This is a genomic window from Mesorhizobium sp. M1273 (assembly GCF_040318195.1).
Lineage (GTDB): Bacteria > Pseudomonadota > Alphaproteobacteria > Rhizobiales > Rhizobiaceae > Mesorhizobium.
Genome location: NZ_JAMYLV010000001.1, coordinates 172024 through 283909, shown reverse-complemented (window position 1 = coordinate 283909; position 111886 = coordinate 172024). Strand labels below are relative to the sequence as shown.

At 63.4% G+C, this 111886-nt stretch carries 112 protein-coding genes and 2 pseudogenes (1 of these 114 cut by a window edge); 68 read left to right on the top strand and 46 right to left on the bottom strand.

From position 1 onward, the window contains the following. The first annotated feature begins 108 nt into the window (after positions 1-108). From NKH30_RS01330 to NKH30_RS01315, 4 genes are all read left to right on the top strand, one after another. Positions 109-717 (top strand): cupin domain-containing protein, encoded by a 609-nt coding sequence (locus NKH30_RS01330; protein ID WP_352473380.1) that lies wholly within the window; start codon positions 109-111, stop codon positions 715-717. Further along, complete coding sequence (locus tag NKH30_RS01325; protein ID WP_352473379.1) at positions 707-1792, top strand: ABC transporter ATP-binding protein; 1086 nt, start codon at positions 707-709, stop codon at positions 1790-1792. The genes NKH30_RS01330 and NKH30_RS01325 overlap by 11 nt, the downstream gene beginning before the upstream one ends. Before the next feature lie 34 nt (positions 1793-1826). Then, a complete protein-coding gene (locus tag NKH30_RS01320; RefSeq protein WP_352473377.1) occupies positions 1827-3254 on the top strand; it encodes an aldehyde dehydrogenase family protein in 1428 nt (475 codons plus the stop codon). 296 nt (positions 3255-3550) lie between these two features. Then, positions 3551-3904 carry an ArsC family reductase gene (locus NKH30_RS01315; protein WP_352917999.1) on the top strand — a complete coding sequence of 118 codons (354 nt, stop codon included), beginning with the start codon at positions 3551-3553 and terminating at the stop codon, positions 3902-3904. Between the two features lie 195 nt (positions 3905-4099). Here the strand turns inward: NKH30_RS01315 and NKH30_RS01310 are convergent, their stop codons facing one another. From NKH30_RS01310 to NKH30_RS01300, 3 genes are all read right to left on the bottom strand, one after another. After that, entirely contained in the window at positions 4100-4456 is a 357-nt protein-coding gene (locus NKH30_RS01310; RefSeq protein ID WP_352473375.1) for a DUF488 domain-containing protein, read from the bottom strand. A 57-nt stretch (positions 4457-4513) separates the two neighbouring features. Then, entirely contained in the window at positions 4514-5770 is a 1257-nt protein-coding gene (locus NKH30_RS01305) for an aminopeptidase (protein WP_352473373.1), read from the bottom strand. A gap of 81 nt (positions 5771-5851) precedes the next feature. Continuing rightward, a complete protein-coding gene (locus NKH30_RS01300) occupies positions 5852-6766 on the bottom strand; it encodes a LysR substrate-binding domain-containing protein (RefSeq protein WP_352917997.1) in 915 nt (304 codons plus the stop codon). Between the two features lie 97 nt (positions 6767-6863). Between NKH30_RS01300 and NKH30_RS01295 the strand changes: the two genes are divergently transcribed. From NKH30_RS01295 to sbmA, 3 genes are all read left to right on the top strand, one after another. Continuing rightward, positions 6864-7073, top strand: coding sequence for a hypothetical protein (locus NKH30_RS01295; RefSeq protein ID WP_352473371.1), 210 nt, complete (start codon positions 6864-6866; stop codon positions 7071-7073). A 113-nt stretch (positions 7074-7186) separates the two neighbouring features. Further along, complete coding sequence (locus tag NKH30_RS01290) at positions 7187-8341, top strand: YbfB/YjiJ family MFS transporter (RefSeq protein WP_352830761.1); 1155 nt, start codon at positions 7187-7189, stop codon at positions 8339-8341. A gap of 116 nt (positions 8342-8457) precedes the next feature. Then, positions 8458-9735, top strand: a complete 1278-nt coding sequence (sbmA, locus tag NKH30_RS01285; RefSeq protein WP_352473368.1) for a peptide antibiotic transporter SbmA — start codon at positions 8458-8460, stop codon at positions 9733-9735. A 27-nt stretch (positions 9736-9762) separates the two neighbouring features. Here sbmA and NKH30_RS01280 read toward each other — a convergent pair whose 3' ends face one another. Beyond that, entirely contained in the window at positions 9763-10755 is a 993-nt protein-coding gene (locus NKH30_RS01280; RefSeq protein ID WP_352993877.1) for a polysaccharide deacetylase family protein, read from the bottom strand. A 205-nt stretch (positions 10756-10960) separates the two neighbouring features. Between NKH30_RS01280 and NKH30_RS01275 the strand changes: the two genes are divergently transcribed. Beyond that, on the top strand, positions 10961-11626 hold the full coding sequence (locus NKH30_RS01275) for a tetratricopeptide repeat protein (RefSeq protein WP_352993874.1): 666 nt from the start codon (positions 10961-10963) through the stop codon (positions 11624-11626). 6 nt (positions 11627-11632) lie between these two features. Continuing rightward, entirely contained in the window at positions 11633-13066 is a 1434-nt protein-coding gene (der, locus tag NKH30_RS01270) for a ribosome biogenesis GTPase Der (RefSeq protein ID WP_352473366.1), read from the top strand. 14 nt (positions 13067-13080) lie between these two features. Here the strand turns inward: der and NKH30_RS01265 are convergent, their stop codons facing one another. Beyond that, the gene (locus tag NKH30_RS01265; protein WP_352473365.1) at positions 13081-13998 is read right to left on the bottom strand and encodes a LysR substrate-binding domain-containing protein; all 918 of its coding nucleotides are present in this window, start codon (positions 13996-13998) and stop codon (positions 13081-13083) included. Between the two features lie 120 nt (positions 13999-14118). On the opposite strand from NKH30_RS01265, the gene NKH30_RS01260 reads away from it, so the two are divergent. The 7 genes from NKH30_RS01260 (at position 14119) to NKH30_RS01230 (ending at position 19648) form a co-directional block, all read left to right on the top strand. Further along, positions 14119-15438, top strand: coding sequence for an MFS transporter (locus tag NKH30_RS01260; protein WP_352681110.1), 1320 nt, complete (start codon positions 14119-14121; stop codon positions 15436-15438). A gap of 107 nt (positions 15439-15545) precedes the next feature. Beyond that, on the top strand, positions 15546-16730 hold the full coding sequence (locus NKH30_RS01255; protein WP_352473361.1) for a cell wall hydrolase: 1185 nt from the start codon (positions 15546-15548) through the stop codon (positions 16728-16730). Between the two features lie 255 nt (positions 16731-16985). Continuing rightward, positions 16986-17384, top strand: a complete 399-nt coding sequence (locus tag NKH30_RS01250; protein WP_352473359.1) for an AtpZ/AtpI family protein — start codon at positions 16986-16988, stop codon at positions 17382-17384. Positions 17385-17454: 70 nt separating this feature from the next. Next, a complete protein-coding gene (locus NKH30_RS01245; protein WP_352473358.1) occupies positions 17455-18213 on the top strand; it encodes a F0F1 ATP synthase subunit A in 759 nt (252 codons plus the stop codon). Positions 18214-18280: 67 nt separating this feature from the next. After that, positions 18281-18505: a F0F1 ATP synthase subunit C gene (locus NKH30_RS01240; protein ID WP_006206606.1), complete on the top strand. Its 225-nt coding sequence runs from the start codon at positions 18281-18283 to the stop codon at positions 18503-18505. 65 nt (positions 18506-18570) lie between these two features. Beyond that, entirely contained in the window at positions 18571-19146 is a 576-nt protein-coding gene (locus NKH30_RS01235) for a F0F1 ATP synthase subunit B (protein WP_352449932.1), read from the top strand. A 10-nt stretch (positions 19147-19156) separates the two neighbouring features. After that, positions 19157-19648 carry a F0F1 ATP synthase subunit B gene (locus tag NKH30_RS01230; protein ID WP_023674071.1) on the top strand — a complete coding sequence of 164 codons (492 nt, stop codon included), beginning with the start codon at positions 19157-19159 and terminating at the stop codon, positions 19646-19648. Positions 19649-19904: 256 nt separating this feature from the next. On the opposite strand, the gene rnhB is transcribed toward NKH30_RS01230, so the two are convergent. Further along, entirely contained in the window at positions 19905-20600 is a 696-nt protein-coding gene (rnhB, locus tag NKH30_RS01225) for a ribonuclease HII (RefSeq protein WP_352470693.1), read from the bottom strand. A 167-nt stretch (positions 20601-20767) separates the two neighbouring features. Beyond that, the gene (locus tag NKH30_RS01220; protein WP_352470712.1) at positions 20768-21922 is read right to left on the bottom strand and encodes a PA0069 family radical SAM protein; all 1155 of its coding nucleotides are present in this window, start codon (positions 21920-21922) and stop codon (positions 20768-20770) included. Positions 21923-22073: 151 nt separating this feature from the next. Between NKH30_RS01220 and NKH30_RS01215 the strand changes: the two genes are divergently transcribed. Beyond that, positions 22074-22577, top strand: a complete 504-nt coding sequence (locus tag NKH30_RS01215; protein WP_292664385.1) for a glycosyltransferase — start codon at positions 22074-22076, stop codon at positions 22575-22577. 190 nt (positions 22578-22767) lie between these two features. Beyond that, positions 22768-23742: a phytanoyl-CoA dioxygenase family protein gene (locus NKH30_RS01210; protein WP_352470692.1), complete on the top strand. Its 975-nt coding sequence runs from the start codon at positions 22768-22770 to the stop codon at positions 23740-23742. A 30-nt stretch (positions 23743-23772) separates the two neighbouring features. Here NKH30_RS01210 and moaB read toward each other — a convergent pair whose 3' ends face one another. From moaB to NKH30_RS01180, 6 genes are all read right to left on the bottom strand, one after another. Further along, entirely contained in the window at positions 23773-24315 is a 543-nt protein-coding gene (moaB, locus tag NKH30_RS01205; RefSeq protein WP_352993872.1) for a molybdenum cofactor biosynthesis protein B, read from the bottom strand. After that, the gene (locus NKH30_RS01200) at positions 24302-25204 is read right to left on the bottom strand and encodes a 4-(cytidine 5'-diphospho)-2-C-methyl-D-erythritol kinase (RefSeq protein WP_352470711.1); all 903 of its coding nucleotides are present in this window, start codon (positions 25202-25204) and stop codon (positions 24302-24304) included. Before NKH30_RS01200 ends, moaB begins: the two co-directional genes overlap by 14 nt. Before the next feature lie 26 nt (positions 25205-25230). Continuing rightward, a complete protein-coding gene (locus NKH30_RS01195) occupies positions 25231-25416 on the bottom strand; it encodes a membrane protein (RefSeq protein WP_023674078.1) in 186 nt (61 codons plus the stop codon). Between the two features lie 81 nt (positions 25417-25497). Next, complete coding sequence (locus NKH30_RS01190) at positions 25498-26355, bottom strand: S49 family peptidase (RefSeq protein WP_352470690.1); 858 nt, start codon at positions 26353-26355, stop codon at positions 25498-25500. Positions 26356-26442: 87 nt separating this feature from the next. Beyond that, entirely contained in the window at positions 26443-27243 is an 801-nt protein-coding gene (locus tag NKH30_RS01185) for a tRNA1(Val) (adenine(37)-N6)-methyltransferase (protein ID WP_352993870.1), read from the bottom strand. Then, the gene (locus tag NKH30_RS01180; RefSeq protein ID WP_023674082.1) at positions 27243-27467 is read right to left on the bottom strand and encodes a putative signal transducing protein; all 225 of its coding nucleotides are present in this window, start codon (positions 27465-27467) and stop codon (positions 27243-27245) included. The genes NKH30_RS01185 and NKH30_RS01180 overlap by 1 nt, the downstream gene beginning before the upstream one ends. A 426-nt stretch (positions 27468-27893) precedes the next feature. Here NKH30_RS01180 and NKH30_RS01175 point away from each other — a divergent pair, with 426 nt between their 5' ends. Beyond that, positions 27894-28910, top strand: coding sequence for a polyprenyl synthetase family protein (locus NKH30_RS01175; RefSeq protein ID WP_254818409.1), 1017 nt, complete (start codon positions 27894-27896; stop codon positions 28908-28910). Positions 28911-28947: 37 nt separating this feature from the next. Here NKH30_RS01175 and NKH30_RS01170 read toward each other — a convergent pair whose 3' ends face one another. After that, positions 28948-30381 (bottom strand): MFS transporter, encoded by a 1434-nt coding sequence (locus tag NKH30_RS01170; RefSeq protein WP_352470688.1) that lies wholly within the window; start codon positions 30379-30381, stop codon positions 28948-28950. Positions 30382-30485: 104 nt separating this feature from the next. Between NKH30_RS01170 and NKH30_RS01165 the strand changes: the two genes are divergently transcribed. Beyond that, the gene (locus tag NKH30_RS01165; RefSeq protein WP_352470687.1) at positions 30486-31091 is read left to right on the top strand and encodes a TetR/AcrR family transcriptional regulator; all 606 of its coding nucleotides are present in this window, start codon (positions 30486-30488) and stop codon (positions 31089-31091) included. Between the two features lie 19 nt (positions 31092-31110). Here NKH30_RS01165 and NKH30_RS01160 read toward each other — a convergent pair whose 3' ends face one another. From NKH30_RS01160 to NKH30_RS01150, 3 genes are all read right to left on the bottom strand, one after another. Next, on the bottom strand, positions 31111-31743 hold the full coding sequence (locus NKH30_RS01160) for a hypothetical protein (RefSeq protein WP_352470686.1): 633 nt from the start codon (positions 31741-31743) through the stop codon (positions 31111-31113). A gap of 10 nt (positions 31744-31753) precedes the next feature. After that, positions 31754-32821, bottom strand: a complete 1068-nt coding sequence (locus NKH30_RS01155) for a YadA-like family protein (RefSeq protein ID WP_352994058.1) — start codon at positions 32819-32821, stop codon at positions 31754-31756. Between the two features lie 406 nt (positions 32822-33227). Beyond that, on the bottom strand, positions 33228-34313 hold the full coding sequence (locus NKH30_RS01150; protein WP_352993867.1) for a helix-turn-helix transcriptional regulator: 1086 nt from the start codon (positions 34311-34313) through the stop codon (positions 33228-33230). Between the two features lie 333 nt (positions 34314-34646). Here NKH30_RS01150 and NKH30_RS01145 point away from each other — a divergent pair, with 333 nt between their 5' ends. From NKH30_RS01145 to NKH30_RS01135, 3 genes and pseudogenes are all read left to right on the top strand, one after another. Next, positions 34647-36422 carry a tetratricopeptide repeat protein gene (locus NKH30_RS01145; RefSeq protein WP_352994056.1) on the top strand — a complete coding sequence of 592 codons (1776 nt, stop codon included), beginning with the start codon at positions 34647-34649 and terminating at the stop codon, positions 36420-36422. Positions 36423-36688: 266 nt separating this feature from the next. Then, a pseudogene (locus NKH30_RS01140) lies at positions 36689-37402 on the top strand (glycine--tRNA ligase subunit alpha); the annotation flags it as partial. A gap of 141 nt (positions 37403-37543) precedes the next feature. Further along, positions 37544-37726: pseudogene (locus NKH30_RS01135) on the top strand (glycine--tRNA ligase subunit alpha); the annotation flags it as partial. Here NKH30_RS01135 and NKH30_RS01130 read toward each other — a convergent pair. Then, entirely contained in the window at positions 37723-37896 is a 174-nt protein-coding gene (locus NKH30_RS01130; RefSeq protein ID WP_352681131.1) for a hypothetical protein, read from the bottom strand. The pseudogene NKH30_RS01135 and the gene NKH30_RS01130 overlap by 4 nt on opposite strands. 262 nt (positions 37897-38158) lie before the next feature. Between NKH30_RS01130 and NKH30_RS01125 the strand changes: the two genes are divergently transcribed. After that, positions 38159-40915, top strand: a complete 2757-nt coding sequence (locus tag NKH30_RS01125; protein ID WP_352993864.1) for a glycine--tRNA ligase subunit beta — start codon at positions 38159-38161, stop codon at positions 40913-40915. A gap of 28 nt (positions 40916-40943) precedes the next feature. On the opposite strand, the gene NKH30_RS01120 is transcribed toward NKH30_RS01125, so the two are convergent. Further along, positions 40944-41375 (bottom strand): hypothetical protein, encoded by a 432-nt coding sequence (locus NKH30_RS01120; RefSeq protein ID WP_352681134.1) that lies wholly within the window; start codon positions 41373-41375, stop codon positions 40944-40946. Positions 41376-41533: 158 nt separating this feature from the next. Here NKH30_RS01120 and NKH30_RS01115 point away from each other — a divergent pair, with 158 nt between their 5' ends. The 3 genes from NKH30_RS01115 to NKH30_RS01105 all read left to right on the top strand — a co-directional run bounded on the left by NKH30_RS01115 (position 41534) and on the right by NKH30_RS01105 (position 44716). Next, the gene (locus tag NKH30_RS01115) at positions 41534-42514 is read left to right on the top strand and encodes an L-threonylcarbamoyladenylate synthase (protein WP_352993861.1); all 981 of its coding nucleotides are present in this window, start codon (positions 41534-41536) and stop codon (positions 42512-42514) included. An 18-nt stretch (positions 42515-42532) separates the two neighbouring features. Continuing rightward, the gene (locus NKH30_RS01110; protein WP_352993858.1) at positions 42533-43963 is read left to right on the top strand and encodes an FAD-binding oxidoreductase; all 1431 of its coding nucleotides are present in this window, start codon (positions 42533-42535) and stop codon (positions 43961-43963) included. Between the two features lie 186 nt (positions 43964-44149). Beyond that, the gene (locus NKH30_RS01105) at positions 44150-44716 is read left to right on the top strand and encodes a DUF6101 family protein (RefSeq protein WP_023674094.1); all 567 of its coding nucleotides are present in this window, start codon (positions 44150-44152) and stop codon (positions 44714-44716) included. Here NKH30_RS01105 and ubiA read toward each other — a convergent pair whose 3' ends face one another. Beyond that, a complete protein-coding gene (gene ubiA, locus NKH30_RS01100) occupies positions 44717-45700 on the bottom strand; it encodes a 4-hydroxybenzoate octaprenyltransferase (protein ID WP_352994053.1) in 984 nt (327 codons plus the stop codon). Between the two features lie 156 nt (positions 45701-45856). Between ubiA and purD the strand changes: the two genes are divergently transcribed. Further along, on the top strand, positions 45857-47134 hold the full coding sequence (gene purD, locus NKH30_RS01095; RefSeq protein WP_352993855.1) for a phosphoribosylamine--glycine ligase: 1278 nt from the start codon (positions 45857-45859) through the stop codon (positions 47132-47134). 20 nt (positions 47135-47154) lie between these two features. Here the strand turns inward: purD and NKH30_RS01090 are convergent, their stop codons facing one another. The 3 genes from NKH30_RS01090 to NKH30_RS01080 form a co-directional block, all read right to left on the bottom strand. Then, positions 47155-48255, bottom strand: coding sequence for a glycoside hydrolase family 25 protein (locus NKH30_RS01090; RefSeq protein WP_352993852.1), 1101 nt, complete (start codon positions 48253-48255; stop codon positions 47155-47157). A gap of 195 nt (positions 48256-48450) precedes the next feature. After that, entirely contained in the window at positions 48451-48954 is a 504-nt protein-coding gene (locus tag NKH30_RS01085; protein WP_352993849.1) for a GNAT family N-acetyltransferase, read from the bottom strand. Next, positions 48951-49331 (bottom strand): type II toxin-antitoxin system TacA family antitoxin, encoded by a 381-nt coding sequence (locus tag NKH30_RS01080; protein ID WP_352501975.1) that lies wholly within the window; start codon positions 49329-49331, stop codon positions 48951-48953. Before NKH30_RS01080 ends, NKH30_RS01085 begins: the two co-directional genes overlap by 4 nt. Before the next feature lie 122 nt (positions 49332-49453). Between NKH30_RS01080 and NKH30_RS01075 the strand changes: the two genes are divergently transcribed. Next, positions 49454-51217 carry an acyl-CoA dehydrogenase family protein gene (locus NKH30_RS01075; protein WP_352993846.1) on the top strand — a complete coding sequence of 588 codons (1764 nt, stop codon included), beginning with the start codon at positions 49454-49456 and terminating at the stop codon, positions 51215-51217. A gap of 53 nt (positions 51218-51270) precedes the next feature. Next, complete coding sequence (locus tag NKH30_RS01070; RefSeq protein ID WP_352821179.1) at positions 51271-52023, top strand: crotonase/enoyl-CoA hydratase family protein; 753 nt, start codon at positions 51271-51273, stop codon at positions 52021-52023. 72 nt (positions 52024-52095) lie between these two features. Here the strand turns inward: NKH30_RS01070 and NKH30_RS01065 are convergent, their stop codons facing one another. Together NKH30_RS01065 and pdxH are read right to left on the bottom strand one after the other, a co-directional pair. Next, complete coding sequence (locus NKH30_RS01065) at positions 52096-52320, bottom strand: hypothetical protein (RefSeq protein ID WP_352993843.1); 225 nt, start codon at positions 52318-52320, stop codon at positions 52096-52098. Between the two features lie 307 nt (positions 52321-52627). Next, the gene (pdxH, locus tag NKH30_RS01060; protein WP_352993840.1) at positions 52628-53245 is read right to left on the bottom strand and encodes a pyridoxamine 5'-phosphate oxidase; all 618 of its coding nucleotides are present in this window, start codon (positions 53243-53245) and stop codon (positions 52628-52630) included. Between the two features lie 39 nt (positions 53246-53284). Between pdxH and NKH30_RS01055 the strand changes: the two genes are divergently transcribed. Both NKH30_RS01055 and NKH30_RS01050 read left to right on the top strand, forming a co-directional pair. Next, entirely contained in the window at positions 53285-53746 is a 462-nt protein-coding gene (locus NKH30_RS01055; protein WP_352993837.1) for an RT0821/Lpp0805 family surface protein, read from the top strand. Between the two features lie 100 nt (positions 53747-53846). Further along, complete coding sequence (locus NKH30_RS01050; RefSeq protein WP_352993834.1) at positions 53847-54773, top strand: DnaJ C-terminal domain-containing protein; 927 nt, start codon at positions 53847-53849, stop codon at positions 54771-54773. Positions 54774-54906: 133 nt separating this feature from the next. Here NKH30_RS01050 and NKH30_RS01045 read toward each other — a convergent pair whose 3' ends face one another. From NKH30_RS01045 to NKH30_RS01030, 4 genes are all read right to left on the bottom strand, one after another. Further along, complete coding sequence (locus tag NKH30_RS01045; protein WP_352993831.1) at positions 54907-55608, bottom strand: adenylate/guanylate cyclase domain-containing protein; 702 nt, start codon at positions 55606-55608, stop codon at positions 54907-54909. Positions 55609-55774: 166 nt separating this feature from the next. After that, positions 55775-57319 carry a S8 family peptidase gene (locus NKH30_RS01040; protein WP_352993829.1) on the bottom strand — a complete coding sequence of 515 codons (1545 nt, stop codon included), beginning with the start codon at positions 57317-57319 and terminating at the stop codon, positions 55775-55777. A 9-nt stretch (positions 57320-57328) separates the two neighbouring features. After that, complete coding sequence (locus tag NKH30_RS01035; protein WP_352449905.1) at positions 57329-58351, bottom strand: phosphatase PAP2 family protein; 1023 nt, start codon at positions 58349-58351, stop codon at positions 57329-57331. A gap of 84 nt (positions 58352-58435) precedes the next feature. Further along, a complete protein-coding gene (locus NKH30_RS01030) occupies positions 58436-60016 on the bottom strand; it encodes a hypothetical protein (RefSeq protein WP_352470667.1) in 1581 nt (526 codons plus the stop codon). A 573-nt stretch (positions 60017-60589) separates the two neighbouring features. Between NKH30_RS01030 and fabI the strand changes: the two genes are divergently transcribed. Together fabI and NKH30_RS01020 are read left to right on the top strand one after the other, a co-directional pair. Beyond that, entirely contained in the window at positions 60590-61411 is an 822-nt protein-coding gene (gene fabI, locus NKH30_RS01025; RefSeq protein WP_352449903.1) for an enoyl-ACP reductase FabI, read from the top strand. 31 nt (positions 61412-61442) lie between these two features. After that, positions 61443-62030, top strand: a complete 588-nt coding sequence (locus NKH30_RS01020) for a histidine phosphatase family protein (RefSeq protein WP_352993826.1) — start codon at positions 61443-61445, stop codon at positions 62028-62030. 63 nt (positions 62031-62093) lie between these two features. Here the strand turns inward: NKH30_RS01020 and NKH30_RS01015 are convergent, their stop codons facing one another. Then, positions 62094-62357, bottom strand: a complete 264-nt coding sequence (locus NKH30_RS01015) for a DUF1344 domain-containing protein (RefSeq protein ID WP_023716902.1) — start codon at positions 62355-62357, stop codon at positions 62094-62096. 276 nt (positions 62358-62633) lie between these two features. Here NKH30_RS01015 and aroC point away from each other — a divergent pair, with 276 nt between their 5' ends. Both aroC and ribB read left to right on the top strand, forming a co-directional pair. Next, positions 62634-63734 (top strand): chorismate synthase, encoded by a 1101-nt coding sequence (gene aroC, locus NKH30_RS01010; RefSeq protein ID WP_352470666.1) that lies wholly within the window; start codon positions 62634-62636, stop codon positions 63732-63734. A 152-nt stretch (positions 63735-63886) separates the two neighbouring features. Beyond that, complete coding sequence (ribB, locus tag NKH30_RS01005; protein WP_352449900.1) at positions 63887-64987, top strand: 3,4-dihydroxy-2-butanone-4-phosphate synthase; 1101 nt, start codon at positions 63887-63889, stop codon at positions 64985-64987. Between the two features lie 58 nt (positions 64988-65045). On the opposite strand, the gene NKH30_RS01000 is transcribed toward ribB, so the two are convergent. Continuing rightward, positions 65046-66269 carry an MFS transporter gene (locus tag NKH30_RS01000; protein WP_352470665.1) on the bottom strand — a complete coding sequence of 408 codons (1224 nt, stop codon included), beginning with the start codon at positions 66267-66269 and terminating at the stop codon, positions 65046-65048. Between the two features lie 118 nt (positions 66270-66387). Here NKH30_RS01000 and NKH30_RS00995 point away from each other — a divergent pair, with 118 nt between their 5' ends. The 7 genes from NKH30_RS00995 (at position 66388) to NKH30_RS00965 (ending at position 72162) form a co-directional block, all read left to right on the top strand. Then, the gene (locus NKH30_RS00995) at positions 66388-67041 is read left to right on the top strand and encodes a TetR/AcrR family transcriptional regulator (protein WP_352470664.1); all 654 of its coding nucleotides are present in this window, start codon (positions 66388-66390) and stop codon (positions 67039-67041) included. A 133-nt stretch (positions 67042-67174) separates the two neighbouring features. Beyond that, positions 67175-68101 carry a histone deacetylase family protein gene (locus NKH30_RS00990; RefSeq protein ID WP_352470663.1) on the top strand — a complete coding sequence of 309 codons (927 nt, stop codon included), beginning with the start codon at positions 67175-67177 and terminating at the stop codon, positions 68099-68101. A 3-nt stretch (positions 68102-68104) separates the two neighbouring features. Further along, positions 68105-68356, top strand: a complete 252-nt coding sequence (locus tag NKH30_RS00985; RefSeq protein WP_031211056.1) for an exodeoxyribonuclease VII small subunit — start codon at positions 68105-68107, stop codon at positions 68354-68356. A 109-nt stretch (positions 68357-68465) separates the two neighbouring features. Continuing rightward, on the top strand, positions 68466-68732 hold the full coding sequence (locus NKH30_RS00980) for a DUF2277 domain-containing protein (RefSeq protein WP_023716908.1): 267 nt from the start codon (positions 68466-68468) through the stop codon (positions 68730-68732). A gap of 9 nt (positions 68733-68741) precedes the next feature. Continuing rightward, the gene (locus NKH30_RS00975; protein WP_352540104.1) at positions 68742-69662 is read left to right on the top strand and encodes a pirin family protein; all 921 of its coding nucleotides are present in this window, start codon (positions 68742-68744) and stop codon (positions 69660-69662) included. A gap of 81 nt (positions 69663-69743) precedes the next feature. Beyond that, positions 69744-71657, top strand: a complete 1914-nt coding sequence (gene dxs / locus NKH30_RS00970; RefSeq protein WP_352470661.1) for a 1-deoxy-D-xylulose-5-phosphate synthase — start codon at positions 69744-69746, stop codon at positions 71655-71657. A gap of 211 nt (positions 71658-71868) precedes the next feature. Continuing rightward, positions 71869-72162: a hypothetical protein gene (locus NKH30_RS00965; protein ID WP_352449894.1), complete on the top strand. Its 294-nt coding sequence runs from the start codon at positions 71869-71871 to the stop codon at positions 72160-72162. A 27-nt stretch (positions 72163-72189) separates the two neighbouring features. On the opposite strand, the gene NKH30_RS00960 is transcribed toward NKH30_RS00965, so the two are convergent. After that, positions 72190-72591 carry a GFA family protein gene (locus NKH30_RS00960; RefSeq protein WP_352449893.1) on the bottom strand — a complete coding sequence of 134 codons (402 nt, stop codon included), beginning with the start codon at positions 72589-72591 and terminating at the stop codon, positions 72190-72192. Positions 72592-72766: 175 nt separating this feature from the next. On the opposite strand from NKH30_RS00960, the gene NKH30_RS00955 reads away from it, so the two are divergent. The 3 genes from NKH30_RS00955 to NKH30_RS00945 all read left to right on the top strand — a co-directional run bounded on the left by NKH30_RS00955 (position 72767) and on the right by NKH30_RS00945 (position 75231). Next, positions 72767-73546 carry a TlyA family RNA methyltransferase gene (locus NKH30_RS00955; protein ID WP_352470660.1) on the top strand — a complete coding sequence of 260 codons (780 nt, stop codon included), beginning with the start codon at positions 72767-72769 and terminating at the stop codon, positions 73544-73546. Further along, complete coding sequence (locus NKH30_RS00950) at positions 73543-74784, top strand: class I SAM-dependent RNA methyltransferase (RefSeq protein ID WP_352540102.1); 1242 nt, start codon at positions 73543-73545, stop codon at positions 74782-74784. The genes NKH30_RS00955 and NKH30_RS00950 overlap by 4 nt, the downstream gene beginning before the upstream one ends. A 96-nt stretch (positions 74785-74880) precedes the next feature. Next, complete coding sequence (locus NKH30_RS00945; protein ID WP_502898868.1) at positions 74881-75231, top strand: antitoxin Xre/MbcA/ParS toxin-binding domain-containing protein; 351 nt, start codon at positions 74881-74883, stop codon at positions 75229-75231. A 54-nt stretch (positions 75232-75285) separates the two neighbouring features. Here NKH30_RS00945 and NKH30_RS00940 read toward each other — a convergent pair whose 3' ends face one another. The 4 genes from NKH30_RS00940 to NKH30_RS00925 form a co-directional block, all read right to left on the bottom strand. Beyond that, complete coding sequence (locus tag NKH30_RS00940) at positions 75286-75675, bottom strand: type II toxin-antitoxin system VapC family toxin (protein ID WP_023674128.1); 390 nt, start codon at positions 75673-75675, stop codon at positions 75286-75288. Further along, positions 75662-75937 carry an AbrB/MazE/SpoVT family DNA-binding domain-containing protein gene (locus NKH30_RS00935; protein ID WP_352449889.1) on the bottom strand — a complete coding sequence of 92 codons (276 nt, stop codon included), beginning with the start codon at positions 75935-75937 and terminating at the stop codon, positions 75662-75664. The genes NKH30_RS00940 and NKH30_RS00935 overlap by 14 nt, the downstream gene beginning before the upstream one ends. A 151-nt stretch (positions 75938-76088) precedes the next feature. Beyond that, positions 76089-77501, bottom strand: coding sequence for a metalloprotease TldD (gene tldD / locus NKH30_RS00930; RefSeq protein ID WP_352501957.1), 1413 nt, complete (start codon positions 77499-77501; stop codon positions 76089-76091). A 128-nt stretch (positions 77502-77629) separates the two neighbouring features. Continuing rightward, positions 77630-78154 carry an invasion associated locus B family protein gene (locus NKH30_RS00925; protein ID WP_023674131.1) on the bottom strand — a complete coding sequence of 175 codons (525 nt, stop codon included), beginning with the start codon at positions 78152-78154 and terminating at the stop codon, positions 77630-77632. 372 nt (positions 78155-78526) lie between these two features. Here NKH30_RS00925 and coxB point away from each other — a divergent pair, with 372 nt between their 5' ends. From coxB to rnhA, 11 genes are all read left to right on the top strand, one after another. After that, entirely contained in the window at positions 78527-79405 is an 879-nt protein-coding gene (coxB, locus tag NKH30_RS00920) for a cytochrome c oxidase subunit II (protein WP_031211057.1), read from the top strand. Between the two features lie 38 nt (positions 79406-79443). Further along, a complete protein-coding gene (ctaD, locus tag NKH30_RS00915; protein WP_352470655.1) occupies positions 79444-81096 on the top strand; it encodes a cytochrome c oxidase subunit I in 1653 nt (550 codons plus the stop codon). Positions 81097-81172: 76 nt separating this feature from the next. Beyond that, positions 81173-82117, top strand: a complete 945-nt coding sequence (locus NKH30_RS00910) for a heme o synthase (protein WP_352612408.1) — start codon at positions 81173-81175, stop codon at positions 82115-82117. Next, the gene (locus NKH30_RS00905; RefSeq protein ID WP_502911447.1) at positions 82114-82281 is read left to right on the top strand and encodes a cytochrome c oxidase system small membrane protein; all 168 of its coding nucleotides are present in this window, start codon (positions 82114-82116) and stop codon (positions 82279-82281) included. Before NKH30_RS00910 ends, NKH30_RS00905 begins: the two co-directional genes overlap by 4 nt. 7 nt (positions 82282-82288) lie before the next feature. Continuing rightward, the gene (locus NKH30_RS00900; RefSeq protein ID WP_352612410.1) at positions 82289-82921 is read left to right on the top strand and encodes a cytochrome c oxidase assembly protein; all 633 of its coding nucleotides are present in this window, start codon (positions 82289-82291) and stop codon (positions 82919-82921) included. A 1-nt stretch (position 82922) separates the two neighbouring features. Further along, positions 82923-83804, top strand: a complete 882-nt coding sequence (locus tag NKH30_RS00895) for a cytochrome c oxidase subunit 3 (protein ID WP_352449883.1) — start codon at positions 82923-82925, stop codon at positions 83802-83804. 82 nt (positions 83805-83886) lie between these two features. Beyond that, a complete protein-coding gene (locus NKH30_RS00890; protein WP_352470653.1) occupies positions 83887-84273 on the top strand; it encodes a DUF983 domain-containing protein in 387 nt (128 codons plus the stop codon). Then, complete coding sequence (locus NKH30_RS00885) at positions 84270-85025, top strand: SURF1 family protein (RefSeq protein ID WP_352612413.1); 756 nt, start codon at positions 84270-84272, stop codon at positions 85023-85025. Before NKH30_RS00890 ends, NKH30_RS00885 begins: the two co-directional genes overlap by 4 nt. 107 nt (positions 85026-85132) lie before the next feature. Continuing rightward, entirely contained in the window at positions 85133-86137 is a 1005-nt protein-coding gene (ispH, locus tag NKH30_RS00880; RefSeq protein ID WP_254818458.1) for a 4-hydroxy-3-methylbut-2-enyl diphosphate reductase, read from the top strand. Positions 86138-86142: 5 nt separating this feature from the next. Continuing rightward, positions 86143-87105: a homoserine kinase gene (locus NKH30_RS00875; protein WP_352456890.1), complete on the top strand. Its 963-nt coding sequence runs from the start codon at positions 86143-86145 to the stop codon at positions 87103-87105. Continuing rightward, positions 87102-87641 carry a ribonuclease HI gene (rnhA, locus tag NKH30_RS00870; RefSeq protein ID WP_352501954.1) on the top strand — a complete coding sequence of 180 codons (540 nt, stop codon included), beginning with the start codon at positions 87102-87104 and terminating at the stop codon, positions 87639-87641. The genes NKH30_RS00875 and rnhA overlap by 4 nt, the downstream gene beginning before the upstream one ends. 18 nt (positions 87642-87659) lie before the next feature. On the opposite strand, the gene NKH30_RS00865 is transcribed toward rnhA, so the two are convergent. The 3 genes from NKH30_RS00865 to NKH30_RS00855 all read right to left on the bottom strand — a co-directional run bounded on the left by NKH30_RS00865 (position 87660) and on the right by NKH30_RS00855 (position 89676). After that, positions 87660-88139: a DUF2938 domain-containing protein gene (locus NKH30_RS00865; protein ID WP_352612418.1), complete on the bottom strand. Its 480-nt coding sequence runs from the start codon at positions 88137-88139 to the stop codon at positions 87660-87662. Between the two features lie 147 nt (positions 88140-88286). Next, a complete protein-coding gene (locus NKH30_RS00860; protein WP_352612420.1) occupies positions 88287-88787 on the bottom strand; it encodes a peroxiredoxin in 501 nt (166 codons plus the stop codon). Between the two features lie 82 nt (positions 88788-88869). Next, positions 88870-89676: a protein-disulfide reductase DsbD domain-containing protein gene (locus NKH30_RS00855; protein ID WP_352612422.1), complete on the bottom strand. Its 807-nt coding sequence runs from the start codon at positions 89674-89676 to the stop codon at positions 88870-88872. 147 nt (positions 89677-89823) lie between these two features. On the opposite strand from NKH30_RS00855, the gene NKH30_RS00850 reads away from it, so the two are divergent. Next, positions 89824-90432 (top strand): YqgE/AlgH family protein, encoded by a 609-nt coding sequence (locus tag NKH30_RS00850; protein ID WP_031211061.1) that lies wholly within the window; start codon positions 89824-89826, stop codon positions 90430-90432. A gap of 23 nt (positions 90433-90455) precedes the next feature. Here NKH30_RS00850 and NKH30_RS00845 read toward each other — a convergent pair whose 3' ends face one another. From NKH30_RS00845 to thrC, 4 genes are read right to left on the bottom strand one after another with little or no spacing between them, the layout of a single operon-like run. Then, complete coding sequence (locus NKH30_RS00845; RefSeq protein WP_352612424.1) at positions 90456-93344, bottom strand: EAL domain-containing protein; 2889 nt, start codon at positions 93342-93344, stop codon at positions 90456-90458. 2 nt (positions 93345-93346) lie between these two features. Continuing rightward, complete coding sequence (locus NKH30_RS00840) at positions 93347-93943, bottom strand: GNAT family N-acetyltransferase (RefSeq protein WP_352993823.1); 597 nt, start codon at positions 93941-93943, stop codon at positions 93347-93349. 15 nt (positions 93944-93958) lie between these two features. Beyond that, positions 93959-95251: a M16 family metallopeptidase gene (locus NKH30_RS00835; protein ID WP_352470646.1), complete on the bottom strand. Its 1293-nt coding sequence runs from the start codon at positions 95249-95251 to the stop codon at positions 93959-93961. A 14-nt stretch (positions 95252-95265) separates the two neighbouring features. After that, on the bottom strand, positions 95266-96663 hold the full coding sequence (thrC, locus tag NKH30_RS00830) for a threonine synthase (protein ID WP_352501950.1): 1398 nt from the start codon (positions 96661-96663) through the stop codon (positions 95266-95268). Positions 96664-96791: 128 nt separating this feature from the next. Here thrC and NKH30_RS00825 point away from each other — a divergent pair, with 128 nt between their 5' ends. Continuing rightward, positions 96792-97490, top strand: a complete 699-nt coding sequence (locus tag NKH30_RS00825) for a hypothetical protein (RefSeq protein WP_352612429.1) — start codon at positions 96792-96794, stop codon at positions 97488-97490. A 38-nt stretch (positions 97491-97528) separates the two neighbouring features. On the opposite strand, the gene NKH30_RS00820 is transcribed toward NKH30_RS00825, so the two are convergent. Then, positions 97529-98218, bottom strand: a complete 690-nt coding sequence (locus NKH30_RS00820) for an HAD family hydrolase (protein WP_023674153.1) — start codon at positions 98216-98218, stop codon at positions 97529-97531. A gap of 180 nt (positions 98219-98398) precedes the next feature. Here NKH30_RS00820 and NKH30_RS00815 point away from each other — a divergent pair, with 180 nt between their 5' ends. Continuing rightward, positions 98399-99532: a site-specific DNA-methyltransferase gene (locus tag NKH30_RS00815; RefSeq protein ID WP_352993820.1), complete on the top strand. Its 1134-nt coding sequence runs from the start codon at positions 98399-98401 to the stop codon at positions 99530-99532. A gap of 65 nt (positions 99533-99597) precedes the next feature. Here NKH30_RS00815 and NKH30_RS00810 read toward each other — a convergent pair whose 3' ends face one another. Together NKH30_RS00810 and mutY are read right to left on the bottom strand one after the other, a co-directional pair. Further along, positions 99598-100209: an HAD family hydrolase gene (locus NKH30_RS00810; RefSeq protein ID WP_352470642.1), complete on the bottom strand. Its 612-nt coding sequence runs from the start codon at positions 100207-100209 to the stop codon at positions 99598-99600. An 11-nt stretch (positions 100210-100220) separates the two neighbouring features. Further along, the gene (mutY, locus tag NKH30_RS00805) at positions 100221-101333 is read right to left on the bottom strand and encodes an A/G-specific adenine glycosylase (RefSeq protein WP_352612431.1); all 1113 of its coding nucleotides are present in this window, start codon (positions 101331-101333) and stop codon (positions 100221-100223) included. A gap of 49 nt (positions 101334-101382) precedes the next feature. Between mutY and NKH30_RS00800 the strand changes: the two genes are divergently transcribed. The 8 genes from NKH30_RS00800 to nadE form a co-directional block, all read left to right on the top strand. Next, positions 101383-101883, top strand: a complete 501-nt coding sequence (locus tag NKH30_RS00800) for a DUF721 domain-containing protein (protein WP_352612433.1) — start codon at positions 101383-101385, stop codon at positions 101881-101883. Between the two features lie 129 nt (positions 101884-102012). Next, positions 102013-102738: a DsbA family protein gene (locus NKH30_RS00795; protein ID WP_023674158.1), complete on the top strand. Its 726-nt coding sequence runs from the start codon at positions 102013-102015 to the stop codon at positions 102736-102738. 117 nt (positions 102739-102855) lie between these two features. After that, positions 102856-106314 carry a chromosome segregation protein SMC gene (smc, locus tag NKH30_RS00790; RefSeq protein ID WP_352993817.1) on the top strand — a complete coding sequence of 1153 codons (3459 nt, stop codon included), beginning with the start codon at positions 102856-102858 and terminating at the stop codon, positions 106312-106314. Between the two features lie 109 nt (positions 106315-106423). Continuing rightward, complete coding sequence (locus NKH30_RS00785; RefSeq protein WP_352470637.1) at positions 106424-107395, top strand: NAD-dependent epimerase/dehydratase family protein; 972 nt, start codon at positions 106424-106426, stop codon at positions 107393-107395. Between the two features lie 185 nt (positions 107396-107580). After that, positions 107581-109533, top strand: a complete 1953-nt coding sequence (gene asnB, locus NKH30_RS00780) for an asparagine synthase (glutamine-hydrolyzing) (RefSeq protein WP_352993813.1) — start codon at positions 107581-107583, stop codon at positions 109531-109533. Positions 109534-109536: 3 nt separating this feature from the next. Then, positions 109537-109800: an acyl carrier protein gene (locus tag NKH30_RS00775; RefSeq protein WP_352470706.1), complete on the top strand. Its 264-nt coding sequence runs from the start codon at positions 109537-109539 to the stop codon at positions 109798-109800. 22 nt (positions 109801-109822) lie between these two features. Beyond that, positions 109823-111385 carry a class I adenylate-forming enzyme family protein gene (locus NKH30_RS00770; RefSeq protein ID WP_352470635.1) on the top strand — a complete coding sequence of 521 codons (1563 nt, stop codon included), beginning with the start codon at positions 109823-109825 and terminating at the stop codon, positions 111383-111385. Then, a protein-coding gene (nadE, locus tag NKH30_RS00765; RefSeq protein WP_352470634.1) for an NAD(+) synthase crosses the window boundary here: on the top strand, positions 111382-111886 show its 5' portion. 503 nt of this gene lie beyond the right edge of the window; only the first 505 of its 1008 coding nucleotides appear in the window; it begins with the start codon at positions 111382-111384; its stop codon lies off the right edge, out of view. Before NKH30_RS00770 ends, nadE begins: the two co-directional genes overlap by 4 nt.

Genomic DNA, 111886 nt, shown 5'->3' with positions numbered 1-111886 from the left:
GCACCGACAGCACTCCGGCCAACACCCCTCATCCGTCTCGGCGCCTCGCGCCGATCCACCTTCTCCCACAAGGGGAGAAGGGAAACCTAACCAAACAAGGACGAACGAATGGACATGCTGGACGAAGCGGCTGAGAAGCCGAAGGACGACGCCGACGTCAGGGTCGGCCGGCGCGTGCGAGCGCTCAGGCTGGAGCGCAATCTCTCGCTGGCCGAACTTGCCGCCAAGGCCGGTGTCTCGATAGGTGCGCTAAGCCAGATCGAGCGCGGCATGTCGTCATTGCGGGTCCGCGTGATCTGGCCGCTTGCCGCCGCCCTCGATATAGAGCCGTCAGCGCTGATCGCTGACGGCAAGGATGTCGGCAACGATCTTTATTGTGTGCGCGCCAACAGCCGGCGTCAGATCCCGGTCAAATCGGAAGGCATCGCCAAGGCGCTGCTGTCGCCGCCGGCCGCCACGCTGACCGGCATGCTGGTGACCGTTGACGCCGGTGGCGGCACCGCCGAAGCTTACGCCCATGCCGGCCATGAATTCGGCTTCGTCCTGTCGGGCGAGGTCGAGCTGGTGGTCGATTCGACCAGATACGGGCTGAAGGCCGGCGACAGCTTCGCCTTCAAGAGCACGTTGCTGCATGCCTTCCGCAATCCGGGCAGCGAGCGCTGCCAGATTCTGTGGGTCAACACCACCAAACCGTCCGAGGTTCGCGATGGCGCCTGATCCGCTCGTCCGGCTGGACAAGGTCTCCAAGATTTTCCCCGGCGGCATCATCGGGCTCGACGCCGTCGATCTCGATATTTCGCGCGGCGAGTTCCTGACCCTGCTCGGACCGTCCGGCTGCGGCAAGACCACCAGCCTGCGGGTCATCGCCGGCTTCGAGAGCCCGTCGAACGGCAGGGTCCTGCTCGAAGGCCGCGACATCACAGCGCTCAGGCCCTTCGGCCGTCCCGTCAATACCGTGTTCCAGGACTACGCGCTGTTCCCACACATGAACGTTGCCGAAAATGTCGGCTTCGGCCTGTCGCTGCGCAAGCTCTCCGGTGCCGAACAGGCAAAGCGCGTCGGCGCAGCGCTCGACATGGTCGGCCTTGCCGAGAAGCTCGGCGCCCGCGTGTCCGAATTGTCGGGTGGCCAGCGCCAGCGCGTCGCGCTTGCCCGCGCCATCGTCTGCGAGCCGCGTGTGCTGCTGCTCGACGAGCCGCTGTCGGCGCTCGACGCGCATCTGCGCGAGCAGATGCAGGTCGAACTGAAGCGGCTGCAGTCGCGGCTTGGCACCACTTTCGTCATGGTCACGCACGACCAGACCGAGGCGCTGTCGATCTCAGACCGCATCGTCGTCATGAACAAGGGCCGCATCGAGCAGATTGCGCCGCCGGCGACCCTTTACGATCGACCCGCCACCAAATTCGTCGCCAGCTTCATCGGCACCATGAACCTTCTGCAGTCGCGCTTTGTCGGCCGTGACGGCGAGCGCTTGCGGTTCATCGCCGGCGCTCTGCCGCTGGAAGCGATTTCGGATAAAGGCGAGCTGCCAGGCGAGGGCACGGTGCGCACCATCGGCGTGCGTCCGGAGGACCTTTTGGCGACGACCGAGGCGGCGGCCGGTACTGCACCGGTGCGGGTGAACAGCATCGTCTTTCACGGCCGCACCTTGCGCCTTCATGCAGAGTTGGGGCAGGGGACACAGGTGGTGATCGACGCGCCGCGCCGGACAGAGGGTTTTCAATTCAGCGTCGGCGACGTGGCGCATATCAGCCTGCGCCGTGGTGCCAACTGCCCTATGCTGCCTAGCTAGTCTCACTCATTTCCAGAAAACCGGAGCACGGCCCATGAGCAATCATCTCAATTTTTTCATCGGCGGCAAATGGGTCGGCCCCGTGGTTCCGGCAACACTGGATGTCATCGATCCGTCCACTGAAGAGGCCTACACCAAAATCTCGGTCGGCTCGAAAGCCGATGTCGACAAGGCCGTGGCTGCAGCCAAGGCGGCATTCCCGGCCTTTTCGCAAACGACCAAGGCCGAGCGCCTGAAGCTGCTGAAGCGTATCCTCGAAGTCTACAATGAGCGCTACGAGGACATCGCCCAGGCGGTCAGCCAGGAAATGGGCGCGCCGATCAGGTGGGCGCGCGAGGCGCAGGCCTGGGCGGGCAGGGCGCATATGGAAGCCACCATCAAGGCGCTGGAGGATTACGAATTCAGCGAGAAGCGCGGCACCACCATGGTGGTCAAGGAGCCGATCGGCGTCTGCGCGCTGATTACACCGTGGAACTGGCCGCTCAACCAGATAGTCTGCAAGGTAGCGCCGGCCATCGCCGCCGGCTGCACCGTCATTTTAAAGCCTTCCGAAATCGCGCCGATCAGCGGCATCATCTTTTCCGAGGTGATGGACGCCGCCGGCACGCCGAAGGGCGTCTACAATATGGTGAATGGCACCGGTCCGGATGTCGGCCAGGTCATGGCTGGCCATCCCGATGTCGACATGGTCTCGTTCACCGGATCGACCCGGGCCGGCATCATCGTCGCCAAGACGGCGGCCGAGACGGTAAAGCGCGTGGCGCAGGAGCTCGGCGGCAAATCGGCCAACATCGTGCTGCCCGACGCTGACTTCGAGACGGCGGTGCGCAAGGGTGTCAACGCCTGCTTCGGCAATAGCGGCCAGTCTTGCGATGCGCCGACCCGCATGCTGGTGCCGGCCGCCCGCCACGACGAGGCGCTGACGATCGCCAGGAAGGCCGCCGAACGGCACAAGGTCGGCGACCCGCGCTCGGAGGAGACCAAGCTCGGGCCGGTGGTCAGCAACGTCCAGTTCGACAAGATCCAGCGGTTGATCGAGGCAGGTATCGCCGAGGGTGCGACGCTGGTCACCGGCGGCCTCGGCCGGCCGGAACACCTCAACCGTGGCTATTATGTGCGACCGACCGTTTTCGGCCACGTCAGGCCTGGCATGACCATCGAGAAGGAGGAGATTTTCGGGCCGGTCCTGTCGGTCATCTCCTACGATGACGATGATGATGCGGTGAAGATCGCCAACGACACCGTCTATGGCCTGGCTGCCTATGTGCAGTCCGGGGATATCGACCACGCCCGCAAGATTGCCAGCCGGCTGCGCGCCGGGCAGGTGTCGATCAACTATCCGGAATGGGATACGTTCGCGCCCTTCGGCGGCTACAAGCAGTCCGGCAACGGCCGCGAATACGCCGACTGGGCGATCCACGATTTCCTCGAGATCAAGGGCATCATCGGCTACGGCGCCTGAGCGTTCAACATTGGCATTACGCCAACGTCAAGTTTGTTGCGAGCGTTGGTGCCTCGGCACCGGCGTTCGGTTGAACGGCCACGACGGCTTCGTGGCCGCAATGTGAGTGCGAAGCAGGGTCGCCTCAGATCGTCATGAGATAGTCGGCCAACTGATCCGCCACCGTGCCCCAGCCGTCGTGAAAGCCCATGTCCTCGTGACAAGCGTGAAAATCGCCGACGGCCGGCGAGGCCGCTGGAAAACCGAGAGGCGCGGTTTTACGGTGCCGCTAGAATCGACCGGTCCGAGGATCCGTTTTGACGATCACCATGTACGGCATCACCAATTGCGATACGGTCAAGAAGGCGCGTTCCTGGCTGGCGAGCCACGATGTTGCCTATCGCTTTCACGACTACAGGGCAGACGGGCTTGAAGCGGATCGGCTGGACGGCTGGTCAGGCAAGGTCGGCTGGGAAATCCTGCTCAACAAGGCGAGCACAACGTTCCGTGAACTGTCGGACGAGGACAGACTGGGCTTGGACGAGAACAAGGCCAAGGCGCTGATGCTGGCCAAACCGACGATGATCAAGCGTCCGGTGCTGGAACTTGGCGACAGGGTTCTCGTCGGCTTCAAGCCTGATGTTTATCAAGAGGCGGTGAGTGGGAAGTAGAACCGACCCGCCGCGATCCGTCGCGCCCCCCTCTGTCCTGCCGGACATCTCCCCCACGAGGGTGGAGATTGGCAGCTTCGGCGCTCCGCTCACCACTGCGACCTTGGAGATTGGCGAAAGCCGGCGACATCCGATCTCCCCCCAAGTGGGGGAGATGGCCGGCAGGCCAGAGGGGGCGCTGTCCCGGCGGCGTGACTAATTGATCCCACGTAAATAGCTCGCCAGTGCCGCCGCATTGTTGTGCGCCTCGTCATGGGCGCCGTAGAGCAGCGTCACCTTGCCTTCACGGAGCAAGGCACGTAGTTCCGTCACCGCCTCGCCGTTCCGGTCGAGCTCATCGCGGTATCGCCGCTGGAATTCCGCCCAGCGCGCCGGCTCATGACCGAACCATTTGCGCAACCCATTGCTCGGCGCGATGTCCTTCAGCCAGACCGTCAGCGCCGCGTCCTCTTTGCGGACGCCGCGAGGCCATATACGGTCGACGAGCACCCGCTGCCCGTCATCGGGCGCCGGCTGCTCATAGATGCGCTTGACCGCGAGCTCCATTGCCAACTCCGCATGGGCCAGCAGGCGCCGCTGCTTGCTGGTCTTCGCTTAGAGATCCCGGGCCTAAACCCACTCGCCCTTGCGCATCACCGGCACGCGGCTGCCGTCCTTATGGACGCCGTCTATGTCGATCTTGTCCGAGCCGATCATCCAGTCGATGTGGATGAAACTCTTGTTGCCGCCGCGCGCCGCGATCTCGTCCTGGCCGAGCGAGGCGCCGTCGACGAAGCACTTCGAATAGCACTGGCCGAGCGCGATGTGGCAGGCGGCGTTCTCGTCGAACAGCGTGTTGAAAAACAGCAGCCCGCTCTTGGCGATCGGCGAGGAATGCGGCACCAGCGCCACCTCGCCGAGACGGCGCGAGCCTTCGTCGGTATCGAGCACCTTTTGCAGCACATCCTCGCCTTTCGTGGCCTTGGCCTCGACAATGCGGCCCGCCTCGAAACGCACCGCAATGCCGTCGATCAGGGTACCCTGATAGGACAGCGGCTTGGTGCTGGTGACATGGCCTTCGACGCGCCTTGCATGCGGTGTGGTGAAAACCTCTTCGGTCGGGATGTTGGGGTTGCAGGTGATGCCGTTCTTGGCGGTCGAGGCGCCGCCCATCCACTCGTGGCCGTCGGCCAGCCCGACGGTCAGGTCGGTGCCGGGGCCGGTGAAATGCAGCGCGTGGAAATTGTGGCCGTTCAGCCATTCGGTGCGGCTCTTCAACGCCGCATTGTGCGCCGTCCAATTGCCGATCGGGTCTTCGACATCCACCCGCGAGGCGGCAAAGATAGCCTCGGCGAGCTTGGCCACGGCGACGTCGTCGGCGTCGTCCGGGAATACCTGCTTGGCCCAGGCCTGATCGGGATAGGCGACGATGTTCCAGTTGATGTCGAAGCCGGTGATCTTCTCCAGCGCCGGCTTGTAGGCCATCGAATTCGCCTTGTTGGCACGCGCCACCTTTGCCGGGTCCTGCGCCGAAAGCAGCGACGGATCCTCGCCGCGCACGGCGAGCCTAGCCGCATTGTTTGCGAAGGCTTTTGCCATGCCTTCGTAGAGCCAGCCGGCGGCGCGGTCGAAACCGGCGTCGGCGCCGTAGCGGAAGCGCGCGAGAGTGATCTCATCGTCGTTGAAGATCGGCGTCACCAGGCCGGCACCTGCCTTGTAGGCGTGCTCGATGATCCGCCGCGTCAGAGGCAGCGCGGCGATAGACGAGGTCAGCACCAGATCCTGCCCCGGCTGCAATTGCAGCCCGACCTTGACGGCGACCTCCGCCAGCCTGTCGAGCTTCACCGGGTCGATGCTTGCGGAAACGCCGCGCGAATGTGTGGTCATGATCCTGCCTGCCGTGATTGGGGACTGTTTCTTACATAGACCGGCGCTGCCGACCTTTCCACTCTGATGACGCCGGCAGGTCTAGCTGGCCCTCTCGAGCGATCTGAACTGCGCCATCGTCGCCTCGATCTCTTCGCGGATCCAGGTCTTGAAATCCCTGACTTTGCGACTTTCGCTCTTGCTAGCCGAAGTTACCAGCCAATAGCCGAGGCCGCTCTGGGCGCGTATGCCGAACGGCGCAACGAGACGGCCGTCGGCCAGCGCGTCGGCGGCCAGCAACTGCCAGCCGAGCATGACGCCGTGACCGGCAATCGCCGATTCCAGGCACAGCATCGGATCTGTGAAGCGCGCGCCTTTCATGAAGGTGACCGGCTCCACCCCGGCGGCTTCGAACCAGCTCTTCCAACTGATCATCGACCTTTCGTCGGTGATCGCACAGGTCAAAGCAAGGTCTTCGATCGATTTCAGCTTGCTGGCGATCACCGGTGCACAGACCGGAAACACCTCCTGCGCCAGCAGCAATTCGGCCCGCCCGCCCGGCCATTTGCCGTCGCCGAGCCGAATGGCGACGTCGATGTCCGAACGATCGAGATCGGCAAGCCGCACCGAGGCATCGATGCGCAGGAGCACGTTCGGATGGCGGGCAAAATGCCGTGACAGCCGCGGCAGCAGCCATTTCGAGGCGAAAGCCGGCGCCACCGAAACCACCAGCGTGCACTCCGAGCTTTCATCGGCAAGCGCCACCGCCTGTGCGAGTTCGCGGAAGCCTGCGCTGAGCCGCGCGGTAAAGACGGTGCCGAATTCCGTCGCCACCAGGCCAGCTGGCGTTCGGTCGAACAGCGCCCGGCCGAGCTGCTTTTCGGTCCGGTTGATCTGCTGGCTGACGGCGCTGACCGAGACGTTGAGCTCGCCGGCCGCCGCCGCAAGCGAGCCCAGGCGGGCGACGGCCTCGACGGCGCGCAAGCCGTTGAGATGGACGCGGTTCAGCATAGCCATACAGTTTTTCTAAACTGGAGCGGCGGAAATCTCAATTGCCAGACGCTGCCGAACGGCGGATTCTAAGTGGGTTACGCAGAGTGAGGAGGCAAATCCGATGAAGATTTTATCATGGCTCGGCGCCTTTTCCCCGATCGGAACGCAGCCGCACCGGCATGACAGCGAGGCCATCAATTGGGTGACCGATCCGCTGTCGCATCCGGTGCTCGACACCATGTCGGAGCGCGAACTCGCCGACATGCCGTTCAGGCTGACCGCGCGTCGTACCCGCTTCGAGACGGCCCCGCCAAGGACCTGCTGCGGCTGAACAAGGACTTGCTGGCACTTCAGGTGAGCCGGCCGCCGACGCGGCTGCGCAGCCCTTCTGGCCCAATAAAAGGCGGATTGTCTCGCCGGCAGGCGCACCTATGGTGCACCGCGATGAACATCGCTTCGCCCTTGCGCCTGGCAATCGCCGGCATGATCGCCCTGGCCGTCGCCATGGGCATCGGCCGTTTCGTCTATACGCCGATCCTGCCCGGCATGATGGAAGAGCTCGGCCTGTCGCCGGCCGATGCCGGCTGGATCGCATCGGCCAATTATCTCGGCTACCTCGTCGGCGCGCTTGCCGCCACCGGCGGCTGGGCGCAAGGCCGCGAGCGCCAGCTGATGCTGGCCGGCCTTGCCGCCACCGCGATCCTCGCCGGCCTGATGGGCCTGAGCGGCACCATGCCCGGCTTTCTCCTCATCCGCTTTCTTGCCGGCCTCGCCAGTGCCTTCGTGCTGGTCTTCATGACCAGCATCGTTTTCGGTCATCTCGCCGCGGCCGGGCGAAACGACCTGCAGGCGCTGTATTTCGGCGGTGTCGGCCTCGGCATCGCGGCATCCTCGGCGCTGTTGGCGCTCCTCGTCACCGAACATGCCGGCTGGGCGGCGGGCTGGCTGTGGTCGGCGGTGATTTCGGCCTGCGGCTTTGCCGCCGTCGCCTTGCTGGCCGGCGGCACCTCGGCCGCGAACAGCACCACCGGGAGCGAGCCGGCACTGCCGAAAGACCGGTCGCTGGTGAAGATCATTGTCGCCTACGGCCTGTTCGGCTTCGGCTACATCGTCACGGCAACGTTCCTGGTCGCCATCGTCCGCCAGGGCGGCGGCGGCCGCGTCTTCGAGGCCGTGGTCTGGATGGTCACCGGCCTTGCCGGTTTCCCCTCGGTCTGGCTGTGGCAGAAGCTTACGGCCAGGATCGGGCTCTATGCCACCTACGCACTGGGGTGCCTGGTCGAGGTGGTCGGCGTCAGCGCCAGTGTCGTCATGGGCGGGCGCACCGGGCCGCTGCTCGGCGGCCTTCTTGTCGGCGGCACCTTCATAGCCATCACCGCGCTTGGCCTGCAGGCCGGCAGGCAGCTTGCTCCGCAAGCACCACGCCGGATGCTGGCGGTGATGACGGCCGCCTTCGGCCTCGGCCAGATCATCGGCCCGATCGTCGCCGGGCTGCTTGCGCAGGCCTCGGGCAACTTTTTCCTTGCCTCGATCGTGGCCGCCGCCGTCCTGCTCGCTTCCGGCGCGATCGCCTGGTCGGCTGCGCCAAAATCGCCATGATTATGGTCTTGCTCGGTTGCGGGCATCGGGCACGGGCATTTTCTTTCCCACTAATGTGTGACTTTATGCCCGCTGACCAACGCCGCTGATTTGCGCCGACCGAGGATTTCGCCACAGTGTTCGTATCGTTTTTTCCGCAGCCGAAGCTCTTTTTCACCTCGGCCGCCGTCTGGAGTGCGGTCATGGTGGCCGTGTGGTTTCTCGGCGGCGACCAGCTAGGCGCTTTGGTCGGATTTCCCCTCCCTGCAGCGGACGCGGCGCCGATCATTGGCGTTTCCGTTTTCTGGTCGCCTCCGTTCCTTTGGTTCTACATCTATTTTACACTTGGTGTGCTGCTCTTTTACGCCTTCTGGCATTGGTATTCCCCGCACCCGTGGGACCGCTGGTCGATCCTTGGCAGCTCGCTGATCTTGTTCACGACCTATTTTCAGGTTCAGGTGAGTGTAGCGATCAATGCCTGGTACGGGCCGTTCTGGGATCTGATCCAGGGCATTGTGAGCAAAAGTGTGAAGGCGACAGAGTATGATGTTTATGCGCAGTTAATAACTTTCCTCGGCATCGCTCTGGTGGCTGTTACTGTTTACGTTCTGACAAATTTCTTTGTAAGCCATTGGGTGTTTCGCTGGCGGACAGCGATGAACGACTACTACATGTCCTATTGGCCTAGGGTGCGGAGCATCGAGGGAGCTTCCCAGCGCGTGCAGGAAGACACGATGCGCTTTTCAAAGATCATGGAAGATCTTGGGACCAGCTTTATTGATTCGATAATGACTTTGATCGCCTTCATGCCGATTTTGCTTGCCTACTCAAAGCACATTACGGCATTGCCTTTCATCGGTCAGGTGCCGCAGCCGTTGGTTTTGGCTGCGATCTTCTGGGCGATGTTTGGGACGGTATGCATTGCCACCGCCGGCATAAAGCTGCCCGGCTTGCAGTTTCGCAACCAGCGCGTCGAAGCCGCTTACCGCAAGGAACTTGTTTATGGTGAGGACGATCAGTCCCGAGCGCAGCCGCCGACCGTTTCCGAATTGTTCGGAAATGTGCGCCAGAACTACTTCCGGCTCTATTTCCACTACGTCTATTTCAATGTGGTCCGCTATCTCTACTTGCAACTAAATACCATATTCCCTCTTTTTTTGATGACTCCTTCGTTGGTCGCCGGAACCTTGACGTTGGGTCTCGTCAACCAGGTCAATTCCGCGTTCAGCCAAGTGACCAGCTCGTTCCAATATCTTGTTAATTCCTGGTCAACGATCGTTGAGCTCTTGTCAGTCCACAAGCGGCTGCGAGCGTTCGAAGCCACGATCAAGGGCGAGCCGCTGCCGGCGATCGACCAGCACTATCTGGAACGTGAGCAAGCCGGGCTGCGTCCTGAGGACCAGCCGGCAAGCTAAGACTGGCGGGCGGCGGGCGCTTGCGGCTCAGCCGCCCACCGCCGCCTGCCTTTCGCCTCGCCGCGAAACATAATCGTGAAAACTGATGCACTCGACGTCCGCTTTGATGCAGAGCTCGCCGGCAAAGCGTTCCAGCGCGTTCCAGTAGGCGCCGTCATTCATCAGCGTGAAGTGGAAGCCGAGCTCAAGCGGAATGCGCTTGCCCTGGTATTGCGCATCGAAGGCGGCGCGGAACGCGTTATAGGTTCGGTCAGCGAACTCTTCCGCCATGCTCGGCCGCTCGAAGCCGCCGGAATGTCTGACATAGAGATTGTAATCCATGGCGATCACCCGCCTTGAGCTCGGCCCTTCCGGGATCTGCGGTAGCGAAAAGCGCGTGATGCCGTTGACGGTCGGCGGCTCGACCGGCCCGCGCGAGACGCCGCTTGCGTCGAGCAGGAAACCGGCCGCGGGCAGCGCCTCGTAGAGCGCCTTGTTTGCCGACAAATAAGGCGCGCGGAACCCGACCACCGACTTGCGGGCGAAATCGCGCCAGCCCGTTGGTTCGGGTGCAATGCCGTTGATCGAATAGGCGTTCTCGAGAATATGCTTGAACGAGCCGAACTCGCTCAGCCAGTCGGCCTTGCTCCAGTCCTTGCCGTCGAAATGGCCGCAGCCATGGCTGCCGATGTCGTGGCCTTCCGAGGCGGCGAGGTTGATCTGCTCGAGCCGCTCGGCGACTTCCTGTTTGGAGGCGGCAAAGCCGATGTTCGATTTGCCTTCTGTCTTGGCGGGCGCGGTGTATTCCTTGCGTGTCTCGGGCGACAGCAGGAACACGCAGGAGACGAAATAGGTGAAATGCGCACCTGTGCGCTCGGCCAGCGCCCGGCTGCGCTGCCACTGCGAAATGTCGCGGGCGCTGTCGAATGAGATAATGACGATCTGCTTCGGTTTTGCCGGCGGCGCCGGCGGGTCGGCAAAAGCCGCGCCGGCAGCAAACACGGCAATGGAAAACGCAATAACGCGGGACAAACGGGGCAAAGGCATCTGACTTGATTTAGGGAATGTAGAAGCGACGCCTACCGGTGAAATATGGCACGGGTACGATCGACCTGTCGGCCGCCGTTGGCGGCGACTGCCTCGTGAATAGGCGATTTTCCTGCCGAACCCCTTCCATGCCGGCAAAATTTCGCTAAAACGCGGGCTCATCAACCGCCCCGGCCGGGGCAGGAAATGGTTTTGATCCATGTCGGACGACAGTTTTATCCGCGAAGTCAACGAAGAGATTCGTCGCGACCAGGCGCATGCGCTGTGGGACCGTTTCGGTCCCGCCTTGCTCGTGCTGGCCGTGCTGGTGGTGCTCGGCACTGCCGCTGTCGTTGGCTACCGCTATTGGGACGAAACCCGCGCCAACCGCTCGGGCGATGCCTTCTCGCAGGCGCTGAAGCTCGCCAATGACGGCAAGAACGACGAGGCGCTTGCCGCTCTGGAGGCGTTGGAGAAGGACGGCTACGGCGCCTATCCGCTGCTCGCCCGCATGCGCGCGGCAACCGTCAAGGCGGACAAGGGCGACGTCGACGCCGCCGTCAAGGATTTCGACGAGGTCGCCGCCGACACCAAGATCCCCTCCGGCATTCGCGACATGGCGCGTCTCAGGGCAGCGCTGCTTCTGGTCGACCACCGCTCTTTCGCCGATGTCTCCAGCCGCGTCGAGGCGCTCACCGCCGACACCAACACGCTGCGCCATACGGCGCGCGAGGCGCTTGGCCTTGCCGCCTGGAAGGAAGGCAAGGCGGCGGATGCATTGAAGCTGTTCGACCAGATCGCCGCGGACGACGGCGCCCCGCGCAACACGCGCGAGCGGGCGACATTGATGTCCGAGCTGATCCGCGGCTCGGGCGGCGTGTCGTGATAGTCCATGACCTTCAAAGTCGCCATCATCGGCCGGCCTAACGTCGGCAAATCGACCCTTTTCAATCGGCTGGTGGGAAGGAAGCTGGCGCTTGTCGACGATACGCCCGGCGTCACACGCGATCGCCGCGTCCATGCCGCAAAGCTCTACGACCTGCATTTCGACGTCATCGACACCGCCGGCTTCGAGGATGCGGCTGCCTCGACGCTGCCCGGCCGCATGCGCGCCCAGACCGAGATCGCCATCCGCGAGGCCGACCTGATCTTTTTTACGATCGATGCCAAGTCCGGGCTGATGCCCGACGACAAGACGTTCGCCGAGATCGTGCGCAAGTCCGGCAAGCCGGTTGTCGTCGTTGCCAACAAGGCTGAGGCGCGCGGCGCCCAGGGCGGCATGCTGGAGGCCTGGGAGCTCGGCCTTGGCGAACCGATCCCGGTCTCGGCCGAACACGGCCAGGGCCTGCCCGATTTGCGCGACGCGGTGATCGCGGCACTTGGCGAGGCGCGCGCCTTCGGCGAGGACGAAGAGGCCGGCGAGGATGAGGTCGCCGCCAGCGAGGTGCTGATCGGCGAGGACATCACCGACCCGGACGCCGAGCCGAGCTATGACGACACCAAGCCGATGCGCATCGCCGTCGTCGGCCGCCCCAACGCCGGCAAGTCAACGCTGATCAACGCGCTGATCGGCGAGGAGCGGCTGTTGACCGGCCCTGAGGCCGGCATCACTCGCGATTCCATCTCGGTCGACTGGGACTGGCATGGCCGCCGCTTAAAATTGTTCGACACCGCCGGCATGCGCCGCAAGGCCAGGATCCACGAAAAGCTCGAAGTGATGTCGGTGCAGGACGGCTTGCGCGCCATCCGCTTTGCCGAAATCGTCATCATCGTGCTCGACGCCACCATTCCCTTCGAGAAGCAGGATCTGCAGATCGCCGACCTGATCATCCGCGAGGGCCGTGCCCCGGTGATCGCCTTCAACAAATGGGACCTGATCGACCATCCCCAGGAGTTGCTGGCCGAGCTGCGCGAAAAAACCGAGCGGCTGCTGCCGCAGGCGCGCGGCATGCAGGCGGTGCCGGTGTCGGCCGAGACCGGGCGTGGCCTCGACAAGCTGATGGACGCTGTCATCAGGACGCATCGAGTTTGGAACAGCCGTGTGTCGACCGGCAAGCTCAACCGCTGGCTGGAAGGCATCCTGGCGCATCATCCGCCGCCCGCTGTCGCCGGGCGTCGGCTGAAGATCAAATATGTCACGCAGGCCAAGACGCGGCCGCCGGGCTTCGTCGTCTCCTGCTCACGGCCGGATGCGATGCCGCAATCCTACGTCCGCTATCTCTCGAACAGCCTGCGCGAGGCTTTCGACATGCCCGGCGTGCCGATCCGCATCGCCTTGCGCACCTCGGACAATCCTTTCGCCGGCAAGGCAAAGAAGCGCCGCTAGGCGCCACTTCTCCTTTACGCCACTTTGCGCAAGACAGGCGCCGATTGCGTCTGCGGCAACGCTTCGAGCGCTGCCTGCAGCAGGATGTCGCCGAGCCGCGCTGCCACGGGGTCGGGCTCGGCCTCCTTGCGGTGCAGGAACAGCGCCATCTTGGGCAAGGCGGGCAGCCCGGCGATCTCCGGCGTCATCGCCCTGACGGTGGCCGGCAGGCCGATATCGGTGCGGATCGTCAGTCCGAGCCCGGCGGCGACGGCTGCCCAGATGCCGCCAAGGCTCGGGCTGGAGAAGGCCATCCGCCATGCCAGGCCGGCGCGGTCGAGCGTTTCGGTCGCCACGCTGCGCAGCAGGCACGGCGCTTCGAGCGCCACCAGCGGCAACGCCTCGCCATCACGCAGGCTGATCTCGATCTGTTTTGCCGGGCCGATCCAGCGCATCTGGACGTCGGCGACATGCCGGCTGTAGGGCAGCGTCGCGCCATTGTGCCAGGCAAGCGCGATATCGAGGCTGCCCGAAATGATCCGTTCGGCAAGCTCATGGCTGCGTGCGATCCTGGCCTCGATCTTGACCTTGGGATGGGCGCGGGCGAAGCGCCCGAGCACCTCCGGCAGCACGGCCTCGCCGAAATCCTCCTGTAGCCCAAGCCGCACCCAACCCTCCAGCTCGACATCGTGGATGGCGGAGGCGGCCTCGTCATTGAGCTCGATCAGCCGCTTCGCGTAGCCGAGCATGGTCTCGCCCGCGTCCGTCAGCGCCAGGCCACGCCCAGATTTGCGGAAGATCGGCATCGCCGCCTGCTCCTCCAGCTTCTTCAATTGCGCACTGATTGCCGAGGTCGAGCGGCCGAGCCGGTCGGCGGCCTTGGCGAAGCTGCCCAGCTCCATGCCGGTAACGAAGCTGCGCAGAACGTCGAGATCGAATGTCACGCGTCGCATGCCAATAATCCTGATATTCGGGACATTACGTCAAAAACTTCCTGATATTCAGTACGAAGCTATGGCGGTAGAGAGAGCGCGTCAAGACCGAATGCAGCCGACCCATGCAGGAGCTGAACCATGTCCGCTGTCGCCACACGAGCAGAATGCAAACCGCTTCGCCCGGCCGCCGTTACCACCCCGTCAGAGGCGGCGGTGCTTCGAGCCAATCATCGCTGGAAGGTGCTGGGCATCGGCGTCGCCGCCAATGCCTGCTTTTCCGCGACCTTCTCCGGCATTCCGGCCACGGCGGTGTTCCTGCGCTCGGGCTATCATCTCTCCAATGGCGAGCTCGGCCTGGCGCTTGGTCTTCTCGGCCTGGGTGTGGCGCTGAGCGAATTGCCGTGGGGGCTGCTGACCGATCGCTGGGGCGACCGCCGCGTGCTGCTGACGGGGCTCGGCGCAACCGCGGTCTGGCTGCTTGTCATGGCCGCGCTGGTCGTGCCGTCACCGGCCCATATTCCCGGCATCGCGCTTCTCGCCGCTGCCCTGCTGGTCACCGGATTGCTCGGCGGCAGCGTCAACGGCTCCAGCGGCCGCGCCATCATGGCCTGGTTCGGCGAAGGCGAGCGCGGCTTTGCCATGAGCATCAGGCAGACGGCGGTGCCGCTTGGCGGCGGGCTTGGCGCGCTGGTGCTGCCGTCGCTCGCTTCGGCCCATGGCTTCACGGCGGTCTTCGGACTGCTGGCGGCTGCCTCCGCGGTCTCGACCTCGCTCGCCTGGCGCTGGCTGCATCAGCCGCCGGCGCATGACGACGCCCGTTCGAGCAGCGCGGCAAAGCCGGCCGGCCCGGCGCCGCTGCGCAACCCGGCCGTCTGGCGCATCGCGACAGCCATTGGCCTGCTTTGCTTTCCGCAGGTGGCGGTGCTCACCTTTGCTTCCGTGTTCCTGCATGATTTCGCCGGCATGGGAACAGCCGTGATCAGCGCCAGCCTCGCTGCCGTGCAGGTCGGCGCCATGGTCATGCGTGTCTGGAGCGGCCGCTACACCGACCGTCACGGCAACCGCCGGTCGTTCCTGCGTCTGTGCAGCATGCTGAGCGTGGCCGCCTTCACCGTGCTTGCGGCGCTCGTCTTGTTTTCGGGCCAATTCTTGTCAGGCCAAGCGCCGATGCTGTCGCCGGCGATCGTTGCGATGCTGGTCGTGGCCGGCGTCTGCGTCTCCTCCTGGCACGGCGTTGCCTACACCGAGCTTGCGACGCTGGCCGGCGCCAGCCAGGCCGGAACGGCGCTCGGCCTCGCCAACAGCCTGGTCTTCATCGCCTTCTTCCTGGTGCCGATCGCCATTCCCGGGCTTCTCGTGCTCTGCTCGTGGGCAGGCGTCTGGCTGGGTGCGGCTATTTGCGCGCTGATCGCCTGGCCGATCTTTCTTCCGTCAAGCGACGGCCGCAAAAGCGCCTGACTTCGACACGAGATGGGAAAACAACGTTCTAAGCTGTTAACGCCCCATCAAGGTTAATGCATCATTGTAGCTCTCCAGTGGGGTCCGTTGCGTTTCTGGAGAGTTCCGTGCATCGACGTGTTTTGACGCGGCTTGTCGCCGCCGCCGGTGAGAAAAAGCGTTCCTTCCTGTCTCCCCTCGTTATTGGCCTTGGCATCTGGATCGGCTTTCCGACGGTCGCGGCCTATCAGGACATGACCAGCCTGGTCTCCGGCCTGGAGGCGCCGAGCGTCCGCTGGAACGCCTATGTCGAGAAATCCGTCGCCGGCTCCGTTCACGCCGCCGAAATGCCCTTCCTCGATTCCAGCAGCACCGGCTCGCTCTCCGGCTCCGGTGTCCAGCTGCCCGGCATCGGCGCCGTTTCGTTTCGCGGCAAGGGCGGCATCGTCGCCACGACGCCGGACGAGAACCGCATCACGCGTGCCGACAAGAAGGGCCGCATCATCCAGGTCTCGCCCGTCTCGCCGCCGAAGAACTTCAACGCCGGCTCGATCTTCGAGCGCACCTCTTCGCTGCTCCGCCCAAGCATGGACAGCGGCCTGAGGATGGCTTTCGCCAAGCCCGAGATCAAAGGCAAGGAAATCCAGATCGCCGCCGCCTTCCACACGCGCATCGACAAGAAGCCGGATCCCGGCGTGCCGGCGATGCTTGCCGCGCTGGTCAACAATGATCATCCTGACGTGCTGGCGACCGCCTACGCCTCGTCCGCTCCCGATTATGCACAGGCGTCGCCCTTCGAGGCCTTGCTGCAGGACGAGGACCCGAACGACGGTCGCTTCATTCCGCCGCTGAGCAAGGGCGATCATTCCTGGATGCAGACGCCGCTGCCGGCGAGCGTCTTTTCCAAGCCGGAGCAGGCCTGTCTCGCCAACGGCATCTATTTCGAAGCGCGCGGCGAATCCGTGCGCGGCCAGGCCGCCGTCGCCCAGGTCATCCTCAACCGCGTCCGCAACCCCGCCTATCCGAACTCGATCTGCGGCGTCGTCTACCAGAACGACAACTGGTTCAACCGCTGCCAGTTTTCCTTCGCCTGCGACGGCAGGAAGAAGCGCATCGACAACCCCGCTGCCTACAAGACCGCCCAGGATGTCGCCATGGCCGTCACAGCCGGCAAGATCTTCATTCCGGAAGTCGGCTCGTCGACCCATTATTACGCCGACTACGTCCATCCGGGCTGGGCGCGGACGATGCAGAAAATGACCAGGATCGGCCTGCACATCTTCTACCGCACCTATGGTGGCGGCTGGAGCTGAGCGCTCGGGCAGCCCTTGCGTCTTTCGCGCGAGAGCGGCCGATCGAAGACGCATCGCCGCGGGGATTCGGCCGCAGCCCGCCAGAGACCGCGTCGGGCACGATGTCGCACCCGAGCAAGTGGCTGATTTATAACGAAAAAATACTTGAGCTTGAACGTCCGCCCGTGGCTTGACGGGCGCGGACCCTCTAACTATGTTGCCGGCGACTTTAAGAAGCGGACGGACGGTGACGGTCTGACCGGGCAGGGGGGTTGCGTGGCCGACAAGAATGGGCCAGACGGAACCGGCAAAACCGGCCGCGGCAAGCAGCATGAAGCCGACATCCGCGACGACGATCTTGAGCGCCGCCGGCGCGACCTTGAAGCATCGCTTGCGACAAGGCGGCCGGACCGGCTCGAGGGGAAAGACGACGGGAAAACGGGCAGTGTGGCCGGGTACGGCCAGGCGCTCAAGCTGTCCAGCGAGTTCATCGCCGGGATAGTGGTCGGTGCGGCTCTCGGCTGGTTTATCGATCGCGTGGCGGGGACATCGCCATGGGGTCTGATAGTCGGGCTGCTGCTGGGTTTTGTCGCCGGCGTGCTCAACGTCCTGCGTTCAGCCGGGCTTGTGTCGGAATTCGGAACGGGCGACAAACCGCGCGATCCGAAAGAATGAATTGAGGCGCCGCATGCCGGCGCATTGAACAGAATGCTGAAGCCGTCTGCGGCTTTGATGGGGATTTAAAGTGGCTGCTGACAAGGTCGATCCGATCCACCAGTTCCAGATCCATCCGATCATTCCGATTCACATCGGCGGCTACGACCTGTCCTTCACCAATTCGGCTCTGTTCATGCTTGCGACGGTTGCTGTCGCATCGGCGTTTCTCTACCTCAGCACGTCGAGCCGCAGCCTGGTTCCGGGCCGCCTTCAGTCGGTCTCGGAAATGGCCTATGAATTTGTCGGCAATATGCTGAGGGACGCCGCGGGAACGCAAGGCATGAGGTTCTTCCCCTTCGTGTTCTCGCTGTTCATGTTCGTGCTTGTCGCCAACCTGCTTGGCCTGTTCCCGTATTTCTTCACCATCACCAGCCACATCATCGTCACTTTCGGCCTCGCTGCGCTGGTGATCGGAACGGTCCTCGTCTACGGCTTCACCAAGCACGGCCTTGGCTTCCTGAAGCTGTTCGTCCCGCATGGCGTGCCGGTCTACCTGCTGCCGCTGGTGGTGCTGATCGAGGTGATTTCCTTCGTCTCGCGTCCGGTCAGCCTGTCGGTTCGTCTGTTCGCCAACATGCTCGCCGGTCACATCACGCTGAAGGTGTTCTCGGGGTTTGTCGTCAGCCTGAGCGCGCTCGGCGCGGTCGGCGTGGCTGGTTCGGTTCTGCCGCTGGCGATGGCCGTGGCGCTGACGGCGCTGGAGCTGCTGGTCGCGTTCCTGCAGGCCTACGTCTTTGCGGTGCTGACCTGCATGTATCTCAACGACGCCCTGCATCCCGGGCACTGACAAGGTTTCCGGCATTGCCGCCGGATCGATTTTGCAACGGAATTTTAGATCCAAAGGAGTTGAACAAATGGACGCAGAAGCAGCAAAGTACATCGGTGCCGGCATCGCATGCCTCGGCATGGGCGGCGCGGGCATTGGCCTCGGCAACATTTTCGGCAGCTATCTGGCGGGCGCGCTGCGCAACCCGTCGGCAGCCGACGGCCAGTTCGGCCGCCTGATCTTCGGCTTCGCCGTGACCGAAGCGCTGGGTATTTTCTCGCTTCTCATCGCGCTTCTCGCTTTGTTCGGCTGAACATTGGGAAGAATTGAACAGGCCGGCCGCGATCCTGCGGCGGGCCTGAATTTCGGGGATAGTCCATGTTCGTGACATCTGCCTTTGCGCAAGAGTCCGCGCCCGCCGTCGAAGGCGGCAGCGCTGGCACCGGCGTGCCTGCCGAGGCGCACGGCACGTTCCCGCCATTCAATCCGGCGACGTACCCCTCGCAGCTTCTATGGCTGGCAATCACCTTCGGGCTGTTTTATCTCTTCTTGAAACGGGTGGTGATGCCGCGCGTTGGCGGCATCATCGACGTGCGCAACGACCGCATTACCCAGGATCTCGACCATGCTGCCCGGCTGAAAAGCGAGGCCGATGCCGCCGTTGCCGCCTATGAGCAGGAATTGGCGGAAGCCAAGGGCAAGGCCAATGCGATCGGCCAGCAGGCCAACGATGCGGCCAAGGCGGAAGCCGAGGCTGCCCGCAAGACGATCGAGGCAGCGCTTGACCAGAAGCTTGGCGAGGCCGAGGCGCGTATATCTTCCATCAAGGCCAATGCCATGAAGGAAGTCGGCACGATCGCCGAGGACACCGCTTCGGCCATCGTCGAGGCGCTTGTCGGCGGCAAGGCCAGCAAGGCCGAAATCGCGGCCGCGGTCAAATCCGTGGCCGGGTGAGGAGCGCATCATGGACGCCACATCTCTCGCGACGCTTTGGGCAACTGTTGCCCTCGTAATCTTCCTCGGCATCGCCATCTACATCAAGGTGCCGGGCATGATCGCCAAGGCGCTTGATGCGCGTGCCGACAAGATCAGCTCCGAGCTCGAGGAAGCGCGCCGGTTGCGCGAAGAAGCCCAGCAGCTGCTTGGCCAATACCAGCGCAAGCGCAAGGAAGCCGAGCAGGAGGCCGCGGCCATCGTCGCCGCCGCCAAGCGCGAAGCCGACATGCTTGCCGCCGAGGCGCACAAGAAGACCGAGGACTATGTCGCCCGGCGCACCGCCTTGGCCGAGCAGAAGATCGGCCAGGCCGAACGCGAAGCGATCGGCGAAGTGCGTGCCAGCGCTGTCGACATCGCGGTCGAAGCCGCGCGGGCGCTGCTGGCCGGCAAGATCGACGCCAAGGCCGGCGCCGACCTGTTCAACGCCTCGCTGCAGGATTTGAAGTCGAAGCTGAATTAAGCGACTTCGACGAGAAATTCATCGAAAGTCGCCCGGGAAACCTGGCGGCTTTTTTGTTGGCGAAAGCGACTGAGCGCGTAATCTCCCCCCTCGAGGGGGAGATGTCGCCAAAGGCGACAGAGGGGGTCGGCACGTCCTGGCGCGACGCCCTATGGAACGAAAGAGAACGTTGGCGCTTCACGCGAGGCGACCCCCTCTGGCCTGCCGGCCATCTCCCCTCGAGGGAGGAGATCCGCGCCTAGCCGCCTTCGCAATGTCAATCCAAATCCGAAAAACCCTCTTCCTCCAGCACCTCGGTGCCGCCGAACCGGAACGGCGCGAAGGAGGCGCGGTGCAGCCGCGCCACTGGCCCGTGCAGATCGATCGCCGTGCGATGGCGGACAGTGGCGTAGCCCATATGCAGCTCGAAGCCGTAACGCGCATGATGGCTGCCGCAGCCGCACATCATGCGGTCGCGCATCACCTTGGCGACGATCGAGGCTGCGGCGATCGACTGCGAGCGCTGGTCGCCCTTGATCAGTGCTTTGCCCTCGCAGGGCAGGCCGGGCGGCACGTCGCGGCCGTCGGCCAGTGCCAGCTTCGGCCGGATTGACAGGCCGGCCACGGCACGGCGCATCGCCTCCAGGCTGGCCTTGAGGATGTTGGAGGCATCGATGCCTTCGGCGCTGACCGAGGCCATCGATACGGCGAGCGCGGAGCCGAGGATTTTCAGGAACAGCGCCTCACGCTGCAAATGCGTCAGCCGCTTGGAATCGTCGAGGCCGTCGGGGATGTTGGCGGGATCGAGCACCACCGCTGCCGCCACCACCGGCCCGGCGAGCGGGCCGCGGCCGGCCTCGTCCATCCCCGCCACCGGCCAAAGGCCTTCGGCCATCGCCCTCGTCTCGAACGAGAAGTCGGGTTTCTCGACGATTTCGAAGAGAAGCGGAGAATCGGAACGCGGGCGAGCCATGGTGCGGCGAGGTTCGCATCGGCTCCGATTCTCCGCAAGTCCCCTCCGGGTCGGGCGGGGCACCGGACCAGGAGGGGGCTACCGTCTGCAAGCCCGGGGACAGGACAGGCCGGACGGGATTTTTCGCCTGCTGCGGCCGCTTCAAGCGGCTGGCGCGAGACGCTTTGTCACAGCAGCATCAGCTGCTCGGTAGCCTTGGCGGCGGGGATGAACTGGTCGGTCCTCAGCGAGCGCCGCTCGGCGTTGAGGCCGAGCCGTTTGGCAGCGATCTCGAAACGCCGGCCGATCTGCCAGGCATAGGGGCCGGAGCCTTTCATGCGCTTGCCCCATTCCGAATCGTAGTCCTTGCCGTCGCGCATCGAACGGATCAGCGACATGACGTGGCGATAACGATCGGGATAATGGCGCAGCAGCCAGTCCTTGAAGATCGGCGCGACCTCCAGCGGCAGGCGCAGCAGCACATAGCCGGCTTCACGTGCCCCCGCTGCCTGCGCCGAATCGAGGATGCGCTCCATCTCCGGGTCGGTCAGTCCGGGGATGATCGGCGCAACCATCACCGAGGCCGGAATGCCGGCGTCTGAAAGCTGCCTGATCGCGTCCAGCCGCTTGGTCGGCGTCGACGCGCGTGGCTCCATGGTGCGCGCCAGCATGCGGTCAAGCGTCGTCACCGACAACGCCACCTTGGCCAGCCCGCGTTCGGCCATGCGCGACAGAATGTCGATGTCACGCGTCACCAGCGCCGATTTGGTGACGATGCCGACCGGATGGCCGCGCGCCTCCAGCACTTCGAGGATCTCGCGCATGATCCGGTATTGCTTCTCGATCGGCTGGTAGGGATCGGTGTTGGTGCCGATGGCGATGGTGCGCGGCTGGTAATTATCCCTGGACAATTCCTTGTCGAGCAGCCGCGCCGCATCCGGCTTGGCAAACAGCTTCGATTCGAAATCCAGCCCCGGCGACAGCCCCATGAAGCTGTGCGTCGGCCGCGCGAAACAATAGACGCAGCCATGTTCGCAGCCACGATAGGGGTTGATCGAGCGGTCGAAGGAGATGTCGGGCGATTCGTTGCGCGTGATGATGGTGCGCGGCTTCTCGACCTGTACCTCGGTCTTGAACGGCGGCAGCTCCTCCAGCGAATTCCATCCATCGTCGAACACATGCCGGCTGACCGGCTCGAAACGGCCGGACGGATTGATGCCCGCCGACCTGCCGCGGTTGCGGTCCGGACGGACACGCATGCCGCTCTGCTCGATCATCGCATTCGCCATTTCGGCCCTGCCAGCGCCGAAGGCTGCAATATCGGCACGCACGATCTGTTCCATCTTGGCCCTTTCCCAGGGACTGTCCGCCCGCTGTCGAATCGCTCTGCTCATGAATGTATTCCTATCGTATCGATGAGAACAAAGCAAGAACTTTCTCGCGGTGCGCCGCAAAAACTGGCGCTGCCCACCGCTTTCCGCTATTCGGCTAAACATGCTCAGCGTCCTGATCGAAACCCTGAATGACGAGGAGGGCCTTGCCCGCACGCTCGCCTCGCTGATCGGCGGCGCGGTCGAAGGCGTGGTGCGCGACGTTCTCGTCTGCGACACCGGCTCGACCGATCAGACGCACCGCGTCGCCGAACATGCCGGCTGCCACTATGTCAGCGGCGGCATCGCCGCCGGCATCAGGCAGGCCAAGGGCGACTGGCTGCTTTTGCTGGAACCGGGCGCGCGGCTGGGGGAGGGCTGGATCGACGAGGTCGTCGCCCATACCGCCAGGCAAACCATGGCGGCGCGGTTCTCGCGGGCACGCGGCAGCCGCGCGCCGTTCCTGTCGCGCGTCTTTGCCGGAAATCGCGCTCTCGCCGAAGGCCTGGTGATCAGCAAGCGTCAGGCCGCGGCGCTGTCAAAGAACGCCCGCAGCGCCGAAGCGATCGCCCGCGGCCTGGCGACCAGGAGGCTCCACGCCGAGATCTGGGTCGCGCCGCGGAAGTGACGGCTTACCGTCCCGGTTATGGGAACTCCGCCCAGACAAATTTTCTGGCGGGTCGTCGCTTATTGTGCATTGCACAAAATCTGGCCGGGGGTTACCATTTCCGGCGATACGGGCGAATGGGTTTGGGGTGTGCCGGAGCGGTGACGACGACTGTCGTCGATGCTGTTCCCTCGATATTTTGAGGACCCCGATGACCCTTTCAAGCCCTGACAAGTCCGGCGCCGCAAGCCTCGAGGCGATCGCACGAAACGGCGGCATGCTGCGCCGCATCGCCGCCCGCATCCCGACCTATCTTTCCGACCTTCGCGAGAATCCGGCATGGCTGCCGATGTTCATGCTGGCCCGCACCATGCCGGCGCGGCGCCTGCACTGGCGCGGTGCGAAGCCGGTTCCACCGGCGCGCAATGTCGGTGAAACGATGTTCGCCGGCGTCGATCGCGATGCCGTCGTCGGCGCCCTGCGGACGGAGGGGCTCTATTCGGGCCTGATGCTGCCGGCCGCCATCCATGAGGAGATCGCCCGCTTCGCCGAGCGCACGCCATGCTTCGGCAATTTCGACCGCCGGCTGGAATTCCTGCCCGAAAAACACACCGATGCCGAAAAGCATTTCAGCCGCCCGCTGCTCAGCGGTCACTATTTCGAACGGGTCCTCGACTGCAACGCTGCGGTCGCCGTGCAGCGCGATCCGCTGCTTCTCGATATCGCAGCGCACTATCTCGGCAGCCAGGCCAAGCTGATCACCACCCGCGTCTGGTGGAGCTTTCCGACCGGTGGCGTCTCGGACGCCGACAAGAACATGGCCTCGCTCGGCAAATACCATTTCGACCTCGACGACTGGCGCATGCTGAAATTCTTTTTCTACCTGGTGCCGGTCGACGCCGACACTGGGCCGCATGTCTATGTCCGCGGCTCCCACAACCGCCGCATCCTGAAGCATCAGCTGACGCTGCTGGTCGGCCATTCGGCGGAAGAGGTGCTGGGCGTCTACGGCGAGCAGAGCCCGGTCACGCTGACCGGGCCGGCCGGCCTCGGCTTTGTCGAGGATCCGTTCGGCTTCCATATGGGCACCGTGCCGACGCGCACGCCGCGGCTGATGATGGAAGTCGGCTTCGGCGTCTCGCCGCCGTCGCGCCGGCGTTTTCACGGCGAGCCGGTCATTCGCTAAACCGAGGTCGCTTGGCTGATACCTCGGTTCTCAGCCGCGCCGCAAATGCTCGTCCAGCCGCGGCATGATCTCGACGAAGTTGCAGGGCATGTGCCGATAGTCGAGCTGCGGCTTCAAGATGCCGTCCCAGGCGTCCTTGCAGGCGCCGGGCGAGCCCGGCAGCACGAAAACGAAGGTGGCGTTGACGACGCCGCCGGTTGCCCGGCTCTGGATCGTCGAAGTGCCGATCTTGTCGTAGGAGATGCGGTGGAACACTTCGGAAAAGCCGTCCATGCGCTTTTCGAAGATCGGCTCCAGCGCTTCCGGCGTCACGTCGCGGCCGGTGAAGCCGGTGCCGCCGGTGGTGATGACGACATCGATCGCTCCGTCCCTTGACCAACCCAGGACCTTGTCGCGGATCTTGTAGCGGTCGTCGGTGACGATGTCGCGGGCGGCCAGGACATGGCCGGCCTCGGCAATGCGGTCGGCCAGCGTCTGCCCGGATTTGTCGTCGGCGAGGCTGCGCGTATCGGAAACGGTCAGTACCGCGATGCGCACGGGAACGAAGGGGCGGCTCTCGTCAATCCTGGCCATGGGCGTCAGCCTCCGATGTCACGCTTCGCGTCGCCGCGACAAACCAGTCGGGATGGCGGCCGCGGATATCGACGGCCGCGCGCTTGGCCACATTGCCGGTCTCGAACAGCCCGAAGCAGGTGGCGCCTGAACCGGACATCCTGGCAAAACCGGCTCCGGCCTTGTTGAGCACGGAAAGCGCCTTGCCGATGGCGGGCTGGATTGCGCGCGCCGCAGGCTCGAGATCGTTGCGGGTGATCTCCAGCCAGTTGCGGATGCTGTGGAAGTCGAGGTTGCGCGGCAGCGGCGGCAGCCCCGCATTGTCGCGGCGGCCAAGCGCCTCGAACACGTCGGCCGTCGAGACGGCAGTGCCGGGATTGACGAGCACCAGACCCAGCGCCGGGAAACCCGGCACGAGCGTCAGCTCGTCGCCGATGCCGCGGGCTATCAGCGGCTTGGCTGCGAGGCACATCGGCACGTCGGCGCCGAGTGACAGGCCGATCCGCGCCAGTTCGGCATCGCCGATGTCGAGCCTCCAGGTCCGGACCAGGGCGCGCAGCACAGCCGCCGCATCGCTCGACCCGCCGCCGACACCGGACGCGACCGGCAGGTTCTTTTCGAGCCTGATGGCGACAGCCGGTGCGTGCTGGGGACCGGCCTCGCGCCGCAGTGCATCGCGCGCTCTCACCACCAGATTATTGTCGTCGACCGGCACCGCGGAGGCGTATTTGCCGGACATGGAAAACCCATCGCTGTCGGCAAGTTCCGTTTCGATGCGGTCGCCGAAGCGCGTGAACACAGCCAGGCTTTCGATCGTGTGATAGCCGTCGGCGCGCTGGCCGGTGACGTGCAGCGCGAGATTTATCTTGGCGTGCGCATGCGAAACCCGGATGCCGGCCTCGGCGTTCACTGGCTCGGCCGCGAGGGGGACGACGGTCAATCCTTGGCCAGACGGTATTCGCCGGTCTTCGGGTCCTTGACCAATGTTCCCATTGTACCGTTGGCGGCCTGCTTTTCGGTACGCCGCACCTTGGCGGTCACACGCTCGGCTTCCCTGACGAAGGAGCGGTAGCCGAAATAGGCGGCAATGCCGACGACGGCGAAGAAAATGATCTGCGGCATGTCAAACTCCTCCCTCGCAAAGCCGGCAAGGCCGCCGGTCGGGTCGGTTGATGATTAATGCTAGACGCTTTCACCGGCTTTTCAAAGCCCGAAGCGCGCCCACAGCGCGCGCTCTTCCGCCGCATCGATGACGCCGCTTGCCGCGGCGGCGGCGACATCGGGCGCCGAAAAGCTCGAGCCGAACAGGCCGAAGCGGCCGAACAGGCCGCGCGGCGCGGTGATCAGCTTGAGCTGGGTTTTCGGCCCGAAACGGCTCTTCAGCACGCTGCGCATGTCGCCGAGCGCATCGACCAGCCCGAGTTCAAGCCCCTTCTTGGCCGTCCAGAACAGGCCGGTGAACAGGTCGGGATCGTCCTTGAGCTTGCTGCCGCGCCTGTCCTTGACGAGGTCGATGAAGGTCTCGTGGACCTCCAGTTGCAGCGCCTTCAGGCGCTCGACGTCCTCCTTCTTTTCCGGCTTGAACGGGTCGAGCACCGCCTTGTTCTGGCCGGCGGTGTGGACGCGGCGCTCGATACCGATCTTCTTCAACAGCTCCGGAAAGCCGAACGAGGCCGACACCACGCCGATCGAGCCGACGATGGAGGACGGGTCGGCAAAGATCTCGTCGCCGGCGACCGCAATCATGTAGCCGCCCGACGCCGCCACGTCCTCGACGAAAACCAGGACCTTCTTGTTCTTCTCGCTCGCCAGGTCGCGGATGCGCCTGAAGATCAGCCGCGACTGCACCGGCGAGCCGCCTGGCGAATTGATCGAGATGGCGACCGCCGGCGCGTCGAAGGAAAACAGCTTTTCGAGAAGGCCGGCGGTGGAAGCGAGCGACAGGCTCGGCCGGAACTGGCCGCCGCCGGGCATGATCGTGCCGTGCAGCCGGATGACCGGAATGGTGACGACGGCGGAGCGCCAGGATTTCGGCAGCAGGCGGTTGAAAAGGCGTTTCACGAGGGGGCGGTCTCCGGTCGATTTGCTTGAGGCATGTAGGAATTCGCCGGCCAACGGCAATGCCGTCACCCCGGCAATCAGAATGGATCAGTCTCCGAACAGCGACGCCAGCCCGTTATTGATCAGCTCTGCCCGCTCCGAAGGGCCATTGCCTGAATAGGCATGCAGCATCACCGGTGGTTGGATCGACAGTTTGCCGCGTGCGCCGAGTGCTGCCCGGACGACGATGCGGATCGCCGCCGCTTCGGGGCGAGGATGGACGGCCAGCATCTCGGCATCGCCGAAGCGGCCGGCGATGGCATCGAGGATGGCGCCGAGCTGTTCCGGCCGGGCGATGACGGCCAGCCCGCCGCCCGGTCTGACCACCGCGGCCGCGCTGCGGATCCAGCTGTCGAACAGCCCATCCTCCGAGACATGCGCGGCCTTTCTCAGCGGATCGGGCGTCGCGCGATCCTCGGCGGCATTGAACGGCGGGTTCATGATGACGAAATCGAAGCTGTTGTCCTCAAGTCCGGCGGCCGTTCGCGCCCGGCCCGACAGCGCGACATCGGCGACGAGCACCGAGGCGCGGTCGCTGAGATGCGCATTGCCGGGATGGGCAAGCGTGGTGGTGGCGAAGGCCGCCATTCCCGGGGAACGCTCGACGAGCACGGCCGCGGCCCCGGGGCAGCGCGACAGGACCGCCAGGCCGGCCGCACCAGCGCCCGCGCCAAAATCGGCAAGCCGCCCGGCGAAGGAGGACGGCACGGCAGCCGCCAGCATCATCGCATCCATGCCGGCGCGGTGGCCTGCCTTTCTCGGCTGAACCAGCCAGAAGCGACCGCGATGAAAGGCATCGACCGTATGAGCCGGCATGTCCGGGACAAGGGCAGCGGGCGACGCGGACATTATTTTTGGCGGATCTCGTTGGCGATGCCGGCATCCGTCAGGATGCGCCGCGCCGCATCGGCCTTGTCGGCGTCCACCATGACACGGCGGGGCAGGATGCCGATCGAGCCGTCGAGGACGCTCATGTTCTGGTCGGCGACGAAACAGCCGATGCCGGCATCGCGCATGAGCGATTCGACAAACGAAATGATGACGGCGTCGTTGGTGCGGATGAGCTCTATCATCGGATTAGGGCCATGATCTATCGATATGGTCGAAATGGCGCCTGAAACGGCAAGAAGATGCGAGGAGAAGCGTGAAGGTCGGGGTCTTTCCCCCGGCCGAGCGGTTCGACGACGCAGCTTGCAGCCGTTTCGGCGTCCGGAGGATGTGGTCCATCTGCCCGGCTACTTTGTCGCGAAGGACTTGAAAGCCGAATGGCTTCCTGCGCCTTCGCTCCGCGTATCCGGACAGATGGCCTCACACCATTTCGATCATATCGATAGATCATGGCCCTAAACTCGCAGTTTGCGGCGTTGATGTAAACGTAGGCGTGATCATGTACCAGAGCCGGCGCGCCAATTCGCCTCTTGCCGCAGCAGTGGGTGACACCCTAGAGTCTGTCCAGGGACCATGTTGCCGTCGTGCATATCGAGGTTGGGAGTTTTGCCGTGGGTGTCGTTCTCAACATTGAAAACGGGAAGCGCGAAGCCGCCTCGATAAAGGACCTCATCGACCTGACCGCGGCCGACATGGGGCGCGTCAACAAATTGATCCTGTCGAAGGCCGGCTCCGATGTCGAGATGATCCCGGAGATTGCCAACCATCTGATCTCGTCGGGCGGCAAACGGCTGCGGCCGATGCTGACGCTCGCCGCCGCCCAGATGTTCGGCTATTCCGGCGACGGCCATGTCAAGCTCGCCACATCGGTCGAATTCATGCATACCGCGACACTTCTCCACGACGACGTCGTCGACGAAAGCGGCATGCGGCGCGGCAAGAAGACGGCGCGTATGATCTGGGGCAACCAGGCCAGTGTTCTGGTCGGCGATTTCCTGCTCGGCCAGGCCTTTCGCATGATGGTCGATGTCGCCTCACTGGAAGCGCTCGACATCCTGTCCAGCGCCGCTTCGGTCATCGCCGAAGGCGAGGTGATGCAGCTTGCCGCCGCCAAAAACCTCGAGACCACCGAGGACGAGCATTTCGCGGTGATCAAGGCCAAGACCGCGGCGCTGTTCTCCGCTGCCGCCGAGGTCGGCCCGGTCATCGCCCAGGCGACGCGCAATGATCGCGCGGCACTTCGCTCCTACGGCATGAATCTCGGCCTTGCCTTCCAGCTGATCGATGACGCGCTGGATTACGGCGGCACCAGCAAGGATCTCGGCAAGAATGTCGGCGACGATTTCCGCGAGGGCAAGGTGACGCTGCCGGTGATCCTCGCCTATCGGCGCGGCACCAAGGCCGAGCGCAGCTTCTGGAAACGCGCCATCGAGGACAATGCGGCCGACGATGCCGGGCTGGAAAAGGCCATCGGCCTGATGCTCCGCCACGGGGCGATTGCCGACACCATCGGGCGCGCCCGCCATTTCGGCGAGATAGCCCGCGACGCGCTGGCGCCGCTCGAGGCGACGCCGCAGAAGTCTGCACTGATCGACGTCATCGATTTCTGCATCAGCCGGGTGAATTGACAGGCGTCGCGGCGCGAGGCCGGGACGCCGCCTGTTCTCATCGAGCCTTTGCCGGAAGCACTATTGCTGCCAGCAAACTGACGACGATGCCCGCCGCCGCGAGCCGGAAGGCAACCTGGATGCCGTCGGCGACGGCAATTTTCAACGCATCGCCGGACAATTCGCCGATTTGGCTGTTCGCAATCGCAATCAGCACGGCCATGCCGATGGCGTTGCCGACATTGAGCGTCGTCGAAGCCATCCCCGAGGCGACGCCTTGCTGGTCATGGGCAACGCCGGAAGCGGCGGCAATCCACATTGCGGTCCAGACGATGCCTTGTCCGACGCCGGAGACGATCAGGCCGGGTACGAGGGCCAGATAGCTGCTGTCGGCAGTCGCGCCTGATACCATCAATGCTGTGCCGACCGCGCCGACGATCATGCCGCCGACCAGGGTGCTGCGCGTCGAAAACCGCGTTGCCAGACGCTCGCCGAGTTGCGTGCCGGTGGCGATGGCGACCGACGGCACGAGAAAGGCGAGGCCCGTCTGCAAGGCAGTGAAGCCGTGCACGTTCTGCAGCAGCACGGTGAGGAAGTAGGGCAGCGCGCCGAAAGTGCCCATGTAGAGGAAGGTTATCGTCATGCCGGCGACGAGGCTGCGGTTGTGGAACAGGCGCAGCGGCATCAGCGGGTCGGCGCTGTTGGCCTCGATCACGGTGAAGGCGATCAGGAAAAATGCCGCCAGTGCTGCGCTGACGATGATTGCGCCAGAGCCCCAGCCATATTCGGGCCCCTGAACCAGGGTGAAGACAAGCAGCGTCGCGCCTGCGGTGACGGTCAGCGCGCCCGGCAGATCGAAGCTGCGCTGCTCGTGCCGCTTGCGATCGCGCGGGATGATGGCGAAAGCCGCGATGATGGCGATCCCGGCCAACAGCACGTTGACGTAGAAGACCGACGGCCAGCCGAAGGCGCTGGTCAGAAACCCGCCGGCAAGCGAACCGAGCGTCAGGCCGCTGGCGCCCGCGCCGCCCCAGACGGCGAGCGCCCGGTTGCGTTCCGGTCCCTCGGCGAACAGGCGGTTGATCAGCGACAACGTCGCAGGAAACAGGAACGCGGCGCCGATGCCTTGCACGGCGCGGGCCGCGATGATGATTTCCGGCGACCAGGCGAGGCCGCCGACCAGAGATGAGAGCGCGTAGAGCCAGAGCGCGAAGATGAAGACGCGGCGCTGGCCGATCAGGTCGGCGGCCCGGCCGCCGAACAGCAGGAAGCCGCCGGTGAAGACGGTGTAGGCGCTGACCACCCACTGCAGGGTCTGGCCTGAAAATCCGAGGCCGGCGCCGATCTCCGGCAACGCCACGAAGACTATGTTGAGGTCGAGCGAGATGATGAGCTGCGCGAAGGCGAGCAGCGCCAGCGTTGCGCCATGTTTCGCCCTGCTTGCTCCCTGCGTTATCGCCCCGAGCGGCGCGCCTTGATCCAGTGAACTCATGCCGGTCTCCTTGTCGACAATTATTTAATGATCGACAAAGAATTGAGATTTGCAATCCGAAGTCAAGCGGATTATTTGTTGATCGACAAAAATTGGAGACCGCCGTGGCGGGAAGGCCAAGGGAGTTCGACCGCGACCAGGCGCTGGAGAAAGCCCGCGACGCTTTCTGGAGACGCGGCTACGAGGGCACCTCGATGGCCGATCTCGTATCGGCGCTTGGTCTCGCATCGGCGCGCATCTATGCCGCGTTCGGCTCGAAGGAGGATCTGTTTCGCGAAGCGGTGGCACTTTACGAGGCCAATGAGGGCGGCTTCGCCACACGCGCACTGCAGGAAGAACCAAATGTCCGGCGCGTCATCGAGCGCATGCTTCGCGACGCCGTCGAAATCTATACGCGGCCGGGGCAGCCGCAGGGCTGCATGGTGGTGACGGCCGCGACCAATTGCGCCGTCGAAAATGACGCCGTGCTGCAATGGCTGGCGGAGCATCGGCTGGCGCGTACCGCATCGATCGTCGAGCGGTTGAAGCAGGCGGTGCGCGATGGCGAATTGAAGCCGGACACCGATGCCGAGACGTTGGGGGATTATTACGCCACGCTGATGTACGGCCTTTCGGTGCAGGCACGCGACGGCGTGCCGAAAAAGCGGCTGCACGATCTTGTCACCGTCGCCATGCAGGCGCTGGACGCAAGCCTTTCGCAAACGTCCTGAGTTTCAGGGCCGTGATGCCTCACTTGCCGGCTTGTTCGGCGGCCCTTCTGGGATTGACCGCCGGCGTCGGCGGGTCGGGTATTTCGGTGGCGACAGGCTTTGGCGGTTGCGGCTCCGTCGCCGGCGCTTCGGGGCCGGCCTTGCTGAGCGCGACCGAGATGCCGAACACCTTCCATTGCCGTTCGACCGGCGCAAACAACAGCTCGAAATTGACCTGCATCGGCACCGAGGGAAAGAAACCGGCCATATGCAACATGCCGTTGGACTCGATCTGCGGCAGCAGCGTCAATTGCGGCTCCAGCACCGCGACGCCGCCGAGGTCGATGCCGTCATTGCGGTGGCTGGCGAAGATCTCGGCAAGCTTGGCCGCATTGTTGGTCTGGAAGCCCGGCGCGCCGAGATCGCGCAGCACCGTGTAATTCCCCGTCTTGTTGGCATGGTCGAGCGCCAGCAGCGAGCCGCGCACCAGGATCAGCACGCCGTTGCGGTCGATATTGGCCGGCTTCGGCGCCTGGGGCTTGGCCGATTTCTGGATTTTCGACGTTTGCGCCAGGGCAGGCTGGACAAGCTGCGGAACGGCTGCCGTCAGCACCAAGGCGGCCAGCAACATTCTGCCCGTCGGCCGCACCGATCCCGGCAAGATTGAGGTCATGCCCGCTGCATCAGTTGAGTGTCCACGATGCGCCGACGCTGACGCCGACATCGCCACGGTTGGTGGAGGCCGACACGGCGGCGTTGAGGCGGAAATCCAGGCTCGTGTTATAGCCAAGGCCGAGCGCCAGGCCCGACTGGCCCTTGAAATGGCCAAAGCCGCCGGCCAGCGACAATTTGCCGGGCCTGTCGTCGTAACGCAATCCCGCCGTCGCCAGCGCAAGCGCCGTTCCGGCGCGGGCTTCCGAGCGGTTTTCGCTGACCTGCTCGCCAAGGTTCTGCAACCCGCCCTCCAGCGCGCTGACGCGCCCATCGAGCAGGGCGATGTTAGCCTCGTTGATCGTGGTGCGACTGTCGAGGCTGAAAATCTGCGCGGTGTGCAGGTTGAGCGTGTTGGTATTGTTGGTGATACGCGCCTCGTGATCGGCAAGCTGGATCGTATGATCGCCGACCGTCGTGTTGAGCGCGTTGATCTGGTTGGTGTTGTTGACAATGCGCGTCTCGTGATCGGCAAGCTGCATCGTGTGGCTGCTTACCGTGGTGTTGAGCGAGGCGATCTGGGTGGTATGGGCTGCAACGTCGTCGGCCAGTCCTTCGAGTTCGTCGATGTTCACGGAAGCGGTCGCCAGATTGCCCGCGGCGTCGGACGTCACCAGATATTTCGGTCCGCTCTGGGCCTCCCTGCTGGCTGCGCTGTTGATGCCCGACAGAGTGTAGGTGGCGCTGCTGTTGCCGATAGCCACCTGATTGGCGCGTGTCGTGGTCACACCTTGGCCTACGGCGACTGAATCGGCAAAATTGGCCGTCGCACCGGTGCCGAGGGCGGTGGCATTCACCGCATTCGCCTTGGCCGAGGCGCCAAGAGCGGTAGCGTTGGCCTGGTTAGGGCCTCCCGCACCAGCCTGAGCACGGGCGCCGATAGCCGTCGTGCTTGCATTGTTATGGTTGATGGGACCCGAGATTCCCCCGGCCCACGCATCATCGCCAAGAGCGGTACTGAGGTCTCCATCAGAAACGGCTCTACCGCCGACCGCCGTCGAGGATCCGCCCGCAGCTTGGGCGATAGTTCCGCATGCCATACCAGTGGGCGAAGCCCCGGCGCCATCTGCGCCATAATTTATATCTTCACACACAAACGCAGCCGCCGGAGTCGGCGCGAGGGCCACCAGGCCGGCTGCCGCGGCTATCACCAAAGCTCCGGCCCCGCGAACCGGCACGCGGGACGACATCAGGATGCCGGCAGCCCCCAATGCAGCCGACCACTCAAAGCCTTCTACAACACGGCTCTTCATCGAATTATCCCCTTCTTTCCAGAACGGCGCCGGCCGATCGCAAAGCTCCCGATGAGATGGACCATGCATGAAGCCGGCAACGGCCGGACAGTCGGCAAATGCCTACACTTCGCGGCATTCCGCCCTGTTCTTGCAGCGTTTTCAGTCCTGGCTGTTGCAATCTTGCAACGTCGGGCCGGTTGACTGACCGAAATCACGAAAACGGCCGCGCGCTTCTCAGCAACGCCAGGAGCTGGCTCTGGCGAACGGTTCCGGTTTTCCGAAAAATTCGATCGAGATAAGTACGGGCCGATTTGACGGCGACGCCGATTTCGAGGGCGGCTTCCTGCACGGACCGGCCGGTGGCAAGCACAACCGCAAGCCGGGCTTCCGCCGGCGTCAAGTCGAACAGGCCCGAAAGGATATCGGGCGACGGCACCGTCGCGCTGATGCTGACGGCGGTTGCCGCGACAAGGATATCCGCGCCCGAAAAGATGTCATGTGCGGCACGGCGCAACGGCAAAAGGTGTACGATCAGCGCGGGCCGCCCCTCGACGGCTGGGACAGGGATGGACCGCACAACGCGATGGTCGGCGTTGTGCATGATGGCTTGCTGGAAAAGCGCGTTTGCAGATAGGTCCGCAAGCACCATGCCGCCGCCGGCCTGGGGCATGAAGACGTCCTTCATTTCTTCCAGCAGGCGGTTGGCCGTCAGCACGCGGCCCGATCCGCTCATGACTGCCGCTGGCAGCTCGATCTCGCTCAGAATGGACACGGCGGTCCTGGCCCGCTCCAGACCGAGCCGCCCGGCGACAAGGCCGGCCCGCGCCAGATGCGGACGCAGTCCGTTCAGCAGGTCGATCGCCGCTTGATCGTACTTGCCGTCCTTCAGCCAGCGCTGGAAAACGAACAGCACAAGCTCTCCGCTCGGCATGGGAATCGACGTGCAGACGGGCGATCCGACGCCGAAATCTCTTGCCCACGCATAGATCGGGTCCCGCTCGATCTCATCGCCGGTCATGAAGTCGTCGACCCGCACAAAGCTTGCCGGCTGGGTGCTGCACATGCGCTGCACGCTTTCGGAAAATTTCCAATCGGCCATGAAAGCGTCGATCAAGGGTTCGGCCCGCGCCTCGCCGATGGCGCGAAGCGGCGAATGATCGCTGATCATGAAGATCGCGCCGCTTGCCGAGCGCGAGACCGCGCTGGTCGCCTCCAAGGCATCCGGCCACAGCTCGGCTGCGAATGCGGCTTCGTAGATACGGTCGACGATGGCGAAGGCTTCTTCGTTTCGCGGCATTTCCAGCATCGGCACCCCCTGACGGCTGGCGAGGCAAGAACTGAGCGCGCATCTTGCCACGCAAGGTTGCATGGCGGAAGCTTTCAACCGCTGGCGCTTAGGGATCGCTTACGGCGTCGGGAAATAGCACCGCGCAGGCACCGCCAAAGCGGACGCCACGCGGTCAAGAGTCGCAGTTCAGGCCCTTTCGGCATGGTTTATTAATTGCTTGACCCGATTGTGAATTCGGGCCGGGTTGAAGCACGACCCCAAAAAGGCCATGCTTTACCTGTAAAGATCGAGTCTACGGCGATCCCGCTGACGCGGAGATGGCGTTTGGCTGAAAGGGATATGATGCGGCAAGGATATGCGCGCTGGCTGACGGGGCTGGCAATCGCGACGGGCATGGCGATCTCGGCTTTGCCGGCGCATGCCAAACAGACCGCCGAGCCGGTCAGGATCACATCCTTCTCGGGGGCCTATCTCGCCGCCAGGATTGCCGACGGCGACAACGACCTCGACAGCGCCATTTCCTATTACAAGCAGGCGCTTGCCTTCGATCCGAACGATACGGGACTGCAGCAGAGCCTGATGCTGTCGCTGATCGCGCAGGGGCGCTTCGACGAATCCCTGGTCTATGCCGACAAGCTCAAGGCGGTTCCCGATGTCGAGCGCTTCTCGCGCCTGGCGCTGGCCATCGATTCCTTCCACAAGAAGGATTTCTCCAAGGCCGAATACTGGCTCAAGCTGTCGCTCGAATCCGATCTCGACCGGCTGATCTCCGGCGTCATGACCGGCTGGGCCAAGCAGGGTGCGGGTGACGCCGGCGAGGCCATGGCTTCCATCGACAAGCTGCAAGGCCCCGACTGGTTCAGCCTGTTCAAGTCCTTCCACCGTGCCTTGATTGCCGACGCCTCCGGCCTGCCCGACAGGGCGGATGCGCTCTACACCGCCACCGTGCAGGACACGGCCGCCGGCGGTGCGGCCCCCGAAACATGGATGCGCAACGCGCAGGCCTACGCCTCTTTCCTCGCCCGCAAAGGCGACAAGGCCAAGGCGCTGTCGGTGCTCGACAAGGCCGAGGCGTTTGCCCCCGGCAAGGTCGAGATTGCGGCCCTTCGCGACAAGATCAACAAGGGCGAGAAGATCGAGCCCTTCGTTGCCGGTCCGTCGGACGGCGCCTCGGAAATCCTGCTCGATCTCGCCACCGCGCTCAACCGCGGCGGCGGCGAGCCGTTCGTGCGGCTTTATCTGCAATATGCCCTGGCGCTGCGGCCCGACAACGACGCGGCGCTCGTTCAGCTTGCCGCCGTTGCCGAGCAGTTGAAAGACGGCGAGGGCGCCATCGCGCTCTATCGCCGCATTCCCGCTGGCTCGCCGCTGAAGGAGCTTTCGGACCTGCAGCTTGGCCTCAACCTTGCCGATCTCGACCGCAACGACGAGGCGATCACTCACCTCAAGGCCATCGTCGATGCGCATCCAGACGACATGCGCGCCTATCTGGCGCTCGGCGGCGTCTATTCCTCGAAGGAGGATTTCCGCTCCGCCGCCAATCTTTACGACAAGGCAGTCGAGGTGCTGAAGACGCCGACCGCCGCCAACTGGAACATCTTCTACCAGCGCGGCATCGCCTATGAGCGGCTGAAGGAATGGCCGAAGGCCGAGCCGAATTTCCGGAAGGCGCTGGAGCTCTACCCCGACCAGCCGCAGGTTCTGAACTATCTCGGCTATTCCTGGGTCGACAAGAACATGAACCTCAAGGAAGGCCTCGCGATGATCCAGAAGGCCGTCGACCTGAGGCCGAGCGACGGCTACATCGTCGATTCGCTGGGCTGGGCCTATTACCGCCTTGGCCAGTTCGACGATGCAGTGCGCGAAATGGAACGCGCCGTTTCGTTGAAGCCGGAGGATCCGGTGCTCAACGATCACCTCGGCGACGCTTACTGGCGCGTCGGCCGCAAGCTGGAAGCCACCTTCCAGTGGAATCAGGCGCGCGACCTGAAGCCGGACCCGGATGTGCTTGCCGCCTTGCAGCAAAAGCTGATGAAAGGCCTGCCGCCGATCGAATCCAACACGGCGCAGGAAACCCCGAACGTAAAGCCCTTGCCGGCGCCCGCCCCTAAGGGGTGACCCTTCTTTCCTTCTCCCCTTGTGGGAGAAGGTGGATCGGCGCGCAGCGCCGAGACGGTTGAGGGGTGTCGGACGGATTGCCGTCGGTGCCAAGCTGGAACACCCCTCATCCGACCGAGCTTCGCTCGGCCACCTTCTCCCACAAGGGGAGAAGGGAACACCTTCAAAGGCCTGACCCCTCTGCCTTGACGCTTGCTGGCCAGGCATCTAGGACGTGCCGGCATCCCGCCTTTCCCGCCGAGGCCGCCGTGACCATTCCTGCCCACATGCACCCCAGCCGCTCGTTCCAGGGGCTGATCCTGACGTTGCATAATTACTGGGCGGACTATGGCTGCGTCGTCCTCCAGCCTTACGACATGGAAGTCGGCGCCGGCACATTCCATCCGGCAACGACATTGCGCGCGCTCGGCCCAAAACGCTGGAACGCGGCCTATGTCCAGCCCTCGCGCCGCCCCAAGGACGGCCGCTATGGCGAGAACCCGAACCGGCTGCAGCACTATTACCAATACCAGGTGATCCTGAAGCCCAATCCGCCCAATCTGCAGGAGCTCTATCTCGGCTCGCTGGCCGCGATCGGCATCGATCCGCTGCTGCATGACATCCGCTTCGTCGAGGACGACTGGGAAAGCCCGACGCTGGGCGCCTGGGGGCTCGGCTGGGAGTGCTGGTGCGACGGCATGGAGGTGTCGCAGTTCACCTATTTCCAGCAGGTCTGCGGCATCGAATGCGCACCGGTGGCGGGCGAGCTCACTTACGGGCTGGAACGGCTGGCCATGTATGTGCAGGGCGTCGACAATGTCTACGACCTCAACTTCAACGGCCGCGAAGGCGCCGACAAGGTGACCTATGGCGACGTCTTCCTGCAGGCCGAGCAGGAATATTCGCGCCATAATTTCGAATTTGCCAACACCGCAATGCTGCTCAGGCATTTCGAGGACGCCGAAGCCGAGTGCAAGGCGCTGCTACAAGCCGGCGCGCCTGTCTCCCCCCTTGAGGGGGAGATGCCCGCGAAGCGGGCAGGGAGGGTCGCCTCGGAAGGCACTGCAGGTCAGGCGTCGAGCACTGCGCGGGCGACCCCTCCCGGCCAGACTTTGTCTGGTCCCCTCAAGGGGGAGGGATACCACCGCATGGTCTTCCCAGCCTACGACCAGTGCATCAAGGCCAGCCACGTCTTCAATCTGCTCGACGCACGCGGCGTGATTTCGGTCACCGAGCGCCAGAGTTATATTTTGCGGGTGCGCAATCTGGCCAAAGCCTGCGGCGAGGCGTTTCTGCTGACGCAGGCGGGCGGGCTGGCGGCCTAGCTCAAGGCGAATTCGGCAGGAGTGCTGATTGGCAACGTGCCTTGGCCGCTTGCACCGGCTATTGTCCGCAGCGCTTGCCTGACGCCGGGCATCGAGAACGTGCCGTGCACCTGCGCTGTAAAACAGGCGCTGAGCGCGAGGATCTGCAGGAATGTCGATGCCGTTCTCATGGTCGGTCAGCCAATAGCTCTCTGCCTGAGCGTTGGTCGCTTCAGCGCTGCGTTCGGTTCAGGGAAATCTTTGATCCAAGGACGGGCGGACCGGCGCGTGTCCGACAGGCGGCTGAATTTTTTCGGAAATCGCCGTTAGATGTCCCGATCGAGCGGGGAAGGGTGACAGCGGCCAGCCGAGTTGCTATGCCCCCGCTTACCTCCCCCTCGATGGGGGAGGTCGCCGCGAAGCGGCGGCTATTTTTGTCCATGAGTTCCTTCGATGCCCGACCTGCTTTTAGAACTCCGTTCGGAAGAGATTCCCGCCCGCATGCAGCGCAAGGCTGCCGGCGATCTCAGGAAGCTTTTGACCGACGGGCTGGTCGAGGCCGGGCTGACCTATGAGGCGGCGCGCGAATATTGGACGCCGCGCCGGTTGACGCTCGACATTCGCGGCCTGACCGCCCGCTCGAAGGACATCAGCGAGGAGATCAAGGGGCCCTCGACCAAGGCGCCCGAGCCGGCGGTGCAGGGTTTTCTGCGCAAGGCCGGCCTTGCCTCGATTGCCGAGGCGCATGTTCATTCCGATCCGAAGAAGGGCGACTTCTACGTCGCCCATATTTCCAGGCCGGGCAGGCCGGCGGAGCAGATCATAGCCGAGCTGGTGCCGGGCATCATCCGCAACTTTCCCTGGCCGAAATCGATGCGCTGGGGGCCGGCTTCGGCCAAGCCCGGCTCGCTGCGCTGGGTGCGGCCGCTGCAATCGATCCTGTGCACCTTCGGCCCCGAAACCGAGGAGCCGGTGGTCGTCGATTTCGAGATCGACGGCATCCGCTCAGGCAATGTCACTTACGGCCACCGTTTTCATGCACCGGTCGCCATCACGGTGCGACGCTTCGACGATTATGTCGCCAAGCTGGAGGCGGCCAAGGTCGTGCTCGATGCCGACAGGCGCAAGGAGATTATTCTTGCCGATGCCAGGAACCTCGCCTTCGCCAGCGGGCTCGACCTCGTCGAGGACGAGGGGCTGCTGGAGGAAGTGTCGGGCCTGGTCGAATGGCCTGTCGTGCTGATGGGCGAATTCGAGCAGGATTTTCTCGCCATTCCGGCCGAGGTAATCCGGCTCACCATCCGCGCCAACCAGAAGTGTTTTGTGACGACGCGCCAAATCTCCCCCCTCGAGGGGGAGATGTCGCCGAAGGCGACAGAGGGGGTCGCCTCGCGTGGATCGGCGGCATCCCCTGTCCGCGATAGGGAGTCGCGTCAGGTCGTGCCGACCCCCTCTGGCCTGCCGGCCATCTCCCCCTCAAGGGGGGAGATCAGCCAATCGCCGCTCTCCAACCGCTTCATCCTGACCGCCAATATCGAGGCCAAGGATGGCGGCAAGGAGATCGCCCATGGCAATGGCAAGGTGGTGCGCGCGCGCCTGTCCGACGCGCTCTATTTCTGGAAGACCGACCAGGGCGACCTGCCGGATCTCGACCAGCTGCAGGCATCGGCGGAAAAGTTCGGGCTTGATCTAGAAAAACCGCTCGACCAGCGCATGGCCCGCCTCGACCACCTCAATGTAACGTTTCATGCCAAGCTCGGCACGCAAGGCGAGCGGGTGGAGCGGATCAAGCGATTGGCTGAGGAATTGGCGCCGCTCGTGGCGCAGTCGATCTCCCCCCTTGAGGGGGAGATGGCCGGCAGGCCAGAGGGGGTCGCCTCGCGTGAAGCGCCGGCATCCTCTGTTCGCGATAGGGCGTCGCGTCAGGACGTGCCGACCCCCTCTGTCGCCTTCGGCGACATCTCCCCCTCGAGGGGGGAGATTACCGCGCTGGCGCGTCGCGCCGCCGTGCTCGCCAAGGCCGACCTCACCACCGAGGTGGTCGGCGAGTTCCCGGAACTGCAAGGCGCCATGGGCCGCAAATACGCGCTGCTGCAGGGCGAGCAGCCCTCCGTCGCCGCCGCGATCGAGGAGCACTACAAGCCGCAGGGACCGTCCGATCGCGTGCCAACCGATCCGGTTTCGGTGGCCGTGGCGCTTGCCGACAAGCTCGACACGCTGGTCGGGTTTTGGGCTATTGATGAAAAGCCGACCGGATCGAAGGACCCCTATGCGCTGCGTCGTGCAGCACTGGGAGTGATCAGAATCTTGGTCGAGAATGAGGTCCGATTGGAGATTGCTATGCAGTTTATCCGTTCAGGGCGTCATCTAATGGCGCAACTGCTTCAAAAGGAGGCCGGCAAAGCCGAGGCTCGGCTTGCACCCATGCGAGCAATGGAAGAACTGTCCGGAAAAGGCTTGTTGAGCCAACTGACCAGCCTATCCGAACGCGCCTCTCAACTGATGTTTAGCGACGCCGATGTACCGCCTCAGGATTGGGAGATTGATCGCGCCCGCGACCTCCTGTCTTTCTTCCACGATCGCCTAAAGGTCTATCTCCGCGATCAGGGCGCGCGGCATGATCTGATCGACGCGGTTCTGGCGGCAGGTTCGCGCCCGATCTCCCCCCTAGAGGGGGAGATGTCGGCGAAGCCGACAGAGGGGGGCGCTGTCCCGCCGGCCTCTCATTCTGTCGCGCCCCCCTCTGCCCTACCGGGCATCTCCCCCTCAAGGGGGGAGATTGGCCAGAACGACGACCTCCTGCAAATCGTCCGCCGCGTCGAAGCGCTTGGCTCCTTCCTCGACAGCGAGGACGGCAGGAACCTGCTTGCCGGCACCAAGCGCGCTGCCAACATCGTGGCTGCCGAAGAGAAGAAGGCGACGGCGATCGCAAGCAGCGTTTCGCCGGCGCTGTTCCGGGAGGACGCGGAGAAAGCCTTGTACGCCGCGGTCAATCAGGCCGAGAGGCAAGCCGGCGAAGCAATTCAAAACGAAGACTTTTCCGCCGCCATGCTGGCGCTTAGCGTGTTGCGCGAGCCGGTTGATTCATTCTTTGAGAAAGTCCTGGTAAACGATGAGGACCAGGCCGTGCGTGCCAATCGCCTGGCATTGCTCGTCCGCATCCGCGCGGCGACCGACCGGGTCGCGGATTTCTCCAAGATAGCCGGCTGACGTCCGGGAAAAATCATCGCTTGTGGCGCTATTTCGGCTGGTCGGGAGCTGCTAGCGGCGCAGGCTGCTGCGCAGCTGGTTCAGGGGTTTTGCTGGCGACCTTTGGGTCGGCCTTGCTGTCCGCGGCGGGCGCGGCAGCGGTGGCCGGCGCGGCCTTGGGCGCGGGCGTTGCAAAGGCATCGCCGACGATACCGCCGCGAATGATCATCGGACTTCCGTCGAAGCCATGACTCGGCTGGCTCGGGATTGCCGCGACCTTTTCATCGGCGACGTTTTCATTGACGTCAGGCAACTTCTCGCCGAGCGCGACGATCGACGGTGTTTTCGCCCGTTCGAGCGCGCCGGCACTTACAACCGAAGGCGTCGCCGTCGTTTGCCCGAGAAAAACGAGCGATGAGGCCTGTGCCGTGCCGGCCATAAACGCCAGACCAAGCGCTCCAACGATACGCATCGAAAGCATGATAATTCCCCTTGCCCAACAAGACGGCACCGTAGCCGAGGGCAGTTGATGCCGGCTTGCGGGGAAACAGAGCATTTTAGCGATTTGCGATTCGCCTACGCCCGGACTTGCTCCGTCGGCGTCAGCGTATTAGGCACCGCATCCGTGAGGTGACGACAGTGGCTGAAATTCGTGCCGTCGGCGAGGCGATGGAAAGGGCGTTGGCGCTGCTCGAGAGCGGCGATGTCGTCGCCATCCCGACCGAGACCGTCTATGGGCTGGCCGGCGACGCGACCAATGGCGTTGCCGTGGCTCGTATCTTCGAAGCCAAGGGCCGCCCTCGCTTCAACCCGCTGATCGCCCATATAGCCGACCCGGCGATGGCCGAGCGCATCGCGCTGTTCGATCCGCTGTCGGAAAGATTGGCGCAGGCATTCTGGCCGGGGCCGCTGACGCTGGTGCTGCCGCAACGGCCCGGCAACGGCATTCATCCGCTGGTCACCGCCGGTCTGGAAACGATCGCGCTGCGCATGCCGAAAGGCTTTGGCGGCGAGCTGATCGCCAGGTTCGGCCGCGCGCTGGCGGCGCCCAGCGCCAATTCCTCGGGCAGGATCAGCGCCACGACGGCCGATGCCGTGGCCGCCGATCTCGGTCCCCGGATCAAGCTTGTGGTCGATGGCGGCGCGACGCCGGTCGGGCTGGAATCGACCATTGTCAAGGTTGAAGCTGGAAAGCTGCGGCTGCTGCGGCCGGGCGGCATTGCCGCCGAAGAGATCGAAGCGGTGGCCGGGTCAAAGTTGCTGCGCGGCGCTTCGGTCGTCGAGGCGCCCGGCATGCTCGCCTCGCACTATGCGCCAGGTGCGGCGGTGCGGCTCAATGCTGCGGAGGTCGCACCGGGCGAAGCCTTGCTGGCCTTCGGCCGCCGCCGTGCCGAAGGCTGGCGCGACGCAGCCGCCCTGCGCAACTTGTCGGAGACCGGCGACCTGCGCGAGGCAGCAAGCAATCTCTTCGCCCATCTGCAGGATCTCGATGGCAGTGGTGCCAAAACCATCGCCGTCGAGCCGATCCCGTTCGACGGGCTGGGCGAGGCGATCAATGACCGGCTTTCGCGCGCCGCCGCCCCGCGTGACAAGATCGCCCCGCGTGACAAGATGGATTGAGCACCATAGTTTCCACCCATGAACGACATTTCCCCCGATCTCGACCCCGCCGTCGTCGCCCGCTTTGCGGCAATCGTCGGCGACAAATATGCGCTGCGCGATCAGCGGGACATCGCGCCTTTCCTCACCGAGCGGCGCGGACTTTGGCACGGCAGGACGGCTTTGGTGCTGAGGCCGGGGAGCGTCGAGGAGGTCAGCCGCATCATGCGGCTGGCAACCGAAACCGGCACGCCCATCGTGCCGCAAAGCGGCAACACCGGGCTGGTCGGCGCCCAGGTGCCGGACGCATCCGGCCGCGAGATCGTGCTGTCGCTGTCGCGGCTGAACCGGATCCGCGAGATCGATACGCTGTCCAACACGGTGACGGTCGAAACCGGCGTCATCCTGCAGACGCTGCAGGAAGCGGCCGATGCCGCCGACCGGCTGTTTCCGCTGTCGCTTGCCGCGCAAGGCTCCTGCCAGATCGGCGGCAATCTCTCGTCCAACGCCGGCGGCACCGGCGTGCTTGCCTACGGCAATGCGCGCGAGCTGTGCCTCGGCGTCGAAGTGGTGCTGCCGACCGGTGAAGTGTTCGACGATCTGCGCAAGCTGAAAAAAGACAATACCGGCTACGATCTGAAGAACCTGTTCGTCGGCGCCGAGGGTACGCTCGGCATCATTACCGCCGCCGTGCTCAAGCTGTTCCCCAAGCCCAAGGGGCGCGAGGTGGCGTTTGCCGGCCTGTCATCGCCGGAGGCGGCATTGTCGCTGTTCAGCCTGGCGATGGACCGTGCAGGGGCAGCGCTCACCGCCTTCGAGCTGATCGGCCAGAGGCCTTACGACTTCACGCTTGCCCACGCACAAGGCGTGGTGCGGCCGCTTGCCGGCGATTGGCCGTGGTATGTGCTGATGCAGATCTCGTCGGGCCGTTCGGCCGACGATGCGAGGGCGCTGATCGAGGAGGTGCTGGAGGCAGGCCTCGAGCAAGCGATCGTCGGCGATGCGGTGATCGCGGCAAGCATGGCCCAAGGCGATGCGTTCTGGAATTTCCGCGAGGTGCTGCCCGAGGCGCAGAAACCGGAAGGTGCCTCGATCAAGCACGACATCTCGGTGCCGGTGGCGTCAATCCCGCCCTTCATTGAAAAGGCCGCCGTCGTCGTGCAATCGGTCAGTCCCGGCGCGCGCGTCGTCTGCTTCGGCCACATGGGCGACGGCAATCTGCACTACAACATTTCCCGGCCGGCCGACGGCGATGACGAGGCGTTTCTCGGCCTTTACCACGTCATGAACAAGGCCGTGCACGACGTCGTGCGCGCGTTTCATGGCTCGATCTCGGCCGAGCACGGCATCGGCCAGTTGAAGCGGGACGAATTGATCGCGACGGCGCCGCCGATGGCGATCGAGCTGATGCGCAGGGTGAAGGCCGCCTTCGATCCGGCCGGCATCATGAATCCGGGTAAGGTTATCTGATCCTTTCGCCGGCCTGCGCCGGTTGGCATTCCGATAACCATCCGCCCCGGATCAGCAAAATTTAACCGACTTTCTTAAGCGCGAGGATAAGAAGCCCGCGCTAATGTTTCTCCACAAACGAGGCTGGGAAAACCGGCCCGGAGAACCGGAAACACCGGCTCTCAGGAGAAACAGGAAAGGCACGATATGAACACTGGACTGAAGCCAGTCTGGGCCGGCCGCAATATGCGCCTCGACCCATTCCGCCTGCCGCAGGTGGTGAGCTACGCCACCCGCGACGACTATGGCGACGTTACCTTCACCATCGACCAGCGCGGCGCGGTTATCCGCCGCACGCTGGAGATGAGCGGCGTGCCGGCGATCATCGCTCTGCCCGCCAACGCGTTTCGCGGCGTCGCCGCCCGCGCGATGGAGGATCCGGATGGCAATGTCACAGTGACGCTTGAGCTTCTGCACAATGACCCGATGCTGTCGGTGCCGCTGCTGGTCGCCGACGATCTCGACGACGTCGCCGCTGACTGGCGCGCCTGGGCCGACGCCTACCGGCTGCCGATGCTGCTGATCGAGGCCGACGGCATTGCCCGCACGCTGGAAGAATCGCTCGGCGCCGCCATCAAGGCGCTGCCGGCGCAGGACCGCCGCAAGGGTCGCGTCTCGACCATGCGCCGCCCGCGCTTCCTCGCCCGCCGCCGCGCCGGCGACCTCGGCCTCAGGCTGGTCATCGGCGGCGAGGAGCTCATTTCGCGGGAGTAGCTAAACCAGCGGCTTCAGCGCCACCCAGGCCGCGCCGCCGATCAGGCCGAGGAAGATCAGCCAGCCGACCTGGTTGTTCGATCTGAACAGCCTCAGGCACTGGTCCGGATCGTCGATGTCGAGCACGCCGATCTGCCGCGCCAGATGCGCGCCGGCGGCGATCAGCCCGGCAAGTGCAGGCACCGGTGCCTGTGCCGAGGCAAAGGCGATGGCGAAGCAGACCAGCGCTCCGCCATAAAGCCCGGCCAGCCAAGCCTTGGTATTGTCGCCGAACAGGCGCGCCGTCGAGCGCACGCCGACGATGGCGTCGTCTTCCTTGTCCTGATGCGCATAGATCGTGTCATAGCCGATCACCCACAGGATCGAGCCGATATAGAGCATGATTGCCGGCCCATCGAGATCGCCGAACTCGACCGCCCATCCCATCAGCGCTCCCCAGGAAAAGGCAAGGCCGAGAACGAGTTGCGGCCAATTGGTGTACCGCTTCATGAACGGGTAGACGGCGACGATGACCAGCGAGCCGATGCCGAGCAAGATGGCGAAGCTGTTGAACTGCAAAAGCACGGCAAGGCCGACCAGTGCCTGCACGACAACAAACATCCAGGCCTGCCGGCGCGTGACCTTGCCGGCCGGCAGCGGCCGCGAGCGCGTGCGTTCCACCTGGTTGTCGATGTCCTCGTCGACCAAATCATTGTAGGTGCAGCCGGCGCCGCGCATGGCGAACGCGCCAAGAAAAAACAGCAGCAGATACCACGGCGACGGCAGCAGAGAGAGAAGCGGGTCCGTCGGACGCGGATAGGCGCTCGCGGCAAGCGCAGCCGACCACCAGCATGGCCACAGCAGCAATTGCCAGCCGATCGGCCGGTCCCACCGGGCAAGCTGCGCATAGGGCCACAACCGCCGCGGCAGCACGCGATAGACCCAGTGGCCGCTCGGCGCATCGGCGACGCGGCCCTGGGCCGCTTTCGACTGGACGGTTTCCATTTTGCTGGAGTGGCAGCAGAGGCGAATGCCGTCAAGCGTCAAGCAGCCCCCGCACGCTCGCCACGCGCAATCGGCGCTTCGGCAGCCAAATGTCTTGACCCGTCGCGCGCGGCGCAATAGCGCAGTCCTGGTCGTGAAATGGCAAGGAATCTGGGCATGCGTGTTTTGCTGATCGGCTCCGGCGGACGAGAGCATGCGCTTGCCTGGAAGATCGCGGCGTCGCCGCTGCTGACCAAACTCTACGCGGTGCCCGGCAATCCGGGCATCGGCCGCGAAGCCGAGCTGGTGAGGCTCGATATTGCGGATCACACGGCGGTTGCCCGGTTTTGCCTCGAGAATGAAATAGGCCTAGTCGTGGTCGGGCCGGAAGGGCCGCTGGTCGCCGGCATTGCCGACGACCTGCGCGCCGAGGGCATCCGTGTCTTCGGACCGTCAAAGGCAGCGGCACGGCTGGAAGGCTCGAAAGGTTTCACCAAGGACCTCTGCGCCAGATACGGCATCCCGACCGCCGCCTATGGCCGCTTCGACGATCTGGCTTCGGCCAGGACCTATGTCGAGAAGACGGGTGCGCCGATCGTCATCAAGGCCGACGGCCTCGCTGCCGGCAAGGGCGTCACCGTCGCCATGACGCTTGACGAGGCGCTGGCCGCGCTCGACGCCTGTTTTGACGGCTCCTTCGGCCAGGCCGGCGCGGAAGTGGTGGTCGAGGAGTTTCTCGTCGGCGAAGAAGCAAGTTTCTTCTGCCTGTGCGACGGCACCACCGCGCTGCCCTTCGGCACCGCGCAGGACCACAAGCGCCTCAGTGACGGCGACACCGGCCCGAACACCGGCGGCATGGGCGCCTATTCGCCGGCGCCGGTGATGACGCCGGAAATGATCGACCGAACCATGCGCGAGATCGTCGAGCCGACCATGCGCGGCATGGCTGAAACAGGCGCTCCGTTTTCCGGCGTGCTGTTTGCCGGGCTGATGATTACTGACAAGGGGCCGAAGCTGATCGAATACAACACCCGTTTCGGCGACCCGGAATGCCAGGTGCTGATGATGCGGCTGAAGGACGATCTGCTCGTCCTGCTCAACGCAGCCGCCGACGGCCAGCTGGCGCACACCTCGGTGCGCTGGCGCGACGAGGCGGCGCTCACCGTGGTGATGGCAGCCAGGGGTTATCCCGGCACGCCGGAAAGGGGCTCGGTCATCCGCGGCGTCCAGGCGGCGGCGGGTGAGGGCGTCGAGATATTTCATGCCGGCACCGCCATCAACGGCGGCGCCCTCGTCGCCAATGGCGGTCGCGTGCTCAACATCACGGCGACCGGCCGCACGGTCGGCGAGGCGCAGAAGAAGGCTTACGCCGCGCTCGAGCGGATCGACTGGCCGCAAGGCTTTTGCCGCCGCGACATTGGCTGGCTGGCGGTGGCGCGCGAGCAGGCGGACTGATGCTCGGGCGGCCTTCGGCCTCAGCGCAAGCCGTGGTCGAATTCGGTCGAGACGCTGCTGACCGCATCGGCGGTGGAGACAAATCCTGGCACCGATGCCGCACGCTTTTCGTTTCGCGTCCAGGCGACATATTCGGCAATCCCGCGCGGCAGGGCCGGCGCCGCCTTCACCGCAGCCATTTGAAAGCCGCTGCTGAACCTGGCCAGGCGCGCCCTGAATACCGCGACCATCTCCTCGAAGCTTGCTGGCGTCACGCTTGCGTAAGTGATGGTGCCGCCGGCGAGCCCCGCCTCGCGTGAGAGCGGCACCGGTATCGAGGCGAGATAATCCGGCTGCACGTCGATCAGGCCGCCGAACGGCCACTGCGCGCGCAATTCCGTGGCGTTCATCGGCGCGACGCTGACGTCGATATCGTTGGGTGTGCCCACGACCCTGTAAGGGCAGCGGAACCGGCCGCAATTTGCTCCCGCCGAAAACTGCCAGAGCGCATAACCCTGCCAGTTGCCCATCGGAAAATGCACGCCGATGTCTGGCTTGTAGCGCGCATACCACAGCGGCAGCCGGGACAGGAGCGGGTATTTATACTTGTTGTCGGCGATATGCCGGGCTGTCGTGCCGTTGGTGTAGAGCACTGGAAAGCGGCCAACCCGACGATGCACATGGCGCACGAATTCCTCGGCATCATCGAGCGACATCCATTGGGTGGGATCATCGTCCTCGATGTCGAGGGCAAGCAGGTCATCCGGCCCGGGTTTCACGAAATTGATGAAATTATTGGCCTGTCCCACGGGGTTGCCGGGGCGGGCGAGATGATAGGCACCCCATTTCAGGCCCAGCGCCTTGGCCACCACCTTGCGCGTCTGGAACAGTTCCTGTGCCATCGCATGGCGTTTCCAGAGCGTCTTGCACAGCCGCGTCTCGGTCTCGTCGCCGAAACAGAAATAGGGTGGCGGCATTCCGTCGGATGCCTTGTTGATGAAGCCGACAAGACGCTTGTCGGCGGCTAGCCGGGTCCAGTCGATGGAATTGTATTCGTAGGCGTCGACGACCAGCGCCCGGTCGGCATCCTTCCAAGGTTCGGAGAAATCCGAGGCCTTTGCCGGCGTCAGCATCAGGGTCATCGCGGCCGCGACAAGGAGAAGCGCTGAGCGGACAAGGGGGCGCGCCGGCGTTTTCAAACAGCAGATCCTTGCTGGCCAAAGCCAAATCCTGAACCGCCATGGTTAAGGAAATGCTTCGGGTGCCGAGTGGGCGAGTTGGAGCGCTGGCGAAGCGATCCTTGGTGCTCCTCAAGAGCAAAGCGATGGTTGCGATTGTCAGCCAAATAGCTTCAACGCTGTTGCTATGGGCAGGAACAGTGATAGCGGGCGGCTCTGAAACGAGGTGAAGCCATTCCTGCGATAATACGCGACCGCCTGGTCATCCTTGGCATCGACAATCAACGCGAAGGCTGCTGGGGCAGCGCTAACGCTACGTCGTAGCGCATCCACGATCAGCGCCGACCCGACCCGCCGCCGCTGGTATCGGGCATCGACGGCCAGCCTGCCGACCAATATCGCGGGCAGAACCGGGTAGCGTGGCAGATGTTTTGTCTGTTCGTCAGGCAAGGACGCGATTGGTATGCTCGACGCCGCCAAAGTGTAATATCCGGCGATCGCGCCGCCATCGCGATCCACGGCAACGAAGCAATTGCCGACTCGGCGTTTGACATCCTGGCTGGCTTGCTCCCGAATGTAGCGGTCGAGCGCCGGTACCCCGCAGCTGAACGCCTTGCGATCATGCGATCCGCCGAGCGGTTCGATAATGACGGCGAAAGTCACCGGGTTTCGACGACCAGCCGTTTGTGGGCGTCGGCAGCTTTGCGCAGTGCCTCATTAGGCTCGGGCGGATTGAGAATCGCCTCCATCATGGCGCGCTGATCTTCGATGGAGATACGCATGATGGTGGTGTTCTCGATAGTACGCTGGGCCGCCTCTTGAGCGGCGGCGACCACGAAGTCGCTGACGCTGCGGCCCTGGATTTCGGCGGCACGTTTCACCACGTCCAGCATATCCGGCGAAATACGGGCTTCGAGACGGGCGGTGCGGGTCTGTTGGTTTGGCATTATCGTCACCCCTGATACTGCCTTGTACGGGAAATAGCCGTACAAATCAAGTGCGTCGTCCGGCTCTAAATAATTTTGCAGACGAGCCAGCAACTGCAAAATCCGCGTGACAAAGTTTGACGTTTACGTAAAACGAGGTGGACGGGGAGCGTCGGCACGGATCTTGAGTTGACCTGCCGGACTGAGGAGAGCCGGACAGAGGAGGAGCGAGCGCCATGTATCGGGCACCGGTCGAGGAGATCGCCTTCACCCTGAAGCATGTCGCCGGCTTGAAGCCGGCGCTCGATACCGGCATCTTTGGCGAACTCGGCGAGGACCTCGTCGACGCCATTCTGGCCGAGGCCGGCCGCTTCGCCAGTGAGGAGGTGGCGCCGCTCTACAAGATCGGCGACCAGCAAGGCGCGGTGCTCGACGGCGCTGCCGTCACCACCCCGCCCGGCTGGAAGGAACTTTATCGCCGCTGGATCGGCGGCGGCTGGAATGCGCTGTCCGCGCCTGAAGCGTATGGCGGCCAGGCGCTGCCGGCCATGCTCGGCGTCGCCGCGCTCGAAATGTGGAACTCCGCCTCGATGGCGTTCGGCATCGCCCCGACGCTGACCATGGGCGCGGTCGAAGCACTCGACAAACATGGCTCGCAGGCACTCAAGGCCAGATATCTGGAAAAGCTGGTCTCCGGCGAATGGATGGGCACCATGAACCTGACCGAGCCGCAGGCAGGGTCGGACCTGAATGCCTTGCGAACCCGCGCCGAACCGGCCGGCGACGGCACCTACCGCATCTTCGGGCAAAAGATCTTCATCACCTATGGCGAGCACGATTTCACCGACAACATCATCCATCTGGTGCTGGCGCGGCTGCCGGACGCGCCGGCCGGCACACGCGGCCTGTCGTTGTTCCTGGTGCCGAAATTCCTGGTCGGAGACGATGGCGCGCTGGGCGCACGCAACGACGTCTTCTGCTCCGGGCTGGAGCACAAACTGGGCATCCACGCTTCGCCGACCTGCACGATGATTTATGGCGATGGCTTCGAAGGCACCACGCCCGGCGCGATCGGCTGGCTGGTCGGCGGGGAGAACAAGGGCCTCGCCTGCATGTTCACCATGATGAACAATGCGCGCCTTGCCGTCGGCATTCAGGGTGTCGCGGTCGCCGAGGCGGCGACGCAGAAGGCGCTCGCCTATGCAAACGATCGCCGCCAAGGCAAGGCGGCGAGCTATCGCGGTGCCGGCATGGCGCCGATCGTGCATCACCCCGACATCCAGCGCAGTCTTCTGACCATGAAGGCGCTGACCCAGATTGCCCGTGCCATCTGCTATTCCTGCGCCCACGCCATCGATCTTGCGTCGCAGAGCGAAGATGCAAAGCACTGGCAGGAACGCGCCAATCTGTTGACGCCGCTGGCCAAGGCCTTTTCGACCGACGTCGGCGTCGAGGTCGCCTCGCTTGGGCTGCAGGTGCATGGCGGCATGGGGTTCATCGAGGAGACAGGGGCCGCAGCACTTTATCGCGACGCGCGCATCGCGCCCATTTACGAAGGCACCAATGGCATCCAGGCGATCGATCTGGTGACACGCAAGCTGCCGCTCGGCGGCGGCCGGCATGTGCATGGCTACATCGCCGAACTCAAGGCCGTCGCCGATGCGGTGCGAGCGTCGAACCTTGAAGGCTTCGGCCGCACCGCCGATCGCCTCGACCAGGCGCTCGACGAGCTCTCCCAGGCAACCCGTTTGCTGCAAGACCTGCAAGCCGAAGGCCGATCGGACGAGGCGCTGGCCGGCGCCACACCCTATCTCAGGCTGATCTCGCTTGCCGCGGGCGGGGCCTATCTGGCGCGCGGCGCGCTTGCCGACCAAAACCGCATCGCGCTTTGCCGGTTCTTCGCCGAGAACCTGCTTGGCGAAGTGGCCGCGCTCAAAGAGCGCGTCGTCGGCGGCGCCGACAGCCTTGCCGTTGCCGGCAAGGCGCTGATTTCAGCCTGACGTTCGCACGCGCCGAAATTCACAAAGGCCCGAAATTCACAAAGGACCAATCCGTGACAGAGCACATCCTCGTCGAGCGCCAGGGCGCCATCCAGATCATCCGCATGAACCGTCCGGACAAGAAGAACGCCCTGACCCGCGCCATGTACGCGACGATGTCGGCGGCTCTTGCCGGCGGCGACGCCGATCCGGCGATCCGCGTCCATGTCTTTCTCGGCGTCCCCGGTGCCTTCTCGTCCGGCAACGACCTTGCCGATTTCATGGTCGTCGCCTCGGGCGGCGAAGGCGGTTCCGAGGTCTGGGATTTCCTGATGGCGCTGGCCAAGGTGGAAAAGCCGATGGTTTCCGGCGTCGACGGCATTGCCGTCGGTATCGGCACCACGCTCAACCTGCATTGCGACCTGACGTTCGCCACGCGGCGCACACTATTCCGGACGCCCTTCGTCGATCTCGGCCTTGTGCCGGAGGCCGGTTCGAGCCTGCTCGCGCCGCAGATCCTCGGCCGCCAAGGCGCCTTCGCGCTGCTTGGCCTCGGCGAGGGCTTTTCGGCCGAGCGCGCGAAGGCCGCCGGGCTGATCTATGAGGTGGTCGAGGAAGAGGCACTCGAAGCATCGGTATTGGCGGCGGCGGGCCAGATCGCTGCCAAACCGCCGCAAGCGCTGAAGATCGCGCGCGACCTGATGCGCGGCTCGCGCGACGCCCTTGTCGAGCGCATCGGCCAGGAAAGCCAGCATTTCCGCGAGCGGCTCAAATCCGACGAGGCCCGCGCAGCCTTGACGGCCTTCATGACCAGGAAGAAGGCCTAGACCTTCTGGCCTTGTCTCGCATCGTGGACCCGCCGGCAGCAACCGGCGGGTTTTCTTGCCATGATCTCTTTGTCACATCGCCATTTTTTTACATTCGGCCTGGGCCTTTGCCGAAGACGTGTCGATCATGAACGTCTTGCCTTTGGCGTCGGTCATCAACATCATGCAATGCTTGATCGGTTTCGCCATTTTCATCATTTCGGCGCTCATCTTCGCGTCGGGCATCATGGTGCCCATATGCCCATCGGGCATGATCGCCATAACCTCCCCACCCTTCATCACCGTCATTGTCCCCATCGCGTCCTCCGCAAAGGCTTGCGAAGCGAAAAGGCAGGCAAGACCGGCTATCGTGACCAACCTGAGTGAATGCATTGCTTCCTCCTGAATTTGCGCCGGCGGCGCGTTGAGCCCTTTCCTGGTTCGTTGCGGCAAGCTGGAACGTTTCACGCACACGAGATCGTGATCGTAGGAATTTGGAAATCCGGCAGAAGCGGCCCGGCCTTGGCCGCCTTCATGACCAGGAAGAAGGGCTGAAAAAATGGGCGCCGGTGCGGAAGCTGCCTGTCTCCCTACAAGGGGGAGATCGGCGGTCCACCGTCGTCCCCTAGGGATAAAGCCTCACCTTGTCCCAGCCGCCCTCGGCGTTGCGCGAAAACACGACACGGTCGTGCAGCCGGAACGGACGGTCGTGCCAGAACTCGATGGTCTGCGGCACGATGCGAAAGCCCGACCAGTGTTTTGGCCGCGGGATGTCGCCGATCGCGTGGCGCGCCGTATATTCGGCAACCGCCTTTTCCAGCGCGAAGCGGCTTTCCAGCGGCCGCGACTGCTTGGAGGCCCAGGCGCCGATGCGGCTGCCGCGCGGACGGGTCGCGTAATAGGCATCGGCTTCGGCCTCGGTGACGATCTCCACCGGGCCGCGCGCCCGCACCTGCCGGCGCAACGATTTCCAGTGGAAGCAAATCGCCGCTTTCATGCTGCTAAGAATCTCGCGGCCCTTGGCGCTTTCGAAATTCGTGTAGAAGACAAAGCCGCCCTCATCGACCCCCTTGAGCAGCACCATGCGGACATTCGGCATGCCCTCGGCGTCGACCGTCGCCAGCGCCATGCCGTTGGGGTCGTTGATCTCGCTCTTCGTAGCGTCGTCGAGCCACGCCGCAAAAAGCCGGAACGGCTCCGCCGCCTCGGTAAAGTCACCGCTTGTTAACCCGGTTTCGCTCATAGTTTTCCCAAATTTGTCGCCGGCTGGGGAGATTGCCGATTGTCGCGTATCGCGCAAGCTTTTGACAGTGGGCAATGGAGCGTTATTGCTTCGGCCAGCGCCAAAACCATGATCGTGACAATCATCCTGCCGCTTGCCGCCTGTGGCGGCGGTGGCTTCAGCCTGGAGCAGGCGGAGGTCGACCGCTCGATACTGACCTCGAGCACGCCGGCCTCAGTCACGCCGCTCGATCAGGACCGCGCTTCCGACCAGGCTACGATCCGCAACGCCGTGTCCTCCGCCGACGTCGAGCAACTGGCCGGGCAGGCCATTCCCTGGGCGAATGCCGACACCGGCTCGCGCGGCTCCATCACCGAGCTCGCAGAATTCAGGGCTAACGGTGAGACATGCCGTCGCTTCACCGCGTCGCGCGAGAGCTTCGACGGCGTCGCGCTGTTCAAAGGCGAAGTATGCCTGGCCGGCGGCAGCGCCTGGCGAATGCAGGACTTCAAGGCGCTCTGATTTTCCGCCGGCTATATAGCGGTAAGCCACTGGAATTTCTTCCTATGCAAGCGCATATAGGAGGCGATCATGGAACCACTCCTTCTCCAGGGCAGTAAGCATGCGCGACCCCTATGAGGTGCTGGGCGTTGCCAAGAACGCATCGGCCAAGGACATAAAATCGGCGTACCGGAAGCTCGCCAAGAAGTATCATCCGGACCAGAATCCGGATCCCAAGGCAAAGGAGCGTTTTGCCGCCGCCAATCAGGCTTACGAGATCGTCGGCGACGAGAAGAACCGGGCGGCTTTCGATCGCGGTGAGATCGACGCCGAAGGCAAACCGCGGTTTCAGGGTTTCGAGAGTGCGGCCGGCGGCGCCGATCCTTTCGCCGGTTTCCGCCGGCAGCAAGGGCCGGGCGGCGCGCATTTCGAATTCCGCACGGGCCGTCCCGGTGGTGACCCGTTCGACGGCAACAGCGACATCTTCAGCCAGATCTTCGGCGATGCTTTCAGCCAGCAGCGCGGCTCCGGCATGGGCGCCGGCCGCCGGATGCCGACCGCAGCCGACCTCAACGTGACGCTGGACGTCACCATCGAGGAGGCCGCAACCGCCGAGAAAGTGACGGCGATGTTCCCCGACGGCCGCAAGATGGCGGTCAAGTTGCCGGCCTATGTCGAGGACGGCCAGACCATCCGGTTGAAAGGCCAGGGTGAGCAAGGACCGGGGCAGCCGGGCGATGCGCTGGTTAAAATCCGTTTCCGCCGGCACCCGCGCTACCGCGTCGAGGGCCGCGACCTGCATGTCGACCTGCCGGTGGAACTGGCCGATGCGGTGCATGGCGCCAAGGTGGCGGTCGAAACCCCGACCGGCAGGATTGCGGTCAACGTTCCCCCTTGGTCGAGCTCGGACAAGGTTCTGCGGCTGAAGGGCAGGGGCCTGCCGGAAAAGGCCGGCGGTCACGGCGACCTCTACGCACACGTGCGGCTGATGCTGCCGGAAGGCGGCGACGCCGATCTCGAGGCGCTGATGCGCCGGCGAAAGGGCTGACGGTCGAAAAGGCCGGCGCTTGACGTCGTAAGCGGGCGTGAGTGGTTTCATGCCATCGATTATCGACAGCAAGCGAGCAATCAGCGCCAGGAGCCGCCATTTGGCCGAAGTAGGTTCAACGTCAGCTAACGCCTCAAAGGCCGACATTTGCACGCGCCGTAGTTCCGCTTCGCGAACACGGTCGAGGCCAGTCGACCGACTGGCGATGAGCCAGTTCGGCGGGGGTTAGCCGCACAAGCTTGTAGGGGTCGATCGATGGAGTCGCCAGGCCAGCAAGGTGGAGGGTCGCACCGCTGACCATCACCAGCGCATCGACGCCTGCGCCATTCTCCCTCTTGCCAGCCTGCTCGACGTGGCGGGCGAAATTTACCTCCGACCCGACCAGAAAAGAGAAATCCCGCTGGCGATCGTTGACGAACATCACCTCGCCGGAGTGTAAGCCGATCCTGATGCGGCGCGACAGGGAGCCCATTGAACGCTTCCAAGCGTTGCCGAGCGAGATTTCCGGTACCAGTTCCGCGACGGCGGCCAGCGCCTTTAGCGCCGTTTCGCTGGGCGTCATTTCGCTCCCCAGCCAGAGAGCTAGCACGCCGTCGCCTGTAAAGTTTTGAACGATCCCCCCATTGGCCACCACGACCTGGCGGGTCAACGTGAAGTGCTCGATCATGAACCGCGTGGTTTCGATCAGGCCAAGTGCGCTCGCCAAGCCGGTCGAGTCCTCCACGTCGGTAAACATGATCGTGGCGATGGCGCGCTGGAATTTCGTTTCACCCATGCCGAATGACGGGAGCACGCGGTCAGTCTGTGGATTCGTATAGGCAGTGATCGGATGCATTGGAGTCCGGCCCCCGAGCGGTTTCAAATGTCGCTCGAATATGACTGGACGGCGTAGGCGGATCGTAAGCCCGCCGTGGCGGGCACGTCAGAATTACGTCAGAAATCCATTCGGGCCCGGCTTTGGCGGCTTGCAGCCGACCTTTTAGTCAAATTCGGCGGGACCCTCAGCTCAGCAACTTACGGAGGTCAAGCAGCCCCGCTCCAAACTGCTGATCGAACGAAGGCACCCTTCTCTCGCAATTAGGGCTGTCCGGTAGAATCGGAACGTCAGCTTCAAGCCAAGGCCATGAAACCTCCTTTGCGCCTGACTGGGTCATCTTCGCCTTAACCTCTATGCCGTTGAGCGGCCTACCGGCGGAGCGATGTTTCGACTGCAACAAAGCGGCTGCTCCCGCGACGATGGCCGAGGCTGCAGATGTTCCGCCAAATACTGTGTAGAGCCCGGCGCGGTCTCTGCTTTCGACGCCCGGTGGCTGGATTCCTTCCAGCTGTCCGCCGGAATAGCCGTGGTGGCCCGGGATGTCGGTGGTGAGCACGCCCTGCGGCGCGTATTCAACCTGGAGGAGCTTCTCGTAGATCTCGAAATTGTGGTCACGTGAACGCAGCGACTCACGGTCCAGTCGTATTTGGCAGCGTGTACACACCTCCTGGTCGTCGGACGGCGCGGAAATGGTGACGGAATTGTCGGTCGGATCGCCGCTGTAGTTGGAATATGCTGAACGTCTCGCCCGATAAGTGGCGGCCGCCACCGCAACCACGCCATTGCTTTCGCCGGCCTTGCTCGCCGGGTAAATCAGATGGTCGTAGCCATCGTTGCCGGCTGCGCAGATGATGGGGATTTCCTCGCTGATCGCCTCGAAAAGCGTCTCGAAATAATCCCAAATTGGCTTTGCCTGTTCGACCGAAGTATATCTGCTGTCGCCATATCCAGGATAGGAACGGTGCGCTCGCCATGGATCGGGTACTTCCCGGGGAAAGTGTATGACTGAAACCTTCTGGTCGCGGGCATAGAGGAACGCCAGAATGAGCTGCGCTGCGTCGGGCCGTGCTGAAATCTCGATCGGCAGGAGTTCAGCGCCTGGGGCGACCCCCCAATAAGGTATTGCGCCTTCACCGTTGCTAAATTGCCTCAGCTTCGCGGGCGGGGCCGCAGGGGCGCCGACCATCAGCCCAGCGCAGGCGGTCCCGTGCGCTGAGTAGCGCATACGCGAGGTCTCAGCAGTCTCCTGAATTACGCCGCGCCCATCTTTCAGTGCTCGAAGCAGCGATTTCTGAACCTCGACTTCCTGCGCATTGTTCCTCGATTTGATCAGGCTTGCCGCCCACGCCCAGGTATCGTCGCCCACAAAGCTCTTGCTCTGCTTTTTTTCCGGCCCTCGCAAGACGAGCGGTTGCTGCTTGGGTGTGACGTAACTCAACCCGAAAGGGTGAGTGGCGAAGCTGACCGCAGAAAGGATACGAGGCTCGAGATTGGGATGGCTTGAGTTCACTCCCGTATCGATCTGGGCAATGACCTCGCCGTAACCGGGCTTGTCAGTACCCAACAAATCCCAGGCGTCGGCCTCCAGCAGGTATGCGGCCTCGTGCGGCAACCGCGCTTCAGGGATGCGCGGACGATCGCGTAAGGCGCCGATTGCGATCAGGTGCCACAGGTAGTGATACCAGTCATAACAAAGATGGCCTTCGCCCTTCTTGATGTCGTCCATCATGGCACCCACCTACCATTCGCTCTGGGCGCGTCGGATCGTTTCATCCATCGCGTCCACCAAGTACGGAGAAATGCGCGCAGCCAGTTCCTCGCCGGCATCGGTGTCGCTGGCGTAGTGCAGCCCGGCCCATTCCCTGTTCTCGGCCACCCGGCGGGCGCGCTCATAAACCGCGGTTACGCCGGCGTGCTCAGGCAGCATCCGTTGCAGAACGTTCGCCACTGCAAATGACTGAAATGAATGGTTGGACGGGTAGGAAGCGTGCGAGGGAACCGGAAGCGCCGGCCGCAGCCTCGGCTCAATGATGTTGGGCCGTGGCCGATTGAATCGATCTTTGTAGTTGAGCCCGATCTCCTCCGTGAGTTCGAGGATCGCAACGATCAATGCGCATGTCCCCTCGAAGCCCGCGAGAGTGTCTATTCCGAGCGGCGCCGTGTAGTCCAAAATCCCGAACGATGCTTGGCGGACGATCTCCTCGCGCCGCAGCGGGTCACCTTCCCTCCTCTTCTGCAGATCGATAAGCGCTTCTGTCTCCCTGAGGCTCTCTGAAGGTCCGGGCGGGGGATCGATAAGAATGTCCTCCCAGATCGCACCGAGATATTTGTTGGCGACGCTTAGTCCGATCCTGTGCAAGGCACGCTTGTCGTGCCACGCCGGCAAAGCCTCCTCGCCAGTTTCGAAAGCCGTTTGCCCCCTGCCGCGTCCCCGTCCTCGTCCGCGCCCTCTGCCCCTGCCTCGACCTCGACCTGCGCTCGGCCCCGCCAGGAAGGCTGGCGAAAGGCGCATGGCACCCTCCACAGGGTCATCAGAAATCGTTATCACGATCTGCTCTTCTTGAATCGACAGAACGCTGCTCTTGGTCATCATAGACGCGAAAGGATGCAGTTTTTCGCCGCCTCTATTTTTGATGTATTCCTCAAGAGATTTTTCAGGACTTGCGTCACCCAATATCAGCGGATATTGCCTTATGGCCGATCCACTTACTAAGAATCGGGCGCTAAACAACTTGTTATTGAGATCAATTGTCGACATCATGTCCACCCCTCAACTAAAGCTTCCAAATTTGATCCGCGCCAACTGGTGGTCGGAGCCTCGACGTAACGCCTGCGGTGCGCAGCGCTAGGGTGCGTACCTTGGCAGCGTTATCCGCGACAACCCGCTCTTGATAACCGAAACTCCGAGTACGCCTGCAATTGGATAATTCTCCTCCGAAAGCAGCTCGAGCGAGAAATCCGGCTCCCAGGCGCGCAAGCGTTCGATAGTTCGAACTGCCTCCACAGTCTGCCCCAAATGCCCGTGGCAGGCAGCCGAGTATCTCAAGGCGGGTAGGTATGTGGGTTGCTGCGCAAGGACACGCTCGCCGTGACGTATCCCCTCCTCGAAGCGCCCGTTCAGAGTTGCCAAGATGCAGCACGTGGTATCGATGCAGTAACGATACAGGGGAGGCCCGCCCAGTGCACGTGCGCGCATCGCATCCTCATAGCCACGCTTCACTTCGCCGAGATAGCCGAGCGTCAAGGCACGCATGTCCCAGCAAATGGCTTGTAGCGGGTTAGCGGCTATCGCTCGATCGGCGAGTTCCAGTGCCTGTGCGTATTCACGAAAGACGAACGAATGGGCATGAGCGGCCAACGCCAGGGTGATAGGATTGAAGGGGGCCACTTCGACGGCGCGACTGGCGCATTCCCGAACCTGATCGTGAAAGGTGCCCGAGCGGCCGACCCGTCTCTCGCCAAAGCGGGTGACAAACACAAACAGCTGCCACGCCAGATACGTGCTACGCGGGTCGAGCTCATATGCTTCGGCGAGCATGCGCTCCGCCGAATCCAGGTCCGTATCGCGCATGCGGAATACCTGTCGCAGCGCTGTCAATGCAAGCCGAGACGCCCGGTGTCGGGGCTCGTCGCGGATGGACTTAGGATCGAGAACGAATTCGAGGATCGAAAACACGATCTGATTGACCAACGACATCAGCTTCAGGCTCGCCGGGCCAGTCAGGTCGGCCGGCTCGAGAAAATCCGTATGCGACCACAAGAGCCGGCTGTCACCGGGCGCAATTAATGCAAATGTCAGGCCCACTCTGTCGCCCACCACCGTTGCCCTGGTTTGCAACAGCCAGTCTGGTAGCGCTGTGTCAGGCGCTTGGGTCAGCGGTCCCTGCGCTTGAAAATCCACGACGTCGACCACTTCGAAATTCAGGATCGATCGAACCACTAGATCCAGGACAAGGTCGCTGACGGCCCTGTTAGCGGAGCCTTCCGTCCACCTGGCATCGCGAACCAGGCCCAAGCATAGCCGCGACGAATTCAGAAGTGAGGCGCTTCGCTGTCCGGACAACTGATCTGCCGCGGCAACAGGAGAGACGTTTGCTGGCACTGTGCGAGGCCGGGGCCATTGGCTTCTTTGCTCACGAAGCCAATCCTCGAACTCTGGATCGCGAATATCGAGGCCCTCAAGCAGATCACGCGTGGCAGAGCCTTCGGGTGGATCGTTCAAATCGATGCCGATCGAAGCGACGTCGAGTCGAACCACATCACGATCGGTCGAGATTAGATCAATGCCGGCGCTGCGGAGCGACTTCCGAACCTCGGACAGCTCCTGCCGCAAGCTTGCTGCACCCTGCTCCTCGCCGCGAGTGCTCCAGAGCTTGCTTTGCAGCCATTTTCGGCTCCGCGTACCGTTGGGTGCCAGGGCGAGCATGGCCAAGAGCGCTTTAGACCGTCTGCCATGCGGCGTGACGTCCGCGCCATCCGCGCTCTCAATCGCGAATGGCCCAATCAATCTAAGGAAAGGACGGCAATCCGAGTACACTAGCGGCCCCTCGCGTCCCCGCACCCTAATATAGCATCTGCTAATATAAGTCTATCTGTAATTCTCGGCTTCCGTGAGGTCAAACCTACACGTGGCAAAGGATTCGAGACGGGATTTCTGCTGTGACGGAAGGACTCGGTAGCGACATCAAGCGGTCGTTCGATGTAAGCGGTCCCATTGTCGGCTTGGGGTCATGAGCGTGACTTCGGGCGCTGGCCAACGAAACTTCCGCCAAAGGGTCATCTTCCGCCGTGCCACACGGACAGCAAGTGTCGGATTTGCCCACCGGCCCACGACCGCAAGGTCAAGGCGCTACAGCGTCCTTTGCGCCGCCCAAAGGACGCGCGGCTCTGTAGACCAGCGGCTTTGTCCCCCGAACTGTCCGCTTTGAACGCTTGAAGGGGCACTGTGGCTGTGCGATAGGCACTCCACAAAACAGAGAACCTTGCGGAGAGTGCTGACATGGCGGGTGGACGGGGCCTTATGGCCGGCAAGCGCGGCCTTATCCTTGGCATCGCCAACAATCGCTCGATCGCTTACGGCATCGCCAAGGCCTGTGTCGACCATGGCGCCGAGATCGCGCTGACCTATCAGGGCGAGGCGTTCAAGAAACGCGTCGAGCCGCTCGCGGCGGAACTGGGCGCGCATGTCGCCGGCCATTGTGATGTGACCGACCCGGCCAGCCTCGATGCGGTGTTCGAAAATGTCAGCAAGCACTGGGGTGGCAAGCTCGATTTCCTCGTCCACGCCATCGCCTTTTCCGACAAGGACGAACTGACCGGCCGCTATGTCGAGACGACGCGCGACAATTTCCTGCGCACCATGGATATTTCGGTCTATTCCTTCACCACCATCGCCAAACGTGCCGAGGCGCTGATGACCGACGGCGGCTCGCTGCTCACGCTGACCTATTACGGTGCGGAAAAGGTGATGCCGCACTATAACGTCATGGGTGTCGCCAAGGCGGCACTCGAAGCCAGCGTGCGCTATCTGGCCGTCGACCTCGGCGCCAAGAAGATCCGTGTCAACGCGATCTCCGCCGGCCCAATCAAGACGCTTGCCGCATCCGGCATCGGCGATTTCCGCTATATCCTGAAATGGAACGAATACAATTCGCCGTTGAAGCAGACGGTCACGCAGGAGGAGGTCGGCGATTCCGGCGTCTATTTCCTGTCCGACCTTTCGCGCGGCGTCACCGGCGAGATCCATCATGTCGATTCCGGCTATCATGTCGTCGGCATGAAGGCGGTCGACGCGCCGGATATTTCGACGGTCAAGGACTGACGCCACCGCCTGACCTCTTCCGGAAGACCTGATGTACCCGCTCGTCTATATCGTGCGCCACGGCCAGACGGCGTGGAACGCCGAGGCCCGGCTGCAGGGGCAGGCCGATACCGACCTCAACGAGCTCGGCCGCGAGCAGGCTAGCCGCAACGGGCGCAGGCTGGCCGAACTCATCGACAAGCCCGAAGATTTCGATTTTGTCGCCAGCCCGATGCGGCGCACGCGCGAGACGATGGATCGCCTGCGCGCGGCGATGAAGCTCGATCCGTACGCCTATCGTACCGAGCCGCTGCTCGTGGAATTGAGCTTTGGCGACTGGCAGGGTTTCACCTTTGCCGAACTCGAGGCGAACAATCCCGGTTCGACCAGGCGCCGCCGCCTCGATAAATGGAATTTCCAGCCGCCCGGCGAGGGCGCCGAAAGCTACCAGATGCTGCTCGAACGGGTGAAGCCGTGGTTCGACGCGCTCGATCGCCAGACGGTCTGCGTGACCCATGGTGGCATCATGCGCGTAATGTTCCGCTTGGTACTGGGGATGTCCGAACAAGATGCGGTCAGCATGGAAGTGCCGCAGGATCGCGTGCTCAGACTGGACGGCCGGCGCCTGGAGTGGCTCTGAGACCGATGACCTAGCGTATGTTGAGATCAGGTCGGGCCGGCATCAGCTGAATATCGACGCGTCCTACTCGGTCGATCCGGTGTCCGGCAGTTCCATGTCGGTGACGACGTTCTCGCCATTCGTCACGTCGTAGGCGAGGACGATGTCCATGCCTGGCTTCAGCGCATCGAGGTCGGTTTCGGCGTTCAGCTTGTAGGACTTGCCGTCGTCCAGCGTCAGCGTCAGCGCATCCTTGTCGACCTTCTTGATCAGGCCCTCGGTCTGGCCGGCGAAGGCGGCGGTGGAAATCAACAGCGTGGCGGCAACAGCGCCAATCAGGATACGCATCATCGTCCTCTTTAATCATTGCCGGTACAGCGGCTCCGTCCAACGGAACGGAACTGAGCAGAAACCAATCGAATGTGTCAAAACTAAATCCGCGGGATCACAGTTTGACCACTGTGGAAAACGCCAATAGAAGGCAGGCGACAGCGCCGCGCGTCCTCCTGGAGGCGCAAGGGGACGCTGTAGCACTTTTGATTTTGTGCATGATCCTTTCCGAAAATCGCTCCGATTTTCGGGGTCATGCGCTAGGCCGGCTCCGACGCCGGCAGGGCTGGTTCCATGTCGCACAACACGTTCGGCCATCTTTTCCGCGTCACCACCTGGGGCGAAAGCCATGGGCCGGCGCTGGGCTGCGTCGTCGACGGCTGTCCGCCAGGCATCCGCTTCACTCGCGACGAGATCCAGGCCGAACTCGACAAGCGCCGCCCCGGCCAGTCACGTTTTGTAACGCAGCGTCGCGAACCTGACGAGGTCAAGGTCCTGTCCGGCTTCATCCTCGATGAGGACGGTGAGACGATGGTCACCACCGGCACGCCGGTGTCGATGCTGATCGAGAACGTCGACCAGCGCTCCAAGGACTATGGCGACATCGCCCGCCAGTTCCGGCCGGGCCATGCCGATTACACTTACGAGGTCAAATACGGCCTGCGCGATTACCGCGGCGGCGGTCGCTCCTCGGCGCGTGAGACGGCGGCGCGGGTGGCGGCCGGGGCGCTTGCCCGCAAGGTCGTGCCCGGCATGGTGGTGCGCGGCGCGCTGGTGTCGATGGGCGATAAATCGATCGATCGCGCCAATTGGAACTGGAATTTCGTCGGCGACGCCGAAAACCCGTTCTTCACGCCTGATCCGGCGTCCGTCGCCGTCTTCACGAAATATCTGGACGGCATCCGCAAGGCGGGCTCCTCGGTCGGTGCGGTCATCGAGATCGTCGCCGACGGCGTTCCGGCGGGGCTTGGCGCGCCGATCTATGCCAAGCTCGACCAGGACATCGCCGCCGGCCTGATGTCGATCAACGCCGTCAAGGGCGTCGAGATCGGCAACGGTTTCGAGGCCGCCCGCATCACCGGCGAGGAGAATGCCGATGAGATGCGCATGGGCAATGACGGCAAGCCGGTCTTCCTGTCCAACAATGCCGGCGGCATCCTCGGCGGCATCTCGACCGGCCAGGCGATCGTCGCGCGTTTCGCCGTCAAGCCGACCTCGTCGATCCTGACGCCGCGAAAGTCGATCGACAAGGACGGTAACGACGTCGAGATCATGACCAAGGGCCGGCACGATCCATGCGTCGGCATCCGCGCCGTACCGATCGGCGAGGCGATGGTTGCCTGCGCCATTGCCGATCATTATCTGCGTCATCGGGGACAAACGGGAAGGGAGTAGGGGAGTAGGGGAGTAGGGGAGTAGGGGAGTAGGGGAGTAGGGGAGTAGGGGAGTAGGTTACGCAGCTCCCACGACAGCATTTTTTCCTTTTCCCTACTCCCGTACTGCCCTACTCCCTTACTCCCCTGTTCCCGCGAGCGAAGCGAGCACCCATGCCTTACGACCAGAAGAAAATCGTCGAAGCCCTGCGCGCCTTCGAGCGCGGCGAGATCGTCGTCGTTATGGACGATGACGGCCGCGAGAACGAGGGTGACCTGATCGTCGCCGCCGTCCATTGCACGCCGGAAAAGATGGCGTTCATCGTCCGCAACACGTCGGGCATCGTCTGCACGCCGATGCCGCGCGAGGAAGCAAAGCGGCTCAACCTGTCGCCGATGGTGGCTGACAATGATTCCGCCCACACCACCGCCTTTACCGTCAGCGTCGACTTCAAGCACGGCACCACGACCGGCATTTCGGCGGACGACCGGACGCTGACGGTGCGCAATCTCGCCAACGGCAATGTCGGCGCGTCCGATTTCGTGCGCCCCGGCCACATCTTTCCGCTGATCGCGCGCGAAGGCGGCGTGCTGATGCGTTCGGGCCATACCGAAGCCGCTGTCGACCTCTGCAAGCTCGCCGGCCTGCCGCCGGTCGGCGTCATTTCCGAGCTGGTCAATGATGACGGCACCGTTATGCGTGGCCCGCAGGTGCAGGCCTTCGCCGAAAAGCACGGGTTGAAGCAGATCTCGGTTGCCGACCTTATCGGCTACCGGCAACGCAAGGAAACGCTGGTCGAGCGCGTCGCCTGTTCCGACATCGAGACGCCGGGCGGCAAGGCGCAGGTCTTCACCTACACGCTGCCCTGGGACTCCATGCATCACGTGGCGGTCGTCTTCGGCGATATCCGCGACGGCGTCGAGGTGCCGGTGCGCCTTCATTCCGAGGACGTGGTCAGCGACGTCTTCGGCACCAGCCACAGGCTGGACGCCATCATGAAGGCAATGGGCGAGCGCCAACGCGGCGTCATCGTCTATCTGCGCGAAGGCTCGGTCGGCGTCGCCCATCAGGAGCGCAAGCGGCCGGCTGCCGGCGACCGCGAGGACCATGAAGAGGCTCGTCGCCGCGAAAACGAATGGCGCGAGATCGGCCTCGGCGCGCAAATCCTCAAGGATCTCGGCATTTCCTCGATCAATCTGATCGCCTCGCGCGAGCGCCATTATGTCGGCCTCGAAGGTTTTGGCATCCACATCGCCAAGACCGAGATTCTTTAGGCCATTCTCACGGTGCTGGTATGCGTCCGGCCCCGGCTCGGGCCGAACGCACCGGAAACTATTCCGCAGCGACCGCGGCTGCGTCGCATGCAGGCATGTCGCAGTTCGGCGCGGCAAGGCTGCGCTGGCCGGCGAGCACGATGACCAGCGCGATTGTGCCCGATGCCACCGATACCCAGAACCCGTTCTGCGCGCCGAAAGCGTCCACTACCCAGCCGGCGGCGAACGAGCCGAGCGCCATGCCGATGCCGATGCCGGTCATCACCCAGGTCACGCCCTCGGTCAGCACCGCCTCGGGCACGCGCCGTTCGATCAGGCCAAATGCCGTGATGAAGGTCGGCGAGATTGCCACGCCGCTGACGAAGACGGCCAGTGCCAGCAGCGGCACGGTGTCGGCGACGAGCAGCGGCAGCGAGGTAAGCGCAATGATGGCGATTGCGATGGCAAGCTGAATCTGCAGCGGCACTTTCAGGTTCAGGGCGCCGATGATGATGCCGACGACGAACGATCCGAGCGCGTAGACGCCGATGACGAAGCTGGCGGCGCCCGGCTGGGCAAGCTCCTTCGTGATCGCCACGGTGCTCACCTCCGTGGTGGCGAAGGTCGCGCCGATGAAGATCAGGGCCAAGGTGATGATCTGGACCGGCCGCAGCCGGATTGCCGAGCCGCCCGAACCGTGTTCCACCGGTCGGGCTCGCGGTTCGGTCGAACGCTGCAGGATGAAGGCCGTCGAACCGAAGGCGAGGAACAATGTGCTCGCGAGCACTCCCGCTTCCGGGAAAAGCGCGACGCTCAGCCCTACCGACAGCGATGCGCCGGCGATGTACACCAGTTCGTCCGCCGCCGACTCGAAGGCGAACGCCGTGTTCAACTCGGGGCGGTTGCGAAAAATCTCGGTCCAGCGTGCGCGCACCATTGCCGGTATGCTGGGCATGATGGCGGCGAGCAGCGCCGAGACGAATAGCGTCCATATCGGCCAATGCTGATTGGCCGCTGCAATCAGGATCGCAAAAGCGAGCGTGGAAATCATGGTGGTCGGCACCACAATCCGCGTCTGGCCGAGGCGGTCCACCAGTCGCGATACCTGCGGGGCGACAAAAGCGTTGGCCAGCGCATATGTCGCGGAGACGGCACCGGCCAGCCAGTATTCGCCATCGGTCTGCGACAGCATCGCGACGATCCCGATCGGAGCCATGGCCATCGGCAGCCGGGCAACGAAGCCGGCGGCGGCAAAGCCCTTGGCGCCCGACGCGCGAAAGATCTGGGAATAGGGATTTTGCATGGTCTGGCTCCTCGACAACGGCCGGTTCGGCGATTACATACGTAGCGTATGAGTTTAAATAGATCATACGCGGCGTATGTCAATTGGCATACGAGACGTATGGTAATAGGGCCAGAGCATGCATAGACCACGCAAGGAGATGATTGCCGAAACCCGCGCCAAGCTGATCGGAGCGGCGCGCCAGGCCTTCGGCACGCTCGGCTATGCCGAAGCCTCGATGGATGACTTCACGGCATCGGCCGGGCTGACGCGCGGTGCGCTCTATCATCACTTCGGCGACAAGAAGGGCCTACTCCAGGCGGTTATCGCCGAGATCGACGCCGAAATGGCAGCCCGGCTGAAGGTCGTTTCGGCCAAGCCGGGCAATCTCTGGCAGGGCTTTGTCGACGAATGCACCGCCTATATCGAGATGGCGCTGGAGCCGGAGATCCAGCGTATCGTGCTTCGTGACGGGCCGGCGGTGCTCGGCGATCCATCGCAATGGCCAAGCCAGAGCACATGCATCCGCTCGATGACGGAGAGCCTGCAAAGACTGAGCGACGAGGGGACAATTCTCGCCGTCGATCCCGAAGCCGCGGCAAGGCTGGTCAGCGGCGCTTCGTTGCATGGGGCGCAGTGGATCGCAAATTCGAACGATCCCGAAGCGACGTCGAAGAAGGCAGTGAAGGCGTTCAAGGTTCTTCTGGAAGGGCTGCTCAATCGCACCGGCAAGCTGCCTAAGCCTGATCGATCGTCAGCGAAGCAGCCCCAGATTGACCGATCACCGGCCTGAGGTCATTCTTTTCGCCGATCCCAGGCGGCTCGCGGTGGGCTCAGCCGACGCCGGTTGCCTAAACCCTGTTGAACATCGCCTCACCAGCGCGCGAAAACATGGCCAAAGCGGCGAGGCGCGCCTATATCGGGGCATGGTCACGCGACTTTATACCCACCCGATTTTCCTCGAGCACATAACACCGCCCGGTCATCCGGAGCGGCCGGACCGTTTGCGCGCCATAGAGCGTGTGCTTGACGACGAGGCGTTCGCGGCGCTCGATCGCGTCCAGGCGCCGGAAGGCAACGAGGCAACCATCCTCTACGCACATCCGCCCGAATTCGTCAAACGGGTCCGTGCAGCGATACCGGACACCGGCATCGCCCGTATCGATGCCGACACCACCGCCAGCCCGAAGAGCTGGCAGGCGGCCGTGACCGCGATCGGCGCAGCCAACGCCGCGGTCGACGACGTCTTCACCGGCCGTGCCGAAAACGTCTTCGTCGCCGCACGGCCGCCCGGCCATCATGCCGAAAAGACCACCTCCATGGGTTTTTGCCTGTTCAACACCGCCGCGATCGCGGCACGCTACGCGCAGAAGAACCATGGCGCCGACCGTGTCGCCGTCGTCGACTGGGATGTACATCACGGCAACGGCACGCAGGACATTTTCTGGGACGATCCATCGGTGCTCTATTGCTCGACACACCAGATGCCGCTTTACCCGGGAACCGGGGCTGTGAGCGAAACCGGCGCCGGCAACATCGTCAACGCGCCGCTGGCGCCGCAGAGCGGCAGCGATAGTTTTCGCGACGCCTTTCTGTCACGCATCCTGCCGGCGCTCGACAATTTTGCGCCCGATCTCATCATCATCTCCGCCGGTTTCGATGCCCACCACCGCGATCCGCTGGCCGAGATCAACCTGACTGAGGATGATTTCGACTGGGCGACCGGCCAGTTGCTCGAACGAGCCGGGCGCCATAGCCGCAACCGGCTCGTCAGCGTGCTCGAGGGCGGCTACGATCTGCAGGGATTGGCATTTTCAGTCGCCGCCCATGTTGGGCGGCTGATGAAGGGATAGATGATGGCTGGTGAGACCAACGAGGACGTCAAGGCGATGAGCTTCGAGCAGGCGCTCGAGGCGCTGGAGAGGATCGTCGACGATCTGGAGCGCGGCGACGTTCCGCTCGACCAGTCGATCCGCATCTACGAGCGCGGCGAGGCGCTGAAGGCGCATTGCGACCGGCTGCTGAAGGCGGCCGAGGACAAGGTCGAGAAAATCAGGCTGTCGCGTGACGGCAAGCCGGTGGGGACAGAGCCGTTGGACGCGGATTGAGGCGCGGCGTCGAACGACAATTTTGCTTACCGGCTTTGGACATCATCACGATTGAGGGTAAAACTCATCCCGTTTGAAACGGCTCCAGGACGAGAGGAGATTGCGAAGGATGTGCAGAAACATCAAGACCCTGTTCAATTTCGATCCGCCGGCAACCAATGACGAGGTCCGCGATGCCGCACTTCAGTTTGTCCGCAAGCTGAGCGGAACGACGCGGCCGTCGAAACAGAACCAGCATGCGTTCGACCATGCCGTCGAGGCCATTGCCGCCTCGGCGCGCGAATTGCTCGACAGCCTCGAGACGACGCAGCATCCGCGCAATCGCGAAGAGGTGGCGGCCAAGGCGAAGGCCAAATCCGCACTTCGCTTCGCCTGAGGGGACCGCGTGAGCTTCTTTCCCGGAAACGATCCGCAGATGGGCGATGCCTTCGCCAGCGATCAGATCGAGCTGATGGTCATTCCGAATGCCAAGGATATTGGCGGATTTCAGGTTCGCCGCGCCTTGCCGACGGCCAGGCGCCGGCTGGTCGGACCCTTCATCTTCTTCGACCGCATGGGTCCAGCCGTTCTGCGAGCGGGCCAGGCGCTCGACGTGCGTCCGCACCCACATATCGGCCTGTCTACGGTGACTTACCTGTTCGACGGCAAGATCAGGCACCGCGATTCGCTCGGCACCGAGATGGTAATCCAGCCCGGGGACGTGAATTTGATGACCGCCGGCCGTGGCATCGTCCATTCGGAGCGCACGCCGGAAGAACTGCGCGGCGCGCCGATGTCGGTTTCCGGCCTGCAGACATGGCTGGCGCTGCCGGACGGCAAGGAGGAGGTCGCGCCGGTCTTCGAGAACACCGCAGCCCTGCGCCTGCCCGAAGTCGAGGCCGAGGGGGTCAGCGGCCGTGTGATCATCGGTGCGTTTTCCGGACTGCGCTCCCCGGTCGCCACCGCTTCGGACACGCTTTATGCCGATCTCAGGCTGGCGCCGGGTGCCAGCGTGAAAATCCCGGCCGATGCCGAGGAGCGCGCCATCTATACGCTGGAAGGCGAGGTTTCGATATCCGGTGACCGCTTTCCGGCCGAGCGGCTGCTGGTCTTCCGGCCCGGCGACGAAATCGTTGTCTCATCGGAACGCGGCGCCCATTTCATGCTGTTTGGCGGCGCCTCGCTCGGTTCGAAACGCTATATCTGGTGGAATTTCGTATCGTCCTCAAAGGAACGCATCGAGCAGGCGAAAGAAGAATGGAAGACAGGCCGCTTCGATATCGTTCCTGGAGACGAGCAAGAGTTCATCCCGCTGCCCGAAAGCTGATGCGCGTTACCGCCACATTTACATTCGCCGGCCAGCGGCATATTTCACGATGAACAGAAAATCTGACCAGGCTCGCAAACAGTGAACGCAAAGCCCGATACGCCGCTTCTCGACAAGGTCCGCGTCCCAGCCGATTTGCGCACGCTTGCCGAAGGCGACCTGCCGCAGCTTGCGTCAGAGCTTCGCGCCGAACTGATCGACGTCGTTTCCCACACCGGCGGCCATCTCGGCGCCGGCCTTGGCGTGGTCGAGTTGACCGTCGCGCTGCACTACGTCTTCAACACGCCGGACGACCGGCTGATCTGGGACGTCGGCCACCAGGCCTATCCGCACAAGATCCTGACCGGCCGCCGCGACCGCATCCGCACGCTGCGCCAGGAGGGCGGCCTGTCCGGCTTCACCCGTCGCGTCGAGAGCGAATACGATCCGTTCGGCGCAGCCCACTCCTCGACCTCGATTTCAGCCGGCCTCGGCATGGCGATGGCGCGCGATCTGTCCGATGGCCGCAACAATGTCATTGCCGTCATCGGCGACGGCGCCATGTCGGCCGGCATGGCCTATGAGGCGATGAACAATGCCGGCGCACTCGATGCCCGGCTGATCGTCATCTTGAACGACAACGATATGTCGATCGCTCCGCCGACCGGCGCAATGAGCGCCTATCTGGCCCGTCTGGCGTCGGGCAAGACCTATCTGGGCTTGCGCGATTTCGGCAAGAAGCTGACGTCGTATCTCGGCGAGCGCGCCGATCGCGCCATCAAGCGAGCGGTCGAGCATGCGCGCGGTTACGTCACCGGCGGCACGTTGTTCGAGGAAATGGGGTTCTACCACATCGGCCCGATCGACGGTCACAACCTCGAGCACCTGATCCCGGTGCTGAAGAACGTCCGCGACAATGCCGACGGCCCGGTGCTGATCCACGTCGTGACCCAGAAAGGCAAGGGCTACGCCCCGGCCGAGGCAGCGGCCGACAAATATCATGGCGTCAACAAATTCGACGTCATCACCGGCGCCCAGACCAAGGCGCCCGCCAATGCGCCGAGCTACACCAAGGTGTTTGCCGAAAGCCTGATCCAGGAGGCCCGAGAGGACGACCGCATCGTCGCCATCACCGCCGCCATGCCGAACGGCACCGGGCTTGACCTGTTCGGCGAAGCGTTTCCGGCGAGGACCTTCGATGTCGGCATCGCCGAGCAACATGCGGTGACCTTCGCCGCCGGTCTTGCCACGGAAGGCTTCAAGCCTTTCGCGGCGATCTACTCGACCTTTCTGCAGCGCGCCTACGACCAGGTCGTCCACGACGTGGCGATCCAGAAATTGCCGGTGCGCTTTCCGATCGATCGCGCCGGCTTCGTCGGCGCCGATGGTGCCACCCATTGCGGCGCCTTCGACACGACCTTCCTGGCGACGCTGCCCGGTTTCGTCGTCATGGCCGCGGCCGATGAGGCCGAGCTGCGCCATATGGTACGCACCGCTGCAAGCTACGATGACGGCCCGATCGCCTTCCGCTACCCGCGCGGCAACGGCGTTGGTGTCGAGATGCCGCAACGCGGCTCGGTATTGGAGATCGGCAAGGGCCGGATCGTCAGGGAGGGCACCAAGGTTGCGCTGCTTTCCTTCGGCACCAGGCTGCAGGATTGCCTGGCCGCGGCCGAGGAGCTTGGCGCGGCCGGGCTTTCGACCACGGTCGCCGATGCCCGTTTTGCCAAGCCGCTCGACGAGGACCTGATCCGGCGGCTGGCCCGTTCACACGAGGTGCTGGTGACGGTGGAAGAGGGCGCGGTCGGCGGCTTCGCCAGCCATGTGCTGCAGTTCCTGGCCCATGAAGGGCTGCTGGAGAGCGGCTTGAAGGTGCGCCCGCTGGTGCTGCCCGACACATTTGTCGACCATGCCAAGCCGGAAAAGATGTATGCCGATGCCGGGCTGGACAGCGCCGGCATCGTGCGCACCGTGTTCGTGGCGCTGGGGCATACCGCGCAGGCCCAGCGCGCCTAGTTTTTAGACGCATTTCCGGCGACGCCGAAGCGATTCAACTTGGCTGCAAGATGCTAGCCTGAATCAATATCTCAACTGCCTGAATCAAATTGCCGGCGAACAGTCGTAACCTGCTGTTTACGCTGCCGTTTGGCGATTTGCTTACCGTGTCCTTTGGCCGTTCTTCAACGCTGCCCTGCTAGAAGGCAACCAGGCAGGGGAAAGAAGACCAATGAGATCGCTTTTGGGCGGCATCGCGCTTGCGGCCATCTTCGCCGCGTCGGCCGGGGCCGAAACGCGCTACGACCGCAAACTCGAAGAGGCGGTGATGGGCATCGTCGCCGGCAAGATCGGGGAGATCCGTGGCGGCTTTTCCTACAAGCAGGCGCCGCAATTTGTCGTCATGCCAGATACCTCACCGAAGGCGTCAATTTCCGTTGACCGGCCGCGCCCGCAGGTGTTCGGCGACAGCAGCGACGGTCTGACGCCGGCCGTCGAACGGCGGGTTTCGCGGACCATATTCTAAAGCATGATCCCGAAGAGACTCTAGAAACTAGAACCACATATCCCGCACACAGCGACCATCTCTCGGCAAATCCTCGAATGCATCGAGACCATCGAAATGGTCGATCGGGAGATCGGCGACGGCCTCGGGCGGCGCAAGCCTCACATTGACGGCGATGCGGTAGCGCCCAGCCGCATCGGGATGCAAACCGCGCCAGGCCAGGACGCAAGCGCAGGTTGGGCAGAAGAGAATCTCAAGCGAAGGATGAGCCTTTCCGACGCGCCGATAGGCGCTTACGGGCCCGGCAAGGCGGATGCGTTCGTCGACATGGTCATAAGCCCAGAGCGTGCCGTAGCGACGGCAAAGTGTGCAATTGCAGGCAGTGATCGAACCGGGATCGCCCTCCAGGGTCCAGTGGGCTGCGCCGCAGTGGCAGGTTCCCGTCAGCATGTTTCCTCCTCCACGTTTCGACGGCTAAACGGCATCTCTTTCTTAGCATTGCGTCGGATCTCGTGCGAGGTTCGACAAACAGCGGAGTGGCTTGATGCGTTCACCCGTTGCCAACTATGCATTGTCTCATCGCCAATATCCTTGCCATCATCGTTGGCATTCGCCATGAAGGCCGATGACTTCCCTTCCGCCAGCCAGCATACGCCAGCGGCTCGACGAATTGCTCGTCCAGCGCGGTCTGTTTGCCAGCCGCTCGCGTGCCCGCGACGCGGTCGAGCGCGGCACCGTGACGGTCGATGGCATCGTCGCCCTCAAGCCGGGCCAGGCCGTTCTGCCTGAGTGCAACATTGTCGTTGACGATCCGGCGCAGGGTTACGTGTCGCGCGCCGCACTGAAGCTGAAGGCTGGTCTCGAGCATTTCGCCCTCGACCCCACCGGCAGCGAAGCGCTCGATGTCGGCGCCTCGACCGGGGGCTTTACGCAGGTGCTGCTCGAACGCGGCGCGGCGCATGTCACCGCGATCGATGTCGGGCACGGCCAGATGCACTCCGACATTGCCGGCGATCCGCGCGTGACGGTAATTGAAGGCCTGAATGCGCGCCAACTATCGGCCGCCGATCTCGGCGGCCGTGTGCCGGATTTCATCGTCTCGGATGTCAGCTTCATATCGCTGAAACTGGCGCTGCCGCCGGCGCTTGCCTTGGCCAGGAATGGCGCAAAAGCTGTGTTTCTGGTCAAGCCGCAATTCGAGGCCGGCCGCGAGGCGATCGGCAAGGGCGGCCTGCTTAAGGACCCCTATGATGCGGCGCGCATTGCCGGCCTGATGCAGGACTGGCTCGATGCCATTCCCGGCTGGCGCTCGCTGGGGCTTCATCTGTCACCGATAGAGGGCGGCGACGGCAACCGCGAGTTCCTGCTCGGCGGCATCAAGGACGTCGAGACCCAGAAGCGATGAGCACCCGTTTCACGATCGCAAGGTTGGGCTCGCAGGGCGACGGCATCGCCGAGACGGAAACCGGCGAGATTTTCATTCCGTTCGCGCTGCCGGGAGAGGTCGTCACCGCCGCGCGGGAGAAAGATCGCGCCACCTTGATGTCGGTCGTTGAGGCTTCGCCGTTGCGGGTCGATCCGCCGTGCCGGCATTTCGGCGCATGCGGCGGCTGCGCCGTCCAGCATCTCGAGACTGAAGCCTATCACCGGTGGAAGCGCGAAAAGGTCGTGCATGCGCTGAAGAGCAAGGGCATCGCTTGCGATGTCGGGGCGCTGGTGCCGTGCGCGCCGCACACGCGCCGCCGCGTCGTCTTCACCGCCCGGCGGAGCGAGGCGGGAATGCAGTTCGGCTTCGTTCGCGCGCTGTCATCCGAGATCATCTCGATCGAGGAATGCCCGATCTCGGCGCCGCAGATCGTCGCTGCGCTCGACCGTTTGAGGATGCTTGCCGGACTGATCTGCACCACGACCAAATCGTTCCACATGGCGGTGACGGTGACCGGTTCCGGCCTCGATGTCGCGGTTCACGATTCCGGCAAGCTCGGCGAGAACCAGCGCCGCGTCGCTTCCAACTTCGTCATCGCCGAGGGGCTGGCCAGGCTGTCGGTCGACGGCGAGATCATTATCGAACCAAACAAACCGGTCGTCCTGTTTGGTGGCGTCGCCGTCGCAGTGCCTCCGGGCGCTTTCCTGCAGGCGACCGAGGCTGCCGAACAGGCGATGGCCAACATTGTCGGCCAGCATTTCGCGCGCGCCAAAAAGGTCGCCGATCTGTTCGCCGGCTGCGGCAGCTTCGCGCTGCGCCTGGCCGCAAGATCGGAGGTTCATGCGGTGGAAGGCGATGCGGCAGCACTCGCGGCGCTCGACCGGGCATTCCGTTTCGCCAGCGGCCTGAAGCGGGTGACCGGCGAACGTCGCGACCTGTTCCGGAGGCCGCTCACATTCAAGGAGTTGAATGCCTTTGACGGCGTTGTCTTCGACCCGCCTCGCGCCGGCGCCGAGGACCAGTCGAAGCAGATCGCGCGCTCCTACGTGCCGCTCGTCGCTGCGGTGTCTTGCAATCCGGTAACGCTGGCGCGGGACCTACGCATCCTCATGGACGGCGGCTATACCCTGAAGAGCGTGACGCCGATCGACCAGTTCCTGTGGTCGCCGCATGTCGAGGCCGTGGCGCTGTTGGAGAAGCCGAGACGAAGACGCTAGCAGCCAGGGCCTGAAACGCGCACCAAAAAAGCACATTTTTAGCGCACGTCGTTCAGACCGTGCTAGGGAATTGCCACGAGCACCGCAGCCTTCGAAATTTCGCCATCGTGCTTCGGCGAGGAGCGGGCGCCGTTTCTCTCGCCAAGGCGGGTCGCTGAACTGCTAGGGGTCAATACGACAGAACTGGCGGGGCTGACCGGTCTCGCGCGCAACACGCTTGCCGCCGAGTCCGGTGCGCGCAAGGTCGACGCCGCATTGAGTCCCATCGTCCGTATCCTGGCGATGGCCGGCGAGATGGCCGGTGATGAACATCGTGCGGCGATCTGGTTCAAGCATCAGCCGATCCCCGGTTGGGCCGGAAAGACCGCCTACGATCTGGTTCGCGAAGGCAAGACGGACAAGGTGCTTGCCTATCTGGAGGCAGTCCGCTCCGGCATCTATGCCTGAAACCAGGCTGACCCTGTGGCGCGCTTTTGTGCCGCGCTGGGCCGCTGTGAGCTGCTATGCTTCTTGCACGCGTTCGTATCCGGCCGCCTTCGCGGCCCTGACGAACTTGCGGTCAAAAGTCGCGAAGCCAGCGCAGTGAGCGGACTTGCCCAGATGCAGCGCATCAGCGAAATCCAACCCCTGTTCCGAGAGGTCGAGCGCGGACGACACGACCGCCCCGTCTTCCACCTCTACCGTGGGAAGCCCGCTAAACACCCGTAGCGTACGGGCGATTTCAAGCGGCGCAAAACCGTAGGCGCTGCGCAACACCCATTCGACTTCCAGCATCACCGTGACGGCGACAAAGACCGGCTGGCTATCGATCAGCGCCCGGGCGCGGGAAGACTGCGACGGGTGATCGCCCGTCAGGTAGCGGACGATCAGGTTGGTATCAATTGCGAGCATGGCGCCGCCGCGCTTCGGCGAGCACGCCCGCGTCCATTTCCTCCAACGTCTTCGGCCTGCCACTATAGCGCAGCGATCCAAACACGTCCTCTGGCCGTGTCTCGGCGAAGACTGGCGCAGGCTTCAGTAGCACGCCCTCCGGGGTATCCTCGACCAGAAGGCGTGTGCCGGCATGCCATTCCCTCCGTTTCCGGATCGCGCTGGGCAGGATGACCTGTCCCTTGGTCGAGACCGTAGTTACGAGCTTCTTTGCGGCAGCCATCTGCGCACGTCCTTAGGTGTAAGACGAATGTAAGATAGTCGAAGCTCTCCGCAAATTCAAGGCGCAAGCTACTCCTACTTAAAGCGATGACAAGGCAGTGGGCGGCGGGGATTGGTTGTTCCGGAGCGGCGATAATTCGTCGTCAACTCCATCAAACCCTGGTGCCGCCGACTGTCATCTGGTTCATCCTGAGATGCGGCTGGCCGACGCCGACCGGCACGCCCTGTCCGGCCTTGCCACACATGCCGATGCCGGTGTCGAGCTTCATGTCGTTGCCGATCATCGCCACACGATGCATGGCATCCGGCCCGTTGCCGATCAGCATGGCGCCCTTGATCGGTTGCGTCACCTTGCCGTTCTCGATCATGTAGGCTTCGGTGCAGCCGAACACGAACTTGCCCGAAGTGATGTCAACCTGGCCGCCACCGAACGACACGGCATAGATGCCGTTCTTGACCGAGGCGATGATCTCGTCCGGCTCCATGTCGCCCGCTGTCATGTAGGTGTTGGTCATGCGCGGCATAGGCTCGTGCGCGTAACCTTGGCGTCGCCCGTTGCCGGTGGCTTTCATGCCCATCAGCCGGGCGTTCTGGCGGTCCTGCATGTAGCCGACCAGCTTGCCATCGTCGATCAGCACGTTATGGGCCGATGGCGTGCCCTCATCGTCGACGGTAAGCGAGCCACGCCGCTCGGGCAGGGTGCCGTCATCAACGACGGTGACGCCTTTCGCTGCCACCTGCTGGCCAAGCAGGCCGGCAAAGGCCGACGTCTTCTTGCGGTTGAAATCGCCTTCCAGCCCGTGGCCGACGGCCTCGTGCAACATGACGCCCGGCCAGCCGCTCGACAGCACGATGTCGAAAGTGCCGGCAGGTGCTGGAACCGCTTCGAGATTGACCAGCGCTTGCCGCAATGCCTCCTTGGCCGCGTGCCGCCAGCTGTCCTCGATCAGGAATTCACCAAAATCCTTGCGGCCTCCCATGCCGTAGGAGCCGCTCTCCTGGCGGTCGCCGTCGCCGACCACCACCGACACGTTGATCCTGACCAGCGGACGGATGTCGCGCACCATCTGGCCGTCGGCGCGCATGATCTCGACATGCTGCCAGGAGGCGGCGAGCGACGCCGTCACCTGCCTGACGCGCGGATCCTCGGCCCGCAGCCATGCATCGATTTCCTGAAGCAGCTTGGCCTTGGCCTCGAAGGAAGGCGAGGGGATAGGGTTTCCGTCGCCGTAGAGGTGGCGGTTGGTGCGGGCAGGCGCTGCGGCAAGCGTGCCGGAATAGCCGCTCTTCACCGTCGAAACGGCATCGGCGGCGCGCAGCAGCGAGGCTTCGGAGAGATCGCTGGAATGGGCGTAGCCGCTGGCTTCGCCGGCGACGGCGCGCAGGCCGAAACCCTGGTCGGTGTTGAAATTCGCGGTCTTCAGCTTGCCATTGTCGAACATCAGCGATTCGCTTTCGCTATATTCGAGAAACAGTTCGCCGTCGTCGGCGCCGTTAATAGTCTCGGCAACGATTTGCTTGATGCGATCGTCGGAAATGTCAAATTGGCCGATCAGGCTGTTCATGGCAGGTCCATTCGCAGGAGGATTGTTTCCCACGATGTAGGCGCGAAGGCCCGCACAGACAATCTGAAATGAGATTTGCCGTGACCTCGGCCGGTCAACATCACTGGATCGTGCTACAAGACCCAGGCTCAAGGCAGGGCGGCGAAGCCGTCGGCGAAACCCTTGAGGTCGACGGGAATGCCGATGCCCTCTTCCGGCGTCTGGAAGACGATGAAGGTGGCGGACGTACCGGTCTTCAGCGTGTCGAGCAGCGGCTTTTCCAGGATGACCTCGGCATAGCAGCCGTCCTGGAAACAGCGCACGAAATAGGCGCGGCCGATATCCTTGCCGTCGACATTGAGGCCGAGGCCGTTCGGCAACAGCACGCCGAGCGGCGCCAGCACACGCAGGATTTCGGCCTTGTTGTCGGCTGTGCGCAGCACGACGACGGAAAGACCCATTTCCGGACGGTCCTCGGCGACGACGTTCTGCATCATCACGCATTGTTCGGATGTAGCACCGGCGGGCGTATCGCAGATGATCGACCACGCCCCATGCGTTGACTTCACCGTGCCGCTTGGCTGCGCGGCATTGGCCAGGCCGGCGCCGGACAAGGCTATTGCGGCGGCAACAAAGATGACCTTCGCCAAGGTTCTCGAAAGCCAAGGGTTCATGACGGCTCCATTGCGAATCACGGCACTTTAAGCCGCACTAAACCCAAGTAAAGGACGAGACCCCGGCGATCTGCCCCGACACAGGCGACAATGCGCTTTTCAGTGCCAATTTCGCCCTAATTGCGACGGCTCCGCACGCCGCGCGGCTCATTCTACCCGGATGCCGCTCTGGTGATTCGCGGCGAGCCGTCACCGCACGAAGCCAGCGCCGCGCTTGCGCGCAAAAATGCCGCACGGGTTCCGGCGCTCCTTTCTTGCGGAGGCAAATAGAGTATGGTTTGAACCAGCCTTGAATTGTCCGGGATTCCCGTCCCGGCCATTGTTCGACATTCTTGCGGTCCGATCGCGAGGAACTGGGAGATGACGAGGGCGATGAGAAAATTCCTGGCAACCGCCAAAATCGTAGCTAGTGCCGCCGCCACGTTGTTTGCCGCTGCATCCGCTCATGCAGCCCAGCCCCAACCTTGGGAAACCAGTTTTCAGCCTCCGGCGACCGACATTATGCGGCAGATCGAGTGGTTCGGGAACTACTCGTTCGCGTTCATCATTGTGATCACCGCCTTGGTGCTTTTCCTGATTGCCTACTGCATTTTGCGGTTCCGGGCGAGCGTCAACCCGACGCCGTCGCGCACCAGCCACAACACGCTGATCGAGGTCATCTGGACTGTCGGTCCCGTCGTCATCCTGCTCTGTCTCGCCATTCCCTCGTTCCAACTGCTGACCGCGCAATACACGCCGCCGGAAGAAGCCAAGCTGACCGTCAAGGCGACCGGCAATCAGTGGAACTGGGACTACGAATACCAGGTCGACAACACGCTTTCCTTTAATTCCGCGATCCTTCAGGATGCCGACAGGGCTGCTGCCGGCAAGGAAGATCGCGCCGCGTATCCGCGCCTGCTCGCCGTCGACAATGAGATGGTGGTGCCGGTCAGCACCATGACCCGCGTGCTGGTGACGGCGACCGACGTCATTCACGCCTTTGCCATGCCGTCCTTCGGCATCAAGACCGATGCGGTGCCGGGCCGCATCAACGAGGTCTGGTTCAAGGCGGACAAGGAAGGCCTCTATTACGGCCAGTGCTCGGAACTCTGCGGCAAGGACCACGCCTTCATGCCGATCGCCATTCGCGTCGTCTCCGATGCACAATACAAGACCTGGCTGGCGGCAGCCAAAACCGACCTTCCCGGCGCCAACAAGGCGCTGATGGCCGAGGTCGATGGCACGAACAAGGTAGCGGCCGCCGGCAATTGATGCCGCGACCAGAAAAGATTCAGGGAACGGAGCCGACCATGGCGCACGCTGCAGCTCACGACGACCACGACCACAAGCCGTATCATGGCTGGGTCCGGTGGGTGTATTCGACCAACCACAAGGACATCGGTACGCTTTATCTGATCTTCGCGATCATGGCGGGCTGCATCGGTGGCGCCTTGTCGGTCGTCATGCGCATGGAATTGCAGGAGCCGGGCATCCAGATATTCACTGGCCTGGCGCAGATGGTCTACGGCATGAATGGCGACGCCGCCATCGACGGGGGCAAGAGCATGTACAATGCTTTCACCACCGCGCATGCGCTGATCATGATCTTCTTCATGGTGATGCCGGCGCTGATCGGCGGCTTTGCCAACTGGATGGTGCCGATCATGATCGGCGCGCCGGATATGGCCTTCCCGCGCATGAACAACGTCTCGTTCTGGCTGCTGCCGCCGGCTTTCATCCTGCTGATTTTCTCGGCCTTCGTCCCGAGTGCGCCCGGCGCCTACGGCGTCGGCGGCGGCTGGACGCTTTATCCGCCATTGTCGACATCGGGCCAGCCCGGACCGGCCATGGACCTGGCGATCCTGTCAATCCACATCGCCGGCGCCTCCTCGATTCTTGGCGCCATCAACTTCATCACCACCATCTTCAACATGCGCGCGCCCGGCATGACCATGCACAAGATGCCGCTTTTCGCCTGGTCTGTGCTGATTACCGCCTTCCTGCTGCTTCTGTCGTTGCCGGTGCTGGCCGGCGGCATCACCATGCTTTTGACCGACCGCAATTTCGGCACCACCTTCTTCGCCCCGGACGGCGGCGGCGATCCGATCCTGTTCCAGCACCTGTTCTGGTTCTTTGGCCATCCGGAGGTCTACATTCTGATCCTGCCGGGTTTCGGTATCATCAGCCATATCATCTCGACCTTTTCGAGGAAACCGGTGTTTGGCTATCTCGGCATGGCCTATGCGATGGTTGCCATCGGTGCGGTGGGCTTCATCGTCTGGGCCCACCACATGTACACGACGGGCCTGTCGCTCGATACCCAGCGCTATTTCGTCTTCGCCACCATGGTCATCGCGGTGCCGACGGGTGTGAAGATCTTCTCGTGGATCGCCACTATGTGGGGCGGGTCGATTTCGCTCAAGACCCCGATGCTGTGGGCGATCGGCTTCATCTTCCTGTTCACTGTTGGCGGCGTCACCGGTGTGCAGTTGGCCAATGCCGGCCTCGACCGCCCGCTGCACGATACCTATTTCGTGGTCGCGCACTTCCATTACGTGCTGTCGCTGGGCGCGGTCTTCGCGATCTTCGCCGGCTGGTACTACTGGTTCCCGAAAATGACCGGCTACATGTATTCGCCGGTGATCGCGAACACCCACTTCTGGGTCACTTTTGTCGGCGTCAACCTAGTCTTTTTCCCGCAGCACTTCCTCGGCCTTTCCGGTATGCCGCGTCGCTATATCGACTATCCGGATGCCTTCGCCGGCTGGAACATGGTGTCGTCCTACGGCTCGTACATCTCGGCTATCGGCGTCGTCATCTTCCTGTTCGGCGTCTTCGAGGCGTTCCAGAAGAAGCGGGTCGCCGGCGCCAATCCTTGGGGCGAGGGTGCGACCACGCTGGAATGGCAACTGCCTTCGCCGCCGCCGTTCCACCAGTGGGAACAGTTGCCGAAGATCAAGTAGGCGGTTGCCTCCTTTAATACGGAGCCGCCGGCCGACCGGCGGTTTTGGCCAACGGAATGATGGACTTTAAGTACGCATGGCCCTTGCCGAAGACAGACTGATTGACGAGCCGGGCTTCCGCATGTCGGAAGCGACGGCGGGCGATTTCTTCGCCCTGCTGAAGCCGCGCGTCATGTCGCTGGTGGTGTTCACTGCGTTTGTCGGCATGGTCGCCGCTCCGGTGACCATCAATCCGCTGCTGGCGGTGATCGCGATCCTGGCTATTGCCATCGGCGCCGGCGCCTCCGGTGCGCTCAACATGTGGTATGACGCAGACATCGATGCGGTGATGACGCGCACCGCCGGCCGTCCCGTGCCGGCCGGCCGTATCCGGCCAGGCGAGGCATTGAGTTTCGGGCTGGTGCTGTCGGTTCTGTCGGTGATGACGCTCGGCGTGCTGGTCAACTGGTTGGCAGCATCGCTTCTGGCCTTCACCATCTTTTTCTATGCCGTCATCTATACGATGTGGCTGAAGCGCTGGACGCCGCAGAACATCGTCATCGGCGGGGCTGCCGGTGCCATTCCGCCGGTCATAGGCTGGGCGGCGGTAACCGGATCGGTCAGCCTCGAAAGCTTGGTGCTGTTCCTGGTCATCTTCCTGTGGACGCCGCCACATTTCTGGGCGCTCGCGCTGTTCAAGTCGGAGGACTACGCCAAGGCAGGCATTCCGATGATGCCGAATGTCGCCGGTCAGGCCTCGACCAGACGCCAGATCTTTGCCTATGCGCTGGTCCTCGCGCCGGTTGGCGTGCTGCCCTGGGTTCTCGGGTTCACCACGCCGGTCTATGGCGTCGTTGCATTGCTGCTCGGCGCCGGCTTCGTCTGGTATGCGTGGAAGGTGCTGCAAATGGCCGATGACGACCGGGCGATGAAGCCGGCCAAGGCCTTGTTCGGCTATTCGCTGCTCTATCTCTTCGCCATCTTCGCCGCCTACCTTGGCGATTGTGTCGTCGCGCGCGCGCTGACCATTGGTGGAGCATGAGCATGGCCAAAAAGAAGCTTGAACTGGTCACGTTGACCGAACGTCAGCAGAAGGCCCGCCGCAATCGCTCGGCCGCAATCGGTTTCGCGCTGGCGGCGCTGGTCGTCATATTCTACGTCGCGACCATCGTGAAATTTGGTCACAGTTTCCCCGGCTCGATGTGAGCTTAACATGACCAGGCAAACAGTCACCGATCCTAAGAAGAAGAATACGAACCGCGTCGTCGCCGGCGTCTGCATCGCGTTCTTCGGCGGCATGATCGGCATGGCCTACGCCGCGGTGCCGCTCTACGCGATGTTCTGCCAGGCGACAGGCTACGGCGGCACCGTCAAACGGGCGACCCAGCAATATGCCGATCGGGTGCTCGATCGCGACATCACCATCCGCTTCGACGCCAACACCGCCGGCGTTCCCTGGCAATTCCAGCCGGTCGCTCGCTCGATCACCATCAAGATCGGCGAAACCGCCGAGGCGCATTTCAGCGCGACCAACAAATTCAGCCGTCCCATCACTGGACGCGCCACCTTCAACGTGCAGCCGGAACTGGCCGGACCTTACTTCAACAAGGTCGAGTGTTTCTGCTTCACCGACACGACGCTGAAGCCGGGCGAGACACTGGACATGCCGGTCGTCTTCTATGTCGATCCCGACATCGTCAACGCGCCGGAATTGAAGGATCTGACGACGATTACCCTGTCCTACACGATGTTCCCGGTCGACAAGACCAAGCCGGTCGCATCATCGGTGCCGGCCGACGGCCACCGCAACAAGATTTCAGATACCGAAGCAAGCCTCGGGGGTTGATATGGCAGACGCACACGCAAAACCACAACATGACTACCACCTTGTCGACCCGAGCCCGTGGCCTTTCCTGGGCTCCGTCGGGGCGCTGGTGACCGCGTTCGGCGGCGTCTGTTACATGCAATACCTCAAGGGCGGCGATTTCCCGATCTTCGGTTTCAATGTCGCCAATCCATGGCTGTTCTTCATCGGCCTGCTGATCGTCATCTACACGATGTTCGCCTGGTGGTCGGATACGATCAAGGAGGCGCATGAGGGACACCACACCCGTGTCGTGTCGCTGCATCTGCGCTACGGCATGATCATGTTCATCGCCTCCGAGGTGATGTTCTTCGTCGCCTGGTTCTGGGCCTTCTTCGACGCCAGCCTGTTTCCGGGCGAGGTCCATCAATACGCCCGTACCGCCTTCACCGGCGGCGTCTGGCCGCCCAAGGGCCTCGAAGTTCTCGACCCCTTCCATCTGCCGCTCTACAACACCGTCATCCTGCTTCTGTCGGGTACCACGGTGACCTGGGCGCACCACTCGCTCATCCACGGCGACCGCAAGGGCCTGATCAATGGGTTGGTGCTGACCGTCGGCCTCGGCATGCTGTTCACCATGGTGCAGGCCTACGAGTACATGCACGCGCCGTTCGGCTTCAGGGATTCGATCTACGGCGCCACCTTCTTCATGGCGACCGGCTTCCATGGTTTCCACGTCATCATCGGCACGATCTTCCTGTTGGTCTGCCTGATCCGCGCCATAAAGGGGGACTTCACGCCCAAGCAGCATTTCGGCTTCGAGGCCGCCGCCTGGTACTGGCACTTCGTGGACGTGGTGTGGCTGTTCCTGTTTGCCTCGATCTACGTCTGGGCATCGAACGGCGCGATGATCGAACCGCACTGAGATCGAACTGAGGAAATCGACAAGGCGGCTGCGGCGACGTGGCCGCCTTATCTTTTGCGGCAAATGCTCCTAGGATGATCCCATGAGCGACGACAAGGCGATCTGGCCACCAATCGATCCGATCTCGGCCGGCTTGCATGGCCGCTGCCCCCGCTGTGGCGAGGGCAAGCTGTTCTCCGGGTTCCTCACGGTCGGCAATCGCTGCACCAATTGCGGCCTCGATTATTCTTTCGCCGATGCTGGTGACGGGCCGGCGGTGTTCGTTATCCTGATCATCGGCTTCATCGTCGTCGGCCTGGCGTTGTGGATGGAGGTGACGCTCAATCCACCGCTTTGGCTGCATCTGCTGCTGTGGATTCCGCTGACGCTGGTGCTTTGCCTGGCGGCGCTCCGGCTGATCAAGGGCGTGCTGCTGACGCTGCAATACCGCAACAAGGCGGCCGAGGGCCGGCTGGACCGCGGCGAATGAGCGAGGCATCAGGTTCGGTGGCCGGCCGGTCGCGGCCCAAGCGCGCATTGGCGCTCGGCCTGGGTATCGTCGTGTTTTTGATCCTGCTGGCGCTCGGCACCTGGCAGGTTCAGCGCTTGCACTGGAAAGAGGGCCTTCTCCAGACGATCGACCAGCGTACGCATTCGGCGCCTGTACCATTGGCCGAGGTCGAAAAGCGGTTTGCTGCCGCCGGCGACGTGGACTACACGCCGGTGATAGTGACCGGCACTTTCCTGCATCAAGACGAGCGGCATTTCCTCGCCACCTGGGAAGGCCAGTCCGGTTTCGACGTCTTCACGCCGCTACAGCTCGACGATGGCCGTTTCGTGCTGATCAACCGCGGCTTCGTGCCTTACGATTTCAAGGATCCAGCCAAGCGGCCGCAGGAACAGGTAACGGGCAAAGTGACGGTGACGGGGCTCGCCCGTAACCCGCTGCCGGCCAAGCCCTCGATGATGCTTCCCGACAATGATCCGCAGAAGAATATCTTCTACTGGAAAGATCGTGACGCGATGGCCTCGAGCGCCGGCCTGCCGACAGGTGCGGCGCTGGTGCCGATCTTCATCGATGCGAACGCCACGCCCAACCCCGGCGGGCTGCCGGTTGGCGGTGTCACCGTCATCGACCTGCCGAACAGCCATCTGCAATATGCGATAACCTGGTACGGCCTTGCCGCCGCCCTTGCCGGCGTCCTGATCTCCTGGCTCCGCCGCCCGGCGAAAGACCAATGATCGCCGCCATTACCCTTGACAGGGCAGGGCCGCGCACCTCATTTCGCGCCTTGAGCTCAGAAGTCATAGTCCGATCAACCGGCCTACAATCAGCGTAAGATGCAATCATGCTTCACACAAAGCCGCCGCTGACCATCCGGCTCTGCCAGCCCCGCGGTTTCTGTGCGGGCGTTGACCGTGCCATCCAGATCGTCGTGCTGGCGCTGAAGAAATACGGCGCGCCGGTCTATGTCCGCCACGAGATCGTGCACAACCGCTACGTCGTCGAAGGGCTGCAAAGCCTCGGCGCGGTGTTCATCGAGGAGCTCTCCGAGATCCCGCCCGAGCATCGCCAGAGCCCGGTCGTCTTTTCGGCGCATGGCGTGCCGAAATCTGTGCCGGCCGACGCCCAGTCCCGCAACCTGTTCTATCTCGACGCGACTTGCCCGCTGGTCTCGAAAGTCCACAAGCAGGCGATGCGCCATCAGCGGCTTGGCCGCCACGTGCTCTTGATCGGCCATGCCGGGCATCCGGAGGTGATCGGCACAATGGGCCAGTTGCCGGACGGCGCGGTAACTCTGATCGAGACCGAGGCCGACGCCGCAAGCTTCGTGCCCGCAGACCCACAAGCGCTCGGCTTCGTCACCCAGACGACGCTGTCGGTCGAGGATACCGCCGGTATCATCCGCGCCCTGCAGCAGCGTTTTCCCGAGCTGCACGCGCCGGCGGCGGAATCGATCTGTTATGCCACCACCAATCGCCAGGAAGCCGTCAAGGAAACAGCGGCCGGCGCCGATCTCTTCCTGGTTGTCGGCGCACCTAACTCGTCCAACTCGCGGCGCCTGGTCGAAGTGGCCGAGCGCGCCGGCGCCTCGATGTCGCTTCTCGTGCAGCGCGCCTCCGAAATTCCGTGGAATGAGATTGCCGGCATTTCGACGCTCGGCCTGTCGGCGGGCGCCTCGGCGCCGGAGATCATCGTCGACGAGATCGTCGATGCGTTCAGGCAGCGCTTCGACGTGACCATCGAGCTGGCCGTGACGGCGACGGAGACGGAGGACTTTCCGGTGATGCGGGTGTTGCGCGATGTCGAACTGACGGCTGCCGACATGGCCTTCGTCAACGGGGCCGCGTAGCAACGATGGCGGTTTACACCGACGTCAACGAGGGCGAGCTCGGCGCATTCCTCAGGAACTATCCGGTCGGCGACCTCTTGTCCTACAAGGGCATCGCCGAAGGCACCGAAAACTCGAATTTTCTGCTGCACACCAGCAGCGGCTCCTACATCCTGACGCTTTACGAGAAGCGCGTCGACAAGGCTGACCTGCCGTTCTTTCTCGGCCTCATGGCCCACCTCGCCAGAAAGGGCATTTCGTGCCCGCTCCCGGTCACCGCACATGATGGCGGTGTGATCGGAACACTTGCCGGCCGGCCGGCGGTCATCATCACCTTTCTCGAAGGCCTGTCGCTGCGGCGGCCGACGGCTGCACATTGCGGCGAGGTCGGCAAGGCGCTGGCGGCACTGCATCTCGCCGGCGCGGATTTTCCGATGACCCGCCCCAACGCCCTTGCCATCGATGGCTGGCGCAAGCTGTGGAATGCCGCCCGCGCCCGCGCCGACGAGGTCGAGCCGGGACTGGCGGCCGAGGTCGATGCCGATTTCGCCGATTTCGAGCGGAACTGGCCGAACGGTCTGCCGCAAGGCATCATCCATGCTGATCTTTTCCCGGACAATGTGTTTTTCCTCGGCGAGAAACTGTCCGGGCTGATCGACTTCTATTTCGCCTGCAACGACCTCTATGCCTATGACGTTGCCACGTGCCTGAACGCCTGGTGCTTCGAGAAGGATTTTTCCTTCAATCTGACCAAGGGCACGGCGCTGCTTGCCGGCTACCAAAGCGTGCGGCCGTTGAGCAGTGACGAGAAAGCTGCGCTGCCGATGCTGGCGCGCGGTTCGGCGCTGCGCTTCATGCTGACCCGGCTCTACGACTGGCTGACGGTCCCGGACGGCGGCCTGGTGATGAAACGCGACCCGACCGAGTATATCCGCCGGATGCGCTTCCACCGGGCGATCAACTCTCCTTCCGAATATGGACTGACATGACCAAGCGCGTTGAAATCTTCACCGATGGTGCCTGTTCGGGCAATCCCGGGCCTGGCGGCTGGGGCGCAATCCTGCGCTTCAACGGCGCAATCAAGGAGCTCCATGGTGGCGAGGCTCTGACCACCAACAACCGCATGGAGTTGTTGGCGGCCATCTCGGCGCTCAATGCGCTCAAGGAGCCTTGCGTCGTCGATCTTTATACCGACAGCAACTACGTCAAGGACGGTATTTTCGGCTGGATCGACGGCTGGAAGCGCAACGGCTGGAAGACCGCCGCCAGGCAGCCGGTGAAGAATGCCGAGCTGTGGCAGCAGCTCGACGCTGCGCGCAACCGCCACCAGGTCACCTGGCATTGGGTCAAGGGCCATGCCGGCCATCCCGAGAACGAGCGCGCCGACGAATTGGCGCGGCTCGGCATGGCGCCATTCAAGACGAAGTCGGCGAAACCCGTGCTCGCGTCCGTGCCGCCGGAGGAAGGCACCCAGTCCAGGCAATCGGCGGCCAAGAAGGTTCGGCGCTCGACCCAGAGTTATTGATCCGGTTGAACTGGCGTGTCAGCGGATCAGAAGGGCGGTGCCGAACAGTCCGATGGCAAACACCGTATGCGACACAAGATTGAGGGCGCGGACCTGCATCGGATTGGGCCGCTTCGAAGCGGCCCAGCCGGCGCCCAGGCCGGGCGCCAGCAGAAACCACCCGGCGCCGACGGTGACGATGCCGAGCATAAAAGCCGGCAGGAAGGTCGGCGCGGTGAGCCAGGCCGTTCCGGCCAGCACGACCAGTATGACGCCGTAGACGATGCCGACAGCATAATGAAAGGCCCAGCCAAGTACTGATTCATGCGGGTAGGGCGAGGCCTCGCCAATGTCGTCATGGAAGACCTTGCCTTCCCTGAGATGCCAGACCCAGCGGCCGACCAGCCCCCAGTTCGGCCGCGGCTGAGCAAACGCCTTGTTCAGGAAAATCGCCCAGACATCCATAAGCGCGGTTGCGCCGATGCCGATCGCGACGCTGCGCCAGACGATGTCAGACATAATCGAGGTCCCCAGAAGCAAGCAGTCCCGAAGGGCCGACGCATGGTCCCGAAAAACCGGGTCGGCTTTCGGAAGGATCATGCGCCGATGCAAAGTCAGCGTCCTTTGGACGTTGAGCGCTCGAAGGCGCCCTTTGCCGTGCCTGGCCTAGGCTGTCGCCAGGACGGAAAGCTGTCCGAGAATGTGAGCCGCACCGGATTCGTCGACGCCGGGCTTTGTCTCGACATTGAGTGCGGTGACCTTGCCGTCATCGACGATCATCGAAAAACGCTTCGAGCGTAGCCCCATGCCGCCGCTGGAGAGGTCGGCGTCGAGGCCGACGGATTTGGCGAAATCGCCATTGCCATCGGCAAGATAAAGGATTTTGCCTTCACCGCCGCTGAAGCGGGCCCAGGCCCCCATAACGTGAACATCGTTGACCGAGACAACGGCGATAGTGTCGACGCCGCGCGCCAGGATGGCGTCGTAATTGTCCAGGTAGCCGGGCAGATGATTGTTGCTGCAGGTCGGCGTGAAGGCGCCTGGAACGCCAAACAGCACGACCTTCTTTCCTGAGAATATCTCGCCCGTCGTTATCGGCTTTGCACCGTCGGCGGTCATTGTCTTGAAGGTCGCATCGGGCAGTTTGTCGCCAACGGAGATCGTCATGATGGTCCTCGCTTGGAAATGGAAGGGAGTGTCCTTGCGATAGCGAATTAAGGCGCGCCCGGCAACCGTCCAGACGTTGGCATCACGGGAATGGCAACAGGCCTTCGACCGCGCCTGCGGCACTTGTCAGTGTGTAGTGCAGGCCGCCATCGGTTGGCGTTGTCGACGGCCTGTCGAGGATCGGCACAGTAAAGATCAGCTTGCCATCCTTTTCGCTGCGTGCCGGGGCACCGAACATGTAGTCGCGTTCGCCGGCAACGAAGAAGTCGGCGCCCTCGGGGCTGCCCGGAAAGCTCGCTTCGACAATCAGCGTTTCGTGGTCGCCCGGCAGTACGTTTATGCCGAAATCGGGCGTTGCCGTGGCAGGCAGGGTGGCAAGGCCTGCCTTGACCAGTGCCGCGTCCCCGGCGTTGTCCGGATCGGCGCCGGGATCGACGGTCAGCCTTGTCTGCACCGGGATGCAGATGGTTTCGCAGATGCCGAGGAAAATGTCCGCATCGATGACGGCCGGCTGGCCGGGCGCGGCAAGCGTGAACGTCACCGGCAACGAAACGGGGTGGTCGTAGCCGGCCCATTTGCCGTAGCCGTCGTCGTGGCGCTGCGGCGGCGGAAACGAAAGCGTCGCGTCGGCAATGTTGGTGCTGGCCGAGACGTCGATCTGTGGCGGCACGCCCGCATCGCCCGGATCGCGCCAATAGGTCTTCCAGCCGGGCTTCAGCGCAATGTCGAGGACGCCCTGGAGACGCCCGGCCTCATCGGCCTTGCCGCTCGTCACCAGCCGCACCCTGCCGCCTTCGCTGTTGTACCAGGCCGATGAGGAGGCTGAGGCGGGGAGGCCGGTCGCCGATCCAATGGCTACGCCAAGCAGCAGGATTTTCAAGCTTTGCATGGCAATGATTTGATCGTCTGTTGATGGCCGCACAATGATTTCATGACGCCGCCGGCATCATATTTGCGTGACCTTCGATTTACGAGCCTGATCAAATCGGGCGCCGCCCATCTTTTCGACGCCCCGGAAACGCGTTACGCTGTGGCCATGGATTTGTTGCGCCATAAAAGGACGGCCGCAGGACCCGGCTTTCTCGACGATCAGTTCCTGATTGCCATGCCCGGCATGAAGGATGACCGCTTCACGCGCTCTGTCATCTACATTTGCGCGCACAGCGACGAAGGCGCGATGGGGCTGATCATCAACCAGACGCAGCAGATGCTGTTTCCGGACCTGCTCGTGCAACTCGGCATCATGAACGAGCTGGAGGCAATTCGCCTGCCGCCACCGGCGCGCGACTTCGTCGTGCGCAATGGCGGACCGGTGGATCGTAGCCGCGGCTTCGTTCTGCATTCGGGCGACTACCGGGTGGAATCCTCGCTCGCCGTGTCCGACGATGTCTGTCTGACCGCGACCGTCGACATATTGCGCGCCATCTCCTCCGGCCGCGGACCCCGGCGGGCTCTGATGGCGCTTGGCTATGCCGGCTGGGGTGCGGGCCAGCTTGAAAACGAGATCGTCGAGAATGGCTGGCTGACTTGCCCGGCAAGTGCCGAGCTTCTGTTCGACGCCGACATCGATCGCAAATATGACCGGATCCTCGCCTCGATCGGCATTGATCTCGCGCATCTCAGCCTGGCTGCCGGTCACGCCTGAACCTCATTACGTCCTGAAACTTGTCACGCTTGGGTCAACGGATACTGTTCCTTCAGCGTCTTCAGCACCTGGTCGCCCGGCATCGGCGCGCCGAACATGAAGCTCTGCACGTACTCGCAGCCCATCTGCCGCAACTCCAGCGCATCGCTCTCGTCCGAAATGCCTTCGGCGACAACCGACAGGCCGAGTTCATGCGCCATATTGACCATGGATTTGAGCAGCACCGCACGTTTCGGCGTCGCGTCGTCGACGAAGCTCTTGTCGATCTTGATGGTGTCGAATGGAAAGCGCGTCAGATAGGCCAGCGATGAATAGCCGGTGCCGAAATCATCCAGCGACAGGCCGATGCCAAGCTGCTTCAGCTTGGTCAGCACATGGGCGGTCTGCTCGGGATTGTCCATCACCAGCGATTCGGTGAGTTCGAGCCGGAAGCAGCGCGGTTTCAGGTTGGCTCGCGCGATCACCGAGCGGACGTCGCTGACCAGGTCGCGGCGGATGAGCTGACGGCTGGACAGATTGACCGAGACCGACAGCGGCGCATCGCCGATCTGCTTTTGCCATCCCGCCAGGTCTTCGGCAGCCTGTTGCATGGCGAACAGCCCAAGCTGCACGATCAGGCCGCAGTTTTCGGCGACCGGAATGAAATCAGCCGGCGGGATCATGCCGCGACGCGGATGGTCCCAGCGCAGCAGCGCTTCGAAGCCTGCGACGCTGCCGTCCTCCAGCCGCACGATCGGCTGGTAGGCAAGCGTGAATTCGCGTCGTTCGATGGCGCGGCGCAGATCGGACTCGAACTGCAGCCGGTCGGTGCCGACGGTGCGGAAGGCGGGACGGAACGGCTCGATCCGGTCGCCGCCGAAGCGCTTGGCCTGATGCATGGCAAGCTCGGCATCCTTGACCATGTCCTCGGCCGAGGTCTGCGTGGCGGTCCAGGTGATCAGCCCGATCGAGGCCGTCAGCACGATCTCGCGCTTGGCGAAGGTGATCGGGTTGTTGATGGCGTGCTTGATGGCATCGGCAATGGCCGCGATGCGGGCCGGATCCTGCTCCGACAAAAGCATCAGCGCGAACTGGTCGCCGGCAAAGCGCGACAGCGAATCCTTCGGCTTGAGCAGTCGGTGCAGCCGCCGCGCGATAGTCAAAAGGATGGTATCGCCGGCCGAGATGCCGAGCCCGTCATTGACCTGCTTGAAGCGGTCTATGTCGATGACGAAGACGGTCGGGCGCACCTTCTCTTCGGTGCGGGCGATCGAAATGATCGCCTCCAGCCGGTTCATGAACAACTCGCGGTTGGGCAGGCCGGTCAGATTGTCGTGCACGGCGTCATGCAGCAGCCGTTCCTCGGACTTCTTCTGCTCCGTCACGTCGACCATGGTGCCGACGCAGCGGATGACCTCGCCGTCCGAGCCGATCACCGGCCGGGCGCGCAGCGAAAACCAGTGATAGTGCCCGTCGGCGCCGCGCAGGCGGAAGTTTTGCGACACCCGGCCGCGCCGGTGCTCGAGCACCACGTCGAGTGTCGTGCGAAACGTGTCGCGGTCGTCGGCATGCAGCACCGGCAGCCAGTTGCGGGCGGGCCCGCCGAGACTGTTGGGGGCAAGGCCGAGCTGACTGCTGACGTCGGGACGAGTGACGACGCGGTCGCGCAGCACGTCCCAGTCCCACACGGTATCGCCCGATCCGGCAACCGCCAGCGCCTGCCGCTCGAGATCGGAGAACAGGCCCTGATGCAGGGCGCCGCCGGCAAACGCGTGCTGCATCACCGTAAAGCCGATCAGCAGGATGATGAGGATCAGCCCGCCGCCCAGCGCCGGCTGGGCGATATCGTTGTCCAGCATGCCGGTGATTGCCATCCACGATCCGCATAGCCACAGCAGAACCATCACCCAACTGGGCACCAGCATGATGGCGCGGTCGTAACCGCGGATACCGAGGAAGATGATCAGGCCGAGCCCGGTCAGCGCGGTGGCGGCGAAGGACAGCCTGGCAATGCCGGCGGCGACCGCCGGATCGATGATGGCGACACCGGCGATCAGCACCAGCCCGAGAATCCAGACCAGCGCGCCGTAGCTGAAATGGCCGTGCCACCGGTTGAGGTTGAGATAGGCAAACAGGAACACCACGAAGGTCGCCGCGAGCGCCACCTCCGTTCCGGCGCGCCACATCTGCTCATTGCCCGGTGAGATCTCTATGATCTTGTTGAGAAAGCCGAAATCGACGCAGATATAGGCAAGCACCGCCCAGGCTAGGGCCGCCGTTGCCGGGAACATCGAGGTCCCCTTGACGACGAAAAGAATGGTCAGGAACAGCGCCAGCAGGCCGGCAATGCCGATGACGATGCCACGAAACAGCGTGTAGGAATTGACCGAGTCCTTGTAGGATTCAGGGTCCCACAGATAGACCTGCGGCAGCTTGGGCGAGGCGAGCTCGGCGATGAAGGTAATCACCGTTCCGGGGTTCAACGTCACCCGGAACACGTCGGCGTCGGGGCTGGTCTGGCGGTCGAGCGCAAAGCCTTCGCTGGGCGTGATCGCGGCGATACGGGTCGAGCCGAGATCCGGCCAGAACAGGCCGGAATTCACCAGCCGGAAATGCGGTGCGACAATCAGCCTGTCGAGCTGCTGGTCGGTGGTATTGGCCAGCGCGAACACCGCCCAGTCACCGCTCGAGCGCGCATCATTTGCCTCGACCTCGATGCGCCGCACGATGCCGTCCGGGCCTGGCGCGGTCGACACCTGAAAATTCTCGCCCTGGTTCCGGTAGATCAAGACGGCCCCCGAAAGATCGAGCGCAACGTCGTCGCGGGCGATCTTGATCGGTTCTACGGCAAAGGCCGAGGACGCCGCGCAGAGCGTGACGATTGCCGCCAGCATAAAGGCAAGCAGCGACCCCTTGCGCAGAAAATTCGTCAAAATCAGCCCTTTGTTCCAACGCCCGGCGGATCGTCCGCGATTCGGGCGTATAGGTAATGGTCCTGCCAGATGCCGTTGATCCTGAGATAGGATCGTAGCAGTCCTTCGCGCCGGAATCCGGCTTTTTCAAGCACGCGGATCGACCGGGCGTTGTCGGGAATACAGGCAGCTTCGATCCGGTGCAATCGCAGCGTTTCGAAGGCGAAACGCGTCACCACTCTTACGGCATCGGTCATCAGGCCGCGTCCGCTGAAGCGCTCGCCGATCCAGTAGCCGATATGGCCGCTTTGGGCGACCCCGTGGCGGATATTGCCGAGGGTGATACCGCCGGCCAGCTTGCCGCTGCTTTTCTCGAAGATGAAGAAGGCGATCGCCGTCCCCTGCGCGTAGTCCTCGCGGTAGCGCCCGATACGATGCCGCCACGCCGGGCGGTCGAGTTCGTCAGGGGTCCATCGCGGCTCCCACGGCTCAAGGAAGGCGCGGCTTTCACTGCGCAGCACCGACCACTCGCGATAGTCGTTGGTCAGCGGTACGCGCAGCGTGACAAGCTCGCCCTTCAGTGCCGGCAGGTCGCGGCGAAAGAAAGGGAGCGCGAACACGACGCTCGAGTAGGCTTAGACGGCGAGCTTGCGGGCAGTGGTCTGCGTGCCCGAAAGCGAATCGAGGATCGCCTCATAGGGCGCGAGCGTACCCACCGGCCCGACGGCTGTAAGCGTCGGCTTGGTCGAAAAAAGCCGCGATGACAGGTCCGTCAGCCGCTCGACCGTCAGCGCCGACAGCCGCTCCATCAACTCTTCCTTGGCTATCGGCCTGCCGAACAGAAGCAACTGCCTGGCGATCTGCGAGGCGCGGCTGGCCGGGCTCTCGGCCGACATGATCAGCCCGGCGCGGTACTGCGCACGCGCCCGGTCGAGCTCCTCCTGCAGGATGTTTTCACCGGCCTTTTGCAGCTCGTCGATGATCACAGGCACCAGCTCGGCAATATCGCTTTGTCCGGTCGCCGCATGGACCCCGAAGACGCCCGTGTCGGAAAAACCCCAATGGAAGGCGTAGACCGAATAGCACAGGCCGCGTTTCTCGCGGACTTCCTGGAAAAGCCGCGACGACATGCCGCCGCCCAGGATCATCGACAGGACCTGGGAGGCGTAGAAATCGCGGACGTGATAGGCGCGGCCCTCGAAACCCAGCACGATCTGCGCGTCCATCAGGTCGCGGTCCTCGCGAAAATCGCCGCCGACATACTGCGCATATTGCGGGATGGTGCCGTCGGCCTTGCCGCGGAAGCTGCCGAGACGCTTTTCGACCTCCCGCACGAAATCGTCGTGCTTGATATCGCCGGCCGCCACCATCACCATGTTCTCGGCGCCGTACTGTCGTTCGATGAAGTCGTGCAGCTGCTTCGAAGTGAAGGATTTGACGGTTTCCGGCGTGCCAAGAATCGAGCGGCCGATAGTCTGGTGGCGGAAGGCGGTCTCGGTAAAGTGATCGAAAACGACGTCGTCGGGCGTATCGTGCGCGGCGCCGATCTCCTGCAGAATCACATGCTGCTCTCGTTCCAACTCCTGCGGATCGAATTCGGATTCCTGCAGGATGTCGGAAAGGATATCGACGGCCAGCGGCACGTCGTCGCTCAGAACCCTTGCATAATAGGAGGTCGTCTCGACGCTGGTGGCGGCATTGATCTCGCCGCCGACGTCCTCGATCTCCGAGGCGATCTCGAAGGCGCTTCGCCGACTGGTGCCCTTGAAAGCCATGTGCTCGAGCAAGTGCGCCATTCCGTGCTCTTCGTCACGCTCGTTGCGTGCGCCCGACTTGACCCAGGCGCCAAGGGCAACAGATTCGAGGCTTGGAAGGGTTTCGGTGGCGACTGTCAGGCCGTTCGACAGACGGCTTACCTCAACACCCATATGGCAATTACTCCCTAACGCGCCGCCCGCGTGTGGCGGCCGACATAATCTTCCACCATTTTCAGGTCGGATGGAAGTACCGTGTATTTTTCCTCGGCACTCATCAACCCGCCTAGCCATGCAGGCAGGGCAGGCGACACGCCGCTGGCGGCTTCGACGGCGGCGGGAAACTTTGCCGGGTGCGCAGTGCCCAGCACCACCATCGGCACCTCACCCGCAGCCTTGCCGGCGGCCACATGCACGGCCGCGGCGGTATGCGGGTCGAGCAGATAGCCGCTCGCCGCAAGTGTGGTGCGGATGGTGGCGGCGACCTCGTCCATGGTGGCGCGGCCGGCGTCGAATTCGGACCGGATCTTGGCGATTTCGCCGGCCTCGATGGTGAAGGCGCCGGACTGCTTGAGCCCGTTCATGTAGCGCCGCACGGCCGAGGCATCGCGGCCGGACGCTTCGAACAGCAAGCGTTCGAAGTTCGAAGACACCTGGATGTCCATCGAGGGGGACGTGGTCGAAAAGACCCCCTTCATGCGGTATTCGCCGGTTGCCAGCGTGCGCGCCAGAATATCGTTGTCGTTGGTGGCGATGATCAGCCGTTCGATCGGCAGCCCCATCTTCTTGGCGGCATAGCCGGCGAAGATGTCGCCGAAATTGCCGGTCGGCACGGTGAAGGAAACCGGCCTGTCGGGCGCGCCGAGCGACAGCGCGGAGGAGAAATAATAGACGATCTGGGCCATGATGCGGGCCCAGTTGATCGAGTTGACGCCGGACAGCGATACCCGGTCACGAAAACCGTGGTCGTTGAACATGTCCTTTACCAGGCTCTGGCAGTCGTCGAAATTGCCTTCGATCGCCAACGCATGGACGTTTGCGGCGGTCGAGGTCGTCATCTGCCGCTGCTGTACCGGCGAGACGCGGCCGTGCGGGAAAAGCACGAAGATGTCGGTGCGGTTGCGCCCGGCAAAGGCATCGATGGCGGCCCCTCCGGTGTCGCCGGAGGTGGCGCCGACAATGGTGGCGCGCTGGTCACGCTCGGCCAGCACATGGTCCATCAGCCGTGCAAGAAGCTGCATCGCCACGTCCTTGAAAGCGAGCGTCGGGCCGTGGAAGAGCTCGAGCACGAAGCTGTTCGGCCCGGTCTGCACCAGCGGGCAGACGGCCTCATGGCGGAAGGTTGCATAGGCTTCGCGCACCAGCCGTTCGAACACCGGCGCCGCGATCTCGCCGCCGAGGAACGGCGACAGCACGCGGATGGCAAGATCGGGATAGGCAAGGCCGCGCATGGCGCGGATCTCGGCTGCGGAAAAATGCGGCCAGGCGCTCGGCAGGTAGAGCCCGCCGTCGCGCGCCAGTCCGGCCAGCACCGCGTCGGAAAATCCAAGCGCGGGCGCTTCCCCGCGGGTACTCACATATTGCATCGTCACGTTTCCATTGCTGCCGGGAATTTTCGCCCGCCGCGAGGTGGTGGATTTCTGCGCTGGATCAGTCGCATTTTTGCCGCGCGGTTGATATACGTCACCGGCTTTGCGAGAGGGAAGTGCAGTTCATGGCGTTTCATTCATTCAACGGTCGTTTTGTCGCGGGTGTGGCGCTCACCGGCTTTATGCTTGCCGCCGCAGGTTGCCAATCGAGCGACAATGGAATTCTCGGCTTCGGCAAAAAGGATGCGACGCCGCCACCGCCACCCGATCCAAAGGTGCTTTCCAGCCAGTTGCAGGCCTATTGCCCGAAAGTGACGTTGCGTGACGGCACCGCCTTCTTCAATACCTACGCCAAGAGCGGTCCGAAGCCGAAGAAAAAACCCGATGTTGCCGCCGAGGAAGCCGCCCAGCCGGCAGTGGACGCGGCAGGCGTCGATCAGCCGGACGATTCCGCCAAGATCATCTATCAGGCTTCGATCACCGATGTGACCCGCGACTGCAGCCGCGCCAACGGCTCCTTGTCGATGAAGATAGCCGTCGCCGGCAAGGTCGTGCCTGGCCCGATGTTCACCCCCGGGACCATCACCATGCCGATCCGCATCGCGGTGATGCACGGCACCGAAGTTCTCTATTCGCAGCTTCACTCCTATCAGGTCCAGGTTACCGATCCTTCGAGTGCCACGCAGTTCGTCTTCACCGATTCCAACGTCGTCGTTCCGGAGCCGACGGCGAAGGACTACCAGGCATATGCCGGGTATGACGAGGGCGCTTCGAAAGTAGCGACAGACAAGCCGAGGAAGAAGAAAGCCGCCGCGACCAACTAAGCCGCTGCATTCGTGCCACGGCGGTTGGAGGCGGCCTCTCAGGCGTCCGCCGACCATTCCGACAGCGCGGCGATCACGCTTTTCAGCTCCGCCCAGCGGCGGATGACCGTTTCCGCGCCGGCCTCGGTCAGCGCATCGGCGTGGCCGGGATAGCTGTGCGCCGCGCCGGTGAAGCCGATGACGCGCATTCCCGCCGTCTTGGCGCCGGTGACGCCATGCACCGAATCCTCGATGACAAAGGTGTTCGCAGGATCGGCCTTGAGCTTTTCCGCGGCGAACCGAAACACGTCCGGCGCCGGCTTGGATTTCCCGGTCGGGGTTTCCAGCGAGGAAAAGATACGGCCGGCAAAGAACGGCAAAAGCTGCACCTTCTCCAGCATGAATTCGATCCGCTCCGAGCGCGAATTCGAACAGACGCAGCGCGGCACTGCTACCGCGGCGACAGCCTCGTGCGCCCCGTCGATGGCACGCACGTCGCTGCGCAGCCTACGATCGACCAGCTGTTCCTCCTTGTCGATCAGCGAGGCCTGGAACGGGATCCGGGACTTTTCCTCGACCCGCATCATGATGTCCTTGAAAGTCAACCCGGCATAGACCTCGGAAATCTCCTCGGCCGATATCTCGTAGCCGGCCGAGGTCAACAGCTCGGCATCGATCCGCGCGGCGATGATTTCGGAATCGACGAGCACGCCGTCGCAATCGAAGATGACAAGGTCTGGCTGGGGCATGGTGATCCGGAAAGCGGGATGAAGGGAATGCCGAGGGCTTTTTGGTCCAAACGGCTCAGGCGGCGCGGCATACACCAACAGGCCGGGCTTCGCAAATTCGGCGGGCTGCTTCACTGAATATTTACGCTGATCGGTAACCATAACGGACAGTAAACAGTAACGCGTGCCTTGGGTGTCACAATGTCTGCCGTGCGTCTTCTCGACGAGCTTTCCGATGTTCCCGAGCAATCCGAGTGGCTGGATACGATCCTGAAGGGCGACTGCGTCGCCGCGCTCGAACGGCTGCCGGAAAAGTCGATCGACGTGATCTTCGCCGATCCGCCCTATAATTTGCAGCTCGATGGCGATCTGCACCGGCCCGATCAATCCAAGGTCGATGCCGTCGACGACCATTGGGACCAGTTCGACAGTTTTGAGGCCTACGACGCCTTCACCCGCGCCTGGCTGCTGGCGGCGCGCCGTGTGTTGAAGCCCAACGGCACGATCTGGGTTATCGGCTCCTACCACAATATTTTCAGGGTCGGCGCCAAGATGCAGGACCTGGGCTTCTGGATCCTCAACGACGTCGTCTGGCGCAAGACCAATCCAATGCCGAATTTCCGTGGCCGCCGTTTCCAGAACGCGCATGAGACGATGATCTGGGCATCGCGCGACCAGAAGGGCAAGGGTTACACATTCAACTACGAGGCGCTGAAGGCGTCGAACGACGACGTCCAGATGCGCTCGGACTGGCTGTTTCCGATCTGCACCGGCGGCGAGCGCCTGAAGAACGACAATGGTGACAAATTGCATCCGACGCAGAAGCCGGAAGCGTTGCTTGCCCGCGTCATGACGGCATCGACCAGGCCGGGCGACATCGTGCTCGACCCGTTCTTCGGTTCAGGCACCACCGGGGCTGTGGCCAAGCGGCTTGGCCGCCACTTCGTCGGCATCGAGCGCGAACAAACCTATATCGATGCCGCCATGGAACGTATCGATGCGGTCCGGCCGCTGGAAGGCGCCAATTTGACGGTACTGACCGGCAAGCGCGCCGAGCCGCGCGTCGCCTTCGTCACCCTTCTCGACAATGGCCTGGTGGCGCCAGGCGCCACGCTCTACGACGCCAAGAAGCGCTGGGCGGCAAAAGTGCGCGCCGACGGCACGCTGGCCATCGGCGACAGTGCCGGGTCGATCCACAAGATCGGCGCCGAGGTCCAGGGGCTGGACGCCTGCAACGGATGGACCTTCTGGCATTATGAGCGCAGCGGCGGCCTGACCCCGATCGACGAGCTTCGCCGCATTGCTCGGCTAGGCATGGAGCGGGCGGGCGCCTGACGGCTTCCGAGTTGCGGCAGATCGGTTAATGCGAAGGCTCAACCAACTCCTGGAACCGATTCAAATCACACTTTGATCCCAAGACTCTCAAGGTCCGCCCTGAGCGTCTTTGCATCGGTGAACAGCACCGACTGCCAGCCAGCCGCCTTGGCGCCGTCGACGTTCTTCTGGCTGTCGTCGATGAACAGCGTCGCTGACGGCTCGAGGCTGAACGCGGCGACGTGGTGGTCATAGATGGCGCGATCCGGCTTGATCTGGCGGATGTCGCCGGAAACGGTGACGCCGCGCGGCCGATTGAGGAAATCGAAGCGCTCGCGGGCCTCGGCGAGCGTATCTGCAGCGAAATTGGTGAGCATCGTCACGTCATGGCCGCTGTCGATCAGGCCGATCATGATGGCGACGCTGTCCTCATAGGCGTGAGGCACCATCTCGTGCCAGTGCCGGCGGAAATTGCGGATATTTTCGGCGTGCTCGGGATATTGCGCGATCGCCAGCGCTTCGGCCTCTTCCCAACTGCGGCCGCGATCCTGCTCGATGTTCCAATCATGCGTGCAGACATTGTCGAAGAACCATTTCCGTTCGTCGGGATCGGGGATCAAGCGACTGAAGGGCAGGTCCGGATCATAGTGGATCAGCACTTTGCCGATGTCGAAAACGATGTGGCGGATTTCAGTCATTCTTCTCTCTTTCAACGCGGCCGCTGCTTTTTCGTCGCGCCCGGTATCGCCGCTTCGATTACCTTTTTCATGACGCTCGGCAGCGCTTCCCCGGAAATTTCATGGGCCAGCGACCAGAAATGCCCGACCGGGGCGGCAACGTCGGTCTCCGCCTTGAACACGTCGAGTTCAAGCGCAAAATGGGTAAAGATATGGCCGATGCGTCCGGCCTGCTGCCAGTTGCCGGGGAGCGGGGCCGCCGCTTCCGTGGTAGCGCCGTCTATGCGCGCCGTCCAGCCGGTCGTCGGCACCTCAGTCATGCCGCCGAGCAGGCCTTTGTCCGCGCGCTTGCGCAGAAGGATGGCGCCGTCGCACCTGACGGCAACGAAGGCGGCACCGCGGCGTAAGGGTCTTTCGGCCTTGGGCAGGCGGACCGGAAAGCGTTCGGGGTCGCCCGAAATCGTGGCGCTGCAGTCCACCCGAACAGGGCACAGAATGCAGCGGGGCCGGCGCGGCGTGCAGATCGTCGCGCCCAGGTCCATCATCGCCTGCGCGAAGTCGCCGGGCCTTGTCGGGGGAACCATGCGTTCGACCTGGCCGCGTATCTCGCCCTTGGCTTCGCCCAGCGGCGTGGCGATCGAAAACAGCCGTGAGACGACCCGTTCGACATTGCCGTCGACGACCGCGGCTGGTCGGTCGAAGGCGATCGCTGCGATCGCCGCCGCCGTATAGGCGCCGATGCCGGGCAGTTCCTTCAAGCCGGACTCGCTGTCAGGAAAGCGGCCGCCTTGCCGCGCGACGAGATCGGCACAGGCTTTGAGGTTACGAGCGCGGGAATAATAGCCGAGCCCGGCCCAGGCCTTCATGACGTCTTCGGTCGGTGCCGCCGCCAGCGCCTGGACCGTTGGCCATTTCTCTGCGAACGCCCGAAAATAGGATTTTACCGCCTCGACCGTGGTTTGCTGCAGCATCACCTCGGAAAGCCAGACCAGATAGGGATCGGGCCGCGCTCCGCCCGCCAGCGCGCGCGGCGAAACGCGCCAGGGCAAGTCGCGGTGATGCGTGTCGTACCAGGCAAGCAGCCGGGAGGCGATCTCGACATTGTCTCCGGATACGGCCTTGCGGGTCTGGTCGTGCAGTGCCATTGATCGAGGGTCGGCCCTAATCCACTGGTGCTGAAGCTGGAGAACGCACATGGCAGGGAAAAGGCCCTTCGGCAATCCCGTTCCGGTGAGCGATCTCGCAACCGAGATCCTCGACCCAGTGCTGCGCAAACGGGCCGGTATGTCGATCGGACTGGTCCAGTCATGGGAAGAAATTGCCGGGCCGCGGCTTGCCGGCCGCTCGCGCCCGGAAAAGATCCAGTGGCCGCGCCGCATACATGAGGACGATCCTTTCGAACCGGCGGTGCTGGTGATTGCCTGCGAGGGTGTGGCGGCGCTGCATCTGCAGCACGAGACCGGCCAGATCATCAACCGGGTCAACGCCTTCCTCGGTTTCAATGCGATCGGTCGGATCAGGATCGTGCAGAAGCCGGTAATGGCGGGCAAGGACAAGCCGAAACCCAGTTTGCGGCCATTGACTGCGGCCGAGAAAGCGAAGCTGTCGGGCACCGTTGGTTTGATCGAGGACGGCGGGCTGCGCGCCTCGCTAGAGCGGCTTGGCGCCACCATTCTCGGTCAAAAGAAACCGTGATCTCGCGCTATCGTGATGGTATGCCCGGATTTGGCGATTGGAATAGGGGCGGTAATGCCTTAATTCGCGCCAACTCTCGCTTTTTGTAGACTTTGCATTGCAAAATCCAACTATTGCCAGGTGATTCGTATGATCCGTTCCTTGTCCCGCAGAAACCTTTTGACTTCGCTGGCCGCAATACCAGCGGTGGCGCTGCTTGCCGCCTGCAGCGATTCGGGCGAGAAAGCCGAGGCGCAGGATGTGAAGCCTGCGGCTCCGGAACCTGCGAAGCCGGCCGCTCCGGCCGCCGCGGCGGCGCCGGAGGCTCAGGGCACGGTCGATATGGCGGCACTGCTGAAGCCCGGCGCATTGCCCGACATGCAACTCGGCAAGGACGATGCAAAGGTCACCATAGTCGAATATGCATCGATGACCTGCCCGCATTGCGCGCATTTCGCCGAGACCACTTTTCCGGAGCTGAAGACGAAATATATCGACACCGGCAAGGCCCGTTACATACTGCGCGAGTTTCCGTTCGATCCCAGCGCCGAGGCCGGTTTCATGCTGGCGCGCTGCTCCAAGGACAACTATTTCCCGATGGTCGACGTGCTGTTCAGGCAGCAGGCGAACTGGGTTGGTGTGAACAATACCAAGGACGCACTGCTGCAAATCGCCAAGCTTGCCGGTTTTACACAGGAGTCCTTCGAGGCCTGCTTGACGGACCAGAAACTTCTGGACGATGTGAGATCCGTCCAGAAGCGCGGCGCCGACGAATTCAAGGTCGATTCCACACCGACCTTTTTCATCAACGGAAAGACCTACAAAGGGGCGATGTCGATTGCGGAAATGTCGGCCATCATCGACCCTCTGCTCTGACGTTTCGGCAGCGCCGAAGCGGCGTCGCTTCGGCGTGCGCACTTCTTTGTCTTGCCGCGGGGTCTCCTTGCAAAACCGCGGAACAGCGTTGCGAAACTTGGCTATGGGCCGGCGCGAATGAAGTTCTCGCGCCTTCGCCTGCTCGGCTTCAAATCCTTCGTCGAACCCGGCGAGTTCGTCATCGAACGCGGCCTGACCGGCATAGTCGGGCCGAACGGCTGCGGCAAGTCGAACCTGGTCGAGGCGCTGCGCTGGGTTATGGGCGAAAGCTCCTACAAGAACATGCGTGCGTCCGGCATGGACGACGTCATCTTTTCCGGCTCGGGAACGCGTCCGGCCCGCAACACCGCCGAAGTCACGCTGTTCCTCGACAATAGCGACCGCACCGCGCCGTCCGCCTTCAACGACGCCGATGAGTTGCAGGTCTCGCGCCGCATCGAGCGCGAGGCCGGCTCGCTCTACCGCATCAACGGCAAGGAGGCTCGCGCCAAGGACGTTCAGCTGCTGTTCGCCGACCAGTCGACCGGCGCCCGCTCGCCCTCGATGGTCGGCCAAGGCCGCATAGGCGAGCTGATCCAGGCAAAGCCGCAGGCGCGCCGCGCGCTGCTGGAAGAGGCGGCCGGAATTTCCGGCCTGCATACGCGCCGCCACGAAGCCGAGCTGCGGCTGAAGGCGGCGGAACAGAACCTCGAAAGGCTGGACGACGTCGTCGGCGAGCTGGAAAGCCAGATTGAAAGCCTGAAACGCCAGGCCCGCCAGGCCTCGCGCTTCAAGAACCTGTCGGCCGACATCCGCAAGGCCGAAGCGACGCTGCTGCATCTGCGCTGGACGCTGGCCAAGACGCAGGAAGGGGAAGCGCGTTCGGCGCTGGCGATTGCCACCGCGCTGGTCGGCGACCGTGCCGCCGCCCAGATGGCTGCCGCCAGGGAACAAGGTATCAACGCCCACCGGCTGCCGGACTTGCGCGATGCGGAAGCCGCTGCCGCCGCCGCCTTCCAGCGTCTGTCGATCGCCAAGGCGCAGATCGAGGAAGAGGCGGGCCGCATCCGCGCCCGCCAGGCAGAGCTCGACCGCCGACTGCAACAGCTCGATGGCGACCTTGCCCGTGAGGAGCGCATGGTCCGCGATAATGCGGATATCCTCGAACGCCTCGCCGCCGAAGAAGCCGCGCTCAATGCCGAAAACGCCGGCGCCGCCGAGCGCGAGGCCAGCACCCGCGCGGCTTTCGAGCAGGCGGCATCGACGCTTGCCTCGAGCGAGGTCAGGCTCGCCGCGCTGACCGCCGAACGGGCGGAGGCTGCCGCCTCGCGCAACCAGATCGAACGGACGCTGCGCGACACCGCTGAGCGCCGCGACCGCTTTGCCCGCCAGCTTGCCGATGTCGACCGCGAACTGTCGGAGATCGTCTCCAGGGTCGCCGGCCTGCCCGATCCCGCCGAGAAGCGGCTACTGGTCGATCAGGCGCTGGCGCTGCTCGAAAAGGCCGAGGCAGCCGCCATTGCCGCCGAACAGGCGGTCGCCGAGGCGCGTGCAGACGAAAGTGCTGCCCGCCCACCGGTTCAGGACACAAAGGCCGAGCTGGCGCGGATCGAAACCGAGGCCCGCACGCTGGCCAAGATCCTCAACGCCGCCAGCGGCGATCTATTTCCCTCGGTGCTGGAGCAGATCAGCGTCGAGCGTGGCTACGAGACGGCGCTGGGTGCCGCGCTTGGCGAAGATCTCGACGTGCCGCTCGACCGCAGTGCGCCGGTGCATTGGGGCCAGAGCGAAATCCAGCCTGCCGACGCCGCATTGCCCGAAGGCATAAGGAGCCTCGCCAGCGTTGTGCGTGCGCCGGCACAGCTGGCCCGCAGGCTGGCCCAGATCGGCATTGTCGAAGCCGCCGACGGAAGACGGCTGCAGACGCTGCTTGCTCCCGGTCAACGGCTGGTCAGCCGCGAAGGCGCGCTCTGGCGTTGGGACGGCTTCACCGCCAGCGCCGATGCCCCGACCGCCGCCGCGCAGCGGCTGGCGCAGAAAAACCGGCTGGCCGAGCTCGATGCCGAAGTAGTCCATGCCACGCGCGCCCTGCGCGAAGCTGAACAAGCCCTTGCCCGGGCCGAACAGGCGCGTGCCCAGGCGAGCGAGGCCGAACGCAACGCCCGACAGGCCGGACGCGATGCCCAGCACGGGCTCGATGCTGCCCGCAATACGCTGGCCGAGGCCGAAAGAGCCGGCGGCGAGCTGTCGAGCCGGCGTGCAGCACTTGACGAGGCGCGCGCACGCATTGTCGACAGCCATGAGGAAACGGCGGCGGCATTCGTCGAGGCGGAAATGCTGCTGCAGGACGCGCCCGATCTCGGCGATCTGCAATTGCAGCTCGAGCAGTCGGCGGCCAACGTCGCCCGCGACCGCGCCGCCCTTGCCGATGCGCGTGCCGTTCACGAGGGCCTGAGGCGGGAAGCCGAGGCACGTGCGCGTCGGCTCGATGCCATCGGCGCGGAACGGTGCAACTGGGTGGAGCGAGCCGAAAACGCCTCGACACAGATCGCGGCGCTCGGCGAACGCAAGGCGGAGGCCGAGGCCGAGCGCGAGCAACTGGCCGACGCCCCCGACGAGATCGTCGCCAAGCGGCGCGCCCTGCTGTCGCAACTCGCCGAGGCCGAAAGCCTGCGCAAGGCGGCGGGCGACCGCTTGCAGGAAGCGGAGAACCGCCAGTCCGAGCTGGACAAGGCTGCGACTGCTGCCATCCAGTCGCTGGCCGAGGCGCGCGAATCCCGCGTTCGCGCCGAAGAGCGGCTGACCGCCGCCGACGAGCGTCGGCTGGAAGTCGAGGCGCGCATCCAGGAAACGCTGAACACGCCGCCGCATCTGGTGATCCGCCACACCGGCCTCGAACCCGACAGCCCGATGCCCGAAATGGCCGAGATCGAGCGTCAGCTCGACCGGCTGAAGGTCGAACGCGAACGGCTCGGTGCCGTCAATCTGCGCGCCGAGGAGGAGCAGAAGGAACTGTCGGACCGGCTGGAGACCATCGTCTCCGAGCGCGACGACATCATCGAGGCGATCCGCAAGCTGCGGCAGGCGATCCATAGCCTGAACCGCGAAGGCCGCGAGCGGCTGCTCGCCGCCTTCGAGGTGGTCAACGGCCATTTTCAACGGCTGTTTTCGCATCTGTTCGGCGGCGGCACCGCCGAGCTGCAACTGATCGAGTCCGACGATCCGCTCGAAGCGGGGCTCGAGATCCTGGCGCGTCCGCCCGGCAAGAAGCCGCAGACGATGACGCTGCTGTCCGGCGGCGAGCAGGCGTTGACGGCGATGTCGCTGATCTTCGCCGTGTTCCTGACCAACCCGGCGCCGATCTGCGTGCTCGACGAAGTCGACGCGCCGCTCGATGACCACAATGTCGAGCGTTTCTGCAATCTGATGGACGAAATGGCCGCAACCACCGAAACGCGCTTCGTCATCATCACACACAACCCGATCACCATGGCGCGCATGGACCGGCTGTTTGGGGTGACCATGGCCGAGCAAGGCGTCAGCCAACTGGTGTCGGTTGACCTGCAGGCGGCCGAAGCCATGCGCGAGGCAAGCTGACGCATCAGCTTAATGGTGGTCTCCACCTCGGCTTTCGACTATAGCACGACAAAATGGGCCGGATCTGCCGCTCCAGATACCGGCCCGGCTATGCGCGTGGAGAAGCTTGTTGCCTATACTTGTCACCGGAGCCGCGGGGTTCATTGGCAGCCACGTTTGCCACCATCTGCTCGACCGGGGAGAAGCGGTCGTCGGCGTCGACAACATGAACGACTATTACGACCTGGCGCTCAAAAAGGGGCGGCTTGCCGGCCTTCTGCCCCATAAGGATTTTTCGTTCCACCAGATCGATATTGCCGAACAGGGCGCGCTTGCAGCCGCTTTGGCCGGGCAAGGCATCGTTAGGATCGTGCACCTTGCCGCGCAGGCGGGCGTGCGCCACTCACTCGACAATCCGCGGCTCTATATCCGCTCCAATGTCATGGGCCACCTCGAAGTGCTCGAATTCTGTCGCGCCGAACCGGCATTCGAGCATCTGGTCTATGCCTCGTCGAGCTCGGTGTATGGCGGCAACCGCAGCGTGCCGTTCAGCGAAGCCGATCAGGTCGACAAGCCCGTTTCGCTTTACGCCGCCACCAAGAAAACCGATGAGTTGATGAGCCACACCTACGCCCATCTGTTCGGCATACCGCAGACCGGCCTGCGGTTTTTCACGGTCTACGGTCCCTGGGGCCGTCCCGACATGGCCTATTGGATGTTCACCCAGGCGATGCTCAAGGGCAAGCCGATCCGGGTCTTCAACAATGGCGAAATGTGGCGCGATTTCACCTACATAGACGATGTTGTGAAGGCGGTTGTCGCCGTGCTCGACAAGCCGCCGGCGGCTGACGTTCCGCCGAACAGGCTCTACAATGTCGGCAACAACCGGCCGGTGCGTCTGGGCGACTTCATCGACATTCTGGAAAGGCTGCTCAAGGTCAAGGCAATCCGCCACAACGAGCCGATGCAGGCGAGCGACGTCGAGAAGACCTACGCCGACATGACCGCGCTGGAGCGGGATTTCGGCTTCAGGCCTAGCGTTTCGATAGAGGACGGGCTGAAGAAGTTTGTCGACTGGTACCGGCCGTACTCGAAGCAGTGATTTGCACCGCTCGCCGTGATGCCTTCAAGCTGACATCTGAAGTGGGGCGCAAGTCGGTCCGCAAAAAGCATCATTTTGTCCTAACATCCTGTTAACCACATGCTCGCTGAAACGTATCCGATTAACCTTTGAGGCGCTTATGACCGCTATGTTTCGTGGCTTGCTGTTCAGTATGAGCTGTGTGGATGTGCGGATTCGGGGGCTATTTCGGTTCAGTCCGGGATGCGGAAGCTTTGCTTGCGCGCATGACGTCTGCGATCGCCCATCGCGGGCCGGATGAACAAGGGAAATTCGTAGCGCCCGAGGCTGGACTTGGGCATGCGCGGCTGTCGGTGATTGGGATTGGTGATGGCCAGCAGCCGATGTCCGACGAAACCGGCGATTTGACGGTTGCGTTCAACGGCGAGATCTTCAACTACGTGGAATTGCGCGAAGGGCTGCTGGCCAAGGGCCGACGCTTCCGCACGTCGAGCGACACAGAGGTTCTCCTGCAGCTGTATGACGAGATGGGCGAAGACTGTCTGTCGCTCCTGAACGGTGATTTCGCCTTCGCGATTTGGGATAACCGGCGGCGGCGGATGGTGCTTGCAAGAGACCGCATGGGTGTTCGGCCGCTGTTCTACACCAGCAAGGACGGGGTGCTCTACTTTGCGTCGGAGATAAAGGCCCTGCTGACGGTACCCGGCGTCTCGGCCGAAATCGATCCAATTGCACTCGACCAGATCTTTACGCTGTGGGCGCCGATCGCTCCACGCACGGCTTTCCGCAACATCCACGAGCTGGAGCCGGCAAGCGTGATGATCGCGACACAGGGGCAAGTCACGGTCAAACCATATTGGCACCTAGACTACCCGTATCCGGATAGGCCATCGAAGATCACCAATGAGGACGACGCGGCCGAGGAACTGCAGGCCCTGTTGACCGACGCGGTGAGGCTTCGCATGCGCGCCGACGTGCCGGTCGGTTCTTACCTTTCGGGCGGGCTCGATTCATCCCTCGTTTCGGCACTCGCGGCCGGCATGACTCCTCTTAAGCTGCAGACATTTTCCGTGACGTTCGACAGCGGCGAGCATGACGAAAGCGCCTTCCAGACCGAAATGGCGTCAGCACTTGGCACACGCCATCGAACCATTGCGTGTCGTGCCGGCGATATCGCCGGTGCGTTTCCCGAAGTCATCCGCTTTACCGAGCGGCCGATCATCCGCACGGCCCCAGCCCCCCTCTATCAACTGTCCGGCCTCGTTCGCCAGGCCGGTTTGAAAGTAGTGCTGACAGGCGAAGGCGCCGACGAGGTCTTTGCCGGCTATGATGTCTTCAAGGAAGCGCGGGTTCGCCGTTTCTGCGCGCGACAGCCGGCATCGCGCATAAGGCCACAACTGTTCCGCAAGCTTTATCCCTATCTGCCGGGCCTGCAACAGCAGTCCGTGGAGTACCTGGCTGCGTTCTTCGGAACCGGCAGCGCTGCCCTGGACGATCCGCTGTTCTCGCATCGGCCGCGTTTCAAGACCACATCAGCGGCGAAGATGTTCTTTTCCGGTGACCTGCGCGCGACATTGAAGGGGTATGACGCAGCCGAGGACCTGGCCAGCCGGTTGCCTGAGGCGTTTTCCCGGTGGCATCCGCTGCATCAGGCGCAATATCTAGAAACCCGCTTCCTCCTGCCGGGCTACATCCTCTCCAGCCAGGGCGATCGCATGGCCATGGCGCACGGTATCGAAGGGCGGTTCCCCTTCCTTGACCATCGCTTGGTGGAGTTTGCGGCAAGACTTCCGCCGGAGATGAAGCTGAAGGGACTGGTGGAAAAACACATATTGCGCAAAGCTGCCAAGCACCTGCTTCCGACGGCCATCCGCGAGCGCACCAAACAGCCTTACCGGGCGCCGGAAGCCCGCTCCTTCGTGGGAGCCGGAGAATTGGACTACGTACGCGACTCGCTGAGCGAGGCGAGTATCGCCTCCGGAGGACTATTCAACGCCAAGGCGGTGGCGAACCTGCACGAGAAATGCCGCTTGCAGCCAGCGTCCGGATTCCGCGACAATGCGGCTTTCGTCGGCATTTTGTCGGCGCAACTGTGGCAGAAGATTTTCACCGGCGAAAGGTCGGTGAAGCACGAGCGGCCTGAGAAATCGAGGGAATGAAAAATCATGGTAGCAATCAAGGACAAGGTCAAAACCTTTATCGTCGACAACTTCCTGTTCGGCGACACGTCCTACGAGCTTGCAGACACCGCATCACTGATCGAGAACGGCATCATCGACTCGACGGCCGTGTTGGAGCTAGTGGCATTCATAGAGGATGATTTTGGCATAGCGATGGTCGATGCCGACATCGTACCGGCCAATCTGGATTCGATTGACCGTATCTCAGCCTTCGTCAAGGCAAAAGCAGAAGCGCTGGCAGCATAGGCGCCATCGGTGAGGAGCGTCCGTGCGGATCGAACATTTTCTGACGGCGAAGGCCGCTGCCCATCCAGCCAAAACGGCATTGATCACCGAGCACAAAAGGCTGTGCTACAAAGAGCTGGACGATCTCTCGAGCCGCTTGGCCGCCGCCCTTTTTTTGAATGGCGTCAGGCGCGACGACCGGGTGCTGATCTTCATGGACAATTGCTGGGAGGCTGCGGTTTCGATTTTCGCAGTTCTTAAAGCAGGCGCGACTTTCAGTCCGATCAACGCATCCACCAAGGCCGAAAAGCTAGCCTACATCATCGCCGATTGCGATGCCGCCGCGATCCTCACGCAAGCAAGACTGATGCCCGTGGTCGCCGAGGCGTCCGGATCCTCCGGCGAGACGTCCTCCGGCAAGACCGGCATCTTCGTGGCTTCCACCGTTGCTGCCGATAGCCAATGCCCGGCAGGGGCCACATCCCTGGCGGAGTGCTTGACGGTCCAAGTCAGGGAGATTGACCATCGCGGCGTTGACGTCGATCTTGCGATGTTGATCTACACCTCGGGCTCGACCGGCCGGCCCAAGGGTGTGATGATGACGCACCGCAATTGCGACGCGGCGGCCGACTCCATCACCAACTACCTGCGCAACTCGCCCGACGACATCATCTTGAATGTTCTGCCCCTCGCTTTCGACTACGGCCTCTATCAATTGCTGATGGCCGTCAGGCTCGGCGCCACGCTCGTGCTCGAGAAGTCCTTCGCTTTTCCCCAGGCGGTCTTTGAACGCATCCGCCAGGAAGGCGTCACCGGGCTTCCGCTCGTGCCCACGATGGCAGCGATGATCCTGCAGTTGAGGGACCTGGCGCCGGGCTTCCTGCCCAGCCTTCGCTATATTTCCAACACGGCGGCTGCCTTGCCGCCGCCTCACATAGAACGCCTTCGGTTCCTTTTCCCCGGTGTCAGGCTCTATTCGATGTATGGCCTGACGGAATGCAAGCGCTGCACCTATCTGCCGCCCGAGGAGCTCGACCGCCGGCCGGGCTCGGTCGGAATAGCCATTCCGAACACCGAAGCCTTTGTCGTCGACGACGAGGGGCAACGGGTGCCGCCGGGCGTAGCGGGTGAGCTGGTCATTCGCGGGCCGCACGTCATGCAGGGTTATTGGCGAAACGAAGCTGCGACGGCACGAGCCCTGCGCCGGGGTCCGAACCCTTGGGAGAAGGTTCTCTACACCGGCGATCTTTTCAGGGCCGATGAGGAAGGCTTTCTTTATTTCGTCGGCCGCAAGGACGACATCATAAAGTCGCGGGGAGAGAAGGTGGCGCCCAAGGAAGTGGAAGCCGTGCTTCACGCTCATCCGGGCATCGCGGAAGCGGTGGTTGTCGGTGTGCCGGATCCCGTGCTCGGGCATGCGATCGGCGCAGTTATAGTACGGTCCGACCCGGCGCTTACCGAAAAGGATATCATACGTCACTGTGCACGCCACCTTGAGGACTTCATGGTCCCCAAGGTCGTCGAGTTCCGCCGCGAGCTGCCGAAGACCGATACCGGCAAGGTCAGCCGTCGGCTTGCGGCAGAAACCATGGAGGCCGCGCAATGAATGTTCGCCCGACCGAGGATGCGCGGACCTTTCTGGCGCAGGCTCTGGCAATCGACCTGATCACCGAAACGGACCGTATCGTAACGGCCTTGCGCCAGCAGTTGCGCGGGCTTCGCAAGCGGGGCCTTGTGCTCGGTCTTTCGGGCGGGATCGATTCGAGCGTGTCGGTCGCGTTGGCGGTACGAGCCGTTGGCCCCAAGAATGTGCTTTGCCTGTTCATGCCGGAAAGCGATTCCGATCCTGAAAGTCTGCGGCTCGGCCGCCTCGTCGCCGAAACTTTCGGTGTCGAGGCTGTGACGGAGGATATCGGGCCGATCCTGCGCGCAATGGGCTGCTACAGGCGTCGCGACGCCTTCATCCGCGAATTGGTCCCGGAATACGGCGAAGGCTGGGCTTCGAAGATCGTGATCGCGAACGCCCTTGAGGGCGGGGGCTACAATATCTCGTCCCTGGTGGTGCAAGACCCGGAGGGCAAGCAGACGAAACGGAGAATGCCGCTGC

Bases quoted from the DNA above. Each gene is read 5' to 3' on its own strand.
- NKH30_RS01330 (WP_352473380.1), top strand. From the start codon at position 109: ATGGACATGCTGGACGAAGCGGCTGAGAAGCCGAAGGACGACGCCGAC.
- NKH30_RS01325 (WP_352473379.1), top strand. From the start codon at position 707: ATGGCGCCTGATCCGCTCGTCCGGCTGGACAAGGTCTCCAAGATTTTC.
- NKH30_RS01320 (WP_352473377.1), top strand. From the start codon at position 1,827: ATGAGCAATCATCTCAATTTTTTCATCGGCGGCAAATGGGTCGGCCCC.
- NKH30_RS01305 (WP_352473373.1), bottom strand. From the start codon at position 5,770: ATGACCACACATTCGCGCGGCGTTTCCGCAAGCATCGACCCGGTGAAG.
- NKH30_RS01300 (WP_352917997.1), bottom strand. From the start codon at position 6,766: ATGGCTATGCTGAACCGCGTCCATCTCAACGGCTTGCGCGCCGTCGAG.
- NKH30_RS01295 (WP_352473371.1), top strand. From the start codon at position 6,864: ATGAAGATTTTATCATGGCTCGGCGCCTTTTCCCCGATCGGAACGCAG.
- NKH30_RS01290 (WP_352830761.1), top strand. From the start codon at position 7,187: ATGAACATCGCTTCGCCCTTGCGCCTGGCAATCGCCGGCATGATCGCC.
- NKH30_RS01275 (WP_352993874.1), top strand. From the start codon at position 10,961: ATGTCGGACGACAGTTTTATCCGCGAAGTCAACGAAGAGATTCGTCGC.
- der (WP_352473366.1), top strand. From the start codon at position 11,633: ATGACCTTCAAAGTCGCCATCATCGGCCGGCCTAACGTCGGCAAATCG.
- NKH30_RS01265 (WP_352473365.1), bottom strand. From the start codon at position 13,998: ATGCGACGCGTGACATTCGATCTCGACGTTCTGCGCAGCTTCGTTACC.
- NKH30_RS01260 (WP_352681110.1), top strand. From the start codon at position 14,119: ATGTCCGCTGTCGCCACACGAGCAGAATGCAAACCGCTTCGCCCGGCC.
- NKH30_RS01240 (WP_006206606.1), top strand. From the start codon at position 18,281: ATGGACGCAGAAGCAGCAAAGTACATCGGTGCCGGCATCGCATGCCTC.
- NKH30_RS01235 (WP_352449932.1), top strand. From the start codon at position 18,571: ATGTTCGTGACATCTGCCTTTGCGCAAGAGTCCGCGCCCGCCGTCGAA.
- NKH30_RS01230 (WP_023674071.1), top strand. From the start codon at position 19,157: ATGGACGCCACATCTCTCGCGACGCTTTGGGCAACTGTTGCCCTCGTA.
- rnhB (WP_352470693.1), bottom strand. From the start codon at position 20,600: ATGGCTCGCCCGCGTTCCGATTCTCCGCTTCTCTTCGAAATCGTCGAG.
- NKH30_RS01220 (WP_352470712.1), bottom strand. From the start codon at position 21,922: ATGGAACAGATCGTGCGTGCCGATATTGCAGCCTTCGGCGCTGGCAGG.
- NKH30_RS01215 (WP_292664385.1), top strand. From the start codon at position 22,074: ATGCTCAGCGTCCTGATCGAAACCCTGAATGACGAGGAGGGCCTTGCC.
- NKH30_RS01210 (WP_352470692.1), top strand. From the start codon at position 22,768: ATGACCCTTTCAAGCCCTGACAAGTCCGGCGCCGCAAGCCTCGAGGCG.
- moaB (WP_352993872.1), bottom strand. From the start codon at position 24,315: ATGGCCAGGATTGACGAGAGCCGCCCCTTCGTTCCCGTGCGCATCGCG.
- NKH30_RS01195 (WP_023674078.1), bottom strand. From the start codon at position 25,416: ATGCCGCAGATCATTTTCTTCGCCGTCGTCGGCATTGCCGCCTATTTC.
- NKH30_RS01185 (WP_352993870.1), bottom strand. From the start codon at position 27,243: ATGTCCGCGTCGCCCGCTGCCCTTGTCCCGGACATGCCGGCTCATACG.
- NKH30_RS01180 (WP_023674082.1), bottom strand. From the start codon at position 27,467: ATGATAGAGCTCATCCGCACCAACGACGCCGTCATCATTTCGTTTGTC.
- NKH30_RS01170 (WP_352470688.1), bottom strand. From the start codon at position 30,381: ATGAGTTCACTGGATCAAGGCGCGCCGCTCGGGGCGATAACGCAGGGA.
- NKH30_RS01160 (WP_352470686.1), bottom strand. From the start codon at position 31,743: ATGACCTCAATCTTGCCGGGATCGGTGCGGCCGACGGGCAGAATGTTG.
- NKH30_RS01155 (WP_352994058.1), bottom strand. From the start codon at position 32,821: ATGGCATGCGGAACTATCGCCCAAGCTGCGGGCGGATCCTCGACGGCG.
- NKH30_RS01150 (WP_352993867.1), bottom strand. From the start codon at position 34,313: ATGCCGCGAAACGAAGAAGCCTTCGCCATCGTCGACCGTATCTACGAA.
- NKH30_RS01145 (WP_352994056.1), top strand. From the start codon at position 34,647: ATGCGGCAAGGATATGCGCGCTGGCTGACGGGGCTGGCAATCGCGACG.
- NKH30_RS01130 (WP_352681131.1), bottom strand. From the start codon at position 37,896: ATGAGAACGGCATCGACATTCCTGCAGATCCTCGCGCTCAGCGCCTGT.
- NKH30_RS01125 (WP_352993864.1), top strand. From the start codon at position 38,159: ATGCCCGACCTGCTTTTAGAACTCCGTTCGGAAGAGATTCCCGCCCGC.
- NKH30_RS01120 (WP_352681134.1), bottom strand. From the start codon at position 41,375: ATGCTTTCGATGCGTATCGTTGGAGCGCTTGGTCTGGCGTTTATGGCC.
- NKH30_RS01110 (WP_352993858.1), top strand. From the start codon at position 42,533: ATGAACGACATTTCCCCCGATCTCGACCCCGCCGTCGTCGCCCGCTTT.
- NKH30_RS01105 (WP_023674094.1), top strand. From the start codon at position 44,150: ATGAACACTGGACTGAAGCCAGTCTGGGCCGGCCGCAATATGCGCCTC.
- ubiA (WP_352994053.1), bottom strand. From the start codon at position 45,700: ATGGAAACCGTCCAGTCGAAAGCGGCCCAGGGCCGCGTCGCCGATGCG.
- purD (WP_352993855.1), top strand. From the start codon at position 45,857: ATGCGTGTTTTGCTGATCGGCTCCGGCGGACGAGAGCATGCGCTTGCC.
- NKH30_RS01090 (WP_352993852.1), bottom strand. From the start codon at position 48,255: ATGACCCTGATGCTGACGCCGGCAAAGGCCTCGGATTTCTCCGAACCT.
- NKH30_RS01075 (WP_352993846.1), top strand. From the start codon at position 49,454: ATGTATCGGGCACCGGTCGAGGAGATCGCCTTCACCCTGAAGCATGTC.
- NKH30_RS01065 (WP_352993843.1), bottom strand. From the start codon at position 52,320: ATGGGGACAATGACGGTGATGAAGGGTGGGGAGGTTATGGCGATCATG.
- pdxH (WP_352993840.1), bottom strand. From the start codon at position 53,245: ATGAGCGAAACCGGGTTAACAAGCGGTGACTTTACCGAGGCGGCGGAG.
- NKH30_RS01050 (WP_352993834.1), top strand. From the start codon at position 53,847: ATGCGCGACCCCTATGAGGTGCTGGGCGTTGCCAAGAACGCATCGGCC.
- NKH30_RS01045 (WP_352993831.1), bottom strand. From the start codon at position 55,608: ATGCATCCGATCACTGCCTATACGAATCCACAGACTGACCGCGTGCTC.
- NKH30_RS01040 (WP_352993829.1), bottom strand. From the start codon at position 57,319: ATGATGGACGACATCAAGAAGGGCGAAGGCCATCTTTGTTATGACTGG.
- NKH30_RS01035 (WP_352449905.1), bottom strand. From the start codon at position 58,351: ATGATGTCGACAATTGATCTCAATAACAAGTTGTTTAGCGCCCGATTC.
- NKH30_RS01030 (WP_352470667.1), bottom strand. From the start codon at position 60,016: ATGCTCGCCCTGGCACCCAACGGTACGCGGAGCCGAAAATGGCTGCAA.
- fabI (WP_352449903.1), top strand. From the start codon at position 60,590: ATGGCGGGTGGACGGGGCCTTATGGCCGGCAAGCGCGGCCTTATCCTT.
- NKH30_RS01020 (WP_352993826.1), top strand. From the start codon at position 61,443: ATGTACCCGCTCGTCTATATCGTGCGCCACGGCCAGACGGCGTGGAAC.
- NKH30_RS01015 (WP_023716902.1), bottom strand. From the start codon at position 62,357: ATGCGTATCCTGATTGGCGCTGTTGCCGCCACGCTGTTGATTTCCACC.
- aroC (WP_352470666.1), top strand. From the start codon at position 62,634: ATGTCGCACAACACGTTCGGCCATCTTTTCCGCGTCACCACCTGGGGC.
- ribB (WP_352449900.1), top strand. From the start codon at position 63,887: ATGCCTTACGACCAGAAGAAAATCGTCGAAGCCCTGCGCGCCTTCGAG.
- NKH30_RS01000 (WP_352470665.1), bottom strand. From the start codon at position 66,269: ATGCAAAATCCCTATTCCCAGATCTTTCGCGCGTCGGGCGCCAAGGGC.
- NKH30_RS00995 (WP_352470664.1), top strand. From the start codon at position 66,388: ATGCATAGACCACGCAAGGAGATGATTGCCGAAACCCGCGCCAAGCTG.
- NKH30_RS00990 (WP_352470663.1), top strand. From the start codon at position 67,175: ATGGTCACGCGACTTTATACCCACCCGATTTTCCTCGAGCACATAACA.
- NKH30_RS00985 (WP_031211056.1), top strand. From the start codon at position 68,105: ATGGCTGGTGAGACCAACGAGGACGTCAAGGCGATGAGCTTCGAGCAG.
- NKH30_RS00980 (WP_023716908.1), top strand. From the start codon at position 68,466: ATGTGCAGAAACATCAAGACCCTGTTCAATTTCGATCCGCCGGCAACC.
- NKH30_RS00965 (WP_352449894.1), top strand. From the start codon at position 71,869: ATGAGATCGCTTTTGGGCGGCATCGCGCTTGCGGCCATCTTCGCCGCG.
- NKH30_RS00960 (WP_352449893.1), bottom strand. From the start codon at position 72,591: ATGCTGACGGGAACCTGCCACTGCGGCGCAGCCCACTGGACCCTGGAG.
- NKH30_RS00955 (WP_352470660.1), top strand. From the start codon at position 72,767: ATGACTTCCCTTCCGCCAGCCAGCATACGCCAGCGGCTCGACGAATTG.
- NKH30_RS00950 (WP_352540102.1), top strand. From the start codon at position 73,543: ATGAGCACCCGTTTCACGATCGCAAGGTTGGGCTCGCAGGGCGACGGC.
- NKH30_RS00940 (WP_023674128.1), bottom strand. From the start codon at position 75,675: ATGCTCGCAATTGATACCAACCTGATCGTCCGCTACCTGACGGGCGAT.
- NKH30_RS00935 (WP_352449889.1), bottom strand. From the start codon at position 75,937: ATGGCTGCCGCAAAGAAGCTCGTAACTACGGTCTCGACCAAGGGACAG.
- tldD (WP_352501957.1), bottom strand. From the start codon at position 77,501: ATGAACAGCCTGATCGGCCAATTTGACATTTCCGACGATCGCATCAAG.
- NKH30_RS00925 (WP_023674131.1), bottom strand. From the start codon at position 78,154: ATGAACCCTTGGCTTTCGAGAACCTTGGCGAAGGTCATCTTTGTTGCC.
- coxB (WP_031211057.1), top strand. From the start codon at position 78,527: ATGAGAAAATTCCTGGCAACCGCCAAAATCGTAGCTAGTGCCGCCGCC.
- ctaD (WP_352470655.1), top strand. From the start codon at position 79,444: ATGGCGCACGCTGCAGCTCACGACGACCACGACCACAAGCCGTATCAT.
- NKH30_RS00910 (WP_352612408.1), top strand. From the start codon at position 81,173: ATGGCCCTTGCCGAAGACAGACTGATTGACGAGCCGGGCTTCCGCATG.
- NKH30_RS00905 (WP_502911447.1), top strand. From the start codon at position 82,114: ATGAGCATGGCCAAAAAGAAGCTTGAACTGGTCACGTTGACCGAACGT.
- NKH30_RS00900 (WP_352612410.1), top strand. From the start codon at position 82,289: ATGACCAGGCAAACAGTCACCGATCCTAAGAAGAAGAATACGAACCGC.
- NKH30_RS00895 (WP_352449883.1), top strand. From the start codon at position 82,923: ATGGCAGACGCACACGCAAAACCACAACATGACTACCACCTTGTCGAC.
- NKH30_RS00890 (WP_352470653.1), top strand. From the start codon at position 83,887: ATGAGCGACGACAAGGCGATCTGGCCACCAATCGATCCGATCTCGGCC.
- NKH30_RS00885 (WP_352612413.1), top strand. From the start codon at position 84,270: ATGAGCGAGGCATCAGGTTCGGTGGCCGGCCGGTCGCGGCCCAAGCGC.
- ispH (WP_254818458.1), top strand. From the start codon at position 85,133: ATGCTTCACACAAAGCCGCCGCTGACCATCCGGCTCTGCCAGCCCCGC.
- NKH30_RS00875 (WP_352456890.1), top strand. From the start codon at position 86,143: ATGGCGGTTTACACCGACGTCAACGAGGGCGAGCTCGGCGCATTCCTC.
- rnhA (WP_352501954.1), top strand. From the start codon at position 87,102: ATGACCAAGCGCGTTGAAATCTTCACCGATGGTGCCTGTTCGGGCAAT.
- NKH30_RS00865 (WP_352612418.1), bottom strand. From the start codon at position 88,139: ATGTCTGACATCGTCTGGCGCAGCGTCGCGATCGGCATCGGCGCAACC.
- NKH30_RS00860 (WP_352612420.1), bottom strand. From the start codon at position 88,787: ATGACGATCTCCGTTGGCGACAAACTGCCCGATGCGACCTTCAAGACA.
- NKH30_RS00855 (WP_352612422.1), bottom strand. From the start codon at position 89,676: ATGCAAAGCTTGAAAATCCTGCTGCTTGGCGTAGCCATTGGATCGGCG.
- NKH30_RS00850 (WP_031211061.1), top strand. From the start codon at position 89,824: ATGGATTTGTTGCGCCATAAAAGGACGGCCGCAGGACCCGGCTTTCTC.
- NKH30_RS00835 (WP_352470646.1), bottom strand. From the start codon at position 95,251: ATGGGTGTTGAGGTAAGCCGTCTGTCGAACGGCCTGACAGTCGCCACC.
- thrC (WP_352501950.1), bottom strand. From the start codon at position 96,663: ATGCAATATGTGAGTACCCGCGGGGAAGCGCCCGCGCTTGGATTTTCC.
- NKH30_RS00825 (WP_352612429.1), top strand. From the start codon at position 96,792: ATGGCGTTTCATTCATTCAACGGTCGTTTTGTCGCGGGTGTGGCGCTC.
- NKH30_RS00820 (WP_023674153.1), bottom strand. From the start codon at position 98,218: ATGCCCCAGCCAGACCTTGTCATCTTCGATTGCGACGGCGTGCTCGTC.
- NKH30_RS00815 (WP_352993820.1), top strand. From the start codon at position 98,399: ATGTCTGCCGTGCGTCTTCTCGACGAGCTTTCCGATGTTCCCGAGCAA.
- NKH30_RS00810 (WP_352470642.1), bottom strand. From the start codon at position 100,209: ATGACTGAAATCCGCCACATCGTTTTCGACATCGGCAAAGTGCTGATC.
- mutY (WP_352612431.1), bottom strand. From the start codon at position 101,333: ATGGCACTGCACGACCAGACCCGCAAGGCCGTATCCGGAGACAATGTC.
- NKH30_RS00800 (WP_352612433.1), top strand. From the start codon at position 101,383: ATGGCAGGGAAAAGGCCCTTCGGCAATCCCGTTCCGGTGAGCGATCTC.
- NKH30_RS00795 (WP_023674158.1), top strand. From the start codon at position 102,013: ATGATCCGTTCCTTGTCCCGCAGAAACCTTTTGACTTCGCTGGCCGCA.
- smc (WP_352993817.1), top strand. From the start codon at position 102,856: ATGAAGTTCTCGCGCCTTCGCCTGCTCGGCTTCAAATCCTTCGTCGAA.
- asnB (WP_352993813.1), top strand. From the start codon at position 107,581: ATGTGCGGATTCGGGGGCTATTTCGGTTCAGTCCGGGATGCGGAAGCT.